76 protein-coding genes, 1 tRNA gene, 1 other RNA gene and 1 pseudogene are annotated in these 92,754 nt (G+C 47.7%); 41 read left to right on the top strand and 38 right to left on the bottom strand.

Going from position 1 to position 92,754, the window contains the following annotated elements; translation table 11 throughout:
- The 3 genes from H5985_RS05655 to miaA form a co-directional block, all read left to right on the top strand.
- On the top strand, positions 1-380 hold a 380-nt coding region (locus H5985_RS05655; protein ID WP_205050342.1), incomplete at its 5' end, for an autotransporter domain-containing protein.
- Positions 381-543: 163 nt separating this feature from the next.
- Complete coding sequence (mutL, locus tag H5985_RS05650; protein ID WP_205050341.1) at positions 544-2,421, top strand: DNA mismatch repair endonuclease MutL; 1,878 nt, start codon at positions 544-546, stop codon at positions 2,419-2,421.
- Entirely contained in the window at positions 2,421-3,347 is a 927-nt protein-coding gene (miaA, locus tag H5985_RS05645) for a tRNA (adenosine(37)-N6)-dimethylallyltransferase MiaA (RefSeq protein ID WP_205050340.1), read from the top strand. Before mutL ends, miaA begins: the two co-directional genes overlap by 1 nt.
- 41 nt (positions 3,348-3,388) lie before the next feature.
- Here the strand turns inward: miaA and H5985_RS05640 are convergent, their stop codons facing one another.
- The 4 genes from H5985_RS05640 to H5985_RS05625 all read right to left on the bottom strand — a co-directional run bounded on the left by H5985_RS05640 (position 3,389) and on the right by H5985_RS05625 (position 7,705).
- Entirely contained in the window at positions 3,389-4,087 is a 699-nt protein-coding gene (locus H5985_RS05640) for an SIMPL domain-containing protein (protein ID WP_205050339.1), read from the bottom strand.
- 132 nt (positions 4,088-4,219) lie between these two features.
- The gene (locus H5985_RS05635) at positions 4,220-5,629 is read right to left on the bottom strand and encodes an MATE family efflux transporter (RefSeq protein ID WP_205050338.1); all 1,410 of its coding nucleotides are present in this window, start codon (positions 5,627-5,629) and stop codon (positions 4,220-4,222) included.
- Positions 5,626-7,344, bottom strand: a complete 1,719-nt coding sequence (locus tag H5985_RS05630; RefSeq protein WP_205050337.1) for an ArnT family glycosyltransferase — start codon at positions 7,342-7,344, stop codon at positions 5,626-5,628. The genes H5985_RS05635 and H5985_RS05630 overlap by 4 nt, the downstream gene beginning before the upstream one ends.
- A gap of 100 nt (positions 7,345-7,444) precedes the next feature.
- Positions 7,445-7,705: a type B 50S ribosomal protein L31 gene (locus tag H5985_RS05625; RefSeq protein ID WP_205050336.1), complete on the bottom strand. Its 261-nt coding sequence runs from the start codon at positions 7,703-7,705 to the stop codon at positions 7,445-7,447.
- Positions 7,706-8,013: 308 nt separating this feature from the next.
- Here H5985_RS05625 and H5985_RS05620 point away from each other — a divergent pair, with 308 nt between their 5' ends.
- Together H5985_RS05620 and H5985_RS05615 are read left to right on the top strand one after the other, a co-directional pair.
- Entirely contained in the window at positions 8,014-8,478 is a 465-nt protein-coding gene (locus H5985_RS05620) for a Dps family protein (RefSeq protein WP_205050335.1), read from the top strand.
- Positions 8,479-8,583: 105 nt separating this feature from the next.
- Complete coding sequence (locus H5985_RS05615; RefSeq protein WP_205050334.1) at positions 8,584-9,762, top strand: sugar transporter; 1,179 nt, start codon at positions 8,584-8,586, stop codon at positions 9,760-9,762.
- A gap of 60 nt (positions 9,763-9,822) precedes the next feature.
- On the opposite strand, the gene rho is transcribed toward H5985_RS05615, so the two are convergent.
- The 3 genes from rho to H5985_RS05600 all read right to left on the bottom strand — a co-directional run bounded on the left by rho (position 9,823) and on the right by H5985_RS05600 (position 12,511).
- Positions 9,823-11,085 carry a transcription termination factor Rho gene (rho, locus tag H5985_RS05610; RefSeq protein ID WP_205050333.1) on the bottom strand — a complete coding sequence of 421 codons (1,263 nt, stop codon included), beginning with the start codon at positions 11,083-11,085 and terminating at the stop codon, positions 9,823-9,825.
- A 140-nt stretch (positions 11,086-11,225) separates the two neighbouring features.
- On the bottom strand, positions 11,226-11,543 hold the full coding sequence (gene trxA / locus H5985_RS05605) for a thioredoxin (protein WP_205050332.1): 318 nt from the start codon (positions 11,541-11,543) through the stop codon (positions 11,226-11,228).
- Between the two features lie 164 nt (positions 11,544-11,707).
- Complete coding sequence (locus H5985_RS05600) at positions 11,708-12,511, bottom strand: enoyl-ACP reductase FabI (RefSeq protein WP_205050331.1); 804 nt, start codon at positions 12,509-12,511, stop codon at positions 11,708-11,710.
- Between the two features lie 164 nt (positions 12,512-12,675).
- Between H5985_RS05600 and H5985_RS05595 the strand changes: the two genes are divergently transcribed.
- Positions 12,676-13,935 carry a nitronate monooxygenase gene (locus H5985_RS05595; protein WP_205050330.1) on the top strand — a complete coding sequence of 420 codons (1,260 nt, stop codon included), beginning with the start codon at positions 12,676-12,678 and terminating at the stop codon, positions 13,933-13,935.
- 105 nt (positions 13,936-14,040) lie between these two features.
- Here the strand turns inward: H5985_RS05595 and H5985_RS05590 are convergent, their stop codons facing one another.
- Positions 14,041-14,313, bottom strand: a complete 273-nt coding sequence (locus tag H5985_RS05590) for a type II toxin-antitoxin system HicB family antitoxin (protein ID WP_205050329.1) — start codon at positions 14,311-14,313, stop codon at positions 14,041-14,043.
- Between the two features lie 154 nt (positions 14,314-14,467).
- On the opposite strand from H5985_RS05590, the gene ffs reads away from it, so the two are divergent.
- An RNA gene (gene ffs / locus H5985_RS05585) (signal recognition particle sRNA small type) lies at positions 14,468-14,566 on the top strand.
- Positions 14,567-14,735: 169 nt separating this feature from the next.
- Here ffs and H5985_RS05580 read toward each other — a convergent pair.
- Positions 14,736-15,317, bottom strand: a complete 582-nt coding sequence (locus H5985_RS05580) for a BTB/POZ domain-containing protein (RefSeq protein WP_205050328.1) — start codon at positions 15,315-15,317, stop codon at positions 14,736-14,738.
- 229 nt (positions 15,318-15,546) lie between these two features.
- On the opposite strand from H5985_RS05580, the gene H5985_RS05575 reads away from it, so the two are divergent.
- From H5985_RS05575 to H5985_RS05560, 4 genes are all read left to right on the top strand, one after another.
- The gene (locus H5985_RS05575; protein WP_205050327.1) at positions 15,547-16,920 is read left to right on the top strand and encodes an ISAs1 family transposase; all 1,374 of its coding nucleotides are present in this window, start codon (positions 15,547-15,549) and stop codon (positions 16,918-16,920) included.
- Positions 16,921-17,040: 120 nt separating this feature from the next.
- Entirely contained in the window at positions 17,041-19,149 is a 2,109-nt protein-coding gene (locus H5985_RS05570) for a TonB-dependent receptor domain-containing protein (protein ID WP_205050326.1), read from the top strand.
- Positions 19,150-19,218: 69 nt separating this feature from the next.
- Entirely contained in the window at positions 19,219-20,919 is a 1,701-nt protein-coding gene (locus H5985_RS05565; protein ID WP_205050325.1) for an ABC transporter ATP-binding protein/permease, read from the top strand.
- A complete protein-coding gene (locus H5985_RS05560) occupies positions 20,876-21,742 on the top strand; it encodes a substrate-binding domain-containing protein (RefSeq protein ID WP_205050324.1) in 867 nt (288 codons plus the stop codon). Before H5985_RS05565 ends, H5985_RS05560 begins: the two co-directional genes overlap by 44 nt.
- A 1,124-nt stretch (positions 21,743-22,866) precedes the next feature.
- Here the strand turns inward: H5985_RS05560 and istB are convergent.
- The 4 genes from istB to H5985_RS09595 form a co-directional block, all read right to left on the bottom strand.
- Positions 22,867-23,631, bottom strand: coding sequence for an IS21-like element helper ATPase IstB (istB, locus tag H5985_RS05555; protein WP_205050323.1), 765 nt, complete (start codon positions 23,629-23,631; stop codon positions 22,867-22,869).
- 13 nt (positions 23,632-23,644) lie between these two features.
- Entirely contained in the window at positions 23,645-25,228 is a 1,584-nt protein-coding gene (gene istA, locus H5985_RS05550; RefSeq protein ID WP_205050322.1) for an IS21 family transposase, read from the bottom strand.
- A 351-nt stretch (positions 25,229-25,579) separates the two neighbouring features.
- Positions 25,580-26,881 (bottom strand): sensor histidine kinase, encoded by a 1,302-nt coding sequence (locus tag H5985_RS05545; protein WP_205050321.1) that lies wholly within the window; start codon positions 26,879-26,881, stop codon positions 25,580-25,582.
- A gap of 8 nt (positions 26,882-26,889) precedes the next feature.
- Positions 26,890-27,558 carry a response regulator gene (locus tag H5985_RS09595; RefSeq protein WP_205050320.1) on the bottom strand — a complete coding sequence of 223 codons (669 nt, stop codon included), beginning with the start codon at positions 27,556-27,558 and terminating at the stop codon, positions 26,890-26,892.
- Positions 27,559-27,760: 202 nt separating this feature from the next.
- On the opposite strand from H5985_RS09595, the gene H5985_RS05535 reads away from it, so the two are divergent.
- The 10 genes from H5985_RS05535 (at position 27,761) to greA (ending at position 37,396) form a co-directional block, all read left to right on the top strand.
- The gene (locus tag H5985_RS05535; protein ID WP_205050319.1) at positions 27,761-30,082 is read left to right on the top strand and encodes a sulfatase-like hydrolase/transferase; all 2,322 of its coding nucleotides are present in this window, start codon (positions 27,761-27,763) and stop codon (positions 30,080-30,082) included.
- 266 nt (positions 30,083-30,348) lie between these two features.
- Positions 30,349-30,990: a LysE family translocator gene (locus tag H5985_RS05530; RefSeq protein WP_205050318.1), complete on the top strand. Its 642-nt coding sequence runs from the start codon at positions 30,349-30,351 to the stop codon at positions 30,988-30,990.
- Positions 30,991-31,064: 74 nt separating this feature from the next.
- On the top strand, positions 31,065-31,544 hold the full coding sequence (locus tag H5985_RS05525; protein WP_205050317.1) for a GNAT family N-acetyltransferase: 480 nt from the start codon (positions 31,065-31,067) through the stop codon (positions 31,542-31,544).
- Between the two features lie 3 nt (positions 31,545-31,547).
- The gene (gene dnaX / locus H5985_RS05520; protein ID WP_205050316.1) at positions 31,548-33,575 is read left to right on the top strand and encodes a DNA polymerase III subunit gamma/tau; all 2,028 of its coding nucleotides are present in this window, start codon (positions 31,548-31,550) and stop codon (positions 33,573-33,575) included.
- A 29-nt stretch (positions 33,576-33,604) separates the two neighbouring features.
- The gene (locus H5985_RS05515; protein WP_205050315.1) at positions 33,605-33,922 is read left to right on the top strand and encodes a YbaB/EbfC family nucleoid-associated protein; all 318 of its coding nucleotides are present in this window, start codon (positions 33,605-33,607) and stop codon (positions 33,920-33,922) included.
- 12 nt (positions 33,923-33,934) lie between these two features.
- On the top strand, positions 33,935-34,537 hold the full coding sequence (gene recR / locus H5985_RS05510) for a recombination mediator RecR (protein WP_205050314.1): 603 nt from the start codon (positions 33,935-33,937) through the stop codon (positions 34,535-34,537).
- Positions 34,538-34,558: 21 nt separating this feature from the next.
- Positions 34,559-35,149, top strand: coding sequence for a D-sedoheptulose 7-phosphate isomerase (gmhA, locus tag H5985_RS05505; RefSeq protein ID WP_205050313.1), 591 nt, complete (start codon positions 34,559-34,561; stop codon positions 35,147-35,149).
- Between the two features lie 98 nt (positions 35,150-35,247).
- The gene (locus H5985_RS05500) at positions 35,248-35,523 is read left to right on the top strand and encodes a helix-turn-helix domain-containing protein (RefSeq protein WP_205050312.1); all 276 of its coding nucleotides are present in this window, start codon (positions 35,248-35,250) and stop codon (positions 35,521-35,523) included.
- On the top strand, positions 35,510-36,817 hold the full coding sequence (locus H5985_RS05495) for a HipA domain-containing protein (protein WP_205050311.1): 1,308 nt from the start codon (positions 35,510-35,512) through the stop codon (positions 36,815-36,817). The genes H5985_RS05500 and H5985_RS05495 overlap by 14 nt, the downstream gene beginning before the upstream one ends.
- Positions 36,818-36,922: 105 nt before the next feature.
- Positions 36,923-37,396, top strand: coding sequence for a transcription elongation factor GreA (gene greA / locus H5985_RS05490; protein WP_205050310.1), 474 nt, complete (start codon positions 36,923-36,925; stop codon positions 37,394-37,396).
- 83 nt (positions 37,397-37,479) lie between these two features.
- Here greA and yhbY read toward each other — a convergent pair.
- A pseudogene (gene yhbY / locus H5985_RS05485) lies at positions 37,480-37,881 on the bottom strand (ribosome assembly RNA-binding protein YhbY); the annotation flags it as partial.
- 57 nt (positions 37,882-37,938) lie between these two features.
- Between yhbY and H5985_RS05480 the strand changes: the two are divergent.
- The 4 genes from H5985_RS05480 (at position 37,939) to sbcB (ending at position 43,171) form a co-directional block, all read left to right on the top strand.
- Positions 37,939-38,589: an RlmE family RNA methyltransferase gene (locus tag H5985_RS05480; RefSeq protein ID WP_205050309.1), complete on the top strand. Its 651-nt coding sequence runs from the start codon at positions 37,939-37,941 to the stop codon at positions 38,587-38,589.
- Between the two features lie 111 nt (positions 38,590-38,700).
- Complete coding sequence (ftsH, locus tag H5985_RS05475) at positions 38,701-40,638, top strand: ATP-dependent zinc metalloprotease FtsH (protein WP_205050308.1); 1,938 nt, start codon at positions 38,701-38,703, stop codon at positions 40,636-40,638.
- 72 nt (positions 40,639-40,710) lie between these two features.
- Positions 40,711-41,652, top strand: a complete 942-nt coding sequence (locus H5985_RS05470; RefSeq protein ID WP_205050307.1) for a DMT family transporter — start codon at positions 40,711-40,713, stop codon at positions 41,650-41,652.
- Positions 41,653-41,701: 49 nt separating this feature from the next.
- Positions 41,702-43,171: an exodeoxyribonuclease I gene (sbcB, locus tag H5985_RS05465; RefSeq protein WP_205050306.1), complete on the top strand. Its 1,470-nt coding sequence runs from the start codon at positions 41,702-41,704 to the stop codon at positions 43,169-43,171.
- Between the two features lie 52 nt (positions 43,172-43,223).
- On the opposite strand, the gene H5985_RS05460 is transcribed toward sbcB, so the two are convergent.
- Complete coding sequence (locus tag H5985_RS05460; RefSeq protein ID WP_205050305.1) at positions 43,224-44,432, bottom strand: ATP-binding protein; 1,209 nt, start codon at positions 44,430-44,432, stop codon at positions 43,224-43,226.
- Between the two features lie 326 nt (positions 44,433-44,758).
- On the opposite strand from H5985_RS05460, the gene H5985_RS05455 reads away from it, so the two are divergent.
- A complete protein-coding gene (locus tag H5985_RS05455; RefSeq protein WP_205050304.1) occupies positions 44,759-46,102 on the top strand; it encodes an ATP-binding protein in 1,344 nt (447 codons plus the stop codon).
- Positions 46,103-46,145: 43 nt separating this feature from the next.
- Here H5985_RS05455 and H5985_RS05450 read toward each other — a convergent pair whose 3' ends face one another.
- From H5985_RS05450 to feoB, 6 genes are all read right to left on the bottom strand, one after another.
- Positions 46,146-47,006 (bottom strand): MetQ/NlpA family ABC transporter substrate-binding protein, encoded by an 861-nt coding sequence (locus tag H5985_RS05450; RefSeq protein WP_205050303.1) that lies wholly within the window; start codon positions 47,004-47,006, stop codon positions 46,146-46,148.
- Positions 47,007-47,025: 19 nt separating this feature from the next.
- Positions 47,026-47,706, bottom strand: a complete 681-nt coding sequence (locus H5985_RS05445; protein ID WP_205050302.1) for a methionine ABC transporter permease — start codon at positions 47,704-47,706, stop codon at positions 47,026-47,028.
- Complete coding sequence (locus H5985_RS05440; protein ID WP_205050301.1) at positions 47,703-48,731, bottom strand: methionine ABC transporter ATP-binding protein; 1,029 nt, start codon at positions 48,729-48,731, stop codon at positions 47,703-47,705. Before H5985_RS05440 ends, H5985_RS05445 begins: the two co-directional genes overlap by 4 nt.
- A 504-nt stretch (positions 48,732-49,235) precedes the next feature.
- Positions 49,236-51,314: a glutamine--tRNA ligase gene (locus H5985_RS05435; RefSeq protein ID WP_205050300.1), complete on the bottom strand. Its 2,079-nt coding sequence runs from the start codon at positions 51,312-51,314 to the stop codon at positions 49,236-49,238.
- A gap of 217 nt (positions 51,315-51,531) precedes the next feature.
- The gene (locus H5985_RS05430; RefSeq protein ID WP_205050299.1) at positions 51,532-51,729 is read right to left on the bottom strand and encodes a FeoB-associated Cys-rich membrane protein; all 198 of its coding nucleotides are present in this window, start codon (positions 51,727-51,729) and stop codon (positions 51,532-51,534) included.
- Positions 51,730-51,758: 29 nt separating this feature from the next.
- Positions 51,759-54,113 (bottom strand): ferrous iron transport protein B, encoded by a 2,355-nt coding sequence (gene feoB / locus H5985_RS05425; RefSeq protein ID WP_205050298.1) that lies wholly within the window; start codon positions 54,111-54,113, stop codon positions 51,759-51,761.
- 271 nt (positions 54,114-54,384) lie between these two features.
- Between feoB and H5985_RS05420 the strand changes: the two genes are divergently transcribed.
- Entirely contained in the window at positions 54,385-55,485 is a 1,101-nt protein-coding gene (locus H5985_RS05420) for a pyridoxal phosphate-dependent aminotransferase (RefSeq protein WP_205050297.1), read from the top strand.
- A 10-nt stretch (positions 55,486-55,495) separates the two neighbouring features.
- On the opposite strand, the gene H5985_RS05415 is transcribed toward H5985_RS05420, so the two are convergent.
- The 3 genes from H5985_RS05415 to cuyB form a co-directional block, all read right to left on the bottom strand.
- Complete coding sequence (locus tag H5985_RS05415) at positions 55,496-56,914, bottom strand: ATP-binding protein (protein WP_205050296.1); 1,419 nt, start codon at positions 56,912-56,914, stop codon at positions 55,496-55,498.
- A gap of 103 nt (positions 56,915-57,017) precedes the next feature.
- The gene (locus tag H5985_RS05410) at positions 57,018-57,911 is read right to left on the bottom strand and encodes an NAD(P)-dependent oxidoreductase (RefSeq protein ID WP_205050295.1); all 894 of its coding nucleotides are present in this window, start codon (positions 57,909-57,911) and stop codon (positions 57,018-57,020) included.
- Between the two features lie 69 nt (positions 57,912-57,980).
- Positions 57,981-59,402, bottom strand: a complete 1,422-nt coding sequence (cuyB, locus tag H5985_RS05405; protein ID WP_205050294.1) for a cysteate racemase — start codon at positions 59,400-59,402, stop codon at positions 57,981-57,983.
- A 151-nt stretch (positions 59,403-59,553) separates the two neighbouring features.
- Between cuyB and rfbB the strand changes: the two genes are divergently transcribed.
- The 4 genes from rfbB to H5985_RS05385 all read left to right on the top strand — a co-directional run bounded on the left by rfbB (position 59,554) and on the right by H5985_RS05385 (position 63,770).
- The gene (rfbB, locus tag H5985_RS05400) at positions 59,554-60,618 is read left to right on the top strand and encodes a dTDP-glucose 4,6-dehydratase (RefSeq protein ID WP_205050293.1); all 1,065 of its coding nucleotides are present in this window, start codon (positions 59,554-59,556) and stop codon (positions 60,616-60,618) included.
- A gap of 2 nt (positions 60,619-60,620) precedes the next feature.
- On the top strand, positions 60,621-61,169 hold the full coding sequence (rfbC, locus tag H5985_RS05395) for a dTDP-4-dehydrorhamnose 3,5-epimerase (protein WP_205050292.1): 549 nt from the start codon (positions 60,621-60,623) through the stop codon (positions 61,167-61,169).
- A 60-nt stretch (positions 61,170-61,229) separates the two neighbouring features.
- On the top strand, positions 61,230-63,599 hold the full coding sequence (locus tag H5985_RS05390) for a UvrD-helicase domain-containing protein (protein WP_205050291.1): 2,370 nt from the start codon (positions 61,230-61,232) through the stop codon (positions 63,597-63,599).
- A gap of 94 nt (positions 63,600-63,693) precedes the next feature.
- A tRNA-Val gene (locus H5985_RS05385) sits at positions 63,694-63,770 on the top strand.
- A 74-nt stretch (positions 63,771-63,844) separates the two neighbouring features.
- Here H5985_RS05385 and H5985_RS05380 read toward each other — a convergent pair.
- From H5985_RS05380 to H5985_RS05365, 4 genes are all read right to left on the bottom strand, one after another.
- Complete coding sequence (locus H5985_RS05380; RefSeq protein ID WP_205050290.1) at positions 63,845-65,305, bottom strand: Fic family protein; 1,461 nt, start codon at positions 65,303-65,305, stop codon at positions 63,845-63,847.
- A 353-nt stretch (positions 65,306-65,658) separates the two neighbouring features.
- A complete protein-coding gene (locus H5985_RS05375; RefSeq protein ID WP_205050289.1) occupies positions 65,659-67,170 on the bottom strand; it encodes a tripartite tricarboxylate transporter permease in 1,512 nt (503 codons plus the stop codon).
- 2 nt (positions 67,171-67,172) lie between these two features.
- Complete coding sequence (locus H5985_RS05370) at positions 67,173-67,634, bottom strand: tripartite tricarboxylate transporter TctB family protein (RefSeq protein WP_205050288.1); 462 nt, start codon at positions 67,632-67,634, stop codon at positions 67,173-67,175.
- A gap of 3 nt (positions 67,635-67,637) precedes the next feature.
- Positions 67,638-68,555, bottom strand: a complete 918-nt coding sequence (locus H5985_RS05365) for a Bug family tripartite tricarboxylate transporter substrate binding protein (RefSeq protein ID WP_205050287.1) — start codon at positions 68,553-68,555, stop codon at positions 67,638-67,640.
- A 134-nt stretch (positions 68,556-68,689) separates the two neighbouring features.
- On the opposite strand from H5985_RS05365, the gene H5985_RS05360 reads away from it, so the two are divergent.
- The 8 genes from H5985_RS05360 (at position 68,690) to H5985_RS05320 (ending at position 77,293) form a co-directional block, all read left to right on the top strand.
- Positions 68,690-69,430: a class I SAM-dependent methyltransferase gene (locus H5985_RS05360; protein WP_205050286.1), complete on the top strand. Its 741-nt coding sequence runs from the start codon at positions 68,690-68,692 to the stop codon at positions 69,428-69,430.
- 73 nt (positions 69,431-69,503) lie between these two features.
- Positions 69,504-69,941 (top strand): ribonuclease HI, encoded by a 438-nt coding sequence (rnhA, locus tag H5985_RS05355; RefSeq protein ID WP_205050285.1) that lies wholly within the window; start codon positions 69,504-69,506, stop codon positions 69,939-69,941.
- A gap of 17 nt (positions 69,942-69,958) precedes the next feature.
- Positions 69,959-70,681, top strand: coding sequence for a DNA polymerase III subunit epsilon (dnaQ, locus tag H5985_RS05350; protein WP_205050284.1), 723 nt, complete (start codon positions 69,959-69,961; stop codon positions 70,679-70,681).
- A 198-nt stretch (positions 70,682-70,879) separates the two neighbouring features.
- Positions 70,880-71,962 carry an efflux RND transporter periplasmic adaptor subunit gene (locus tag H5985_RS05345; RefSeq protein WP_205050283.1) on the top strand — a complete coding sequence of 361 codons (1,083 nt, stop codon included), beginning with the start codon at positions 70,880-70,882 and terminating at the stop codon, positions 71,960-71,962.
- Positions 71,963-71,974: 12 nt separating this feature from the next.
- Entirely contained in the window at positions 71,975-75,151 is a 3,177-nt protein-coding gene (locus H5985_RS05340) for an efflux RND transporter permease subunit (protein WP_205050282.1), read from the top strand.
- A 125-nt stretch (positions 75,152-75,276) separates the two neighbouring features.
- A complete protein-coding gene (locus tag H5985_RS05330) occupies positions 75,277-75,543 on the top strand; it encodes a hypothetical protein (protein WP_239481628.1) in 267 nt (88 codons plus the stop codon).
- A 50-nt stretch (positions 75,544-75,593) separates the two neighbouring features.
- Positions 75,594-75,776 (top strand): hypothetical protein, encoded by a 183-nt coding sequence (locus tag H5985_RS05325; protein ID WP_205050279.1) that lies wholly within the window; start codon positions 75,594-75,596, stop codon positions 75,774-75,776.
- A gap of 107 nt (positions 75,777-75,883) precedes the next feature.
- Positions 75,884-77,293: an ATP-binding protein gene (locus tag H5985_RS05320; protein ID WP_205050278.1), complete on the top strand. Its 1,410-nt coding sequence runs from the start codon at positions 75,884-75,886 to the stop codon at positions 77,291-77,293.
- Between the two features lie 81 nt (positions 77,294-77,374).
- On the opposite strand, the gene H5985_RS05315 is transcribed toward H5985_RS05320, so the two are convergent.
- From H5985_RS05315 to H5985_RS05270, 10 genes are all read right to left on the bottom strand, one after another.
- Entirely contained in the window at positions 77,375-80,251 is a 2,877-nt protein-coding gene (locus H5985_RS05315) for a membrane protein insertase YidC (RefSeq protein WP_205050277.1), read from the bottom strand.
- A gap of 2 nt (positions 80,252-80,253) precedes the next feature.
- Positions 80,254-81,543: a CDP-glycerol glycerophosphotransferase family protein gene (locus tag H5985_RS05310; RefSeq protein WP_205050276.1), complete on the bottom strand. Its 1,290-nt coding sequence runs from the start codon at positions 81,541-81,543 to the stop codon at positions 80,254-80,256.
- A gap of 12 nt (positions 81,544-81,555) precedes the next feature.
- Positions 81,556-83,124 carry an ABC transporter permease subunit gene (locus H5985_RS05305; RefSeq protein WP_205050275.1) on the bottom strand — a complete coding sequence of 523 codons (1,569 nt, stop codon included), beginning with the start codon at positions 83,122-83,124 and terminating at the stop codon, positions 81,556-81,558.
- Positions 83,121-84,128, bottom strand: a complete 1,008-nt coding sequence (locus tag H5985_RS05300; RefSeq protein ID WP_205050274.1) for an ABC transporter ATP-binding protein — start codon at positions 84,126-84,128, stop codon at positions 83,121-83,123. Before H5985_RS05300 ends, H5985_RS05305 begins: the two co-directional genes overlap by 4 nt.
- Before the next feature lie 13 nt (positions 84,129-84,141).
- Positions 84,142-85,131, bottom strand: coding sequence for an extracellular solute-binding protein (locus H5985_RS05295; RefSeq protein WP_205050273.1), 990 nt, complete (start codon positions 85,129-85,131; stop codon positions 84,142-84,144).
- Positions 85,128-85,613, bottom strand: coding sequence for an adenylyltransferase/cytidyltransferase family protein (locus H5985_RS05290; protein ID WP_205050272.1), 486 nt, complete (start codon positions 85,611-85,613; stop codon positions 85,128-85,130). The genes H5985_RS05295 and H5985_RS05290 overlap by 4 nt, the downstream gene beginning before the upstream one ends.
- A 107-nt stretch (positions 85,614-85,720) precedes the next feature.
- Positions 85,721-86,527, bottom strand: a complete 807-nt coding sequence (nadX, locus tag H5985_RS05285; protein ID WP_205050271.1) for an aspartate dehydrogenase — start codon at positions 86,525-86,527, stop codon at positions 85,721-85,723.
- Positions 86,528-86,539: 12 nt separating this feature from the next.
- Complete coding sequence (locus tag H5985_RS05280) at positions 86,540-87,379, bottom strand: lipopolysaccharide kinase InaA family protein (protein WP_205050270.1); 840 nt, start codon at positions 87,377-87,379, stop codon at positions 86,540-86,542.
- 51 nt (positions 87,380-87,430) lie between these two features.
- On the bottom strand, positions 87,431-88,216 hold the full coding sequence (gene xth, locus H5985_RS05275; RefSeq protein ID WP_205050269.1) for an exodeoxyribonuclease III: 786 nt from the start codon (positions 88,214-88,216) through the stop codon (positions 87,431-87,433).
- 8 nt (positions 88,217-88,224) lie between these two features.
- Positions 88,225-90,264, bottom strand: a complete 2,040-nt coding sequence (locus H5985_RS05270; RefSeq protein ID WP_205050268.1) for a M3 family metallopeptidase — start codon at positions 90,262-90,264, stop codon at positions 88,225-88,227.
- 105 nt (positions 90,265-90,369) lie between these two features.
- Here H5985_RS05270 and H5985_RS05265 point away from each other — a divergent pair, with 105 nt between their 5' ends.
- A complete protein-coding gene (locus tag H5985_RS05265; RefSeq protein ID WP_205050267.1) occupies positions 90,370-92,364 on the top strand; it encodes an acyltransferase family protein in 1,995 nt (664 codons plus the stop codon).
- Positions 92,365-92,439: 75 nt separating this feature from the next.
- Complete coding sequence (locus H5985_RS05260; protein ID WP_205050266.1) at positions 92,440-92,676, top strand: hypothetical protein; 237 nt, start codon at positions 92,440-92,442, stop codon at positions 92,674-92,676.
- Positions 92,677-92,754: the final 78 nt, after the last annotated feature.

Raw genomic sequence — 92,754 nt, 5'->3', positions numbered from 1 at the left:
TCTATCACGTGCGTAGCGACGGATACTCTGCCGGTCACGGTATCAAGGTTGAAGACTCGGATGCGACAGCGGTTGAATTCCCGATCGGTGCCAAGTTAGCCAAGAGCTTCGAAACGGCGGGCGGTATGACTGTTGCGCCGACCTTCAGCCTGGCTGTTGTGCCGACGGTGGCCGATCGCGATATCGACAGTAAAGTGAAGTTTGCCGGAGCAACCGGTCAATACAACTTCACGTTTGCCGATGACGTTCAAGTTCGTTCGCAATTGGGTGTGCAAGCTGCTAAGGATAACTTCCGCTTCGGTTTGAATGCCGGTTACGATTGGGGTAACGAAGAACGTTCCGATTTGTCCGTGCAAGCTCGTTTGAAGTATCTCTTCTAGACTGATACTTTCATCTGACTGAGCAAAAGGCCGTGGTTTGAACTGCGGCCTTTTGCGCTTTTGTTGCGTATTTACCTGATATGTGTGACGGGTCGACACAGTTTCGGTATTAAGAGTGGTTTAAGTTCAGCAGAAGGTTTTTGAATGCTACAATCTGGGCATTATGCAAGTATTGAATAACACAGAACATTCTCCGAAAAGAGCGATTAAAGAGCTCTCCGATCAATTAATCAGTCAGATTGCCGCAGGCGAAGTGATTGAGCGCCCGGCTTCTGTCTTAAAAGAACTTGTTGAAAATGCGATCGACGCTGACGCCACACGCATAGAAGTGCGGCTGGAATCGGGCGGCATCAAGCGACTATCAGTGACGGATAACGGTCGCGGTATTCCGAAAGAAGAGTTGCCCTTGGCTTTAAAACGCCATGCCACAAGCAAAATCCGCGATTTAAACGAATTGGAACACGTTTTAAGTCTTGGCTTTCGAGGGGAAGCTCTGGCTTCCATTGCCTCGGTAAGTGCCATGACCGTGACATCGCGTACCGCCGAGCAGTCCTGCGCCTACAGCATTCACGAGGGAGATGTGGGAGTAGCCGCGGGCGGCCTGGGGACCAAGGTCGATGTGGAAGATCTGTTTTTTAAAACGCCTGCGAGAAGGAAGTTTTTAAAGTCAGAGGCAACGGAAGCGGCTCATTGCAAAGTGGCGCTTGAGCGCATAGCCATTGCACATCCTACGATTGAATTTCGGCTGGTCAATAACGGAAAACCGGTTTTGGTTTTACCGGTTGAAGAAAGCCGCGCGCGTATTAACCGCATCTTGCCCGATGAGTTTGCCCGTGCCCAGCGTGAAGTGTATGCGGAGACCGCTACGGCGCGCGTTTACGGCTGGGTGGGCTTACCCACTGCGGGTCGCGCCCGCACCGATGCCCAGTACTGTTACGTCAACGGTCGATTTGTTCGCGATAAACTTTTGGCTCATGCGGTTAAAAGTGCGTACGCTGATGTGCTACACAATCAATTGCAACCTATGTATTGCCTTTTTGTGGACATTGATCCCATTAAGGTGGATGTAAATGTCCATCCTACAAAAAGCGAGTTGCGATTCCGTGACTCCCAATGGGTTCACCAATTCGTGATGCATGCCGTGCAAAATGCCCTGGCTCCCGCCTTGGCAGGATTAAGCAGTGAAGCCGAGGAGCCTTTACCTGCAGCAGTAACTCCAAGCACACAACCAAGCCCGAGTTCGAACACCTCCGGATTGAATTCGAATTTTCAATTGCGCTCTCAACCTCAGGCCGCCTACGAGCCCTCGCAGTTGAGCCGGTATTTGGATTTTTACCAGACACGAACTGAAGCGCAGCCTGCGCGACACGGCAATGTGGTGCCTGATACTGTCCAGGCTATTCGTTCGGGAAGTGATATCGGCAGTGTGGCTGAACACGAAAAAATGGCCTATCCCTTAGGGCGCGCCTTAGGACAGGTGGGGGGCGTCTTCATCATTGCCGAAAACGATCACGGGATGGTGGTCGTGGATATGCATGCGGCCCACGAGCGAATTGTCTATGAAAAACTCAAGGAGCAGATGGATGCGCAAAAATTGGCTGTCCAGCAGCTCTTGATCCCTCTGGTCTTTAGGGCGGATGCCGAAGAGATGGCAACGTTTGAAGACAATCAGTCGCTTTTGTTGTCTTTAGGGCTGGAATTGGAAGCCGCTTCTCCTACGCATCTGCGCTTGCGTTCGGTTCCCGCAGTGTTAGCGGGCGACATTGAAAAGACGGGCGAAGCGCTTATCTGTGAGTTGCTCGCTGACATTAAAAAATTCGGCGGCACAAATCTCATTGAAGAAAAGCGCAACGAGATCCTCGCTACTATGGCCTGTCACGGGGCCGTGCGTGCGCACCGCTATTTAAGTCTTGAAGAGATGAATGCGCTTTTGCGTCAGATGGAAAAAACCGAGCGCATTGATCAATGCAATCACGGGCGACCCACGTGGGTGCAAGTGAGCATGAGTGAATTGGACAAACTTTTCATGCGAGGGAAGTGATGGCCAAGGCAGTACTCTTGCTCGGACCCACGGCAAGCGGAAAAACCGCTTTGGGGGTGAAATTGGCCCATGCTCTGGATACGGAAATCATCTCTATTGATTCGGCTTTGGTCTACCGCTCAATGGATATCGGTACGGCTAAACCCACGGAGCAGGAAAAAGAAGGGATCGTGCACCACCTGATCGATATTCGCGATCCGTTTGAGAGTTACAGCGCAGCAGACTTTTTTAAAGACTGTGAACGCTTGATTGAAGAGATCAGTCAAAGAGGAAAACTGCCTTTAATTGTGGGCGGTACCATGCTTTACGCCAAAGCCCTCAAAGAGGGGCTCAATCAGATGCCTTCGAGTGACCTGACGGTGCGAGCTGAAATTGAACAAGAAGCACAAGCCCTCGGGTGGCCTGCCATGCACGAAAAACTTCGTGAGGTTGACCCCATAACCGCACAAAGACTTCATCCGACAGACTCTCAGCGTATCAGTCGCGCCCTGGAAGTCTATCGCCAGACGGGCAAACCCATTTCTTTTTATCAAAGTCAGCAAAATCAGGGTTCTGCACACACCTTTTTAACATTGGGCTTGATGCCGGCCAATCGTAAGCTTTTGCACGAGAGAATTGAAAAACGTTTTTTAATGATGATCGAGGCGGGCTTTCTCGATGAGGTGAAGGGCTTGATGGCAAGGCCTGATTTTGACCGCAATGCCCCCTCGATGAGAGCGGTAGGGTATCGGCAGGCAATTGATTATCTCTTGGGTGAGACCGACTATGAGCGCTTTGTGCAGGCAGGAGTAGCAGCCACGCGGCAACTGGCCAAGCGCCAAATGACCTGGATGCGCTCCATGCCGGATATTGAAACCTTTGATCCTTTTGACACAGATCCTTTCCCTGCCGCATTGGAAGCCATCGGGCGCTTTCAGGCAGGCTAAGAAAATCGCCACCTCGGTCGGTGGCGATCGAGTCTCATGCGTCAGTCTTTCAGGTAGTATTCAACAGTCGTAACCACTCGAACGCGCTTCATATACGGCGTGTTGCTGTCTCGGTCATAGATCGTAAATTGACCTTGCGAGGCCCGTCTGATCTTACCCAACGTGCTTTCACTGTCTTCGGCGAATTTTTGGGCCGTAGAGCGAGCGTTTTTGGTGGCCTCTTCTACCATCGCAGGCTTAATGGCGTTTAACCCGTTAAAGGAAAATTGGGTGCGATAGTTTTGAGTAAAGAGTACGCCCTTTTGAATCAACTCACTTTGATTGACCATAGCTTTGCGCACAGTACCTACATCCGTTGTGGCAACCGATACGGCCATTTCCATGCGATAGCGTTCAGGCGGTAAATTCGTGCCGTAAAAGTCCGCATGCAAATCCTGTACGCTGGGCGTGCCTTGAGAAATATCTTCCGCTTTGATGCCTTGGTTAATCAGGAATTGTCGGATTTCTTCGCTTTGCGTCTGGGCTTTTTGGTAAAGAGCGGCCAAGTCATTGCCGCTTACCCGGAAAGTCACAGGCCAAATGACGTAGTCGGCTTCAACATTTCGTTCAGCCAAGCCCTTGACCGTGACCACACGGTCGCGATCGACAAAATGATCAATACCGGCTTTTAAAGAAAAACCCACAGAGGCGATGCCGATTGCTACGCAGACGCCGGCGATTAAATTTTGTTGTACGCTCATAATCCGTTTCCCTCATGATTGAGTACTCTCAGTTCAATCATAGAGTATTACGGGCCACCCACAAAACACTTTTGCAATTTGTTCGTTTTGTTTGCTTTTCTAACAAAAACGCAGCCGAAGCTGCGTTGGAAATCAGTCCATTTGAGCGGCCTTTTGGGCAACGGCCTCTTCTTCTTTGGAGCGCGTTCGCGCAACCCAGAGCGCCAAGGCCGCAAGCGACATACCGGCAAAAAAGAGTCCCAGAGCCGTCATGCCCCAGAAGCCGTACGCAGCACGAGGAGCCATGAAGGGTTCACCGATAAATGCCATATAGTAGCCGCCGAAAAGTCCGACGCCCCAAAGCATGACACCATAGACAATCATCGGCCAGAAGGTGACTCGATAGCCTCTTAAGGCAAAAGAGCTCACACACTGCATAGCATCAAAGACGTGATAGAGAATGCCGAAAAGAATCAGCGAGTAGCCGATCCGAATAACTGTTTCATCGCTTGTGTAGAGTTGAAGTAAAAAGCCTCTTCCGAAATACAAAGACAATGCCACAACGCTTGCGACGCACACAGCGACCGTAAGGCATTTTTTAGTGGCTTTTTCAGCTACGCTCGGCCAACCGGCTCCGAGACACTGTGAAACCAGTACCGTGCAGGAAATACCGATTGCCAAGGCAAGCATGTAGCACATGCTCGTGATGTTGGCCACAATCTGGTGGGCAGAAACCGTCACGGCGCCGAAGCGGGAAATGAAAATTGCCATAAGCGTAAAGGAGCTTACTTCAAAGAAGGTTGAGAGCCCGATCGGAATACCGATTTTCAACTGTGCCCACATGGCCTTGGGATCCGGCCAATAAAAACGTTCGCATCGCATTTGACTGTAGAACGAGTCTTTTTTCCAGACCGCGATGTAAACAAAAAATGAGAGCCACGTCAGAATCGTGGAAGAAGCCGCGGCCCCTGCGCCTCCCATAGCGTCAAAGCCAAGCCAACCGTACATGAAAATGGCGTTTAAGGGCGCTTTGAGGATTAGCATCGCCACCGATACGTACATGGTGACTTTGGGTCGCGAGACGGCTGCATTTAAGGCAATAAACGCGCGTCCGCCCAGAGCTGCCGGAAGCCCGAACATGCTGATTAAAAGGTATTGGGAGGCCATGGTCTTCACCGGTCCCTGGGCTTGGGCGAGGTTGGTCCAAATCTCCGTTGCCCCCAAGAGTGGCATACCGATAAAGCAAAGAATGAGCGCAAGCCACAGACACTGAGACAGCTCAAAGCCGATTCGTTCATACTTGCGGGCACCGAAATGGTGGCCTGCAAGCGGACTCATTCCCTGCAGAATGCCTACAAGCCCCATGAAAATCATGATCATGGAGGCAAGACCCAAGGCAATGGCTGCCAAATGGTCGGCACCGAGGTGACCGGCCATAATGGTGTCAATTGTGCCGCCGCCCACAATAGCGATATTGGCAACAAAAATGGGACCGGCCAGTTTTGCGATGGCCCGTCCCGAAATATCAGGTGGGGTCAGTCGTTGAGGAAGCGGATGATTCATTCTTTCCCTGTTTCAAACAAAACGAACCGTTCGCGATCACGAGGGCGGCTATAGCGACCCAGAACGCTCGATTCATCGTAGAGATTGTCTGCAAAGGCTTCGTCGGTCGTGAAGACAAAGCGGCAGGCGTTATTTTTTGTAAGCGGCAAGCCGTAATAGACGAGCATGCTTTCTTTAACCGGATCAATGTTTTCGGCTGTGAGACAGTCTCCGGCAGAAGCGCTTGCATGATAGTCCGTGAGCGTTTCGTGCACGATCGGCTCAAAACTTCTTGCACGATCAATCACCGGTTCAAAAAGATAAACGGTGGTGACACTTAAGGCAGTGATGCCGGCAGCGGCAAGCCACGGTCCTTTCCAAGCGACAATCTGCGAGTGATTCATGCGCCAAAGAACCAGAGCCAACCAGACCAAGAACGTCACAAAGCACAGTACGAAAAGCAGCCCATGAAATGAAGAGCTGATGCCGGGAGCAAGGTTCATGATCGACTTGTACATCTTCGGCGGCATGCCCGTTTGCCAAGCAAAGAAGTAAAGCCACAAGGCAATAAGGGCGAGAGTGAAAACAGTAGCCGAGAACCAGTCGAGGATATTTTCGCGGGAACGACGGGCAGATAAAAGGCCGAATGCGCCCAAAACCGAAAGCGGAACGGTAAGCATCATCATGAAGCGATCGCCCGATACTTCGCCTGCCAACGACAACACGAATAAGCCCACAAACATCCAAAGGGGCAATTTGATATGAGTGCGATCGAGCTGTTTTCTGAAGGCATATAAGCCTAAGAGGGCAAAGGGCCAAAGAGGCCAGAGAAACCAAATGCAGTTTTCGACGATCCAATAAAGATCGGAGGACGAAATGCCGCTGATGAAAGCAAGTTGTGCCTGCCACCAAAGGGCAAACCACGCATCCACCGTTTCAATGGCAACGGCCACAGCCAGAATCGGCCAGATAAAAAAGGTTGCCGATGCGGCCACAATGATGAGTGTGGCACGGTTAATGAAAGGGGTTTCGTAGGCGTGCACTCGTGCATGGATAAACAAAGCAATGACGAGCAGAACAATGCCTGCAAACAAATTGGCTGTTAAGACTGAGGCACCGATGGTAATGCCGGTCAAGAGCGGTGCGAGAATGTCTCGGCGTAATGTCCAGGCCAATGAGAAATAAAACGCAGCAACAATGGCCAAAAGGGCGGTTTCAACGTAAAGCTGGCGGATCGGAACAAAAAGACCGAAGGTCGCCACGAACATTAAAAGAGCCGCGTCGGCTACCACGCGCCCGTAATCAATCGGGGAGGCTTGACCGCCGAAAGCAAGCACCACGGGTTGGGCTTCGGCACGGCGAGCCAAATACCAGGTGCCGTACCAGATACTCGAAGAAGCAATGGAAAACCAGACTAGAACACTCAGGCGGCTTGCACTGCCTTCTGAGAAAAGAAAACCGAACAGTTTGGCAAAAAGCGCACTGATCCAAATCGTCAGAGGACCGTCAGTCACGTATTCCGTGCCGCCGAGTGTGGGTAAAAGCCACCCTGCCGCATCGCTTTGCAGCATGGATTGAACAAGTGCAAACTCGGTTAATTCGTACGAACTCCAAAAATCGCGAGACAAAAGCCCGGGAATGATGAAAATAATTAAAAGGGCTAAAAGCGCCATGCGGGGTAATTTCCGAGCGCTCGCTGCCGAGGCAACAATCGGAGAAGGACGTTCTTCAAACATGAGTACAGGCTAATGAATTTGACTTAGCTATTGTAACGAAAAAGAGGCAGTCCATAGATCACAGACTGCCCCTTTCTGCGAGAAACTTTCTGATTGAAAATTACTTCGCAGCCTTCTTGGCGAGGTTGGCGTACTTGGCGCGGAATTTTTCCACGCGGCCGGCTTCAACGATACGCGTTTGAGCGCCCGTGTAGAACGGGTGGCTTTCAGAAGACGTATCAAGCTTAACGAGCGGATAGGTCACGCCGTCGATTTCAACCGTTTCCTTGGTTTGAGCGGTGGACTTGATGATGAACGTCTTGTTGATGGACAAATCGCAGAAGGCTACTTCGCGATATTCGGGATGAATACCTTGTTTCATTTGTAAAGTTTTCCTAAAAATATCATCGGCCGCCCTGAGTGCCTTGCGCACGCGCCTCACCGTATTGAGGTCTTACCGCGGGCATGCAACTCCACGTTCCGACAGGGAAGCCGAATTATCCAATAAATTCCGATAAATAGCAAATTTCCTCGCAACATTCGTCCGGACTCTCCTTAAACTATCTCAAAAGCTATGAGATCGATAGAAACCGATGCAAATCAAACATTTAGAAACAAAACGAGATTGATTCTCATCTAGATAATCTCTAATATAAAGGTACCAAGATTATTAACGAAGAGGAGAAAATCATGACATGCTCCAAGAAATTGAATGTGTATTTGGCCAATCTCGCTGTATGGAACGTTAAACTGCACAACCTGCACTGGAATGTGACCGGGCACCACTTCAAGCCCTTGCACGAATACACCGAATCGCTCTATGACGATGTGTTTGAGGCTTTTGATTCAGTTGCCGAAATTCTAAAGATGAAAGAGCAAACGCCTCTGTCTACACTGAAGGACTATCTTGAAGTGGCTACGATCGAGGAAGTGGCCCCGAGAGGCTTTTCCGGTCATGAGGTGATGGACATGGTGGAAAGTGACATGAAGCTCATGAACGCTTTGGCTTTGGAAATCCGTAACGATGCGGCTCAAAGCGATGACTTTGAGGTCCAGTCGATGTTCGAAGGCTTTGTGGCGGATTACTCGAAGAAACTTTGGTTTATCCGCGCTATGCGTAACCGTTCAGCATGCGGTTGCCGCAAAGAGCAATAAGCTGTTCTTTTGAACTGATTTCAGAAGGTCTTCTATGTGAAGGCCTTTTTTGCGTTCGGCGGTCTATAATCGGCGCCGTTTTCAACCAAAAGAAAGGAAAGCGCCATGGCTCAGGATACAGAGGCAGGTGCTCTCAAGCAGTGGGCGCCGGTTGTGGGGCTCACATTATCGGCTTTCATTTTTAATACGTCGGAATTCATCCCGATCGGTCTGTTAACGGATATCGCCCGTGATTTTCAGATTACCGAATCGCAAGCCGGCACAATCATTACGGTTTACGCCTGGATTGTGACGGTCTTGTCTCTACCTTTGATGCTTTTGGCCTCAAAGATCGAATTTAAAAAATTGTTGTTGGGCATTCTCGCTCTTTTTGTGATCAGTCACTTTTTATCAGCCATCGCGCCGAGTTTCATTACCTTGATGCTTTCTCGAGCAGGGGTGGCTTTTTCTCATTCTATTTTTTGGTCCATCGCTTCTCCTTTGGCGGTGCGTATTGCACCTCGCGGTAAGGCGGCGACTGCCTTAAGTCTTGTCGTTACCGGGACGGCCGTCGCAATGATTGCCGGTCTTCCTCTTGGTCGTATGGTGGGGTTGTATATGGGGTGGCGAGCCACCTTTTTCTCGATCGGTGTGGTGGCGCTCTGTGTAGCCGTCTTTTTGCTTTTTGTTTTCCCCAGAGTTCCGGCCAGTAGTCAAGGCTCTGCCGTGGCCAAGTTGCCGGCCATCCTTAAAAATCGAGCCTTAATCGGTGTCTATGTTCTCACAGCTTTGATTTTTACGGCTAATTTTACGGCTTACAGCTACATCGAACCTTTCATGGCGCAAATGGCTCATATGCCCGAAGGAGAAATTACCTTTTCGCTGACACTGTTCGGTGTGGCAGGAATCATCGCGAGTGTATTTTTCTCCCGAGGTTTTGAAAATCATCCGAAATTTTTCTTTGCAACCGGTACATTCGGCTTGGCGATTTTCTTAACACTCATGCAAGGAGCTGCTGCTCATATTTGGACCTCGATGCTTTTGTGTGTTTTCTGGGGCATCACGTTTACTATCTTCGGTCTTGTTTTTCAATCGGTTGTCATTCGGCTTGAGCCCCAGGCCACACCGATTGCCATGTCGATTTATTCGGGTATTGCCAATGTAGGAATCGGTAGCGGTGCTTTGGTGGGCGGCTGGGTTTTTGCTTGGCCGGCCTTGCCTTACATCGGATATGTCGGAGCCGCCTTTGCGTTGACGGGCGGCATCATTTGCTTTGCGATGATCCAAGACTTTTTGAAACACTGAGAAATAAAAACGGCTCTTTCCGTTCGGAAAGAGCCGCACTGATGGAAGAACTCAGAGAAATTAACCGCCTCGACGCATCAGATCGAAGAAGTCGGCGTTGCTCTTGGTTGCTTTGAGGCGTTCGAGCAAGAATTCCATGGCTTCGACTTCGTCCATGTCGCTCAAGAGCTTTCTCAAAATCCAAACTTTCTGCAACACATCGGGCTTTAACAGAAGTTCTTCACGTCGGGTGCCGGAACGAAGAACGTTGATAGCCGGATAGATACGTTTTTCAGCCAGACGGCGTTCCAAGTGCACTTCCATGTTGCCCGTGCCCTTGAATTCTTCATAAATCACATCGTCCATGCGGCTGCCGGTATCAACCAAAGCCGTAGCGATGATGGTGAGAGACCCGCCTTCTTCAAGGTTTCGGGCAGCGCCGAAGACGCGCTTGGGACGATGAAGGGCATTGGCGTCCACACCGCCCGAGAGCACACGGCCGGACGTGGGCATGACGTTATTGTAGGCGCGGGCCAAACGGGTGATGGAGTCAAGCAAAATCACCACGTCTTTCTTGCTTTCGGCCAAACGTTTGGCTTTTTCGATCACCATTTCGGTGACCTGCACGTGACGGGAGGCCGGTTCATCAAAGGTACTGGCCACCACTTCGCCCTTAACAGTGCGCTGCATTTCAGTCACTTCTTCAGGACGTTCGTCAATGAGCAACACAAAAAGGACACAGTCGGGGTGATTGGCGGTAATGGCGTGAGCAATATGCTGCATCAAAACCGTTTTACCACTCTTAGGAGAAGCAACGATCAGTGCACGTTGACCTTTACCGATCGGGGCAATCATATCGATGACACGGCCCGTTAAATTCTCATCGCCTCGGATGTCTCTCTCAAGCACCAGATGTTCGTTCGGAAAGAGCGGCGTGAGGTTTTCGAAAAGCATACGGTGCTTTAAGTTTTCGGGAGATTGACCGTTAACTTTTTCAACCTTGACCAAAGCAAAATAGCGTTCACCTTCTTTCGGAGTGCGAACCTCGCCTTCGATGGAGTCACCCGTGTGCAGGTTAAAGCGTCTGATTTGCGAAGGAGAGATATAGATATCGTCGGTGCTGGCGAGGTAAGAGGTTTCTGGACTGCGTAGGAAGCCAAAGCCGTCGGGGAGGATTTCAAGAGTACCGTCACCGAAAATCTGTTCGCCGTCTTTGGCGCGTTTTTTCAAAATGGCGAACATGAGTTCCTGTTTGCGCATGCGGTTGGCATTTTCAATGCCGAGATCAATAGCCCAGTCCAAGAGTTTGGAGACATGCAAAGATTTGAGTTCGGAAAGATGCATTTGAATCTTTTGAAAGTGTGAATTGAAAAGGCAGGGGAAAGCAGATTAGCCTTCACCGCTGTTCTGATCGTTAAATAAAAAGGATTTTTCTTCTAGATTCCGTTTCGGGCAAGGCGCCCGAAACGGATTCGGAGGGCATTCTAAACGAATTGATTCAAAAAATCTTCCAATTGAGACTGACCCATGGAGCCAACGTGTTGTTGGATGGGTTGACCGTTTTCATAAACGATCAAAGTCGGAATGGAACGGATGCCGAGTTTGGCAGCGTATTCGTTGGCTTCATCCACGTTGTACTTGCAGATGCGAAGTTTGCCGTCGAACTTTTGAGCAGCCGTTTCCAAGTGTGGAGCCAAAGCGCGGCACGGACCGCACCACGGAGCCCAGAAGTCAACGACCACGACGCCTTGAGCCGTTTCGGCTTCATAGTTGGAATCATTTAAGTGAACGATTTCGCTCATAGTGTCACCTTTTAGTTTAAATGCTGAAAATTCCCTGCAGGCTCTTTAGCCTTTCTACCCGTCGAGCATAACGGAATTTTCATCAATTTGGAATTTGAAATTGTCTATTTTCGTCATAGATTTCTTCCTGACTCCGAGACAAAAAGGACAGATTTTGAGCCGGATTATTCTTTTTGCTCATCGGTTTGAACTTGACCTGCCATCGCATGAAAACCTGCATCAACATAGATTGTTTCGGCTGTGATGCCACGAGCATAGTCAGATAGCAAGAACGCTGTGGAGCGACCGATATCGTCAATCGTGATCGTTTGACGAAGAGGCGAGACGTCACGGGCGTGAGCAAGCATTTTTTGAAAGTCCTTAATACCGCTTGCAGCAAGCGTTCGAATCGGACCGCTAGAGAGTGCGTTAACACGAATGCCCTTTGCCCCGAGGTCTGCCGCCATATAACGCGTGACTGCTTCAAGTGCGGCCTTGGCTACGCCCATCGTGTTGTAGTTGGGCACAACTTTTTCTGCACCCAAAAACGACATGCACACAAGGGAAGCATTGTGACCTTCGAGCTGAGGCAAAAAGGCTTTTCCTAAAGCTGCAAAGGAATAAGCGGAAATGTTGATGGCCGACAAAAATCCTTCTCGAGAAAGACCTTCGAGAAAAGAGCCTTCGATTGCTTCACGCGGAGCCCAAGCAATTGAATGCACGAAACCATCGAAACCTTCAGACCAAATGGCTTTAACCTGATCGGCACAAGCCTGAATGCTTTCGTCGCTTGCCACATTTAACTGAATGACGCCGACTGCGCCGAAATCGTTGGCAAAACGTTCCAAGCGTTCGCGGAAACGTTCGTTATTGTAGGTGAGAATGAGTTCAGCGCCTTCTTCATGACAGGCTTTAGCAATGCCGTAGGCGATTGAGCGAGTTGAAGAAATGCCGGTAATAAGCAATTTTTTGCCGGTCAGTAAAGCCATTTTGAAAAACCTTCAAAGTTTGAAAATTTTTACTCTACCTATCGTTTTTTGTTTGTCAATACCCTGATTTATAGGGAGAAATCCTAATTTTTCAGTTACGTTTTTTACAAATGGCACTGACATACTTTTTTCGGAAAATTTTTTGATCCTGAAAGGATGCTGCAATGAATTCTTCTGAAAAGGTCTGCCTGAAAGATTTACGTGTTCGCCTCAAAGATAAGGAATATGTGCCTTTGATGGTCGGAGGTATGGGGGTGAACATTTCTACGGCCGAAATGGTTTTGGCGGTGGAAAAATTGGGCGGTATTGCTCATTTGTCGGACGCCATGGTGATGGATCTGTGTGATCGCCTTTATGGGACGAGCTATAGCGCTGATAAGGCTAAACGCTATTACGGTTGTCAGAAAAATCCCGATAAAAGTAACAACCATTTTGATTTGAATGCACTGCGTGAGGCGACTCTGCGTTATGTAGGCGACGTCATGAGTCGGGCAACGGGCAGGGGCTTGGTGTTTATCAACTGCATGGAAAAGTTGACTTTCAATGCTCCGCACGAATCAATGGCCGTCAGACTGAATGCGGCACTGGACGCAGGAATCGATGGCATTACGCTTTCGGCCGGGTTGCATTTGATGAGTTTTAAACTCATGAGTGAAAACAAACGTTTTCGTGAAGCTTGCTTAGGCATTGTGGTTTCCTCTGTCCGGGCACTCAATCTTTTCCTTCGAAAAAATAAATCATTGAATCGCTTGCCCGATTACATCGTTGTTGAAGGTCCTCTGGCAGGCGGCCACTTGGGATTCGGTGAGGATTGGCGGGAATATTCGCTTGAGACAATTGTTAAAGAAGTCAAGGCCTATTTGGCTGAAAATCACCTTGATATCCCCGTGTTTGCTGCAGGCGGAATTTTCACCGGAGGTGATGCGGTCCGCATGATTAAAGAGGTGGGAGCCGATGGGGTTCAGGTGGCCACTCGTTTTACGATTTCAAAAGAGTCCGGTTTACCCGATGCGGTAAAGACCGCTTATCTTAATGCCCGGGAAGAAGATATTGAAGTCAACCATCTCTCAGCAACCGGTTATCTGATGCGGATGCTGAAATCCTCTCCTGCGATTAAGCAGCGAATTCCGCCCAATTGTGAACCTTATGGTTATATGCTCAACGAAGGTAAATGCCCGTATCTCAATCAGTGGTGGGATGCGATGACGAAAAAGGCGATGCCCAAGCCCGAGGAGTGGAAGTGTTGCCTGTGTACGCACATGAAGCTCTATAACGTCTGGACGTGCGGAGCCAATACTTTTCGGTTGAAAGACACCACGGTAAAGCTTGCCAACGGTCAGTGGTATTTTCCGAGCGCTGAAGAAATTTATAACGATTACGTTACAAGCACCGGTGAAGAAATTAAGCTTCCCGTTCCTCATTAATCGATAGTTGTTTTTTTGGCTATAGCGGCTCTTTTGCAAAAATGCATCAGAGCCGTTTTTGCAGACCGGTTAATTCTGGATGATGTTCGATGTGATTGGGAACGTTTAGTTTGATTTGATATTAAACGGAATATCTATAAGGCCGAAAGTCCATCCTTTAAATTCTTCTCGTCTTGCCAGATTCTCAATTTTTGACGGCAAAGGAACTTGATGGCCTTTGTCAAGTTCCATTTCAATCCAGCCGGTGATTGCTTCTTTTGCATTTTGATGAGCGGATTCGAGCGTGTCTCCAGCAGAAAAGCAGCCGGGCAAATCAGGTACGACAATACCATAAGCGTGGGCTTGGTCGCCCGGTTCTATAGCAATCGGATATTTCATCGGTTATTCTCTTTCAAAAGCAATAGCAAAATATTACGCTTGGGAAAAAGATTTTTAACGCTCCAAATAAAAATCAGACGGTCTGTTCAAATTATCGGCTCGCTAAGTAGCTGGCTTGAGTTTTTTTAGCAGAAATTTGTTAAACTGCGCCCTCGGCGGGTCCCCTCGCATGCATTCGTCGTGAACCTGGTCAGGCCGGGAACGGAGCAGCCACAGCGAAGTGAATGTAGTGCCGAGGATAAGGCTCGCCACTTCTTTTTTTGAGTGTCTATCTCGTTGATTTTAAAAGAAATTCAAAATCAAACTACTAAAGAGACTACTAACGTATTAAATCAAACTTTAGCTTTTTTTTGTGGTTTTTGCGCAACGTATATTTAAGTTGAAAGGTGAAACACGTTTGTGAATCACCTTTAGTTTTGATGTTAATGTTTAGTATCGGATGACCATTTTTGATAGTCACGCATCAATTCTTCGTAAGCTCTCAAGAGACGTCTGCAAGATTCTTGACGGTAATGGCACCAGATCTCATGTTGCTTAACAATTTCAGCAATTGAGGGCGATTTTGCCAAATATGTAATGAATGGCTCCAACGTCCCTTCCTCAAACAGGTCGACACACCAACCAATCCCATCAACTTTTGCAGCACCAATTTGATTGGCTACTTTGTTTGGGATTGAGTGTAAGGACAAGTATTGACACGAAAACAGTGAGTTGAATACTTCCGTTTGTTCAGCCACCAATGCTTGATACGCCGGGAAAGAATCTCCGACATATTCCATGAGTAATGAATAAACGCCAGTTGATACACAACCAACGCTTCCATCGTTCAATTTACGTTGGAGGTCAAATTCAACTCTAGGAAAGATATCACTCATGCGAATGATATTTTTCAAATTGAAGATGCTTTGGAGCTCTCCAATTCTTGAGCAAATAGATTCATATCCATCAGCGCTAAGACATTCACTGTCGTCAAACGGCACGAATAAGCCAATTCGATCAGACAAAAAGTCTTTGCAGACTTCTTCGCCTATCAATGTATTGAAAATAAAGAGGATTTTTTTGAAAAGAGAGAGGACTTGACGTGAATCAAGTCCTCATGGAACTAGTGAAATGGGAAGTCAGGTAAAGACATTGGATCTTTTTGATTATTTTGAAAAAATTCGATGTTTTTTCTTCTTTATATCGTGATCCATCTCGTAATTATTTCAAAGGTTCACGATTCGAAGTTCTATTATGTCCCGTCCACGTTCTGAAAATCCTAAAGAACACGTCAGCTTGGTTTGTTCCAAGCAGAAAAATGGTTGGTACTACGTCTTGGAAGTCACCAGCGTTTACGATCCCAAAATTAAAAACAGCCGCAAGATCCGCTCCCGTTTGGTCGGCAAACTCCCTCCTGGTGAAACCGATCTCAACAAGATGATTCCTACCGAATCGGGGCAGGGGCGTAAAAAGAAAAGCATCCCTGAAGCTCTGGCTGAGCTCAAGGATTCCCGCAGCCCTCTCTATGTCGTCTATCCCTTGGATTTAACCCTGCTGGTTGTTGTGTTAGTCGCCATGGCCGGCTACACCTCTTGCTATCAAATCGCTCAATACTGGGCCAGCAACCGAGCGGTTTTGAAAAAATATTTTGATGATTTTCCCGATCGGGACATCTCTCATGACACGGTCAGACGGTTGATTAAGTTAATTGGTAAACAACAATCCGAGCAATTGATTAAACGATTTACCGAGCAGTTGCTCAACCCCATTAAACATCGTGTTGTCTCGCTTGACGGGCAATCGGTTAAAGCGTCTAAAACGCTGCTTCAACCCCGCGGTCAATACGTTTTAAACGTTTATGACTCCGATGATCAACTTTGTCTGGAACAAAGAGTGATCGGAGAAAAGGAAAATGAGATCACCCATGCGGCCGACTTGATCGATTCTTTGGATATTAAAGGCACCGTAGTGACTTGTGACGCCCTGAATACACAAACGAAGTTGGTGCAAAAAATCGTGCAAAAGGGGGCTGATTATTGTGTGGCGGTCAAAGATAATCAACAGACATTGTTCGATCTTGTCAAGGCATGGTTTAGAACAGAACCGTCACAGCTCATCAAAGACAATCAAACCCTCGATAGCGATCACTGTCGCATTGAAACCCGTCGCATCCAGGTTCTACCCGGGTCATTAATGGATGGGCCGATATATCAGGACGTTTTGAAGAAGTGGCCGGGCCTTGATGATGGTTGCATGATCAAGTTAGCGACAGAAACGGTAATTAAAAACACAGGCGAGATCCGCTACGATGAGCGCTATTTCATTTCGTCGTTGCATTTTGATGAGCAATACATTGCTCAATTGCTACTAAAGACCATAAGAAGTCATTGGGCCATCGAAAACAATCTGCACTGGGTGTTGGATGTCACCTTTGATCAAGATCGAATGCATTGTCGCAATGCGGATTACTTGGCCGGACGAGCGGTGCTGTCGAAATTGGCCTACAACATCATTAGCAAGGCTCAAGCCAACGAAGAGATGCAAACCGGGAAAAAGTCTGCGACGAAACCGCAGTGGTTAGTCCGATTCAATAACGCGGATTTCGCTGTTGAGTGCTTATCAAAATAACGAACAAGAGATAATTCGCGGGCTGGCGTATGCATCACCCCTGTAACTTTTTCTTTACAAAAGATAGAATTAAGTTACAATTCGCAATAACGATTCTCATTCTCATTATAGGGAAAGCAAATGTCAACGCAAAAATCTTCGTCTCCCAAACGGTTTCCTAAGCGGAAAACTTTAGTGCTGGCACTGTCAGCAGTCATTCCATTGGTGGGTTTTAGCGCTCAGATTCAAGCGCAAGAATCTTCGGAAGTTGAAAAGCAATCTGATAAGTATCGTGCAGAGCCTGTCGTGGTAGTGGCCACTCGCACAGCGAAAACGCTAAACGAAGCGCCTTCTTCCGTGGAAGTGGTCACCTCTGAGACGATGGATAGAGAGGGCATCAGTACGATAGCGGAGTCTTTGCTTGACATCCCTAATGTTGATGTGGTTTCCCCGGAAAGTCCGGTGTACTCCAGTATTTCAATCCGCGGATCGGATAGAGACCAGATTACTTACTTGATTGATGGAGTTCGACAAGATAACTACACGATGAGCGGTAATCGTCCCGCCTTTATTTTCGTAGATCCAGAAATGGTTAAACAGGTTGAAGTGAGAAGAGGGGGCGGCAGTTCCTTGTACGGCAACGGCGGTATTGGCGGGACCTTGTCGGTCACAACAAAAACAGCACAAGACTTGTTAAAACCGGGTCAATCCTATGGCGCCAAGCTCAAAACCGGCTATAACAGCGCATCGCGGGAATGGAATCGATCCGCTTTTGTTTACGGTCAGCATGGTATCTACGATGCCGTTATTGGTTACTCAAGACGTGACGGTTCTAAGATTTCATTATCAAATACTGGTAGACGCTCAGCTACCGAAAGAGATTCACAATATGACGCTGTCATGGCTAAATTAACTGTTTCACCTAGTCAAGATAACCGTTTTACCTTTGGGTACTCGTACGATAAACCTCAACAATGGTCCGGTCCGGCCAATGACCGGATGTTTTATGAGCTTAAACAGCATCGGGTAACGGGCTCTTGGGATTATCGAAACGGGGATTGGATTGACCTTAAAGTAAATCTGCAATACTCCAAGATGGACAACTCTTACGATAACCGCACATACAATCCGGAAGCCTACTTTAGCGATGAATTTGAGTCCTATAGCGGTAATGTGCAGAACACATCCATTTTTGAGTTGGGCGGAACACACGTCTTAACCTATGGTTTTGATGTTTCCCAAACAAAACAGCATTCAAAAAATGCCTCTGGTCTCTCGGATGAAAGCCGTCCGGATTCTGAAGGACTGGATGCCGGGGTATTTATTCAGGATGAATATTCACTCAATGATTATTTAACGATCACGCCTGTTGTACGATTCTCTTATTATGATCGTACCCCCAAGAGCGGTCAAAAAGACAAGTACGGATTAGAAGGACAGACAGACTCCAAGGTTACGCCGGGGGTCACATTTACGGTCACGCCGACAGATGAATTATCCGTTTATTTCTCCGCACAGACAGGTTATCGTCCGCCGTTCCTTGATGAATTGTATACAGCCATGGATTATGCCGATTACGGCATGTACTCTGTGGTATTGCCTAATTCGAACGTCAAACCAGAAGAGTCATTGAATCTTGAATTGGGTGTGAATGGCGATTTTAAAAATGTATTTGCTCAAGAAGATAAGTTGAGCTTCAGAGCAAGTGTTTTTCGCGATAAGATCAAAAATCTCATTGTGGCAGGCTTGACCGGTGATATGGAAGTGACGCCGGGTGGAGATATGATTCTCTACTACTCCATTGACAATGTGGGTTCCGCTCTCAAAAAAGGTTTTGAACTATCGGCCGATTATTTGATCGGAAACTTTGACTTCCATGCCTCTTATGGTTATTTGCATGCAGAGGATGAGGATACAGGAGAAAAAATCGCAGGCATCACTCCTCAACAAGCCGCTTTCAGAGCGGGATATACGTATCATCCTTGGGATTTAAATGCATGGTACCGTTTGCGTGCTTACAAGGGTGGTAAGAGCAGTGAAGAAACTGTCTATGGCTCCGGAGAATATAAGGACTATGCCGGTTTTGCAACGCACTCCATTGGTGCTTCCTGGACTCCTGAAATTCCCGGTTTCGCGGATATTGCCATTAACTTCGCTGTGGATAATATCGGCAATAAGAAATACAGATATTTGAACGGCGGTTATGGTTATTCTCGTACTTATCGTACTTGGATTTCCGCTACATTCTAATTTCAAAATTGGGGGAAACTTTCTTTTCAGATAGTTTTCCCTCATCTTTCTGTTTAACGATCGGGTTGTTTGCAATTGTCTTTCGGTCTTAAATCGCTCCTGATTCATTGCTTTTTTAATCGGAAACAATGGCGATTATGGGCATTATTGTGTTTCGTAATCGGTGCATATGTTTTCAACATTAACTTAGCTATTGAACTCAATAACTGGAACGGTCGTTTTTACAATGCTCTGCAGGTAGTTGACAAAGAGGCGATTTATCGGGCACTTTTCGATTTTATTTGGCTGTGTGCGACGATTATTGTTGTTCTGGTAACCGCCAACTATGCTCAAAATCGTCTGGCATTGGCTGCTAGACGTGATCTTACGGCTATTTTTCTTAAGAACTGGCTTTCAAAAGAAGGAACGATCTACCACCTTCAACAATCAAGGACTGAACCGGATAATCCTGATCAACGTATTGCAGAAGATATTAAAGAACTAATCAATTTGTCATTGTCATTAGCAATCAGTTTATTTAATGCTCTGCTGACAATCGGCAGTTTTTCGGTCATCTTATGGAATCTTTCCGGATCTATTTCTGTGTTCGGCTACAAAATTCCCGGCTATATGTTTTGGGTGTGTCTGGTTTATACAGCATTGGAAACGCTTTTTACGCACTTAATTGGCCGAAAACTTAAAAATCTAAATTATGAAGGTCAAAGACGAGAGGCAGACTTCAGAGCGGCTTTGCTTGAAAAACGACGTTTTGCCCAAGCTGTAGCCGGAGCCCGGGCGGCAGAGGCTGACTGCGCACAGTTACAGCATCGTTTTACCGTCTTATTGAATGTCTTGATATCGTTGGTTAAAAAACGCAGAGACTTAGACTTCTTCTCCGTAGGCGTAGGTCAGGTAACACATCTGACTCCGATTTTTTTCTCTTTACCCAGTTTATTCACCGGCGTCATCCAGTTAGGCGGATTGATGCAAATTCGAAGTGCCTTTGTCGATGTTGCCCGTTCCCTGTCCTGGATTGCCATGTCTTATCCGGAATTAGCGCGTTTGGTTGCTGTTTACGAACGTCTAAATCAATTGCAAAATCGCATGCACGATGTTGAGCAAAGGGTAGAAGAAATAAACTCCAAATTCGATTGGAAAAACAACGAAGGTTTGTCTGTCGATATTAAATTGCCCATTATTGGAAAATGTTTGGCCTATGTTCATATGAGCATCCCATCAGGTACCCTAGCTATTCTTAGCGGTCCATCGGGTAGTGGAAAAAGCACTTTGATCAAAACCATAGCGGGCTTTAATAAGTCCTTTACCGGTCAAATCCGGTCTTCGGAAAATTATCTTTGGATTTCTCAATTGGGGTATATGTTTCATGGCTCCTTACGGGCCAATTTATCTTATCCGTTATTGCCTGAAACTTTAAATAACGATTTAGCCAAGAAAATTCTCAATCGGGTTGGATTAGCTAATTTGTTTAACCAGATTGACGAGACCGATGATTGGACATCCAGACTCAGTAACGGAGAGCAGCAACGGATAATGCTCGCCAGAGCATTGATCGCGAAGCCTAAGGTTCTCTTGTTGGACGAAACCACGTCTGCTTTAGATGATCTCTCTGCCCAACAAATGCTCGATTGCATAAAAACCGATTTGCCTCAGACTTCGGTCATATTGGTCACTCATCAACAGCAATTAAAAAACAAAGCCGATTTAATTTTTGAAATGGAACAATTTTATGTCTCAGATTCCAAACTTCTACATCCCGTTCCCTCGTTATGAAAATGCTGTGTTCATTGGGGATACGGCTATTGAGACTTTGTCATCGATGAAAATTTATGCCAAAGGCTTAATTGGATCCGATATTCCTAATATGCACACCTATCATCCATATGAGAAACACTTGGAATGTACGGCTTGTGTACTCAATGACAGAAGAATTTTGACAAAAGCTTTGGAAAAGCAATCAATGGACTATGTTCTGCTCGAAGACAACGGGCGCCCAGAATTAAATCCGGTTGTTTTAAAGACTGGACTTCAAGAAATTGGCATTAAAACCTTGGTCTTAGATGTTACCGGCAGTCCCCAAGAGATTTTACAGAGAGCAGGGGAATTGTTTGGCGAACAAGCCCGTGCCCGGAGAGCTATTAAACTCTTTGATGAAAAATATCGATTGATTAATGACCGGCTATGCACACCAATCAGAAAAGCACTGATTCTCTTATCAGTCCGACACCCATTTACCGATGAACTTTACCATTTTGCACTTTCTGCTCAATCAGAACTTAGTCAGTTTATCGTTCCGCTAAACGTAAAAAATGTGCTTACCGATGACAGGCCATCAAGTCCAATGCAAGGGGTAATTGATTTTGATGAGATATCTTCGCAAACATTAACGAACTTAAATCCGGATTTTATTGCTTTGTGCGGTGACGCCTCTGGTGGCATGTTGGCGTTAAATCAAAGAATTCATCGAGAGGGTTTCTATTGCCAAGCTATCCGAAATATGAACATATTCTCTCTACCCTATTATTGCGATGCGATGAAGTGCCAACAACCGTGGATTATGCAAAAATGGATTGAGTGCCTTGATCCTAAGAATTAAAGGAAACAGACTGTTGAAATTATTATTTTGAACAATCTCACTGTTACAGCTGACGGGATTGGAGCCAAGGCTCCGAGTGCACCAACGGCCACCTCTCCCAACCAATCCGCTACCTCACAATCACCCAGTGCTGGGTTATCTAAAGTTCGGTCGTCAGCTAGAGTCAGTGTATCAAAAGTTATCAGAAGTAGATATTTGGAGCAAAAGAAAACCCGCCGTGTTACTAACCAGCGACTTTGAGACTGGTTTGTTTCAGCGATTTTGAGACAAATTTCCGTACTATTTCGACTCCTTTCGTTTCTCCAAAGAAGGGATGTACTTCGTGTTTCGCAATAAAAAGGAGTCAAGTCTCATAATACCTGTTCTTGAGCAACTCAATAATGGTTCACTACATTTGGCTCAGGCATAAATGTTGTTATCAATCAGCATAGCCACTTTGTATCGTTAACTACGGTCTTTTCGACTCAAAAATTTCAATTTTTTTAACCCATAAAAATAAAGACAGAGCACATCGCGACAAATTCCCTGCTGAGTTTAAGAGTAGGGGTATTAAGGACATTAAAAAGCGCAACAGAGATTTTCAACTAGCAATATCTACAACGTGATGGGTTATGTCTAAATCGCCCACGCTCCAGTTTCACTCTCTACAACGGTGAAGACACCGCTTGGAATAGTTTATTTGGATTGATGACAGCTCTCATCGTTGGTTTGGGGACGATGGTCCAAAAGTTCGTTTGTTTAGATTTATAGACAATGTCATTGGAGAGATCACATTAGTTCGATAGTTCAGTCGGTGACCAGATCTGGAGATGGGTAGGGTATTGCAGTACTGCTCAACAATTTTTTTAGTTAATGTAACAGCTTTTTTAGGCATAATTTTTCCCGATGAATAGTCTACTTAGTCCTGTTTGGAATTTAGCAGTGTTTGAGACAGGTGCTATTAACGGTTGGGACAAGGTGAAAATTACGCATTGGGACAATTCAATTACGGCGCTGTGATGTGTTTGTTTTTCCCGAGCCTTGCGCGAGCTCGTGAGCAGAGTTATCCACAATTCACCGCAGCGCTCATCCTCAATAATGGGCCGTACCAAGGTGAATTTGTGGGTAACTCGTCACAGACTTAATTATTTGTTTTTATCAATGGCTCCGTATTTTTCCAAAGACCTCATTGAAATGCCTGTCATTTCAATTCTGTGAGCATTTCGTACAAGGCGATCGAGAATAGAATCAGAGTAAGTTGGATCTTGGATATATTCAGCCCAGGCTTTGACCGGCATCACACTGGTAATCATCGTGCTGCCATTTCCGCACCGACTCTCTATTATTTCAAGTAAGTCGGAGCGATTAATGGCATCCAATTGCCCAAAGCCCCAATCGTCAAGGACCAACAAGTCTATACGTCCGAGTTCTCGCATTTTTCGGCGTGTTTCACTTTCCAAATCACGATTTTTACTGAGTTCTTTCAGCAAAAGAGGCAATCGGTAAAATCGCGCTGTTAGTCCTGCTCGACAAGCAGCATTTGTTAACGCTCCGGCTATCCAGGTTTTACCGCAACCTGTTTTGCCGGTGATGATGCAGTTTTGATGTTTACGTATCCAATCGCAAGAACCAAGTTGCGAGAGTTTCGCTTTATTGAGACCTCGATCGATTGAATAATCAATCCCGCTCATGCAAGCATCACGGTATCGGCAATTAGCTTGTTTGATCCGCCTATTTAGAGCACTTTCATCTCGTCTAGCTATTTCTGCTTCAAACAGGTGTTTCAACAAATCCATGTGTGACATCGATGAGGTTTCTACATCGTCAAGCATCTCTTGAGCATGTTCGTACATGGCGGCTAATTTCAGTCGCAGAAACATGGGTTTTAATTCTTCAATAGTTGTGGTCATAGGTGGGTTCCCTTTATTCATAGTCGTTTCTGACGTTTTCGTGGGCCGCAGTCAGGTATTGTGGGTCGGGTTCTGAGTAGTTCATTTCCCGATTGTGACGTTCAGCAAATGCAAATTTTTCACACCAAGCTTTAACGTTGTGATATCGGATTTCTCCAATCTCCAGCGATCGATCTAGAGCCTGAGTAAGTTCATGAGCCGTATAGGTCTTAAGTAATTTAAAAATGGCACCACTGATGCGTGCCCCGGAAAACTCACTGTGTGACCAAAGTGATTCAATGAATCGAAGAGCTAAAGTCCGTGGTATTCCACGATTGGCGAAAGCATTTATCCAGTCCTGTTTAGAGCGTCGATAATGTTTTTCCTCATCAGTCAAGTGTTCAGGTAGTAAATGAGTTTTGGAGCCATTCATGTTGTAGCAACGAACATGCACTCCAACGACTTCTGTTGTGTCATTGTCGTAAATTTCGAGTTTATCTCTGCAAAGCCGAACACAAACTTTTTTATGAGTGTACTGAGCCGGAACGCTGTAACGATGACCTCCATCACAATGAAGACGGATGCAATGAGCTTTATCAACCGTCAATATTCTCCAATCGGATCTTTCATATTTTTGCTGAGGCAGCGGTTGAAGAAGATGCTTTTCATCGGTTAAAAAACGACTCATGCGAGAGCCATTCAAACCGTAACGTCGGAATGGTTGACGGTTGATTTCATCGACTTTTTGACGAATCAGTTCATTAAGATCATCCAAATCTCGAGCAAGAGGATAACCATCCAAACTCAGGGCAGCAATAATCCAACGCTCAGAATCGTTGACTGCTGCTTCAACACGGTTCTTTTCCTGAGGTTTGGCTGGTTTACAGGACCAAGGCTGCATTCGGTAATAGTGGCATAGTGAGTCGATTGCTATCTGAGGAATACCTTCTCTCCAGTCTGTTTTTTTGATTAATGCCTTGGCATTGTCCATGACTAGAACGAAGGGGCTGCCTCCAAAGTATTCCAAGGCATCAGTGATACCGTCAATCCAGCTGTTTTGTCTTTCATTATCAAATGCCTCTGCAAAAAGCATACAACTGTAAGGTAAAGAAGCGACAAAAAGTTTTGAAGAATGAATTTCTCCATAGGGATCAACCCATTGCAATTTGTCCCCGGCGAAATCGATTTCAAGTTTTTCAGCCGGTCTATTGTCAACGTTTCCTCCTATCGAAGTGATACCGTTGCGTTGCTTCCATTCGTTATACCGACGGCAAAATGAAGAGTAGGTATAAATTTCTCCTAACCCCTCAGAACACTGAGCGTAATCCTGATACAGAAGAATGAGTGTGACCGATTTTTGTTGAAGTTTTTTGTGGATACGAGACCAATCCGGTTCAATTTGTGATGAAGATTGAGGAACATAAAAGAACGCTTTTAACTCTTCGTCACTCATCTTCAGTGCATCTTGAGTAGAAAGCCCATTTTGACTTAAACGCTCGGAGATACGGGCGATGGTACTTTTTGAGGAACCGTAAAGGTTTTGGATTTTTCGATAACTCAGGCCCTGTTGCAGACCGTTCAGGATATCGGTAATGATATGAATTGGTACAGGTTTCATTTAAGGCTCTCCTTTAAAAATTAGCCTTAAATGATTATCAACTTGCTATGAATTTATTGTCCCAATGTGTAGGAATTTCTTTTTTCGACTACTGTCCCAATCTCTAATAATTCAGGTGTCCCGATGTGTGCGAGCGCCTGTCCCACGACTTAATATATTCCACTGTTTTATCATCGTTATAAACTGCTATCCAGACTACTAACGCTACTTGTTTTTTGCTGATTCAACTTAGATGAAGTTTTTGCTTAATTTTTATAACTAGTTGAAAAACAAATGAAAAATATTTTTACCTTTTTCAAGTTAGTAGCACTTAAAAGTTTCGCCATTTCTTTTTTCTGCAAACAACTTTTCTTAGAAGGCCTTTCCGCGTTGATCCGCGTACAAAATCGGTTCTTCAATAACGAGGCATACTCTGAAGTGAGTTCCTGTTTCAGAATCCAACAGTTGTAATTTCCAACCGCATCGGTCGCAAATGCGTTTGGCAATAGACAGTCCCATGCCGCTGCCGGGTGCTTTATTGGTAGCACGGACTTTAGGCATAAAGACTTTATCGTGCATTTCTTTCGGGATACCGATACCGGTGTCAATCACTTCAAAGCCGTCAGCGAGTTCCCGGACAATTACTTCACCCGATTCTGTATAAAGAATCGCGTTTTTAACGAGATTATTAACCACTGTGCTCAAAAGAACAGGGGAGTAGTGGCCTGGGCAGGTGGCTGCACTTTGAACACTGAGGCGCAATTTTTTAGCCTCTGCTGTCTTTTTCAAATTGTCGGCAATCTCACCGATGACATCATAAACGCGGTCGGTGTTGGAACTTTTTTGAAAATCGTCCCCACGGGCCAGTTGCAAAAAGACAGCTAAAAGCTCTTCGATGGATTTGGCGGCTTTGAGAATTTTTCCGACCTGTTCATTTTGTTTATCCGTCAAAGGGTAGAGCTGCATCAGTTCGGCAGTGGTTTCGATAACGGTAAGCGGGGTTCTCAGCTCATGGCTGATATCAGAAGTGAAAAGTTTTTCACGGCTCAGTGCTTCGTGGAAACGCTTGAGTGCCCGGTCACAGATTTTTGCGAGCTCACCGATTTCGTCGTCGGTAATTTCACTTGCTAACGACCGATATTGCTGAGATTCTGCCATTTGACGCACTTCGTTTGAGAGGCTTTCAATCGGCGCCATGATCTTTTTACGAATCCACCAATAGCCGAATCCCAAGCAGAATAGGAAAATAAGCGTTGCGCAACCGGCGATCAAAATCTTGAATATTTGTTCGCTGCGCTCGAAATCGTATTGATCTCGAATCAAAACATAGGAGTGACCGTTTACAGTGATTTTGTAAAGAAAGGCGAAATCTCGACTGTTGACTATTTCCTGATAACCGTCAGGGACTAGGGTGTACTGCTCAGGGATTGGCTTTAATTGAGGGGCATTGCCGTAAAACTGCATAGAATTCGGTAAAGCAACATCCTCACCCGCCTCAATTTCACTGACAAGAATACTGAGCTCATCTTTGAGGATATCACTCACAAGGTTATCTTCCATAAGCTCTGTGGACTCGTGCATGGCAACGGAGAACAAACCGATAATCAAAATGGTTTGTGCCATCCAACCCAGAAGAATGCGCTGAGCTAATCCGAAACGTTTGAGAATTTTCATTTTTTGCCTTAACTGAGTGACCAACCAAGCCCCGGGTGAGTTTTTATCAAAGCGGTGTCAAACGGTTTATCTACCGCACGGCGCAAGAGATAGAGATTGGCTCGAAGACTGTCAGAGTCGGGTGGTGACCCGTTCCAAACGACTGTTTCCAAGCGTGAACGACTGACAACGGCAGGGCTTTTTGTCATCAGTTCCCTGAGAATGGACAAACACGTGGGGTTGAGCTTAATGGGTGTTTCGCCCCGTGAAACCTGAAGGGTTTTGAGGTTAAAAACGAGGTCGGCAACCTGAAGGACATCTTTTTGATCGCCGTAACTACGTCGCAACAATGCTTCAACGCGTGCAGCAAGTTCTTTTAACGCAAAAGGTTTGATCAGATAGTCGTCAGCGCCTACTTCCAATCCTCTCACCCGATCATCAATACTGTCACGTGCCGTAAGCATCAAAATCGGAATCTTATTGCCATCCCGGCGCAGCAGCTGACAGATAGACAAACCGTCGATTAAAGGCAAACCGATATCGAGTACACACAGACTGTAAGAGCCCGATTTCAACCGGTCAAGTGCATCGGCCCCGTTAAGAGCCGTTTCAACGGTAAAACCCTTGATGACCAGATAATCACGAACGTTGTAGAGAATATCGACATTGTCATCAACAACTAATATGGGTAAAGACACTGCGACCTCACATTTGAAATGACTTTTCTGTCATTGAGTCTGCACTTCAGAAAGAATGCTTGCAACCAACTTAAAAGCAAATATCCCGTTGATTGATGGCCATCAACCGATTTGACGGGATTTTGACACCATTTTAACGCTGATTTGTCTAGTGATGCCCGATAGTTTTAACTGTGTATTTTTCATTAAATTCAGTAGAAACATGAATTCAGAAGTTCGCTCTTACAATCCGTGGATCTGGTTGATTCTGCCGCTTTGGTGTTTGGCGTTTTTAGTTCTTTTTCCGCCGCATCAGTTTGACGTAGCTGTCAGCCGCTTATTATGGATTGACGGGAATTGGTCTTGGCACGGTAACACTTTTTTTTCCCAAGTGTTGCACAAAGGAGCCAAGGCCGTTCCCATTGCGATTGCGCTTTACGTCATCTATCGCATGATCCGTTTGTGGGTGCAGAAGGCGGAAAACAATTGGCAGGAGAAATTCGTTCGCTATAGCTATATCTTTTTCGCTATGCTCGTGAGCGTTATCTTGTGTTGGTGGTTCAAAAAAACAACGGGGGTGAGTTGTCCTTGGAATGTAGTGGAATTCGACGGCACAAGAGCCATCGCGGATCCGGACTGGTCTATTGTTACTAGACAGGGCAACTGTTGGCCGGGTGGACATGTAGGAACCGGTTTTTGCCTCTTTGCTCTGTATTTTGCTTTGCGAGATCGCTTTAAAGCCGCTTCGCATTGGGTGCTGGCAGCTGTGCTGGTATTCGGATTGATTTGTTCGGCTGCTCGAACGATGCAAGGAGCGCATTTTGTCTCGCACAATGTGGTCACCATGCTGATTGACTGGATCGTTTGTGCGACGATCTATGTTTTGGTTTATGACAGAAAAAATATTTTCCTGCGTTTTAAAAATATCAAACCTGCCGCAACTTATGCCCACACACTTATCGGTACGGCTTTATTTTGGACGCTTTACCTCGATGTGCCGTTTTGGCGAGCTCTTTTTGTGTCCGCCGGTAGTGACCCTCAAGTCATTTCTCAGACACTCTTTTTAGCCGCTGTGCTCGCTTTAAGTTTTTTCTTCGTGGCTTTGGCTGTGATTGAATTGTTAGGGCTTTTGCCGAGAAGACTTTTTCAACTCATGCTGATTATTTTGGGCTTATCCGGTGTGACGGCATTGATTGCCTCACTTTTATACGGCACGACGATGACGCCCGATATGCTTCGCAATTTCTTGCAGACCGATGCTCGCGAAGCCTCGATGTATTTTTCAGTTTCAACCGTTCTTTTATTTGTTTTCCTTTTTGCACCGGTGTTGCTTTTAATTACGACGGCAGATCGTGGCAAGGTACTTTTAGCCGAGCGCTTTAAGCGATTAGGCCTGTCGGCGTTGTTTTTGTTGATCGGTGTATTGATTTTGGTGAGCCAATTGCAGCCCTTTTCGGCTCTCATGCGAAATGATAAGAGCCTGCGTTACATGATTGCGCCCTTTAACACGGTTTATTCGACAGCTTCGACTCTGCTCAGAGATCAGAATACCGATGCCAAACGCGTTCGCGTGGTAGTGGATCCTAATCCTCATGCGAGTGTGAGCCCTGCTCGTGCAACGCTTTTTGTGTTGGTGATCGGTGAGACTGCGCGCTCGGCCAATTGGCAATTAGCCGGTTACGACAAGCCTACCAATCCCATGCTCTCCACGATGGATATTCTCAATATTCCGAAAGTTGAAGCTTGCGGCACGAGTACGGACGTGTCGTTACCTTGCATGTTAAGTCGTGTGGGTCGAAGAGATTATGACCGTGATCGCATTTTGTCCGAAGAAGCCCTGCCGTCGCTCTTGCAACGCTCTGGGCTGAATGTGACCTGGATTGACAACCAATCCGGCAGCAAAGGAACTAGCGATGGGGTGAAAACCATCCGTTTATCGGATGACAAAGCGCTTTGCGGGGGCAATGAATGCAAGGACATGGCCTTTGTTGAAGATCTGAAGAAGCGGCTCAAAACGATCCGTCCGGGTGACCGTCAGGTTTTGATTTTGCACCAGATGGGCTCGCACGGCCCCGCCTATGATCTTCGCTCTGACGACAGCGATAAGGTGTTCGGCAAGGTCTGCACGGATCCGAGTTTCAGAAGCTGCAGCGCAGAAGAAATTGTCAGTGCCTATGACGCCAGTATTCGTTATACCGATCGGGTACTTGCCGGTTTAATTAATGAAATGAAAGCTCACTCAGAGGTCAATACAGCATTTATATACATATCCGATCACGGTGAAAGTTTGGGTGAAAACGGACTCTTTTTGCATGGAGCGCCGTACCAGATTTCGCCTGACGTACAGAAAGTGGTACCGATGGTAATGTGGTTGTCCTCGGGCTTTAAGATTGACTACGGTGTCTCTGAAGAAGCTCTGCAAAAGAATGTGACCTCACAAACCGTCACACATGACCATCTTTATCACACTGTGCTCGGTCTACTGAAGGTGAAGTCTTCGACCTATGAAGCACAGTGGGATTTATCCGCACAGGAGAGAAGATAGGCATCCGTATTTTCTCCTTGTTTTGGGCTCGGTTCGAAAGGATCGGGCTTTTTTTTCAGGCTCAGAAAAGACAATGCTTGAAAACAGACAAGCTTTTTGACGCGGATTAAACAGGACTTTGACTCGGTTTTGACAGTTTCCGACCAATAATGAAATCGTGGTTAAAGGATTGAAAAAGGGAGGCGTGATGTTCTCTTTCTTAACGCTTCTTTCCACAAGAGTTGTCAAAATATTATTATGAGCACTTATTACGATAAGTCGCACACATGATTAATACGTCTCTTTTCACACTTTTTCTAGTCACTTCTGCTTTTGCAGTGGCCACTCCGGGCCCCGGAGTGCTTATGACGCTCACCAGTTCCATCCGCTATGGGCTTCGCACAGCCGTTTGGGTGATTTTGGGGACATCCACCGGAACCGTCGTCATGTCGATGATTTCCTCAACGGGATTGGGCATTTTGATTGCAACGTCTCCCGCAGCTTACGAGACGATTAAGGCTTTGGGGGCTCTCTATATGGTGTATTTGGGCGTGCGACTTTTTAAAGCGAAACCTTTCAGTTTTGATCTTGCCTCAAAAGAAAAAGCAATGAGCGTAACCGTTAAGCAAAAAGGGACTCTTTGGCTTCAGGGTATTACGCTTCAGATGACCAACCCCATGCTCATCATGTTCTTTGTCTCGCTTTTTCCGCAATTCATTGATCATGAGCTTGCCTTTGTGCCGCAGGTTGTTGTAATGACCGTGACCTACTTTTGTACGGTTTTCTGTATCCATTTTTGCTACGGATGGATTGCTTCCAATTTCAGGCGTCTTTTGTCAACGCCTAAAGCCGCTAAGGTCATCAACTGTGTGGGAGGCGCCTTTTTCCTATTTTTGGCTGCGCGAGTGTTTGTCGATATGCTTCAATAGTATGCGCTCAGAAAGTGCGGGCATTTTTTCGCTAAACTACACCTGTTTGAAATTTCCATTGATGAGTAAAGAAGATGTTTGAAATTCGATGTGCAGAAGAAAAGGATTGTGAGTTGATTTTGCAGTTTATCCGCCGCCTGGCAGACTACGAAAAGCTCCTGCATGAAGTGACCGCCACGGTTGACGATGTGCGCCGTGAGCTTTTTAGCGCAACCCCTTCGGCTCATGCTCTCATTGCTTACGAAGACGACAAACCTGTGGGCTTTGCACTCTACTTTTATAATTTCTCGACCTTTTTAACTCGTCGCGGTTTATATCTGGAAGATATCTTCATTGAGCCTGACTATCGGGGAAAAGGATACGGCAAGGCGCTTTTACGCTACTTGGCTCAGAAGGCGGTGAAGGAAAAGTGCGGTCGCTTTGAATGGGTAGTGCTCGAGTGGAATAAGCCCGCCATCGGATTTTATGAGAAAATGGGCGCCAAACTGATGACAGACTGGCGACTGTGTCGTTTAACGGGTGAGGCGCTTGAGCGTTTCGCTAAAGGTTCTTAAGTTATGGCTTCTCAGGTATTGGCCCGCAAATGGCGGCCTCATGATTTTGAAAGTGTAGTGGGACAAGAGCCCGTGGTTCAGGCGCTTACGCACGCTTTGCGTGAAAACAGGCTTCACCACGCTTATCTTTTTACCGGTACGCGCGGTGTCGGGAAAACGACTCTGTCACGCATCCTCGCTAAAAGCCTTAACTGTGTGGGACCGGACGGCAAGGGCGGTGTGACGGACCATCCGTGCGGCGTCTGCGAGGCTTGTCGAGCGATCGATGAAGGGCGTTTTGTCGATTACATCGAAATGGACGCGGCGAGCAATCGTTCTGTCGAGGAAATGACAGCGCTTCTTGAGCAGGCGATGTATGCACCCACCAATGCCCGCTACAAGGTCTACATGATTGACGAAGTGCATCAGCTCACGTCGCACGCCTTTAACGCGATGTTAAAAACGCTCGAAGAGCCGCCTGAGTACGTGAAATTCATTCTGGCGACAACCGATCCGCAGAAAGTGCCCGTTACGGTTTTGTCGCGCTGCCTGCAATTTAATCTTAAGAATGTCTCGCCTCAGACCGTAGCCGATCACATGGCTCACATTCTGCAAGAAGAAAAAATCCAGGCCGAACCCGCCGCACTGAAACTCTTGGGAGTGGGAGCCAGAGGCTCCATGCGAGACGGCTTGAGCCTCTTGGATCAGGCGATTGCATTTGCCGGTGACAAGCCCATCACGCTTGAGAGCGTGCGCGAAATGCTCGGCATGATGGATAGCGACGTGCTCTTAAAGCTTTTGGTGTATTTGGCCGAAGGAAAGGCGCACGAGATGATGCAAGTGGCTCAGGATATGTCCTTGCGCAGCCTCTCCTTTAGCCAGGCCATTCGTGATTTGGCAGCACTTTTACACAAAATTGCCCTCGCGCAGTTTGATGCGGCAAGTCTTGCCTCCGACGATATGGATCGTGAAGCGGTGATGACGCTTGCGAAAACTTTCACGCCGCAAGAGGTGCAGCTTTACTATCAGATTGCGTTAAATGCACGCGCCGACATGAATTTGGCCCCTGATGAGTATGCCGGTTTTACGATGGCGCTTTTGCGAATGCTCGCTTTTAAACCTGCAGGCAGCGTGTCGGTGAAGTTACCCGAACGCTTTAAGCCTGAGGTGACCAAGGCGCCTCAAGAGCCTCAATCGGCGACTGAACCCGTTGTTTCAGCTTCTCCGGTCAAAGAAAAACCTGTTGAGCAAACCGCCTCAACACCGACTCAGCCTCAAGTCGAGCATGATCCTGCGCCATGGGAGGATGCTCCCGTGGGGGAGCCTGATTCGGGCAGTACGGTCAAAGCGACTGCCCGGGAAGAAAAGCCTTCGGTTAAACCGGTTGAGACAAAACCGGTCGCAGTCCAAGACGATGATGATGTGCCGTATGTGGATTCCTATGACGAGTATGCCTCGCAGATGGAGCCCACAATCGATGACTACGGTTTTGCCGAGCCCGTGCAGGAGTTGCCCGAAGAAGATTCTCAGGCCGGGCATGAGGACTTTGAAAGTCGCTACGACTTTGCAGAGGACTACGATCAGATTCCGGAATTTACCGAGATCGGTCGGAAGTGGTTTGAAAAGTTGCGTTACACCTATCCGGCGACCTATGCTCGCGATATTTTGGAGCGTAGCGAATGTGTCTCTATTGAAGACGACCTGATTACGCTTCGTATTGATCCCTTGTACGAGAATCGACTCAAAAACCAAAAAGCCATGCTTTTGGTGCAAAGAATCGTCGATCCGTTGTTCGGCCGCCGGATGCGCTTTAAGTTTGAATTGGAAACGCCTCGTTCGAGAACGATCAGCCAGGAGCGTGCGCGCTTGAAAAAAGAACAAAAAGAGGCTGAGGAAGCCGAAAAAAGAAAGAATAAATATGTGACAATTACCGATGATGCCGAAAGGAAAGCGGCGATTGAGTCACTTAAAAAGACCCCTTTGGCCCGAACGGTGATGCGGCGCTTTAATGCGCGAATTGATCCGATGTCGGTCAAAAAGAAGATTTCTTAACTGTTACCCGAAAGAAAGGATAAACAACTATGCGTGGAAACATGGGAGCGTTGCTCAAACAAGCTGCTCGAGTACAGGAAAACATCAAGCGTTTGCAGCATGAATTGGATCACTTGGAAGTGACGGGCAGCGCAAGCGGCAATCTCGTGCAGGTGACGATGACCTGCAAGCACTCGCTCAAATCCGTGAAGGTTGATCCGAGTCTGTTGCAGGAAGACGTGGATATGGTCGAAGATCTCATCTTCATGGCCACGAAAGACTGCCTCGATAAGATCGAACAGATCACCAAGGAAAAGATGGCAGCAGCGACTGCCGGTATGCCCTTGCCTCCGGGAATGTCCTTTTAAGGATCCGTTCGGATGACGTCGCTCAGTCCCAGCTTGGATGAATTGGTCGATGCATTAAGAAGGTTGCCGGGGTTAGGACCTCGGTCGGCCTCTCGCATCGCCGAGCATCTTTTGAGCCAAGATCGCGAGCGAGCGCTGAAGCTTGTCAGTGCGCTTGACCGGGCTGTGAAAAACGTCAAACACTGTGAACTCTGCAATACGCTCACAGACGATGCCGTGTGTCCTATTTGTGCGGATACGAGTCGCGATCACAGCAAAATCTGTGTGGTGGAAAGCCCTGCCGATCAACGTGTCATTGAAGAGACGATGACCTATCGGGGACTTTACTTTGTGCTCATGGGACTGATTTCTCCGGTCAAGGGAGTCGGTGCAGAGGATTTGCGCTTGGCTAAGCTCTGGGAAAGACTCAAAAGTGATCCGGCGGTGCGGGAAGTCTTGATTGCGACGCCCTATACGCCCGAAGGGGATGCAACGGCGCATTTTATTGCTAAGGCTGTGGCCTCGGTTGCACCTCAAGTGCGGGTAACCAGGCTTGCTCGGGGAATTCCGGCAGGCGTAGAGTTGGAATACACGGACGCCAATACAATAGCGGGAGCGATTTTTGCTCGACGCTAAACTCATGACGAGGAAGAAACTATGGCTAAAGAACACGTGAAGGCTGCGCTTGTCGAGGCGCGTCAGGCGCTTGATGCACTGATCGCTGCCGATCAAACGCAAGAGGCGATTGTTCAGGCTTCAGAATTGATGGCCGAGACCATCCGTCGGGGAGGAAAAATTCTTTCCTGCGGCAACGGTGGTTCCCTTTGTGATTCCATGCATTTTGCCGAGGAAATGACCGGACGATTCAGAAGTGACCGTCCCGGTTATGCCGCCATTGCGATTGCGGACGCTTCACACATGAGCTGCGTCGGTAATGACTACGGTTACCGAGCCGTTTTCTCCCGCTATGTGGAAGCGGTGGGTAGGCCCGGTGATGTGCTTTTAGCCATTACCACTTCAGGCACCAGTGCCAATGTGATTGATGCGGTTGAAGCCGCTCATAAAAACGGTATGAAAGTGGTGGGTCTTACCGGAAAATTTGACAGTCCCCTGGCACAAAAAGCCGATGTCGCGATTGTGACGCCCGCCGGACGTTGGGCCGATCGGGTTCAGGAGTTGCACATTAAGTGCATTCACATTTTGATTGAATTGGTGGAACGACAACTCGCTCCTGAGAACTACAAATAGAGAAGTTTTCTACACTTTTTTAGACAAATCTCTAAAAGTTGAAGTAAACTACACAATATTGGGGAATTCCCCGTTTTGTGTAGTTTACTTCTTTTTTTATGAAAAATTTTATCATTGCTAATACTCTGACTCTTAACGAAATCGGAGAGGTTATCCGCAAGCGTCGGAAAGCCCTTGGATACACTTTAGAAGAAATTGAAAAGGCGACAAAAATCAGTCGTAAGACGTTAATTAAATTGGAAAAAGGCGGCGATGTCCGATATTCAACTTTGATCACAGTTTTAAGTATTTTGGGCTTAACGTTGGATTGGTCGAATCAAACAAAATTCTTACTACAAGATCGTTCAGAGGTTGAGGGAAATGACTGGTTCTAAGTGTTTTCTTTTGCTCGGAAAGAATGTTGTGGGTGAGATTAATCCTGACTCGTCAGAAGGCAATGATTTTTTCCGATACTCTGAAAATTGGAAAAAAGAAGGATTCGCTCTGTCTCCGACTTTGCCGTTGAATGGGAAAATCAAAAAAACGGATTTTCTTCTCTTTTTGGAAAACTTTTTGCCCGAAGGGCGTGCACTGGAGCATCTGAGCCGATTAAACAATATTTCCAAAAATAATGTCTTGGCGCTTTGTTTAGCTATCGGAAATGATTTGGCGGGAGCGCTGAGATTGAGTTTGACAGACAATGTCCCTGATGTTGCCGAACAGATTCGCCCGATAACCTTTGAAGAAATCGTTCAAAAATTGGATTTTCCCGACACACACCCGATTGACATTTGGGATGGGAAGCCTAGGTTATCGGTAGCAGGAATGCAGGCAAAGATTAACGTTCTGAAAGTGGAGAATAACTACGCGCTCGTCAATGGAGAGCGACTTTGCTCAACGCATATTCTGAAATTTGAGTCCGCTCAAAAGCATTTGTTACTTAACGAATTTTTGACCACGAAGCTCGCGAAATCATTGGGTTTTGCGGTTGCAGAGCTGAACCTAAAACGTATCGGCTCACATCGAGTATTAGAGGTAACTCGTTTTGACAGAGCGTACAGAAATGAGCAGGTGCTGCGTCGTCCCATGATTGATGCCTGTCAGGCTTTGGGCTTATCTTCTAGCTTGAAGTATGAGCAAAATTTCGGAACGGGTCGAGATGTTGCACATATTCGGGATGGTGCGAGTTTTAAAAAGCTCTTTTCTTTGACGCGTTTTGCCACCGATCCCTTGCGCATGATGGATAATTTTTTGCATTGGATGCTCTTTAATGTTGTGATCGGCAATTGTGATGCACATGGGAAAAATTTCAGTTTCTTTGTCGGAAAGGATGGATTAACTCCAACGCCTTGGTACGATCTGGTCAGCGTTTGTCAGATTCCTCAGGTTCAACAGTCACTAGCGATGTCAATCGGTGACGAATTTGAGTTGGAACATTTGCACGCTTTGCAGATTTTGTACGAAGCGCAATCCTGTGGCTTGGATTTTGAGGATGTTTGCCGAGCACTGACTCATGTGTTGGATTCAATAGACGAAGAATTGGATCGTATGGAGTTGTCTGACGACTTTGATGAAGAAGAAAAAAAGTATATTGTCGAATACCGAAGCAATATTTCAGCAAGGTTAAGAAATTGGCGCAAAGAACTTGAACTGATGCCAAAAATAGCATCAAATAAAAGTCTGTTTTAAGGTGCATTTTGCGGTAGAATTGTCCCCGTCTGAAACGAATGCCTGAGCTTGATGGAAAGGCTCGGGCTTCTTTGTTCTCTATTGAAAAGTAAACGAGAAAATACTATGGCGATTCCCATTACAGTACGTGGTGCCGAATTGTTAAAGGCCGAATTAAAGCGATTAAAGAGCGTGGAGCGTCCGGCAGTCGTCCAGGCTATTAAGGAAGCCCGTGAAAAGGGCGATTTGTCTGAAAACGCAGAATACGATGCCGCCAAGGAACTTCAAGGCCACATTGAAGGACGTATTGCCGAATTGGAAGGAAAGCTTTCTTCTTTGCAGGTGATCGATCCTAAAGAACTCGATGCCGGAGGCCGCATTGTTTTCGGTGCGACGGTTGAGTTGGAAAATCAAGATACCGGTGAAGTGGTGACCTATCAGATCGTGGGCGACGATGAAGGCGACATCAAGCGCAATTTGGTTTCGATTTCAAGTCCCATTGCGCGTGCCCTGATCGGTAAATATGAAGGCGATGAAACGATTGTGCACGCCCCGGGCGGCGATCGTGCCTATGACATTTTGGCGGTCAAGTACATCTGATCGTCCTTTTTAGTTGGAAAACAAAAGGCTCGGTCCTATTTAAGGTGCCGAGCCTTCGTTGATTAAAGATTGGCGTAAGCCTTTTTAGTTGTACGGCCCTTGGCTTGAGCGCGGGTCTTACGATGAGCGGTGGGTCCTCCTCTCATACCGCGACGGGCTTCGGCCATTTTACGACGCTTGGCGCGTTCGGCTTCTTCTTTTTGTTTTTCCGGGTTCGGACGCCACAAAACAAGAAGCTTGCCGATCATTTGAATGCGTGCTGCGTTTAAGCGATCAGCGATTTCGTTGTAAATCGCTTCGCGTTCTTCACGCTCGTCGCCGGGCACACGGATTTTGATGAGTTCATGCGCCAAGAGCGCACGATCGATTTCTTTTAACACCGCGTCCGTTAAGCCATTGGCGCCCAAAAGGACCACGGGATCGAGCCCATGGGCTTGTCCACGAAGGGCCAGACGAGTGTCGCGGTCAAGTAGAAGTTCAGCCATAATACGGTATTGAAGTAAGCAAATAATTTAAAAAACGGTGAATTCTATAAGAAAATCATGCCAGTAGCAACAAAGAAACTGAGATCGAACCGCGCTTGGATTGAGCGCCACATCAATGACCCCTTTGTAAAACGCTCTCGCCAGGAGGGTTATCGGGCCCGTTCGGTCTATAAGCTCATCGAGCTCAATGATAAAGAAAAATTGATTCGCCCGGGAATGTGTGTGGTCGATCTGGGAGCGGCGCCGGGCAGTTGGACTCAGGTGGTTCGTGAAAAATTGGCCGGCAAAGACGGAGAGGTTCGCGGCACCATTATCGCCATGGATATTTTGCCCATGGATCCGATCGACGGGGTGACGTTTCTGCAGGGCGATTTTCGTGAGCAGGAAGTGGCCGATAAGCTCACGGAAATCATCGGTGACAAACAGGTTGATCTGGTGCTCTCTGACATGGCCCCCAACCTTTCGGGGATTGCGGCAGCCGATGCCGCACGGAGCTTGCTGTTAAATGAACTTGCACTCGAATTTTGTCTAGAACACCTCAAAGACAACGGCGTGTTTGTCACGAAGGTTTTCCAAGGCAGCGGTTTTTCTCAGTATGTTGAAACGCTTAAAAAGCACTTTAAAACGGTGCTCACGAGAAAACCGGAAGCAAGCCGTGACACCTCGGCTGAGGTTTACATGGTTGCCAAACACATTAAGAAGCGTTAGATCAGCTTTTTGTTGTAAAAAGGCGAAAAAAACATTTCCATGTCAACCAATTATCGGTATTCTTAACAATCCGGAATTTGGTTGTGTACACAAGGCGAAGGAGCCTGTAAATTGAATAAGAATTTCTTTAATCGTATTGGTGTTTGGATTATTTTGGCGCTGGTGTTTTTCACAGTGTTTCGGCAGTTTGAGCCCGAAACAGCACCGACGGCCACTTCGACAAGTTATACGCAATTCATGGAAGATGCCAAGGCCGGCAAAATTGCCCGAGTGGACATCAAGGGCCGTGAAATCACGGTCACGCCTGTTGAAGGACAAAAGTATGTGATCACGAGTCCGGGTGACTTGTGGATGGTCGATGACTTGAGAAAAGACGGTGTGCAGGTTTACGGCACGCCCGAAGAAGAGCCGTCTTTCTGGATGACGGTATTGATTTCGTGGTTCCCGATGCTGCTTTTGATCGGTGTGTGGATTTTCTTCATGCGCCAGATGCAGGGTGGCGGCAAGGGCGGCGCGTTCAGTTTCGGTAAAAGCAAAGCGCGCAAGCTCGACACAACCAACAATAAGGTGACCTTTGCCGATGTGGCTGGCTGCGATGAAGCCAAAGAAGAAGTGCAGGAAGTGGTGGACTTCCTTAGAGATCCCTCTAAGTTCCAACGCTTGGGCGGACGTATTCCTCGCGGCATTTTGCTTGTGGGTAGCCCCGGTACCGGTAAGACGTTGCTTGCCAAGGCAATTGCAGGCGAAGCTAAGGTGCCCTTTTTCTCCATTTCCGGTTCTGACTTCGTGGAAATGTTTGTGGGTGTCGGTGCGGCTCGTGTGCGTGACATGTTTGAGAACGCAAAGAAAAACGCCCCCTGCATTATCTTTATCGATGAAATTGATGCCGTAGGTCGTCAGCGTGGTGCTGGTTTAGGCGGCGGCAACGATGAACGCGAACAGACGCTCAACCAAATGCTCGTGGAAATGGACGGTTTTGAAACCGGCACGAACGTTATTGTGATTGCCGCAACGAACCGCCCCGATGTGCTCGATCCCGCCCTGTTGCGTCCGGGTCGTTTTGACCGTCAGGTCGTGGTGCCGTTGCCTGATGTGCGCGGTCGTGAGCAAATTCTCAATGTGCACATCAAGAAGGTTCCTGTGGGCCGCGATGTGGATCCGGAAGTCATCGCTCGCGGTACGCCCGGCATGAGCGGGGCGGACTTGGCTAACCTTGTGAACGAGGCTGCACTTTTTGCCGCCCGACGTGACGCCAAGGTTGTTGAGATGGTGGACTTTGAGCAAGCCAAAGACAAGATCCTCATGGGTGCTGAGCGCCGCAGTATGGTGATGAGCGAAGACGAAAAGCGTACGACCGCTTATCACGAGTCTGGTCACGCTGTGGTCGCCTGGATGTTGCCTAAGAGCGATCCGCTTCACAAGGTAACGATTGTGCCGCGTGGCCGTGCGTTGGGCGTGACGATGCAGTTGCCTGAAAAAGACCGCTTCAATTACGATGATGTGTATCTCACGTCTCGCTTAGCGATCATGTTCGGCGGACGTGCAGCCGAAGAAGTGTTCCTCAATCAAAAGACGACGGGTGCTTCCAATGACTTTGAACGCGCCACGCAGATGGCTCGTGACATGGTGACGCGCTACGGCATGAGTGATGCGTTGGGTGTGATGGTTTACGCGGAAAATGAGGGCGAAGTGTTCCTCGGTCGCTCGGTGACCCGCACGACGCACGTCTCTGAAGCCACGATGCAAAAAATCGACGCTGAAGTTCGTCGGATTTTGGAAGAACAATACGCTCGCGCCCGCGATATCCTCAAGGCCAACCGTGACCGTGTGGAAGTGATGGTGCAGTGCCTCATGAAGTGGGAAACGCTCGATGAGGATCAGATTGCCGATATCATGCAAGGTCGCGAAGTGCGTCCTCCGAGACCGGGTGCTTCGGCTAAAGCCGATCAAGAGCGTCGTGAGCAAGGGGAGGTTAAACCTGTAGAAAACTCTCCTCAGGAATCTCAAGTTCAGCCTCAGGATCAGGATGAGCAAAAGCGAGAGGAATAATTAAAAAAGTATTGCAAAGCCGGGAAAATTTTTCTCGGCTTTGTTATTGAAGGCGCGGAAAGGTTCAAAACGATGTTATTGGGGTTATTTTTTGCTGTTTTGGCTTGTGCCATTTGGGGCCTCATTTACATTTTTCCGCTTATTTTGCCCGACTACAATCCGGTACTCATTGCCTCGGCGCGTTTTGCCGTATACGGTTTGGCTTGCTTGGTTTTTGTCCCTATCCAATGGCAGCAACTTAAAAAACTCACCCCGGGCGATTGGTTTTTAGCCATGAGGCTCGCCTTTTTCGGGAGTTTCGTTTATTACTGGTCGCTCGTGATGGGAGTGACGCTCGCAGGCGCTCCTGTGACCGGCATGCTCATGTGTTTGATTCCGGTCTTTGTTGCACTTGTTTCCAACCTGAGAAATAAGAAAAAAGCAGCAAGTGTCGCCTGGTCACGCCTGAGCATACCTTTGGCGTTGATTCTCGTCGGTATGGTCGTGGCCAATTGGACAGAGTTTTACTACGCCGTTCATGAACAGTCTGCCTCACCTCTGCAATTTTGGACGGGTGTGGGCTTCGGGGTTCTTTCCCTTTTATTGTGGACCTGGTACCCGATTCGCAATGCCGAATGGTTGCTTGCCAATCACTCCAAGGGGCCGAAAGTATGGGCTACAGCTCAAGGGCTGGCGATTTTGCCTTTTACACTGATCGGTTTTTTAGTGGTGAGTTATTGTCTTCAGCCGGCTGAGGTCGGCCTTTTGGGGCCTGAACCTTTGAAGTTTGCACTTGTCATGCTGGTAGCCGGTGTGGTTTGCTCCTGGGTAGGCGCAGCTTGTTGGAATGCAATGAGTGAGCGTTTACCCACTGCATTGGGCGGGCAACTCATTGTCTTTGAGACGATTTTTTCAGTGATTTACGCCCTGATGTGGCGAGGGACTTGGCCCACGCTTTCTATGGTCATCGGTATGGTGATTATGCTTTTAGGGGTGCTGGCTGCATTGCGCGTATTCAGAAACGTGCGAGCCTGACGTGCTTTTGACATAATTTCAGCTCATTTGAAGATTTGGGGATTTCGTAATGACGACTTTTCTTTGGCATGACTACGAAACATTCGGTTTAAGTCCGAGTTTGGATCGCCCGGCGCAGTTTGCCGCTATTCGCACGGATGACAACCTCAATAGGCTAGAAGAGCCGATTTGTCTTTACTGCAAACCGCCGATGGACACGATGCCCAGTCCGCAAAGCATTGCCATTACCGGTATCCTCCCTCAGTATTGTGCCGAGCACGGACTCCCCGAGGCTGAATTTGCCCGTGAGATCCATCATGCCATGATTCGTGAGAACACGATCAGTGTGGGCTACAACTCCATGCGTTTTGACGATGAGGTGACGCGTTTTACCTTCTGGCGCAATTTCATCAGTCCCTATGATCGTGAGTTTGATCACGGTTGCTCCCGATTTGACCTTTTCCCGTTGGTGGTGGCCACGTGGGCCCTAAGACCCCAAGGAATCAATTGGCCGATGACTGATGACGGGACTCGTCCTTCTTTCAGACTGGAAAAACTCTCTCAAGCCAACGGTCTCACTCATGAACACGCTCACGATGCATTAAGTGACGTTGAGGCCACCATCGAGATGGCAAAGCTTATTCGTGCAAAACAGCCGAAGCTTTGGGATTTTGCTCTTCGCAATCGATTTAAAAATTCAATCCTTCAGATGATTCGAAGCGGAAAGCCGTTACTTTGGGTCAGTCCTATTCATGGTGCTGAGCGCGGTTATATTCGCCTGGTGCGTGTGCTCGGGGCACTGCCCGGTCGAGCCAACCATGTGCTGATGTGGGACTTGTCCGTGGATCCGTCAGAACTTCTGATATTGAGTGCCGAGGATATTCGGGAACGGGTATTTGTTAAAGAAGAGGATCTTCCTGCGGGTAAAAGCCGACTGCCCATTTTCATCTGCAAAATCAATCAGGCTCCCTTCATTGTCAATCATTGGGGCGTATTGAGTGATGAGCGGGCAAAAGAATTTGGCATTGATAAGCTCGCTGCCCTTCAAAATGATGAACGTCTCGTACCCCACATCGATCAATTGCAAGGGTTGTGGGCAGAGGCTTTTGAAGAAGAACAGTCAGAGTCGGTTGAGCCCGTTGATGTCGATGCCGGTCTTTATAGCGGAGGCTTTGCATCCTTTAACGATAAAAAACTCATCTCAATGGTTAATCGTCTCGAACCTGATGCGCTTGCTCAATGGGTGCATGACGGACGTTTAGCATTTGAAGATCATCGCTATGATGAGATGCTTTTGCGGTTTCGGGCAAGAAACTGGCCGCAGACTTTAAGTGATGAAGAGGCTCGGAAGTGGAAACACTTGCGTGAAGACCGTTTGATGAACGGAGCGGGCGGAGCGCGAACGCTTGAAGTTTTTGCCGAAGAGCTTGAAGCCTATGCCGACAGCTTCGGAGAGGAAATCGATGAACGAACCGAAGAGATTTGCGGAGCGCTCTACGATTGGATGGAAGTGGTGAGCAACTCTCTTGATTCAGATTAGATTTTTAGGCGCCGCATATTGTATTTAGAAAAATGTTAAGCGGCGCCTGTTTTCAAATGTCCCAAATGCTCTGAACGGTGATTCTCGGAGCAATGTTGTATGCAGCTTCGGGTAAGGCAATGATTGCAGCTGGCCCGAGAGAGATATTGAATTTTTCCAACGCCCGAATCCACTTGGTATCGTGGGTGTCGGGCGTTTTCTTCATTTTAATTTCCACCGGATAATAAAGACCATCGGAATGAATCAGCAGATCAATTTCCATACCGGAGCTGTCCCGATAAAAGTAGAAGTCTGGTTTTTTCCCGTTGTGGCAATAACTTTTTAAAATTTCCGTGATGACAAAGGTTTCGAAAAGTGCACCGTTGTAGATATGGTTTTGCATTTCCTGAGGAGAAGAAATGCCCAGAAGTGCGGCCGCTAATCCGGTATCGGCTAAGTACACTTTAGGACTTTTGACAATTTGCTTGTTGATATTGCCGCTGAACGCCGGAAGCAGGTAAATGAGTCCCGAAGCTTCAGCAATCGAGAGCCAACGTTTAATGGTGGGCATCCCGACATCGCACATTTGAGCGAGTATTTGAATGCGTAATTCTTGGCCCGTTCGAGCGGCCAATGCCTTTAAAAACTTTCGGAATTCGAGAGTTTTTTCAACGCCTGTAAGTGCCGCAACATCCCTTGAGAGATATAAGTCAATTAAAGAATCGAAAAACCATTGTCTTTCCGTGTGATCCAGGTTAAGTACTTCAGGCCAGGCTCCCTGAAAAATCATTTCCCAGGTTTCTGAAGTGTCAAATTTGGGAAGTGTCCCCACGTGTCCCGGGACAAAAGGCTTTTGCTCAAGTCCCAGACCTAAACGCTCGTACACTGACAACGGATACAGATCAAACGCAATCAACCGACCGGGAAGGGCATCGGAGACTTGGTGCATCAAATGCAGGCGCTGAGAGCCACTTAACCAATATTGTCCTTTATCGTTTTGGGCATCCACTTTTTCTTTAAGAGGACGAAAAAGTGAGGGAGCCAGTTGAATTTCGTCGACAATGGCCGGGGCTTGATTGCGCTCGAAAAATGAGGAAGGATCTTCGTTAGCCATTAAACGTTGAGCGGTATTATCGAGCGTTATATAGCGGCGATTCTCACCGGCAATCATTTTGAGGAGAGTGCTTTTCCCAACTTGGCGAAGCCCGGATAGCATCACGACTTTGAAGTGTTCGGATGCTTTTTCAATAATCGGTTCAAGAGTACGGCGAAGATAAGTCATGTTTAAACACAATAAAGAAGAACTACTATTTTTATAGAGTATTTTATTTTTTGTGTCAATAAAATTAACTATGTATGGATAATAATATTTGCTATGCATGGTAGATTTTATTGAATATTTTGATTCTTAGAATTATTGAGAAGTTTTGTCTTTTCCTGAAAAAAGTTGATACCTAGGGCTACGGGTAAAACCTGTCAACCAATTTCAGACAGGTCAGATGGGCAATTCTTTAGACATATAATCATTTAAGGTAAATTTTATTAACGTTAAACGTGTTAACGTAAATCAGATTTATGTTAAAATCCCACAAAAAGCAGGAGTTATCTATGCGTTTTTATGGAAGAAATGAAGAAATTTTGGCACTTCAATCATTTTTGGAAACCGTGAGAAGACAAAACGTTTCGCAGATGGTGAGTGTCATTGGCAGGCGTCGTGTCGGAAAGACCACACTGATTCTGAAAGCTTTTGAGAATGAGGCCGTTCCATTTTTGTACTTATTTGTTTCCCGACGAGTATCTGAGGCTGATTTGGTTCAGGCATGGCTCACTGAAATCTGTCGAGTCTTTAAGCTTGAATTTGCTCCGAATTTAAGCTCTGCCTCAGAGGTTATACGTTTTGTCATGTCATTGGCAAAAGATACACCGTGTGTTTGCGTCATAGATGAGTGCCAGGAACTAAAGACAGTTCAGCCTTCCTTTTTCTCGCAATTGCAGCACGTTTGGGATCTGAATAAAGACAAATCGAAGCTGTTGCTGATTATGAGCGGCTCGATCATTTCGGCTATGGAGGAGCTTTTTAACGCTTCAAGCCAGCCGTTGTACGGACGCTCCAGCGGTCAGCTTTTGGTTCAGCCTTTTTTACCTTCAGTGATCAAAGAAATTGTTCTCACCGAAAACCCTAAAGCCAAGCCGATGGATTTGTTGGCAGTGTATGCAATGACGGGAGGTGTGGCGAGATATCTGGAAATTCTCGCTGATGAGCAGTGCCTGACTTTAGATAAAGCCATTCAATTTATTTTCTCGCCTCAAGGTGGTTGGTTAAGATCGGAAGGAACGATTTTTCTGGCCAATGAGTACCGAGCGGATGCTTTAACTTACTCTCAGATTCTGAGAGCTATTGCTAACGGTGCTACAAAGTGGAACGAAATTCAAAGTCTATCTGAGCTTCAAATATCGGCCTATATGAGGCGATTAGAGAATTTTCGACTCATTTCAAAGCGATATCCGATTTTTGAAAAACCGACATCTCGAAAAGCGCGCTATAGCATCGCCGATTCGTACATGCGGTTTTGGTTGGAATTTGTTGATCCGGTGCCTCTTCGTGCTTTGGCTGAAGCCTCCCGCTGGTCGATGTTAATTAATTACTGCCAAAGCAAGTTTTCGGATTTCTTAGGACTTTCTCTGGAGAGTTGGTTCAGATCCAGCTATTTGGAAAAAGGTCCTTGGTTTGAAGTCGGCAGTTGGTGGGATCGAACAGGCGAATATGAAATTGATTTAGTTGCAGTGGATCCTTCAGAAAAAAGGATTGAATTCGGAGAGGCGAAACTTAATTCTGAAAAATTTAATTCAATTAAATTAAGCGGTAAAGTCAGTAGTTTCCTTGAAGCACATCCACAATACAGCGATTGGACGATTTCGATGAAGGGCCTTTTTCCGGATGACATCCTTTAGAGAAGCGAAGTGCTTTAAGTTTTAGCACTTCGCTGCCACTCAATTAATACGTATATTTTTCAGCGCCTTCCCAAGCCGGTGTATAGGCACCTTTATAAGCCTTCATTAGTGTTGCGGCCGTCTCTTGCGTTTGGTGAGCCTTGACCACCTTCTGATAGACGGGGTCATCTTTGTCGGCTTCCCGAGCCACGATCACATTGACAAGCTGAGCAACCTGAGGGTTGGTTTGCGGGTTTAAATCTTCGGAAAAGATGGCATCAGTCGTTGCATCAAGCCCGGCTATGAAAGCATTGCCGCCGTTAATAACCGCTGCTGCGACATCGGGTAGGAGTCTTGCGAGGATACCCGATTCTGCTTCTCGGATTTTAATTTTGACTTTGTATTCGGTGATATCGAGTTTGGTGGGCACATAGCCTTTGGCAGGATCCACTTTAATTAAGCCCGCCGCCTCTAAAAGTTTCAGTGCACGACCGCCATTAGTCAGATCGGAGGGAATAGCAATAATGTCCCCGTCTTTAATGTCTTTTAGCGATTGAATTTTTTCTTTGTTGTTGTAGATTCTGAGCGGCGTAACGATAGTGTCGCCGATCGCGGTAATTTTGTAGCCGTTTCGTTCAATATCGTTGGCTAAAAACGCTTTGTGCTGAAAGGCATTGAGATCAATTTCGCCGTCAGCCAAGGCACGGTTAGGCGTAGCGTAGTCGCTGTACTTAATGAGCTTGACGTGAATGTTTTCGGGCGCAAGAAGTTCGTTGACCGTTTCCCAATGCGCTACATAGTCTCCCACGACGCCGACCTTAACTTCGCGAATCTCCTGGGCGCTGGTATTGGATACCAGACCTAAAGAGAACGCAGCCGTGCAGCCGAGGGCTGTTAAAGACTTCAAAAAGGTACGTTTATTCATGATGAGTGTCTCCTGACAGTTAGTGAGAAGTTTTTCGAATAATCCATTGGCCGAAACATTGAACGACAGTGATAACAGCCAAAATAATGATGACGGTGAGCCAAATCATGTCTCGGTAGCCCATTTGGTAGCCGTAACGGATGGCAAAATCGCCCAGGCCGCCTGCGCCGATGGCGCCCGCAATTGCCGTGATGCCGATAAAGCTCACAAACGTGATGAGGGTGACGCGTGTGATGCCGGGAATGGACTCACGCAAGTAGACACCGAATACGATTTGGGGAACGGAAAAGCCCATGGCAAGACTCGCTTCAATCAGTCCTTCATCCAAATCACTTAAAACCTGTTCGATCTGGCGGGCGAAAAAGGGGACGGTGCCGAAAACCAACGCCACAAAGGAACCCGTGACACCGGAACCCGTACCGACTAAAAAGCGGCTCAATGGGATCAGTAATACGATCAGAATAATGAAGGGAATGGAGCGGATAATGTCGATACTTTTATCAAGCAAGTAAAAGATCCATGGTTTTTCCCAAAGGCCGCCTCGGCGGGTAATGACTAATAAAACACCGATGGCTACGCCCAGCACCCAGGCAATGGTGCCTGAAACGGCGACCATCGTGGCGGTTTGCCAGAAGCACTCAAGTAACTCCGGCCCGAGTCGATCAAGATGAGGCAGAAAATAGTGGATCCAATCGTTCATCTTAAAACCTCCACAATGACTTTTTGCTCAATTAAAAATTGCTTGGCATCCTCAATGCGTTCACTTTCGCCGTCGATCGCTACGCCGAGCTTTCCTACGATGCAATCTTTGAAGTAGTCGATATTGCCGTAGATGATGTTGGCTTTAACTTCAAAGCGCCGATAGAGCTCACTCATTAGCGGTTCGCCCGCAACGGCTCCGCGGTAAGTCAGAAACCAAACCGGTTGAGTGGGCTTAATGCCGGTGATGGCGCTGTTGAGTTTGACAAGATCACTGAAGGCTTCAAACTTATCGGCAGCTTGAATGAAACTTTTCGTAATGGGCGCTTGAGGAGAGCTGAACACATCGACAATATCGCCTTCTTCAACCACGCTACCCTTTTGCATCACCGCGACCCGATCGCAAATTTCTTTGATGACTTCCATTTGATGCGTGATGACAACGATAGTGAGCTTCAATCTGGCATTGACTTCTTTGAGTAATTGCAAAATGGAATGTGTGGTTTGAGGATCAAGAGCGCTTGTGGCTTCGTCGCAGAGCAGGACTTTAGGGTCGTTGGCCAACGCTCGGGCGATAGCTACGCGTTGCTTTTGTCCGCCGGACAATTGTGAGGGATAGCTTTGCGCTTTATCGGTAAGGCCCACCAGGTCAAGCAGGGAATTGATTTTGGCTCTCCGTTCTTTCTCGGTGAGTCGAGTAAGTTTGAGCGGCAATTCAATATTTTCAAAGACCGTTCGCGAAGGCATGAGATTGAAGTGTTGAAAAATCATGCCGATCTTTTGGCGCATTTCGCGCAATCGGCGACCCTCAAAGTGTGTGATGTCTTCGCCTTCAATAACAACGCGACCTTTTTCGGGTTTTTCCAATAAGTTAATGCAGCGAACAAGAGTGGATTTGCCGGCGCCGGAAAAGCCGATGATGCCGAAAATCTCACCTTCGCGAATTTGCAGAGAAACATCTTTGACTGCTTCTACGGTCTTGCCGTTGAGTTCAAAGGTTTTTGAAATATGTTCAAGTTCAATCATCCGTAATCCTTCGGTCACACCGGATGCAGACGCATCAAACTTGTTTTTGTCGTCATTCAACCGCTTAAAGGTCGGAGTCTCAATACCAAAAATTTTGGTGTGACGTTTAATTAATTTTCAAATGAGTTGGGGCTGAAACATCGTTCGTATTGAGACCTTCCGAACGATATTTTTTGCGGAGCGCGGTGCTCCGAAGGTCCTTAGAGCACCATCGTCATCATGCACATTCGCATTTCGAATTCACTGCCGACAACAGACACGGCCGTCGAAGCGGTCGGGCTGCTAGGCTTGTGTTCAAAAGCGATGTCCATGTTTGATTCCTATGCTCTAAAAATTGAAATCTCGAAAGAGATGGAGATAGCTTAGAAGAAAACAGATGTCCTTTCAATAAGGGATTTGACGATTGATGAGCGCTTTTGCTTAGTTCTTCGAAATTTTCTTTCAGAAAGAAAAAAGCTCTGCCGGAAATTTCCATGCAGAGCTTTGATGTCGATCTAACGTCAATTATTTTTTCATTTTATTTTCTTTTAAACCCACCGAGAGGTTAAAGACCGGATGCTCGGGCTTGTGATCGATTCGATCAGCCACAAAGTAGCCCGTGCGTTCCAATTGGAACTTTTCATCGGGTTGGGCTGTTGCCAGTGCCGGTTCAATATAACCTTCAACCACTTTGAGGCTATCAGGATTTAAAAGCGTACGGTAGTCAGCATCGACTGCATCGGGCTGCGCCACGGCAAAGAGTCGGTCATAGAGACGGAACTCGGCCTTAACGGCAGTCTTTGCATCGACAAAGTGAATCGCAGCCTTGGTCTTAACGGCTTCAGAGCCCGCGCTGCCGCTTTTCGTTTCAGGCAGATAGCGGCAGTGAACGGCGATGACCTTGCCGTTTTCATCCTTATCAACCGAGGTCGGTACCACAACGTAGGCATAGCGCAGACGAACCGGTTTGGCTTCAGAGCCGTCAGCAGGAATCGTCAGACGGCGATAGCCCTTGGGCGGCACTTCGGCAAAATCGCTTTCATCAATCCAGAGTTCACGAGAGAAAGTGAGTTCGCGCGTGCCCAATTCCGGCTTTTGCGGATGGTTCGGAGCCGTGAGCGTTTCGGTTTGATTTTCAGGATAGTTGTCGATAATGAGCTTTAAGGGATGCACCACACCGATACGGCGCATAGCGCGGCCTTCGAGATCTTCACGCAGACAGGCTTCGAGAACCGAGTAGTCGATTAAGCCGCCTGCCACACGGGAGACGCCGCAACGTTCGGCAAAAAGCTGAATGGCTTCGGGGGTGTAGCCTCTGCGGCGCAAGCCGAAAATTGTCGGCATACGCGGATCATCCCAACCGCTCACGAGGTTTTCTTTGACGAGTTGGATGAGTTTGCGCTTACTCACCACCACGTGCGAGAGGTTCAGACGATTAAATTCATATTGGTGCGATAGCAAGAAGAAGTTCGGGCGCACCACATCAAGCGCGGCTTGCAAAAGCGGCGTGTAGTGTTCGGGCTGAGTCAAGAGCAAAGCCCAGAAAGATTCTGCGCGGATGCCCATGAGCTTTTCCGGTCCCAGATTGTCACTCCAGGCATCGAGAATTTCAGCCAACGCTTTTTCCGGAGCACTCAAGCCGAGTTTATTGCGATGCTGGTAGCAAGCACGCATGAATGCGAGGGCTCGGGGATCTTCGCCCTTACTCATTTGCAAAAGAATAGCCTTGGCTTCTTCAAATTGCGGTCCGCGCAAAACGGGGATGGAGCGTTCAAGCGCCCAATCGTAGAACGCGCGTTGGTCTTCGAATTCAAGCGTGCAAATGGAGTGGGTGATGTTTTCAAGCGTATCTTCGATTGGGTGAGCAAAGGTGTACATCGGGTAGATGCACCACTTGTTGCCCGTGCGATGGTGTTCGGCAAAGCGGATACGATAGATTGCCGGGTCACGCAGGTTGATGTTGGGGCTTGCCATATCAATCTTGGCACGAACCACCATGGAACCTTCGGCGTGCTTACCGTCGCGCATTTCGCGGAAAAGACGAAGGTTTTCTTCAATCGGGCGGTCACGATAGGGGGAGTTCTTTCCCGGTTCGGTCAAAGTGCCGCGATTGGCATGCATTTCTTCAGGGGTTTGTTCGTCGACGTAGGCAAAGCCGGTCTTCACGAGGTGCTCTGCGCAGTCGTACATCCACTGGAAGTAGTCGCTTGCGAAGTAGAGATTATTTTCTTCGCCGTGCTTCCAATCAAAGCCCAACCATTGCACCGACTCTTTAATGGAGTCGACGTACTCCTGGTCTTCCTTGACCGGATTGGTATCGTCAAAGCGCATGTGGCAGTAGCCGCCGTAGTCACGAGCCAAACCGAAATTCAGGCAGATACTCTTGGCGTGACCAATATGCAGATAGCCATTGGGTTCGGGCGGAAAACGCGTACGGATTCGGGCCGGATCTTCCTGACCGTTTTGGGCCTGCTCTGCATAAGGAGCAGGATGGCCGCACCACAAACGGGGGCGGTTGGCGTTACGAGCCAAGTCTTCATCAATGATATTTCGAATAAAGTTGGTGACCTGTGCACCGTTTTCTTTGTTTTCCGTCGTGGACATATGATTGTCTCAAAAAATATAGCGAAATGAAGTCTTTAATTTTAAAGCCTTTCACAGTATTTGGCGAATTCCGACAAGCACTCTTTGACAAAGAACACAGGGAGGAAGAATGTTTGCAACGAATCTGAATATCGGTCAACTTGATCAGTTCAAACCAAGAAAAAAACAAAAAAGGCACAGACAGCGCCTGCACCTTTTTGCGTTCAATGTTAAGCGATCAACGTCCCATTTTTTGAATATGAATAATTTGCTCGCTTTTAGTGCTGCAACAATCGGAGGTTTTCTTGCGGCCCGTATGGCACGATGAGCACCCGCAGCCGCAGTCGCCGCTTGAGCGATTCTTCATTTTGAAAACAATCACCCAAATGACTGCCAGGACAATCAATATCAAAAGCAACCAACTGATACCGTTCATGATTCAACCTTATTGAAAACCATTCTCAGTTAATATCCTAGCACCAATCCGATGAGCCGAACAATAAAAGCGACAATCCAGGCGATCACGCATTGAAAAAGTGCTACGCCGACAGCCCACTGGCCGCCCAATTCTCGTTTAATCGTCGCAATTGAAGCCACACACGGGGTATAGAGCAGGCAAAACACCAACAGTGCTAAGGCTGTCAGAGTGCTTAAAGCAGCGGTGAGTGCTTCGGTGGAACCGAACAGAACGGAGAGGCTACTCACGACACTTTCCTTAGCCATAAAGCCACCGATCAATGCAGTCGTAATGCGCCAATCGTCAAAGCCCAGGGGCGCGAAAATGGGGGAAATCCAGCCCGCCACAACCGCCAGGATACTGCTTTGAGAGTTCTCAACCGGATTGAGTTGAAAGTCAAAAGTCTGTAAGAACCAAATGACAATCGTTGCCACAAAAATCACGGTAAAGGCACGCTGTAAAAAGTCCTTGGCTTTGTCCCAGAGCAAGAGCATCACGTTTTTAGCGCCGGGTAGCCGATAGTTGGGCAACTCCATCACAAAGGGCACTGCTTCGCCCTTAAAGACCGTGTTTTTCATAAGGTAGCCCAAAATGACAGCTACGATAATCCCCAACACGTAAAGACTAATCATGATAAGTGCACCTTCGCCCGGGAAAAAGGCCGCGACGAAAAATGCGTAGATGGGCAATTTTGCCGAGCAGCTCATAAAGGGGGTGAGCAAAATCGTCATCTTTCGGTCTCGCTCTGAAGGGAGCGTGCGGCTAGCCATGACGCCCGGAACCGTACAGCCGAAACCGATTAACATCGGCACAATGCTTCGGCCGGACAGGCCGATTCGTCTTAAAAGCGTGTCCATCACAAACGCTACGCGCGCCATGTAACCGCTGTCTTCGAGAAAGGACAGGAAGAAAAAGAGGACGACGATGGTAGGCAGAAAACTCAAGACACTACCCACGCCATTGAAGATGGCATCAATGATGAGCGAATGGATGGAGGCATTGACGTTTAAAGCAGTGAGTGCTGCATCGGTCTGTTCCGTAGCCAAGCCGATTGCCCAATCCAGTGCGTCGCTTAACCATACGCCGATCACGTTAAATGTGAGCCAGAAGACCAGTGCCATGATGGCAATAAAGGCCGGAATGGCCGTCAAGCGACCGGTCAAAATCTCGTCAATGGCAAGACTTCTGATGTGCTCACGACTGATTCTGGGTTTGACCACGGTTTGTGCGCAGACCTTGTCGATAAAAGAAAAGCGCATATCGGCAATGGCTGCAGCCCGGTCCAGACCGCGTTCGGCTTCAAGCTGCTTGATAATGTGAGCGATGGTGCGCTTTTCATTGATGTCCAGATCGAGCTGATCCATGATGAGCGCGTCGCCTTCTGCGATTTTGCTTGCCGCAAAACGAAGCGGAATATTGGCCTTTTGTGCATGGTCTTCGATGATATGCATGATGCTGTGAAGACACCGGTGCACGGCGCCGCCATGGTCACTTGAGTCACAAAAGTCCTGAACTGTCGGGGGTTCCTGGTACTTCGCTACGTGAATCGCGTGGTCAATTAATTCTTCAATGCCTTCGCCGCGGCTTGCTGAAATCGGCACGACCGGCATCCCAAGGAGTGCCTCCATTTCGTTCACACGCACCGAGCCTCCGTTAGCCCACACCTCATCCATCATGTTCAGAGCCAAAACCATGGGGCGGCCCAACTCCATTAACTGCATCGTCAGATACAGGTTTCTTTCAATGTTGGTCGCATCCACAATGTTGATGATGGCATCGGGATTTTCTTTGAGAATAAATTCACGCGAGACGATTTCTTCGTTCGTGTAAGGCGAAAGAGAATAAATGCCCGGCAAGTCCGTGACCAGGGTTTCAGAGTGCCCGATGATACTGCCATCTTTACGATCGACCGTTACGCCGGGGAAATTGCCGACGTGTTGATTGGAACCGGTAAGCTTATTAAAAAGGGTGGTTTTGCCGCAGTTTTGATTACCCGCAAGCGCAAAGGTGAGAACTTTTCCTTCAGGTAACGGCTTTTCGGTTTTCTTTTCGTGAAATTTACCGCCTTCACCGTAACCAGGGTGCGAAATTTCCTCAACCGCTTGGGTTTGAGACTTAATCGGTTCCGGCTCACGAATATTGGTAATAGTGATCGCCTGAGCCTCCGCTACTCGAAGGGTCAGTTCATAACTTCTGATACGGACTTCAATCGGATCGCCCATGGGGGCGCGTTTAACCATCGTAACGGTGGCCTGGGGGATTAATCCCATATCCAGAAAGTGTTGACGCAGGGCGCCTGAGGCACCGACGGATTCAACGGTCGCACTGCGACCGATCGGCAAATCATTCAAAGTAACGGGCATCTTGGAATTCTTTCTTATTTTTCGCGCGGTTAGCGTTTTTGAGCAAACGCATTTTAGTGCAAATACTGCTGTGGTGTACTGCTTTGACCATCAGGAGAACCTTCCGGCGACAAAAACATTCAAAAGATAAGTTAATAACTGTTTGAAATTATTATGTTATTTGGATAATTTGTCGGCCAAGCATCAGTTTGAAATTTTTCGAGCAGAACTATTAAACTTTTCAAAGCCATCATGCAAGGCAAAACGCAATACTTGAAAGGAATCAATTGCAATGGGCAGTGTTTTAAGAGCAAAGGCTTTAGCGGCAGACGAGGAATTTATTCCGTCCGAGAAGGCGCCTTTGCTTTTGAACTTTAACGAAAATTCGCTTGGCATGTCAGATTTGGCCAAAGAGGCAGTGATTCGGTGTCTCGATGGTGCATTTCGCTATCCTGATGCGTTGCGCTCGGAGCTTGCTGAGGCGATTGCGGCTAAATTTGATTTGAATGAAAGGCAGGTTGTTTTAGGAAATGGATCATCCGAAATCATTCAAGCGACGATTGAAGCCTTCAGCTTTGCGGCACAAAAACGTGTCGAGCCCGTGCAGCTCATCGTACCCGATCCGACATTTGATTTTGCAGAGCTTTACGCCTCATCCTTAGGAATCAGTGTCGTCAAAGTTCCTTTAACTCAAGGATCTTTGGCTATTGATCTGGAAGCCATGAAGGCTCAAGCCGATGGCTTTGATGGTTTTTCTATTGTCTACCTCTGCAATCCGAATAATCCGACCGCAACGATTACGCAGGCTTCGGTTTTGAATCCTTGGTTGCATCAGGAAAACAGCCGTACGGCTTTTATCGTTGATGAGGCGTATGCAGAATTTGTGACGGATCCGGCTTTTAGAAGTGCCGTAGAAAACGTCAAAACAGGTTCACCAAATGTAGTGGTAACAAGGACTTTCTCAAAGATTTATGCGATGGCTGGTCTGCGCGTGGGCTATGGTTTAGCCGATGCAAAAACGGCGGCCATGATCAGAAACTTTGTCTCGATTGACAATCTCAACGTTGCGGGTGCCGTGGCAGCCCTGGCAAGCTTAAAGGACGAAGCATTTTTCGAAAGAAGTCTTCAAAGCACGAATCTCGCCAGAAAAATCGTGACGGATACACTGGACGAATTGGGCATCCGTTACCTTCCTTCTGAAGCGAATTTCATTTTCCACAAAATCAAAGGTGAACATCAGCTCTACAAAGAACGGATGGCTCAGGCACACGTTTTTGTCGGTCGAGAGTTTGCGCCGGCAGTTGGCTACAGTCGGGTCACGTTGGGAACACCGCAAGAAATGAGAGCTTTTGTTCGTGTACTGAAAAGCTTTCGACAGAAAGACTGGATTTGAGCTTTGGCCGCTATTGATTCGGTTTGTTGTTTAACAATTCTTCAGCATCAACCAGGCGGAGTCCTTCTTCCGAATTTTGTGCCAGTTGTTTCAATTCGGGAGAAAAACCCGAGAGTGAAAAGAGCACGAAGTATTTTTCATCGAAATGAAGCTCTTCAGCTTTTTGTTTCAAAGCAAAGTAATCTCGCAAAGTCATTGGAGAATTTTTGAATTTACACTCACCGAACAGTCCGCTGTTTCCATCAAAAGATGTTGCTAAAAGATCGATTTCAGAGGACTTATTCCACCAACGACCGATATTTCTAGCCAGAAACGGCAAGTCATTTTTTGCGTTTTGAGCCCACAAATATTGCCGACAGATATCTTCGAAAGGAAATGAGGCAACCTCATTGAGCTCAGGCTCAATCAAGTGTTCCCATAGTTGCTCCGCCCCTCCCATCGTTAATAGATCAAGATTGGACCAAACGTAGCGATACCAAAAACTGATGAACGGATCCCCAAGTCGATATAACCCTCTTTGCCTGATCGTCTTCTGTTTAACAGGTATGTCAATGGAAAATTCTCGTCTGATAAACCCCATTTCTTCAAGGCTACTCAAAAATCTAGGGAGATTGGCAGAAAGGATTTCCGTTTTGGAAACTATTTCAGAAAATTTTGTCGCCCCACAAGCTACCGCGGTCAGTATGTCGTTGTACCGGGAAGGATCTCGGCATTCTTGGTGAATGAGAGTAGCAGGATAATCCCACAGCCGGCCGCTAGGGCTCAGAATTGTTTCAATGATATTTTTTTTGAGTGAGTTGCTGTCATCAAAACAGCTTAAACAATAGGGAGAGCCGCCTAAAACAGCGTATGAAAGAATTTTGTCGCGGGTACTGAAGTTAGGAAAAAATTCCATGGCTTCCGAATAACCCATGTTACTTAATTTAATGGTACGAGTGGCTCGTCCATACAGAGGACTCTTTTCTCCCAAAACCTCTTTTTCCATGAACGACATGGAACTGCCGCAAAGAACGATCATCAGATTTTTCTGACTTAATTTGTGATCCCATAAGTGCTGAAGCAATGATGCAAGAGATGGATTGCCTTGCACCATATAAGGAAACTCATCCAAAATCAGGAGGAATTTTTCCTTGCCGGCCAGTTCAGAACATTGCTCAAAGGCTGTCTCCCAAGTTTCAAAACTTGAAACATACCGCCCTAATGGCGCTCCCGCAGCAATGACACGTCGACTGAAATCTTGTAATTGAATCGGATCGCTGACTTGTTTGGCAGAGTAATACAACGAAGGCTTGTCTTGACAGAATTTCGACAGCAAAGAAGTCTTTCCGATGCGGCGGCGCCCATAAAGTACAACAAGCTCAGCCTGATCGGATTGGTAGGCAGTTTCTAATGTGTTGAGTTCCTGAACACGTCCGAAGAATTTGAACATAATCTACTATCACATAAAAATACTATTTTTGAATAATAGTATTATATGGTAATAGTAAATAACAAACTACTTTAAAAAACTGCCTACTGAACTGACGACTATCTTAATGCGGCAGGCGTTTGATCAAAACAGAGGTGTCGCTTCGACCGTCACCCTTGGCTTGAAGTTCACCGTAGAACTGATCAATTAAGGCAACCGTGGGCAGGCTTGAACCGTTTTTCTTGGCTTCAGCCAGGCATAGCCCCAGGTCTTTTCGCATCCAATCGATGGCAAAACCGAAATTAAATTGCCCGTCAATCATCGTGCCGCCACGGTTATCCATCTGCCAGCTCTGCGCAGCGCCTTTGCCGATCACATCAAGCACGAGTTTCATATCCAGTCCGGCATTAAGTCCGAAAGCGATGGATTCGGATAGTGACTGAACAATACCGGCGATGCAAATTTGATTGCACATCTTTGCGAGTTGCCCGCAGCCTACTTCGCCAATGCGGGTCACGGCTTGCGCAAACGCCATAACGGTGGGGCGAGCCGCATCAAAGGTTTTTTCATCGGCTCCGCACATCACGGTAAGGACGCCGTTGATGGCTCCGGCCTGACCGCCTGAGACCGGTGCGTCCATGAAGTCAAGCCCCAACTCGCGGGCTTTGTTTGCCATTTCACGGGCCACTTGAGCGCTGTCGGTCGTGCAGTCAACTAAAACAGCACCCTTTTTCATGCCGGCAAAGGCGCCCGTTTCACCCAAAAGCACACTTCTGAGGTCATCGTCGTTTCCTACACAGGTAAACACATAATCAGCCCCTTGAGCCGCCTCTTTCGGGGTTGCTGCAGCTTTTCCCGTGTACTCAGTTACCCATTTTTGAGCTTTGGCACCCGTGCGGTTATAAACCGTCACGCGGTGGCCGGCCTGCGCAAGGTGTCCTGCCATCGGATAGCCCATGGTGCCCAAACCGATAAACGCAACCGTTTTGGCTTCGCACTTTTCGTAAATCTTTCCCATTTTCGGCTCCTTGATAGAGAAAGCGCTCGAGCTTTTTTGTGCTCAAGCGCTTGAAACTATGCCCGGTGATTAACGAACGCCACGTTCTTTAATGGTGGCTTCGGCAATCTGCACGCACTTACGGGCAAGCGTGGCTGTCGGGTCAACGATGGCGACCTTTTTACCCGCCACTTCAAAATCGTCCTGTTCATGGAAGATCAAGGGCAATTCCGTGCAGCCCAAAATGAGCACGTTGCAGTCGTAAGTCTTCACAAGGTACTCGGCTCCGCGATACAGATCATCGTAGCATTCGCCCGTTGTGTAGCCGGCCTTAGCACCTTTGGGACCGTAGATGGCTTTCATGACGCTGGCCTGATGGTCTTCGTCAGGCGTAAACATCTTCATGCCCATCTTGTCGGCTTTCTGACCATAGATACCTGTAGCAATGGTGCCGCTTGTGGCCATGAGGCCCACTCGGGCGTCTTTACCGAACTTGGCCTGAATTTCATCGAGCATGGTCTGCTGCATGTCGATAAAGGGAACGTCTAAGTGGCGAAGCAGACGAGGCAAGAAGGCGTGCGCCGTGTTGCAAGGAATGATGATGTAGTCGCAGCCGTCCTTTTGCAGGCGCTTGGCACAGTTATACATGGCGATTGTAGGATCAGGGCCGCCGTTTAAGAGGCAGGCCGTACGGTCATCAATCTGCGGATTTTGTTCGATTACGACCTTGAAGTGTTCCTGGTCGGTCTTTGCGGGCGTAGCCTTCACGATCTTGTCATAGAGGTCAACCGTGGCGGCCGGTCCCAAACCGCCGATCAAACCCAGCTTAAAGGGTTTGGGAAGTTTTTCCGTGCTGTGGGCAAGCGCCGCCTTGGCAAAGGCTTCAAAAACGTCCATGACGGGTAAACCCATCTCCTGGAGGGCGGGCGTATTGATGGCAAACTGCGTGCAGTTGGGGATGATGACTTCAGCGCCGCTTTCAATTAAGCGACGGCAGATGGCTGCGAGTTCTTGGGCAGCTTCATCGCTTGCCCCTTCGGCACGAATCTTTTCACGCAAAACATCGAGCGCTTTGTTCTCCTCCTCGGTGGGCAAGACCATCTTTAAGTGAGAGGACAGTTCACAGGCACCGGTGGCGCAGTCACCGGCATTGCCCGCATCCAACACACCCATGACAGGGGCCTTTTCGCCCATTTGGCTCATCAAAGCAGCTTTCATATCCAGAATCGGCGTTTGAATTTCGCGCTGGATTTCATGGATGTAGGAGCCACACTTGAAATCGGGCACGAGAATCAGATCGGCACCCATTTCCGCGAGCAATTCGGCTTCATTGAAAATAAAGATCTTTCTGTCGCTGACAGCAAAGACCGGATTGGGATCGATTTTGAAATTGTCTTCGGTCATGATGACGCTTACGTCATCGTCGCCCAAAGCCAATAGGCGGGTCTTCACTTCCATGGCGGCGCGGCGGTTTAAACCCGCCACGATACCGAGAGTTTTCTTTTGATTCATCAATCGTACCTCTTCATCAAAAACAGTTAAAAACTTGCGAGCACACACAAACCCAACGGTTCGAAATTTCTCGCTCCGCTACCCTGAGTGTAATACAATCCGAAAGAGTCTACGGATTAATTTTTTCGACACAAAAGACGGCTTTTCAGAGATGGCTAAACAAAAAGAAAAAATATTGGTAACGGGCGGAGCAGGGTTTATCGGTTCGCACTTTGTGGATGCGGCTCTAGCCTCCGGGTACTCGGTTCTTACAGTCGATAAACTTGACTATTGCGGCAATCTCTTAAATCTGCAAAAAGCTCTAGACAATAAAAGCCATCGATTTATTCAAGCCGATGTGGGAGATGCCCAAGCGATGGCGCAGGCTCTTAAAAGCTTCAAACCTCATGTGGTGGTGCATCTGGCAGCCCAAACGCATGTAGACCGCTCTATTGACGATCCCCAGTGTTTTGTCGATAACAACGTAACGGCCACTCAACGTCTTTTGGAAGTGTGTCGTCAATACTGGAAGGCGCTTCGCGGGGAGAAAAAAGAGCGTTTTCGCTTTATTTATGTCTCCACCGATGAAGTGTACGGGTCGCTTAACGCCGGTGATGCACCTTTTTCACTACAAAGCCCCTATCGCCCCAGCAGTCCCTATGCGGCAAGTAAAGCGGCTGGCGAAATGATTGCTCTGAGTTACTGGCGCACATTCGGCTTTCCTACGGTGGTTGAGCATGCCTGCAATAACTACGGTCCTCGTCAATACCCGGAAAAACTTTTACCCTTGATGATCGATCGGGCCCGAAGCGGATTGACGCTTCCCGTTTACGGCGACGGGCAGAATATCCGCGAATGGATGTACGTGACCGATCATGCCCGGGCACTTTTAAAGATCGTGGAAAAAGGCGAGGCCGGTCGCACCTACAATATCGGCACGGGAGAAGAAGTGCCCAACATTAAACTCGTCCGAGCCTTGTGTACGTTGATGGATTCGGCCTGCCCGGGACTGCTCCCCTTTGAAGAGGCGATTACTTTTGTGAACGACCGCCCGGGGCACGATTTCCGCTATGCGATGGATAGCCGTGAGAGCGCGGCTGCACTTGACTTTAAACCGAGTGTGAGATTAATTGACGGGCTGCACAAAACGCTTTACTGGTATTTGGAAAACGATGAGTGGCTCAATAGTGTGAAGTCCGGTTGCTATCCCGAATGGACCAAACGATACGGAAAATAACCATGCGAATTGAAAAAACGGACTTTGAGGGATTGTTGCGTATTTTCCCCGAGGTGCATCGTGATGATCGGGGGCTTTTTGCCGAGTTGTGGCAGGCTGCGCGCTACGAGGATCTGTGGCCGGAATTATCTTTTGTGCAGGACAATTTTTCTGTTTCCAAAAAAGGAACGCTCAGAGGATTGCATTTTCAAAAAAAGCACCCGCAAGGCAAACTCATCACGGTGCTCGAAGGCGAAATTTTCGATGTGGCCTTGGATTTACGGCCGAGCTCGAAAACATTCGGACGTGTGTATACGGTCAGCCTCTCAGCCGATGATCTCAGCCAAGTCTATATCCCTGAAGGTATGGCGCACGGTTTTTTGACGTTGTCGCCTGTAGCGCGTGTTTTCTACCGCTGCACGGATTTTTACTACCCGGACGATGAAGCGGGAATTTTGTTTAGCGATGCCAATTTGGGTATCCGCTGGCCTGAAGTCGGTGAATTAACCGTGTCAGAAAAAGACCGGCGGGCGCAGACTTTTTTTGAGTGGCGGCAAAGCGTAGGTCTTTGAGATTTTTTCTGCTCTTTTTTGGCACAATAGTGCCTTTTCTTTGATAGTGGCGAATTTGAAATGGTGAGCTATATTGACAAACTCAATCCCGAACAAAAATCAGCTGTAACGCTGCCGGCTCAAAGTGCTTTGATTCTGGCCGGTGCCGGTTCCGGCAAGACGCGAGTATTGACCACTCGCATTGCTTGGCTCATTGAAGAGCGTATGGCAAGCCCCATGGAAATTCTTGCGGTCACTTTTACCAATAAGGCCGCTAAAGAAATGCTCACCCGTATTCAGGCCTCAATTCCTGTGAATACACGCGGCATGTGGGTGGGGACTTTCCACGGCTTGTGTAACCGCCTTTTGCGCAAGCACTACAAGGAAGCAGGTTTGCCGCAAACGTTTCAGATTCTCGATCAGACCGATCAGCTCTCGGCCATTAAGCGCCTGATGAAAGCGCACGGGATCAGCGCCGATGAGTATCCGCCTCGTGATGTGCAAAACTATATCGGCAGCGCTAAAGAAGAGGGGCTGCGCGCTAAAGACATGACTGCCGAATTCGGCAAAAAGGAAAATTTCGCCAAAATCTACAAACTCTATGAAGAGCAGTGCGAGCGCGAGGGCGTGGCCGATTTCGGTGAGTTGCTTTTAAGAAGTTATGAGTTGTTGGCACGAAATGAACTCATCCGCCGTCACTATCAGGATCGTTTCCGTTTTATTTTGGTTGACGAGTTTCAGGACACGAACCGTCTGCAATATAAGTGGTTAAAGCTTCTCGGAGGCTTTTCGCCTGCCGGTGTTCGTGAGTTTGACGGCAACTGCGTGTTTGCTGTGGGCGATGATGACCAGTCGATTTACGCCTTCCGAGGTGCGCACGTTGGCAATATGACTGATTTTCAGAGAGACTTTCAGATTCGCCACCTCATTAAACTTGAGCAGAATTACCGCTCTTTCGGTCATATTCTCAATGCCGCCAATGAGTTGATCGCTCACAACGATGACCGTTTAGGCAAAGACTTGTGGACCGATTCCGGCGACGGGGAGCGCATACGCGTTTTCCGCGCAAGCGACGATCGCGACGAGGCACAGTACTGCGTGCAGGAAATTCGAGAAGCGATTGCCCGCGGCGTGAAAAAGCATGAAATCGCTATTTTGTATCGCTCCAATGCACAAAGTCGGATCATTGAACAAACCTTAGTGGCTTCCGGTATTCCCTATCGCGTGTATGGCGGCCTTCGCTTTTTTGACCGCGCTGAAATCAAACACGCCTTGGCCTATTTGCGTTTGATTGAAAATCCCAAGGATGACACGGCCTTTTTACGCGTAGTGAATTTCCCGATGCGCGGGATTGGCGCCAAGAGCGTGGAGACCCTGCAGCAAAAAGCTATTGAGGCCAATGTGAGTCTTTATGAAGCTGCGCAGACTCTAGAGGGTGCTGCCGGCACCAAGCTTCGCGCCTTTACCGAACTCATTGATGCCATGCGCTTTGAGTACTCGTGTTTGCCATTACCGGAAATGATTGCGGCGGTGGTGGATCGTTCAGGCCTTACCGATCAATACAAAAAAGAGAGAGAGGGTCAGGAGCGGCTTGAGAACTTGGAAGAATTGCAAAGTGCGGCTCAGGCCTATCTCAAAGAAGAAGGAATCAGCGTCGATGCCCGAAGCGATGAGGTAGAGGCCGATGGGGCAGACGATGAGATGACCTCTCTTGCGGGCTTTTTGTCTCATGCGGCGCTTGAGGCGGGAGACAATCAAGCTCAGAAAGGCGAAGAAGCCGTTCAATTGATGACCGTGCATGCGGCTAAGGGCTTGGAATTTGACGTGGTCTTTATCACCGGACTGGAAGAAGGCCTTTTCCCGCATGCCAACAGTGCTAATGATCCTAAAGGCATGGCTGAAGAGCGGCGCCTTATGTACGTGGCCATTACGCGAGCAAGAAAAAATCTTCACCTGACCTTTGCCTTGTCGCGAATGCTTCGCGGTCAATACATGGACTCTGGTCCGAGTCAATTTTTAAATGAAATTGATGAGGAGCATCTGCTCTTCCTTTACGATCGCAGACGTTCGATGGCCATTGAAGATGAGGACCAGTCCTTAAGTTGGGACGACGGCTATTCATCTTCTCGCTCATCAAGACGATCAAGCGGTTATCGCTCGGGCGGATACGGCTCTTCGCGCTACGGATCCTCTTCAGGTTTTAGCCGAGGCACGTACAGCGCCGGCACGGGTTTTGCCCGCGCGAAGATGGATCCGGCCGTGAAGAAAATGGCAGCCAAAGCCGAATTCAAGGGCTTTTCAATCGGCAACCGTGTGCGCCACGCGCGATTTGGTGAGGGATCGGTTGTGGGGTTGACCGGACTGGGTAACGATGCTCGGATTCGGGTTCAGTTTGATGAGGTAGGAACAAAAGAATTGTTGTTGTCCTTGGCAAAACTCACAAAGATATAGGTTGACATAGCGGACCAACTTCGAAAAAAAGAAAAAGTTTTATTGTAGGGCTTGCAAAGTTAAAAATCCTCTGATAATATACGCAACTCGCAACAGGCACGTAGCTCAGTTGGTTAGAGCATCACCTTGACATGGTGGGGGTCGTTGGTTCGAGTCCAATCGTGCCTACCAAAATTTTTGAAAAAGGAATCTGGTTTCAGGTTCCTTTTTTGTTTTCGTGCGCCTGGCGGCGCACTGTCTTTCGCTCATTCGGCGTGCCGCACAAGTGCTTCTTTCGTGACTTTTTCAACAAAATCAAAAATACCGCTTTCTACTCGATCTGCGTAGCGTTTCCGAAAATTTTTGGAGACGATGCCGTTCAGATCCAAACATCCGTTAATCAGGTGGTGCAGGATCGTTTCTCGAATGTCGTACCTTTGACTCACCGCCCGATGAATTTCGTCGAAACACATTAAGTAGTTAACCTCTTGGCGCAGGTGTTTGTCCAACGCTTCTTGTGCCATTTCCAGCCCGAATTCTGCGCAGGAAGTTGCGTCCCAGTAGCGGTAGATCGCCGGACTTCCTTTGAATCGAAAGTCGAAGTCATGATCGGTAATCCACATGACTGACCACAAAGCTCGACTGGGTTTTGAGAATTCTTCCAATGTGTTCAGGTATTTTTCTTCCGACGATTTCATTGCAACTGAGACGGGCAACAACTGCCCTTTTTGCAATTGCCCGGACGAACACAGTTGCCGATGAAAGAGAAAGCGCGAAAGTCTGCCGTTTCCATCCATAAACGGATGCAAAAACACGAATCCAAAAGACGTAACAGAAGCCGCAATAACAGGGTCGACTTGTTTCGGAAGTTGATTGGCCATATCTAAGAACGCGGCCATTAAGTCTTCCAGGCATTCCGGACTCGGGGGAACGTAGGAGACGCCCAGGGCGCCACGTCCGCCGTTTGAGAGCCAATTTTGTTCCGTGCGATAGGAAAAGGCCATATCGAAAGGATTGGAAATGACCTGATTCTGGAGGTCACACAGATAGTCTTCTGTTAATGGAGTATTGTCATGGGCGTGCTCTAACAGTCTGACAAAGCGTTCAGATTTGCTCATGTCAGGCTTTTCGCCTTCGATTGCATAACTGCTTTCCGTTTCACTTAAATAGGCCCACTGCAGAGCGCGATCAGCATTGACTCTGCCGATTTGAGTCAAATAATCCCGCACACGATCCAACACGTTATTTTCTAGGGCAGCTTGAATTTTTTCAGTTTTTTCCACCGTCGGACAATAATGTAAATTGCCCAATCCGTTGAAAATAACACGCCACTTCGTATTTTTAATTCCGCAGCCGGTGACATATCGATTCTCATTAAATAGTTTGATATAGCGAGTATTGGCGGGAATCGTGACGGGCAGTTCTTTGCCATTGAAAAATTCCCATAAATAGCCCAATTTCCGCTGATAACTCCCGGACAGTTTTGAACTGATGGAATTTAATAGTGATTCTTCTGAGATGTGACGCAACGCCTCAGACAATATCTGCAAATTAATGCCTTCGTGTTTGAGGGCAAAAAGGACATGTCCGACCAAATCGTCCGGTTGCAGTCGATATCGACTCGGGACTAGCAATATGGCATCTTTGCGGATCAAACTGGTGACGGATGCACTCAGTTCAGCGGCAACCTTCGGCTCAAAAACAGCTAATTGCAGTTTAGACTTCAAAAAGCTGTATCCAATTTTTTTGTCATTTGACTGAAAATCGGTTGAAAAAATCATAGACAACTCAAAAAAAGTTAATTTTTAAAATATTTATAAATATTTTATTCAATTTGCAGAAATATCTTGAATTTTTATTCAAATTAAGAAAATCCATAAAATTTTGCTCAAAATTTGAAATTGAGAGTCTTTTATGACAATGGTGATAAAAATCTCCGTTACAGTATGCTAATTTTCGATATTTTTAGCCGTTTATAACGGAGATTTTTATAGTTTTAAGGTGTGAGGAATTAATATTTTGAAGTGTTCTTCAAAAAACAAAAAGTAAGAAATGTCCCAAGATTTTTTAATTTCAGGCGTCAGTCTTCGTTAAAAACAGTCTGTCTGGTCTTTTGCCACTGAGGTAAAACCGTGACCAATAAAAGAATGCACGCGATAGCGAGCAATACTGCTGAAATAGGACTTGTTAAGAATACAGAGGGATCCCCTCTGGACAGGAGCATGGCGCGCCTGAGGTTTTCTTCCATCATCGGGCCGAGAACAAATCCGAGGATAAGGGGAGCAGGTTCACAACGAAGTTGGTAAAAGACGTACCCCAAAATCGCAAAGGCACTCATTAACACAATATCGTAGACGTTGTAATTGATGGAATAAACCCCGATTGCACAGACAGCGATAATGGCAGGATACAAAAGGCGGTAGGGGATTTTAAGCATCTGTACCCAAAGGCCTGCAAGCGGCAGATTTAAAACCACCAAAAAGAGGTTTCCGATCCACATGGAAACGATCAGTCCCCAGAAAAGCTCCGGATTGGTGTGCATGACTTGCGGGCCCGGGGTAATGTTTTGAATGATTAAAGCACCCATTAAAAGAGCCATCACCGCATTAGAAGGAATTCCTAAAGTAAGCATAGGAATGAAACTCGTTTGTGCGCCCGCGTTATTGGCGGCCTCAGGCCCCGCTACTGCACGGATGTTGCCTTCGCCTACCTTCGGTTCGTTATCTTTTTTGATTCGTTTTTCAACCGTGTAGGCCGCAAAAGAAGAAAGCATGGCGCCGCCCCCCGGTAAAAGTCCCAGGAGACTACCTAAAACCGTGCCGCGAGCCATGGCGCCCGCGCTTTCGGTAAGGTCTTTTTTATCGGGCCAAGGTGACGAAATGGGTATGGTGTGATAAGAAGGGCTTGCGACCATGACCTGCAGGTTTTTAACGATTTCAGCCACGCCGTAAAACCCCATGGAAATCACGGCAAAGTCAATTCCGTCCTGAAGAGTAAGTGTATCGAGCGTGAAGCGCAGCTCCCCGGTATTGATGTCGGTGCCCACCAATCCTAATAAAAGTCCGGTGATGACCATGGCAATGGCCTTTAAGATGTCGCCGTTGGAAAGCGCAACGGCGCCGACTAAACCCAGTACCATAAGGCTGAAGTATTCAGCGGCACCGAAATAAAGTGCGACCTCGGAAAGTACGGGGCTTGCCATGGCAATCAAAAGCGTGGCTACGCAGCCGGCGGCAAAACTTGCAAGCGCCGCCACGCCCAGTGCACTGCCCGCACGACCTTTGCGTGCTAATTGATGACCGTCAATGCAGGTAACAAGAGAGGCCGCTTCTCCGGGAATGTTCATAAGAATAGCGGTGGTGGAGCCTCCGTATTGGCTGCCGTAATAGATGCCTGCAAGCATGATCACGGCAGCAGTCGGGTCAAGGGCGTAAGTAAGCGGCAACAAAAGCGCAAGAGTCGCCACGGGTCCCAGTCCCGGGAGGACTCCCACCAATGTGCCGATCAGTACCCCTAAAAAGCAGTAGCCGACATTGGCAAGCGTCAGAGCGCTTTGAAAACCGATGAGAAGGTGGTTGATGAGGTCGGTCACGCTTACCACCCTTGAGGCCAGAGGTTAATTTCCAAACCGATGCCTCCCACAAAGATAGCGATCATCAAAAGATCGATCACCAGCGTTAATGCGAGTGCTTCTTTAATGGTGCGCTCCTGCCAAGCAAATGATGAAATAAAAACCAACAGGGAAAGTGAAGCCAGAAGGCCGGCGGGTTCAAGCAGGAAGGCAAAAAGTAAAAGCGCTGTCGTCAAAATCAGGACTTCTTTGAGGGCAAAGCGGTAGATCACTTCATGAGGACGCTTTTTTGAAAAAGTTCCTTTGAGACTGATGAGTAAACCTAAAAAGATCAGGGCATAGCCCAAAAGCCTCGGGAAGTAGCCCGAAGCCATGCGAGAAGCTTCTCCCATGGGTAAGTCGCTGCCGGCCAGAACAAAGCTCAAGCCAATCGCAGCAAAAAATAATCCCCCGATTGTGTCGCGGGACAGACGAGCATTAAACATCGGTTAAATACGAAGCGTTTTGAGAAACGAGAGGTATTTTACCTGCTCCGACTCAATCCATTTTGCATAGGCTCGGTGGTCTAAAAGTCTGACGGGACCGGCCGAGCGTTCAAACCGCTCGCGGGTTTTCGCGTCGCTTAAGATTTTTTGAATTTCAAGGAAAATGTCTTCTCTGACTTTTTCAGGTGTTGACTTGGGAGCGACTAAGCCGAACCAAGTGGAGACATCACAGTCAATGCCAAGTGACTTTAAGGTTGGAGCTTTTATTTCAGGCAACGCTTCGCCTTGTGTTTGAGCGAGCACTCGAAGTCTGCCGTCTGCGATGGCCGCTCGGGCGCTGCCGAAATTATCAAACATCAGATCCGTCTCACCCGAGAGAACGGAAAGTTGAGCTGCCATCGCTCCCGCATAGGGTACGTGCGTGGTATTCAGAGACTGCGAGGCAAGAATGGCATTGACAATGTGGCCGGCTGAGCCCGTGCCGCCCGAGGCGCAATTAAGTTTCCCAGGGTTGGCCTTAATGTAGTCAAAGAGGTCAGCTGCATTGTTGATACCGATTTTTGCCATGGTTTTTTCGGTCATGACAAGTACATTGGGGGCGTCACTTAAAAGACAAACGGGCGCAAAGTCTTGCGGCCGGTAGGGTAAATCGTTAAATAAAAGGGGATTGACCACTAAAGTGGCGAGCGCCCCGATTGCCAGTGTTTTGCCGTCAGCATCGGCCGCTTTGACTTCCAACATGCCTCGGGCACCGGCCGCGCCCGGGCGATTATCCACAATCACGCGTCCGTGAGTTTTCTTTAATGCTTCGGCCAGAATACGCGCGGCTGCATCAAGGGGGCCGCCTGCCGGATAGGGCACGACTATTTTCGTGCTCCTGGGGCGGGCCAGTGCGGGCGTACTCAGAGCGGCTAAAGCCAATGAAAAAATTCTGCGTGTGAGCATAGTCGAAAGAAATGAAAACACTTCTCTAATTGTAGAGTCGAAAAAACAAAATGTTTGACTCAGACTCTCAGTTGAAGTAACTTTCGGAGTAAGAGTTTTGGATTTTAACCATGCCGTTGCTTTCGAATTTTTTTAGTACGGCCGCAGGCCTCTTGGTGCGTCGCTGGGAGGCGGCACAGATGGATGCACTGCTTGCTGAGTGCTCGGGCGACAACGCCCTGCAGCTAGGGGCGCCTTACGGGTCGCTCTTGAGAAATGCGCCGCATGAGAGCCGGATTTTGGCAGTGCAACGCTCATTTCCCGACAATGTCGGCGAGTGTGCAAAACTTCGCCTCAATTACGAGAACCTTCCTTTCAGAGAAGCAAGCTTTGATTTGGTCGTCTGCGCTCACGCAAGCGAATGGGTGACCGATTCCGGACAATTTTTCAATGAGATTTTCCGAGTTTTGGCTCCCGAGGGCCGTCTCATTGTCTTAAGTTTTAACCCTTGGGGACCGTGGTGCGTTCGCAAAAAAGACAAACTTATTAACCTCAGCGCAGACATTCATTTCAAGCCCTTGAGTGTGGCAGAGGTCAAAAGTCAGTGTCAGCCCCATGCCATTGTGGATCGGGGGCGCTTCGGTGTGTACTGCCCTTCATTGAGTGACAATCCTCAGAAGCTTGCCCGATGGGGGTGGTGCGAGAAAGCAGGGGATCGCTGGTGGCCTGCTCTGTCTAATGTCTATATGCTGAGCGCCATCAAAAAAGAAGAAAAACCGAGCCTCATCGGTAAACTCATGCCGCAGGGCGCTATGCTCAAAAAAGGTTGGGGCGGACAGACGGTCGCTACAAGAAATCAGGTTCAACAGTGATGCCCTACCATGCATAGACGCAAACCTGATTTTCTAATGGCTACAATACGTCTTTTCAACAAAAGACATACCCATGGATAAAGAACGTAAATTACACCTGTGGACAGACGGCGCGTGCAAAGGCAATCCCGGCCCGGGCGGTTGGGGCGCTTACCTTGTGTGGGGTGAGAAAACGCTTGAACTCTGCGGCGGCGAGAGAGAAACCACCAACAATCAGATGGAATTAACGGCCGTGATCGAAGCGTTGTCGGCCGTCAAACGCCCTGTTCCGATGGTTTTACACTTAGACAGTCAATACGTTAAAAACGGTATTCTTGAATGGATGCCCAATTGGAAACGTCGGGGTTGGAAGACTGCAGCCGGCAAACCCGTGAAAAATGTCGAATTGTGGCAAAAGCTCGATGAATTGGTGAGCTCTCACGATATTGAGTGGCGCTGGGTAAAGGGACACGCAGGTGAACCCGGCAATGAAAAAGCTGATGAATTGGCCAATCGCGGTGTTCCTCGTTAAAAAAGGATTTTTTGAAAATGGCTCAAACATATCACCGTCAGGTGGCACTTGATACCGAAACGACCGGTATGGATATTGAAGCAGGAAACCGCTTGATTTCCATCGGTTGTGTGGAAATTGTCGGCCGCTCCATTACGAAAAGAACGTTCTACAAACTCATTGACCCGGAGCGAGAGGTTGAAGAGGGCGCTGCCAAAGTTCACGGCTACACGTGGGATAAGTTAAAGGGTAAGCCTTACTTTATTGATATTGTGGACGATTTTCTGGCCTTCATTAAAGGCAGTCAGCTCATCATTCATAACGCTGCGTTTGACGTGGCCTACCTCAACATGGAATTGGCGCGCCTGGGCAAGGGCCCGATAACCGACTACTGCGAAGGTGTGTTGGATACGCTTCCCTTAGCCAAATCACTTCGTCCGGGGCAGCGCGTGAGTTTGGACGCATTGTGCTCAGCCTATGGGATTAACAATACCGACCGTACGCTTCACGGTGCCTTAATTGACGCCAAGCTTCTCGCTCAGGTTTATTTGGCCATGACCCGAGGCCAGGAGTCGCTCGATATCTCCTCGGTTGACATGAAGAGTCTGCCGCCGATGCCTGATGTCAGCAAGCTTCGTGTGGTCAAAGCGAGCGCTGAGGAAGAGGCACTGCATTTGAAAACACTTCAAGCGATTGATAAAGAAAGTAAAGGTAATCTGGTTTGGAAAACCGAGGCTGATACTGAGCAATCTGCAAGTTAAACATTTGTCAAAAAAACGCTATTGAAGACAAAAATGTGTCAAAAATAGGTTAAAGAGCACTATTTGTTACAAAATCAAGCTGTTGAGACTGTATTTATCCTAATGTGAGAACGAAATCCTTAAGGTAACATTAACCAGTTCAATTAATGAAACCGGTTCTCAAGAATGCATTTGAAGTCTGTTGTAGTGATATCCGTTATGGCCGCACTTACTTTAGCAGGGTGCGGCGAAAAGAAAACCACCGCCGAAAGGCCCCCGGTAGAAGTTGCAACGATGACAGCGGTGCCCACCACGGCCATACGTTGGATAGATACGTTCGGGCAAACCGAGGGGGCTGAAGAAGTAGAGGTTCGTGCTCAGGTCTCGGGTGTTCTTCGTAAGCTTAATTTCAAAGAAGGGGAAGTGGTGAAAGCCGGCCAAACCTTGTTTGAAATTGAAAAAGATCCCTATGAAGCGCAACTCAGACAAGCCAAAGCCCAGACTCAACAGGCTAAGACAGAACTCATCAAAGCCCGGCGTGATGCCAAACGTGCTTCGGAGTTAATTAAAGTCAACGCCGTGAGCCGCCAGGAGTACGACGATGCCCAAAGTGCCTTGGGCATTGCCAAAAGTGCGCTGGCTCTTGCGCAAGCCCAAGAGGAAAACGCCCGGATTGATCTCTCGCACGCCATGGTGCCCGCACCGGTAGACGGTATTGCCGGGAAAAGTGAAGTCAATATCGGTTCTCTGATTACGGCCGGAACCACACTTTTAACTTCCATTACTCAACCTCAGTCGCTTCGCGTCTCTTTTGCAATCGGTGATAAAGCTCTTCAGGGAGCCGTACTTAAAAAAGATAATCTCGTGCGGGTGTTTTTACCCGATTCCACTGAGTTTCTACCGGCAAAACTTGACTTTATCAGTCAACAGGTCGATGCCGATCGGGGAACTTTACGGCTTCGTGCGGTGTTGCCGGCGACCGATAAATTGTTGCCCGGCCAGTACGTGCAGGTCCGACTGATGTTGGGCGAATATCAAAACGCCTACCTTGTGCCCCAAGGGGTTGTCAGACAAAAGTCCGACGGAACGTACGCCGTTTATGTGATCCAGGATGGAACGGCTCAGGAGCGCGGAGTGGAACTCGGCAATTGGGAAGGTAAGGATTGGATTGTCACGAAGGGTCTCAATCCCGGTGACAAAGTGATTACCAATCAGATTTTGCGCCTCAGAGACGGTATTCGCGTCACCGAAAAAACGCCCTCTGATCAGCCGCAACTGCAATCAGAGTCTGCCAAACCGTAGTCGGGGATCAAGATGCTGTCTCAATTGTGTATCCGTCGTCCGATTCTTGCCTCCGTGATGTCGATTCTGATCGTGCTCGCGGGGCTTGTGGCCGTGCGTATTCTGCCGCTTTCTCAATACCCGGATATTTCGCCTCCGAGTGTCTCGATTTCGACAAGCTACGAAGGAGCCGATGCTCAGACTCTGGCTCGTACGATTGCTGCACCGATCGAAGATCAGCTCTCGGGCATTGAAGGGTTGCAGTACTACACGACTTCCCTTCGCTCCAATGGCGATGTGCGCATTTCCTGTACCTTTGAAGTGGGCATCGATCCAAACGATGCCATGCTTGAAATCAATAACCGTGTGAGAACGGCTGAAAGACGACTGCCGGAGTCCGTGCGGCAAAACGGCGTCACGGTGAGAAAGCGCTCGGAAGAAACGCTTTTGATGATGGCGTTGACGTCACCCGACCGCTCGATGAACCCTACGCAGATGGCTGACTACGCCACGCTTAATATCGTCGATGACTTAAAGCGTATCCCGGGCGTGGGCGACGTGAGCATCTTCGGTAACGTGCAAGGCGCTATGCGCATTTGGCTCAATCCCGACAAGATGGCGCTTTTGGGCGTCACAGTGGGTGATGTGGAAAATGCCGTTGATATTCAGAACTATCAGTATGCAGCCGGTCGCGTGGGCGCCGCACCCACAACGCCCGAGCAACAGCTTTTTTACACGGTGACCACCGAAGGTCAACTCCTGACGGCTGAAGAGTTCGGCAACATCACGATTCGCTCAGATGGCCCCGAGGGCATTATTCGCTTAAAGGATATCGCCCGGGTGGAGGTGGGTAAGCGAAGCTACGACTCATACAATCTTTTAAACAATGAACCCGCTATTACGGTAGCCGTTTATCTGCAGACGGGCGCTAACGCCATGAGTACGGCTGAGCTTGTCAAAGAGCGTATTGCAGAATTAGCGCAACATTATCCCAAAGGCCGTATCACCCACACGGTAACCGACGATACGACGATTTTCGTCTCGGCTTCGTTAAGCGAAGTGGGTAAGACCTTGATTGAAGCCGGTCTATTGGTGCTGCTCGTAGTGTATGTGTTTTTGCAAAGTTGGCGCGCCACATTAATTCCCATGATTGCCGTACCGGTATCACTGATCGGTACGATGGTGGGGCTGTGGGCTTTTGACTTTTCACTTAATACGCTCACGCTTTTTGCCATGACGCTTGCCATCGGTATCGTGGTGGACGACGCCATTGTGGTGCTGGAAAACGTTGAACGTATTATGGTCTCAGAGGGGGTATCGGCCAGAACGGCAGCCAAGCGCGCCATGAAAGAAGTGGCAGGCGCCTTGGTGGCTATTGTTTTGGTACTCTCGGCTGTGTTTGTGCCGGTGGCCTTTTTGGGTGGCATGGCAGGCGAACTCTACCGTCAGTTTGCCGTCACGATTACGATTTCGGTGGCAATTTCCGGTTTTGTGGCGTTGACTCTTACGCCCGCACTTTGTGCGATTTTGCTCAAACCCCGAAAGAAAGACCCGTCGGGCTTTTTCAAGCGTTTCAATCATGGCTTGGGTCGTGTGACCAAACTCTTTCAGCGCGTGGTGGGTTTGGCGCTTCATCACAGAGTGGCAAGCGGTGTGGTACTCATTGCGGTGATTGCCGCCTGCTGGCAGATGGTGCAGATTACGCCGACCTCATTTGTGCCGCGCGAAGACCAAGGCGTGGTGCGCTTGAGTTTGTCCTTGCCCGAAGGGGCATCACAGTCCAGAACCGAGCGCGTCTCCGATGAACTGCAAAGGAAAATGGGTCAGATTGAAGGCGTGGAATCCGTTTTGACGCTGACCGGTTTTGATACGGTCGCAAACGACACGCGTCAAAATGCCGCGACCTTTGTGCTGAAGTTAAAACTTTGGGATGAACGGCAAAATACCGCCAATGATGTGGTGAGAATTCTCACGAAGATGGCAGAAGACATTACCGAAGGGCGGGCAACGGCTTCAACCCCCGCACCGATTCGCGGCCTGGGGTCTTCGGGCGGCTTCTCGGGCTTTTTGCAGTCTAGAGAAAGCGACGATCCGGTGCAGTTGCAGCAAGTAGCCGATAACTTTATCGACGAGTTGCAACGCTCGCCCGTCTTAACCGGTCTGCGCCATACCGCCATGGCCGAATCGCCCATGCTTTTAGTCAAAGTCGATGAAGCCAAAGCGCTTGCGATGGGGGTATCGATTTCGGATATTTACGATACGCTTGCAGCCTTCATGGGCAGCACCTACATCAATGACTTTACCCGCAACGGTAAGATCAACCGCGTGATCATGCAGGCCGATGCCCCTTATCGTATGAAACCCGATGACTTGGGGCGCTCGTGGGTGCGAAATAATGAAGGCGAAATGATCCCGATGTCAACGCTCATTTCTTGGGAAAGAACGTCGGGCGCAGAAACCATGTCGAGAATGAACGGGTATCTCGCTGCGCGCTTTATGGGTGAAGCAGTGGCAGGAGTCAGCTCCGGTGAAGCTATTGCCGAGGTTGAACGCATTGCCAATGAAGTACTCCCAGAAGGCTATGCTATCGGTTGGACGGGGCAAGCCTTCCAAGAAAAACGCCTGGGCGCTTCGGCTTCGACCGCTTTCATTTTCGGCATCATTGTGGTGTTTTTGATTTTGGCCGCGCAGTATGAACGGTGGTCCTTGCCGATTGCGGTTGTGCTTGCCGTGCCGTTTGCCGTCTTGGGAGCGTTGATTGCCACGTATTGTCGGGGCTTATCAAACGATATTTATTTCCAGATCGGTTTGTTGGTTCTGGTGGGGCTGTCGGCTAAAAATGCCATTTTGATTGTGGAATTTGCGGCTCAGAAGTTGGAGCAGGGTAAGAGTGTCTTTGATGCAGCTCTTGAAGCAGCTTCCCTTCGTTTGCGTCCGATTTTGATGACGTCCTTTGCCTTTATTCTAGGTGTGGTACCGCTTGCGTTGGCCACAGGCCCAGGTGCCGCAGCTCGCCAGTCGATGGGCACTGGTGTGTTGGGCGGCATGTTGGTTGCGACGTTTATCGCCATTATCTTTGTGCCGGTGTATTTCACGTGGTTTGTTTCCAAGAAACCCGTGCGGCGTGAAGAAGATGACGATGAAGCGGCTTCGCCCTTTTTGAGTCATCCGGAAAAGTCCGATGAACCTGAACAAAAAAATAAGAATTAGGAATTTTCAGAATCGGATTGACTGAAGTCTCTTATAGCCGAAAGTCAGAAGAGGTGCGCATCTTTCGCACCTCTTTTGCCTTAGAAACTATTTTAGTCGGAAAATGATTACGTCTGAAGATCCGATTGACGTTGTTTATCTTCGGTGCGATGGTAGCGATCCTGCTTTTGCAGCCAAGAAAAAAACAATTATTGGCTAAGATGGGATTGCCCTGGGATGAGTCGAACTTTGGCGAGTTACGATACATTGACAATAACGAGTTGAAATATTCTCTAAGGTCGGTTGATCGGTACATTCCTTGGATCAACCACATTTATGTGGTCACCGATAATCAGCGTCCTTCTTGGCTTTGCGAAAATGACAAACTGACGGTCGTCGATCAAACTTTTTGAGTATCATGGAGCTATGTTGTCAGGATTAATTGACCTGGAGTACAGAGCATATGACGAAAACAGACATCATTCGTGATGGGCTACGACTGAATTTTGAGCGGCATTTTTGTCAATCTGAAAAAATTATTCTTAGTAAACGAGCCTTTCAACAATTGCTCGATGAAATTGAGCAACAACCTACATCGGAAACTCAAAAAAGAAGAAAAGAAATCAAAAAATACATTATGTGGTAATAGTGCGTTTTAGAACCTTATTCGTTGTTCATCGAATCTGAAGATTATATTCTGGCAGATTTAAATCTGGCAGATTATAATCTGCTAATAAAAACAGAGGATTAGCAATGAGAGAAATGCATTTTTTCGGTCGTGCAGGTGAACTTGAATCGCTTGAAGATGCTTTTTACAGTCAAAGAGCTGAAATGGCGATTATTTATGGTAGCCGACGTGTCGGTAAAACTGCACTCATTCAAAAATTTTGTCAGGGTAAAAACGTTTTTTTCTACACGGCCAGAGCATGGAAAGATCCGTATCAGTTAGAGCAATTTTCTCAGGCGGTCGGAAAGTTTTGTTGTAATCCCAATCAACGATTTCTTGATTGGGCGGGAGCCTTTAAAGCTTTAGCCTCAGGGGATTCAGCAAACCGTAAAGTGATCGTGATTGATGAATTTCAGTACATTGCCAAGGAACGACCTTCGATTCTTTCTGAATTGCAAGTGCTCTGGGATGAAGAGCTGTCGCAGCAAAATATCTTGTTAATTCTGTGCGGCAGTGCAGTGTCGTTTATCGCCAAAGAGGTTCTTGGAGAAAAAAATCCGCTTTACGGCCGTGCAGGAACCATCATGAAAGTGCGCCCACTGCCTTTTCAAACCGTTGCGGAATTTGTACCCTCCTACAGTGCCGATGACATTTTCCGTGGGTATGCCTCTTTAGGCGGTATTCCGTACTTTTGGCAAGGACTCGACCCCAGGCGATCCATGACAGAAAACCTCGCGGCTAACCTTTTGCGGGCCAATGGTTTTCTCAATGATGAAGCCCAGTCTGTTTTAAGGCAAGAGTTCCGAGATCCGGCAACCTACAACGCCATTCTCCAAAGCATTGCTTTCGGAGCGACTTCTCGAAGTGAAATCGCTCAAAAAAGTTTGGTGGATTCCCGTACCTTGAGCAAATATCTGGCTGTGTTGGAGGATATGGATTTCGTTAAGAAGGAATTTTCGGTTTTCAGTGGTCCGGGAGACTTGGGTAATGCCTCCAGAGGTCTTTATCGTATCGCAGATCCCTACATCAAATTTTGGTTTCGCTTTTTAACCAACAATCCGACACTGATCATGACTCGAAAAGAGGCTCTGTCAGAATGGGAAGCCGGCGTTGAACCGTCTTTCGCAGAATTTGCTTCCGAAGCGTTTGAGGAGGTCTGTAAACAATATCTGATGCGTTTGGGCTTGGCAGGAAAACTACCCTTGCGCTTAGCTTATTTTGGCCGTTGGTGGAAGGACAGCACTGAAATAGATCTGGTCGGAGCCGATCACAATCGTCAACATTGTCTGCTTGGTGAGTGTAAATACAGAAATCAAAAAATCGGGGTAAAAGTGTTGAGATCACTTCAAGCGAAGTGCAGTCAATTGCCTGTTGCCGACGGTGCCACTTTTGATTTTTGGATTTTTTCCAGCAGCGGTTTTGAAGATGCTTTGCTTAAAATGGCTTCAAAAGACCCTTGCGTGCATCTGGTCGGAATGGACGAGTTGTTGCATTAAAGAATTCTTCAGAGCGAAACCGAAAAAGTTAACCCATCCTTTTGCGTTCGGTGTTAACTTTTTCGGAGCGGTTTTTCTCTGTTAAGGCGTAATGTTTTTCCAGGAATCCTTGTCAAACATCGAGCCTTTTACCTCCCAGAATTGTTCGGTACGGTATTCATTGGCGGTCTGTCCGTCGGGGACAAAGGTGTAGCGAACATCTCTGTTCACACGCACGGGCCCCGTATTCTCAACGTCTGCAAAGATAAATTTCATCGTATCCAAAATACCCAGATGATCGTCAGAAATCTTCATCGGATCGTTCGGGTTGCCGTTTTTGGGTTTGATGAGCAGCAATGAGCTTGGGCGACCGATAACGCCGTGCGCTTTGATGACCGGATTTAATTCCGGGACGCTTCCCGAGCTGTGGTCCGAGACCACCACGATCGTGGTGTTATCGAAAATGCCTTCGGCGCGCATCCAATCAAACCAGCGCCCGAGGGTTGTGAGCGAACAGACTTCAGCGGCCATTTGACCTTCGGGGATGCCGTCGGCGCGGGTACCCGGGGTTTCATGATCGAGCACTTTGCAGGAGCCGGGTTCGGTAAACCAAGGATAGTGACTTAACTCCGAGTCAATGAACTTAAAAGTGTTCTTTTGCGCACGAGTATTGGATACCTCAGGTAGGAGCTCAAAAAGCGCCAGGTCACGGTAGAGGTTATAGACAAGCGCGGCGGTACTCTCACCCATCAGTCGTTCAATCCAGCGGCCGTCTTTATAGATGAAGTTTTTCAAGCTCCACGGTACGGCATTGAAAACACTCACAGCGATTAAGAACGTGTCGCTGTTGCCGCGGTCAATCGTGAGATTATTTTGTGCGGTAAAGCGTCTGATGTAGCTCTCACCGATGTTGCGGATTAAAAGCGGTTGATGCGCCGTGTATTTAGCCAGCCGATTTCGTTCGGTCCAGTTGCGTTCGTACAAAACCGCATCGTACGTGTCTCCGAATCGGTTTAAGGTATCGGCAAAACCGCGGTTGATTTTCTCAGCCAGAGACAGATCGGTTTCTTTATTAAGTTGCCACGGCGTACAGGCTTCTCCGCACACGATCGAAGGCAGACTCGAAAGCGTGGAGGGGCCCGAAGAGATCGCTTCACGATACCAGGTAAAGCCACGGTATTGGTCGTTGAGCGCCGGGTTTTCAGCGAGAATTCGATCGAGGTGGCGGCCCGCAAAGGCATCGAGCATCACCACAACGACGTTGTGTCCCGTTTTGGTAAACCCAAAGAGTCTGTCGTTGTATTCGGGCAATTCCACACTTTGCTCATTTTCAGCGTCGCGCGTCCAGGCTTCTTGAGACGATTTGAGCATCACCACAGTGTTTAAAAGACCGCCTACGGTACAGAGCACAAGAAGCGTTTTCACCCAAGCGACTTTTCCTTTTCGAATGAGGAAAACGAAAAGCGCAGTAAAGACTGTGATAACGGCCAAATCCACCACGACGTTAAACGTTCGGAATAAGGGATCGGTGTTGGCAATAATGAATGCTTGGATCGTGCCTACGTTTAACGGTAAGAGGAAAGCGTAGACCGTCATCAAAAGCGCAATGAAAGCCAAGGTGTAACCCGCGCAGTCCGCGTAACCCGTTAGGTGCGAAAGTTTGGTAATACACCAGAGGAACACGCCCGAAATACACATGCAGGCTAAAAGGAGCGCCAACACCTCTTCGATTCTGGAAAAGCCTTCAGGAGCAGTTGTATAAGCCTGAACCGGGAGGTAAAAGCTTAAAAGAATCACAAGCCAAATGGCGGCCGGCGTTAGAAGGGCTGCGGGTTTAACCGATGTGGGATAAAGAAGTTTTCCAAGTCCCACTTTGAGATTCGTAAGAATCAGGCTGACAGCAAGGAACGTGATCCCGGCGCTTAACGAGAAGTAACGGCGGTGTGAGCCCAGGAAATTCCACTTGCTCCACGTGTACATCTCGTAGTAGATGAAAAAGAGTACGAGAACGAGGGCAATCGGATGCTTCCAGATTTTAAGGCGCACGCCTTCAACGAGGCTCAAAAGGGCAAGGAGCACAAAAGCGTAGTCCGAGACGCTGCTCAACGTCATCTTCGCGCCGTCTCCGAGTTGAGTGATTTGATTGCTGCTTAAGACGGCTAAAAGCGTTGCGAAAGCCCAGAGATAAACGAGATACCCATCCATCCAGCCGTGAGCCTGACGTGAGTCTGTCTCACGGGTAAAAGCAAAGGCACGGCGAGTGAGAGCGCAAACACTCTTCCAGAGACCCGCAAGCTTCCTGCTGAAATGGTGCACAAGGTCATAGACAATGTTTTTACCGAGCGAGAAGATGTTGTTAAACGTCCAGTAGAGCACCAGGCCGCTTGCGGCGTTATAAAGCAGAACTAAGAAGAGCGCTGCCATGCCGTAGAGCTGATACTTATCGCGCTTGGAAAGATTTTTTGTATAAATAAGGGCGCTTGCGATATTGATGACGGTCATCAATATCGGCATAAAGTTAATCGCAAAGCCTCCGATGGAGAAGATCTCATCGGGCTTGGACAGATCGGTGAGCCCCATGAAGCTCACCCCTTGCAGGGGTTCAAAGTGGCTCAAAAAATGATAAGCCGCAAAGAAAAATGGGATCTGCAGGAAAAAGCCGATACTCGAGCGCAAAGTAAGCAACGGCGAGTAGCCTGCCTGACGATGCATCGTCGTGATCATCGCAAAGCGCTCCTGACCCTTGTAGGCGCGCTTAATCATCGCTTCTTTTTCTTCAAAGCTCTTTCTTAATGCCCGCTCATCTTCCTGCCAACTTTCTGCCTTCATGTAGATCGGCAAAATGACAATGTTGACGATGAGACTCATCACGATGATGGCCCAGCCCCACTGCTGAGTAATATCAAATCCCCAAAGGAGCGCTTTGTGCATCCAGAATTCAAGCGGGGCAATAAAAAGGGTATACAAAAAGTCGAGCATTTTTACTTTCTATCCGCATGAACTTGGTGAGCCAAATCAATTAAAGCGTCGGCAATGGGTTCGCCTGCATGACCAAAGTTGACAACATTTTCGTTGCGAATAGCCTCAATAGCTTCGGCCATGTCTTCGTGTCTGGCCAATAAAGACTGAACCGTTGCAGGGATGTCTTTTTCGTCTCCCGGCATGATGCGTTTGCCGAGCTTATCGAGTGCCTGCATTTCCCAGGCTTCGTGCGGGATTTCCCAAGCTTCAAAGCCGTCTTTCATGGGACCGGCTCCGACGGAAATAACCGGACGCAGGAAAATAAAGGCAAAGTCGAAAATGACGCCCGAGACATCGGAAATCATGAGCTGAGCGCGACTTAAGCTCTTAAACCCATCGGGATTGCGATCCCACTCGATGTTGTCAAAACTTTTGAGCTCGTCGGCCAGTTTTTCCATCAACGCTTTATCCGAAATAAAGCTTTGCGGGTGTGGGCGCAAAATGACGTGATAACCCGCTTGGGCCAAGAGTTTCGGGATCATCGAACCCGTGCGAGTAAGTAGCCCGTTTTTGCCCCAGGTCGGAGCGATCAAAATGGTATTGTCTTCAGGCTTTAAGTCAGCCGTTTTTCGGGCAAGCATCCCGTCAAAATACGGGCAGCCTAAAAGGGGAAGGTCTTTGGCGGGCGTTTTACGAAGGTTTTCCAATGCTCTCAAGCTTTTTGCCTGAGCGGGTCCTGAACAGTAAAACGCATCGTAGTAATCGAAGCTATAGAACTTGTAGGTGTGAATGTCGCCTGCGGCATGCACGATATGAACATACTTTTTCACACCCGCGGAACGGCGGATTTGCAATACATCAACGCCGGGCGTCGTGAGCACAAACACATCGGCTTCTAAAAAGCCCAAAGCTGTGTAGGCGGTCTGACCCTTGCCGATGAATTTTGCGTGTACCCATTTGTCAAGGCCGCTTTTGAAAACCGGATCCTTTTCGTCACTCGTTAAATAGGTGACCCGGGTTTCTTTTTTAGCCAGGGCTTCAAGTACCGGTTTAAAGGTTGACCAGTAGGCGGCTGATTCTGCATAAAAGACGATCGAATTATTTTTAAGATCGTCTTTTTTACCGTTGAGCTTAAAAAAGGCTGCACGGATCATCCCGGGGAGCTTACGGATTAAAAAGTAGGCGCTTGATGTGAGGCCGATTAAAACCGAGAGCAGCATACTGCCTGTGCCCGGGTCAAGGTAGGCCCAGGCATTGACCGGCGCGTACACAAGCGCAGCTATTGAGAGAATTTTGAAAAATTTATCCATAGTTTCAATCTGTTAATGAATCCATTTCGTCATAACGAGCCTTACGCCCAGCGCCGAGAAAAATATAAGCGTCGACATGGCTGCGCCTTCTGATATAAATCCGCTGTCAATCATCTGAATAGCAGCAACCGCTGCAGGCATAGTCTGCGGAGTATAGAGGAAAACGACAGCCGAGATGGTAGTCAGTGTCGAGGCAAAAAAATAGCAAAAAACTTCCCGAAAGCCGGTTTTGGCCAACGGTAACGTCACACGCCTTAAAACCGAGAGTACGCCTACGCCTAGGCTTTGCCCCACCGTTTCATACCGCGAGTCGATTGTCTCCAAAGTATGCGTGGCGGTGAGGTGGCTCACCGTGAAAAGGTGAATGATGCAGTTAAAGACTAAGAGCACCATGGCGCCGACGGTTCCTGAAAAGAAAGAAACCCCGGCATACGTAATCGCAAAGGCAAGGCCCAAAACGGTACCCGGAATACAAAGAGAAAAGGTTGCCAAGGTGGTGTAAAGGGTTGATAGGCTCTGCGCAATACAGTTAAGCCTTGTTTTGATGACGGCACCCGTAAAAGCTAAAAGAGTACCGATAACGGCCACCAAGCTCGCAAGCACCACGCTGTTAAACCACGGTCTGATTCCGTAGGTTGAATTATGAAAAGCGTAGTTATCTAACGTGAGGGCCGGCACGTAGGGCCAGAACGTCACAAAAGAGCCGTAAATGACAATCGCAATGGTAGCCACTTCATAAAGAATCGCGCACCAGGCAAGAATCCGAAAAACGCTGAAAATCCCTTCTCGCTTAGCACGAAGGGGTTTGATGGTTTGTGAGGTTAAAGTCGCATCGGTATTGCGCGAAGTGAAGTAAAAAGCGAGAGCCGCCGGAGCAAAAAGCCAAAGGCTTAAAAAGGCCGCAGCGGGCATATTTTGTGTGCCGATCGCGAGATTGTAGATTTCGGTTGCGAGCATAGGGAAGTTACCGCCTAAAAGTTTCGGTACACCGAAATCGGTGATCGTGAGCACAAAAGCGATTAAAAAAGCGTTGATAAAGGCCTTTTTGCAATGAGGGAGCAAAATTTTTCTCATGCAGGTGAGCGTATCGGCTCCCAGGCTTTTTGCTGCATCGATTAGCCTTGTATCAAAGCGCTCAAGGGCGAGCATAAGCTGCATTGTGGTGTGCGGTAGCACAAAAACGAGAGCACCCAAAAAAATCCCCACGGCCCCATAAAGCGAAGTTTGAACGATCAGACCGTTATACCCGAATAAGTAAATTAACCCGATAGCAGGCATAACGGAAGGCGCAAAAAGTGCGCAGGGAAAAAGCGTTTTCATCCAAAAGGCGGCCCGAGAGTTTTCACTGACAATACAAAAGGCGATGAAAAAGCCAGCCAGGCAAGCGATGAGAGCCACGCCTGTTCCCATGAGTATGGTATTGATGAGGCACTTAAAGAAATAGCCCGAGAAAAAGCTCGAGAAAGACTCAGCCTCAAAAAGGGTCGCAGTGAGGTTAAGGGCAGGCAGCAGTACGCCTGATGCCAAAAAAGCGATCAGAAGAACAAAAATGATAAGAGCCGTCTTTTTGAGCCTCATCATTTACTCCAAACACACCACCGCTCACGTGGCAGAGAGACAGCGTAAAGGGCGCCGGTTTTCATTTCATCGGCAACCGGGTTGGTTCTCGCTACAAGCGCCGTGATGTGCGTCTTAAAGTCATTCAAGAGAAAGTGCGCGCTGACAAAGTCGCCTGCAAATTCCTGAGCGACTAACTCGCCCGTAAACGTAAAGGGGCGAGAAAGAGCCGATTCGGTAGCTTGGGCGACACCGACATCGGCAAAACGGATACCGGTGAGTTGCCCCTCGTTGATCCCCGCCATTTCAATAAGATTCATGCCGCCCGCAAAGGTCGCGACAAAAGCGCTTTTCGGTCGGTCATAGATTTCGGCGGGAGCACCTGCCTGTTCAATACGGCCGTTATTTAAGATGATGAGATAGTCCGATAGCGCTAAAGCTTCCGTGCGGTCGTGCGTGACCATCACGCAGGTGACGCCGGCTTTTTTCTGAATCTCACGAAGTTCTCGTCCGATGCGTGAGCGGTTGGCGGGATCAAGCGCTGAGAGCGGTTCATCCAAAAGTAAAAAACGGGGATTGATCGCAAGCGCTCGGGCAATCGCCACGCGCTGCTGCTGACCGCCTGAGAGTTCAGCCGGGTAGCGATTTTCAAGACCGGCAAGATGCGTTAAGTCGAGTAACCGGGCGAGCTTTTCGTCTTTTTCTTTTGCCGTAAGGTTATTTTTGACTCCAAAAAGAATGTTTTCTCTAACGGTCAGATTGGGAAAAAGGGCGTAGTGCTGAAACACAATGCCCACGCGGCGCTTCTCTAATGGCAAATCGGTGAGATTTTCACCGTGATAGAAAATTTCGCCATCACTTGCCTCTTCCAATCCCGCCAATATCATCAAAAGAGTGGTTTTGCCGCTGCCCGAAGGCCCCAGAATGCAGGTAAATGATCCTTCGTTGATGCTCACATCAATATCTTTTAACACTTCGGTCTGACCGAAAGTTTTGTAAAGATGTCGGATCTCTAGAGAATCATTCATGGCGCATCCTTTTTTACTTGTGAGCAATACGTTGCCAACGGGTCAGTAAATTGCTTTTTTCTGAGTCGGCGCGATTAAAGTCAAGCGGCAAAAAGCGATTGGCAATGCTTCGTCCCTTTTCGGTTGAGAATTGATCAATGGCGGCTATGCCGCTAAAGGACGCAGCGATTTGTGCCACTGCTTCGGAAGCACAAAAATCGAGAAACTTTTTGGCCGCTTCGGGATGTTTGGAACCTTTTGGCAGCGCACTGCCTTCGGCATCCCATGCTATGCCTTCCGTGGGTTCAATGGTTTGAACGGGAATGGAAAAGCGCATGAAGGGTCGAATAAAAGCTTCGGACGTGAGAGCAATGGGCACTTCCCCTTGAGCGATCATGGCCGCAGGACGGGCGCCCGAGGCCGTATAAAAGAGAATGTTTTCGTGCAGCCTTTGCACATAATCCCAACCTTTATCGCCCATGCCTTGAATCCAGCCTGCTAAAAACATATAGCCCGTGCTCGAGGCAACGGGGCTTGGCATGACTATTTTGCCTCTGTAGCGGGGATCGGTGAGATCAAGCCAACTTGTAGGAATCGGTAAATTTTCTTTTTTTAAGAGTTCGGTATTCACACAGATCGATCCGCCCCAGGCGTTGATGCCGAACCAGGAGAAGTCTGCTGCACGCATCTTGGGGTTGATCTTTTCACCATTAATGGGTTTATAAGTAGAGAGAATGCCGGCAGCACGAAGTTTTTCCAGGGAAATGGCAGACAGTCCCAAAATCACGTCGGCTTTAGGGTTATTTTTTTCAGCCAGAAGTCTCGCGGTAATGGGGCCAGCCGAGTCCCTCACGTAGGTCACTTCGATTGCGGGGTGTAATTTTTCAAAGGCATCTTTGTAGACAGCGAGAAATTCCGGTTCCACCGCTGTATACACCAAGAGTTCTTCGCGAGCGAAGACCGGGCTCGTAACCCAAAGGATGGCCACGAAGAATCCGAAAAGGCCCTTGAGCAAAGTGCTCATTCGAGACGAAATTCCTTTTTGATCGATTCAATTAAGAATCGAGCTACCTTGTCGCTTGCCTTTGAGGGTTTGGCATCCGTGTTCATCTCAATTAAGGAATCCAACACGCGTTCGCGAAGAATCGACGAGCTGATGCCTTCGGTGCGCGGGAAGATCACGAGTTTTTCCTGAGGGATGTGGTTGGAATTGTCGTGTCCGTGAACCAGAAGGTCGCAGTTTTGCTCTTTCATGTATTTGTAAGAAATGAGCCAGGGGCTCGGTACTACTTCTTTGACGTAGCGGATTGATTCGAGAATTTCTTTTCGTTCTTCAAAATTGAGTTCCGGCGTATAGCCCTTCGTGCGCTTGATTTCATCGTCGGTTGTGAGCGCTACGACAACGTCACCGATTTCGGCTGCTTTTTTCAAAAGACGGATGTGTCCGTGATGAATCAACGTGGCGGACATGTCCACCATCACGCGCGGGCGTTTTTGTTCTGACATAAGAATAACCACCAGAATTTTAAATTTTTAGTCTTTAAATGATAGGACTAATCCTTGTTTTTGGCGTAAAAAAGTCGTCAAAAACACGTAGAAAGCGAGAACCCAGGCTAGTAAAACGAAACAGGGGAGGCTAAATTTTTCAACAATGCCACCACACTCCAAGCTGTTGAGGTACTTGATCTCGGATTGGCGGGATCGGGTTTGCCGGCAATGGTGACTTCAGCACGCATGAGCTTATTTTTAAGAACAATGCGGTGAATGTTTTCGCTGCTTAAAGGATCACTCGTAATCCGTACGGTTGCCTCTCTAAGAGTGTCTGAAGCTAAAGCGGCTGCTACGGCCACGTTGACATTTTTGGGGAAACCGTTGATGGCATCTTCGACAGAGCCTTCAAAAATAACCGTCTTTTTGTCTGTCGGTAGGGATTGTCCCTGAAGGTACGGAGCACCTTCTAAACTTCGCGGGGCTTTGGTATTGCCGATCGTGACCTCTGCATCACCCATTAAGGCGAAGGTTTGCATGAGATCAAGCGCTCCGATTGCGCCGTTGGGAAGATAAACCTTGCGGTTCATGCCTCGGGCAGTATCGGTGAGACGGTGACGGAAATCATCGTCAGCTAAAGCGCCGATTGAGGCGATGACCAAATCCGAGCCGTTTTTTAAAACGTCAATAGCGTAGTCTTTGATAGCTTCTCGTCCGGCAAATTCCACCACGATGTCGGGTTTTTCCGCTAAGAGTTCAGTTAAGTCAGTACAAGCTTTGGCGTTTAAATCTTTGGTCAAACGCTCTGCGTGTTCAAAGTGTCTCGCCATCACGGCAACGATTCGATAATCATCCGAGAGCAGTTTTTGGGTTTGGGTGCAAAAAATTCGAGACAGGGCCCCTGCGCCGATAACAGCAATCTTTTTGACCATGTTGAAATGTCCTTAACCGAAATCGTGTTGAAGCTTTGATTTTTTAAGCCAATAACTATAGTAAGACGGTAAAAACTTATTGACATCAATGCCGTAAGACTGAGCCAACACCTGAGCAATCTTAGGCGCATTCATAAATTCAGGCTTCGTCTCGGGCATGGCATCAATTGTGATGATAAAGGAGGACAGAAGCCTGCCTAGATCGCGAATAATCCATTTGGCAGGAGTATGAGAATCAAAAACGAGCGCGGAATCTAAGTCCCAAAATCCCATTGAGTCTCCCTGCACGTAAAAGTTGGCAAGCTTAATGTCACCGTGGGTGATGCCCGCATCATGAAGACTGCGAAGAAGTTTCCCTGCCCTTTGAAGTAAATCGAAGCTGTTGGGTTGTCGACGCACGACTTCCGTTGCCGTATGGGCATCTTTGAGCGCTTCAGTGATGATGTAGGAGTCGGAAATGAGTTGCAGCGTCCGCCTTTCTCCCACGGCATAGACTTTCGGGGTGCCGATACCGGCTTCGTCAATTTTTTTAGCAACAACCGCTGTCCAATAGCTTCTCGAAGGCTGAATAAAATAACGGAAACGCAGTCCGAACGCTTTTTGATGAAAGCGTACGTGCTTGGCAAAAAACGTTTCGCCATTGACACTGAAAAGGCTTGCCGTGGATTTTTTAGAGTATTTCTGGCGATTGCCGGTTTCGATGATGTCATCAAGATTCGGGGCAATGGATAAAAGCGCTGCCTGATGCTCACAGGGTAAAACGTGATACTCAAGGTCTTTGATTCTGACCGATTGTGTGCCGGACTTGGCATCCAACAGAGAGGTTAATTCCGGACTCCAGCGTGTATACATGAGTTCTTTCTCAAATTTATTGCTAAAAAGATTATCTTACTCGCACGTGGCTTAAAACTCGATCCAGTAAGGCGTGTGATCACTGGGTTTGGTCCACTTGCGGGGCGCTTTATCAATGTCGACGCTTTTGATTTTGTTTTTTAAAGCGTCGGAGACCAGAATATGGTCAATTCTTAAACCGTGGTTTTTCTGGAAACCCAGCATTCGATAATCCCACCACGTGTAACGCTTTTCAGGCTGATCAAAGAGTCGGAAAGAGTCCGAAAGTCCCAGTGCTAATAAATTTTGAAAGGCCTTACGCTCTTGGGGAGAAACTAAAATATTGCCTTCCCATCCTTTGGGGTCCCAGACGTCACGATCATCAGGCGCAATATTGAAGTCTCCCAAGAGTGCCAATTGCGAGTATCGGGTCAGTTCATTTTTTAGCCACTCGGTGAGCGAATCAAGCCAGGCAAGTTTATAGGCAAACTTTTCAGAGCCGACTTCTGCACCATTGGGAAAGTACCCGCAGACAATGCGTAATGTGTCAGCACCGTCTTTAAACGTTGCGGCAATGAGTCGCTTTTGCTCATCGGGAAAATCCGGGATATTTTTTTGTACGTCTATAGGAGCGGAAAACTTATCCCGACGGTAGACAATTGCCACACCGTTATAGGTCTTCTGCCCTGACCAGACCGCTTCGAACCCTTCTTGTTTTAAGGCTTCGATCGGGAAAAGGTCATCGGTCATTTTGAGCTCTTGCAGGCACAAAATATCCGTCCCGGACTGCTTTAACCAGTCCAAAACATGAGGCAGTCTCATTTTGAGCGAGTTGACGTTCCAGGTGGCAATTCTCATGACAGTCCTTATTTAGCGAAAGGCTTAATACCGCTGTGGCGCAGTAAAGCATCGATTCTCGGAGCCCTACCTCTGAAGGCAATGAAGGATTCCATAGCCGGGCGGGAGCTGCCCACGGCAAGCACTTCATCGAGCCACTTTTTGCCGGTTTGGGGATTAAGAATTCCGGTTTCTTCAAATAAGGAGAAGGCGTCACTGCTTAAAACCTCAGCCCACTTGTAGCTGTAGTAGCCTGCAGCGTAGCCGCCCGCAAAAATATGACTGAAAGAGTTGGCAAAGCGGTTGTAGGCAGGCTGTTGAGTCACGGCGACTTCTTTGCGCACGTTATTTAACAGATCCAGGATACTGTCTTTTTGAGCATTAAATTGTGTGTGAAGCAGCATGTCAAAAAGACCGAATTCCAGTTGACGAACCATCGCCATGGCGCTTTGGAAGTTCTTTGCTGCCAGCATCTTCTCAAAGAGTTGACGGGGAAGCTTTTCTCCCGTTTGAACGTGGCTCGTTAAGCTTTCCAACACGGTCCAATCCCAGGCGAAATTTTCCATAAATTGGCTCGGGCATTCGACCGCATCCCATTCCACTCCGTTGATGCCGCTTGCAGCAGGCTCTTCAATGCGACTTAACATGTGGTGCAAACCGTGGCCGAATTCATGAAAAAGCGTGAGCACATCGTCGTGCGTAAGAAGCGCGGGTTTATCACCCACGGGTTTGGCAAAATTGCACACGAGATACGCCACAGGCGTTTGCAACTCTCCGTAGAGACGATTTCTCGTACGGTCATTGTCCATCCAGGCGCCGCCCCGTTTGTTGGGACGGGCATAGAGATCCATGTAAAACTGAGCGATCTTTTCGCCTTGCTCATTTTCAATACGGAAAAATTGTACGTCTGGGTGCCAGACAGGGGCCGTGTCTTTAACAATCTGAATGTTAAAGAGCGTTTGCACAAGGCCGAAAAGACCCTTAAAGACGGCGGGCAGTGTGAAGTATTGCTTCACCTCTTGGTCAGAGAATGAGTACTGGGCTTCACGCAGTTTTTCGCTTGCGTAAGGCAGATCCCAACTCTGGGGATCTTCAATACCCAATTTTTCCTTGGCAAAAGTCTTCACTTCTGCCATGTCGGTCTTAGCCTGCGGCAGGCTCTTTTGGGCCAAGTCGCGAAGGAAAGAGATGACCTGCTCGGGGGAGTCGGCCATTTTGGTGGCTAGCGAAACCTCACCATAGTTTTTATAACCCAAGAGTTTGGCTTCTTCTTCACGCAGTTGCACGATACGACGCATAACGTCGTTATTGTTAAATTTGCCTTCGAAGTCAAATTCTGAGGCACGCGTGACATAAGCGTGATAAAGCGTTTCGCGAAGTTTTCTGTTTTGGGCGTATTGCAAAACTGCGAGGTAATGGGGCACTTGTAATGTGATGCGATAGCCTTTTTGGCCTGCCGCTTCTGCGGTTTCCTTAAAGGAAGCGATGTCATCAGCGGGAATGCCTGCAAGCTCTTTTTCGTCTTCAACCAAAAGCCCGTAGGCGTTTGTGGCGTCCAGTAAGTTTTCAGAGAACTTCTGACTTTCTTGAGCAAGTGTTTCTTTAACCTTTTTGAGTTCTGCCTTTTTGTCTTCGGGCAGGAAAGCACCGGCAAGCTTAAAGTCAATTAATTCTTCATTAATAATGCGCTGACGTACGGAAGAAAGCTTTTTAAATTCACTGCTTTCTTTAATGGCTTTGTACTTTTGCGAGAGGTTACTTTGAGACAACCCGATCCAAAATTGCGTGACAATGGGAAGCGCTTCGTTATAAGCCTTACGCAATTCAGGTTCATCGCAAACGCTCATCAAGTGACTCACGGCACCCCAGGCACGAGAAAGAGCTAGCGTTTTTTTCTCCAAAGGAGAAATCACATCGTCCCATGTAGCAGGCGTTGAATCTTGAGTGACGACAGCGAGTGTTTTTTGTGCGTCATCAATCAGCGCTTTCATGCCGGGGACGACATGTTCGGGTTTGATAGCGGGAAAGTCAATTAAATCAGTGATAGATAAAAGGGGATTGGTACTCATCTTTGTAGCCTATTTGAAAAACAGAACAATATTACAGCGTTTTAGTTCTCTTCTTATAATGAGGCCATAAGTTTTACAGAATTTCCTGAAATTGCTTACCTTTAAATGAATCAACCTAACCCACAGTCGTTTTCTCGTCCTAAATATCGCCCGGACGTTGATGGTATGCGTGCATTAGCTATTTTGTCAGTGCTGATTTTTCATGCTTATCCTTCAAGTTTGCCCGGAGGGTTTGTTGGGGTTGATATTTTCTTTGTGATTTCTGGTTACTTGATTTCGAGCATTATCTTTAGAGGTCTAACGCTCGGAACATTCAGTTTCTTTGATTTTTATGCCAGACGTGTCAGAAGAATTTTTCCGGCGGTAACAGTAGTTATTCTCGGTAGTTTCCTATTAGGTTTCTTTTTCTTAACACCATACGAACTTGAAGACTTAGTCAGAGAATCGCCCTATGCAGCCTTCTTTTTGGAAAATTGGCGATTATATGTGACGACAGGTGGGTACTGGGAAACGGCCACAGAACTGAAACCCTTCATGCATTTTTGGTCTCTGGGTGTTGAAGAGCAGTACTACATTTTTTATCCGTTGATTTGCTTTTTACTCTGGAAAGTCAGTGCCAAACGGTTTTTAGCCAGTCTGGTGTTCATGCTTTTGGTTTCCTTAGGCCTCTGTTTATACGATACGGCTAATGAACCTGTCAGAGCTTTTTATTCGTTACATACCCGTTTTTGGGAATTGCTGATTGGTGGTGTACTGGCTTATGTGGAATTGAAGTGGCCTGATTACAAGGAAAAAATAAAGTGTCAGGGGGTGGGCATTGATAATGTTTTTTCTGTCACAGGTCTTTTATTAATTATTTTTGCTATAGCGTTTTTTGAAGAAGGAAAGGATTTTCCGGGTTGGCGGGCTTTGTTCCCGACAGTGGGTTCGGTTTTACTCATTGCGGCTGGTACTAATGCTTATCTGAACAAGTACGTGTTTTCCAATAAAGTGGCGGTCTTTATTGGTTTAATCAGTTATCCGCTTTACCTGTGGCATTGGCCCTTTATTTGTATTTTCAGAAATAACCTTGCGGGTGAGTTGCCGACGGGTTGGTTGATGGTAACGTTGATAAGTTTAAGTTTTTTAATGGCCTATCTGACTTATACGTTGATTGAGCGACCGATGCGTAGTAAGAAAGCCTCGTGGAAGTTAGTTCTTGTTCTCATAATGATATTGCTTGTTGCTAGTATGGGTTCTAAGGAACTTGTGCGGAAAGTTGACGCAGTTGACAAATTGTTATTTGCGGGAGTACCAGAGAATATTCAAAAGGCAAGGGAAGATATCCCCAAAAATGATTTTCATACTGATTCGTGTTTGCAAAAGTTTGGTCATGAACAATATTTTTGTAAACAGGTTGGAGATAATCCTAGTGTACTCATTGTTGGAGACTCACACGCAAGATTGTTGTGGAAACATTTAAAGCATTTAGATGAACCGTATGATTATTACTTTGTTGCAAATGATGGAAGTTTAATTTTTCAGGATTGTTACCCAGAAAATAGAAGTGCATATACGGTAGATGCCGTAAACAAGATCTGGGAAACATTGGAAAAGTCTCCAGAAATAAAGGTTGTGGTTATTCGAGGATATTGGGAAGCTTATTTTGCTTTGCCAATACATTTCTCACCGAAAAGTTTTGAAACTCGAGAGCAAAACCTTAAGTTTTATTGGAATCAAACATTTCGACGACTAGCAGAAATGCATAAGAAAGTTGTTTTAGTACTGGATAACCCTACGGTTCCGGAAACAGTAATGCAAAGGTGCATGCCACTGCAGAGAGTATCTCTACTCCCTGCAATGCCAGAGTGCAAATACTCCCGGTATGATCTTAGCCAAGATTACTTGAATGCAAAAAAGATTCTTTTAGATGAGGCAAAAAATTGGTCGAACGTTTCTTTATTGGATATTGAGGATATTTTCTGCTCATCAGAAAGTTGTAAAGTTATTGAGCAAGGTCGTATTTTGTACAAAGACGACGATCATTTATCGGCAGAAGGAAACGCTCTTACTTGGCCATTGATTAGAGACAAAATACTTTCCAAGACAAAAGGTCTATAAGGAGGAGTATGTAAAAAAATCTGTGTCTAAGGATTTTCATTAAACTGAGCGGGCATGCCCGCAAAAGGAAACCTTATGACACAAAAGAAAAAAGCCCCATCGGATTTCGACTCATTCATTGAATCGTATGTTCTCGACAAAATGCAACAACGCGGTGGGGCAGCCCTGACCAGCGAAGATCTATCTGATTTCATTAAAAAGTGCGGCCAGAAATTCCTTGAGAGTACGCTCAAAGGCGAGCTTGACTATCATCTTAAAAACAACGTATTGGACGTTAATAACCTAAATTTTCATGAGGTATATCCTAATTAGAGCATTGAAGGCCAAGCTTTAGTGTTCATCGGGATATCAAACAAGGTGAAAATTTCTCTTTGCGTTTTCGTCGGCCGT

Origin of the sequence: Parasutterella secunda (assembly GCF_016901835.1) — a bacterium.
Lineage (GTDB): Bacteria > Pseudomonadota > Gammaproteobacteria > Burkholderiales > Burkholderiaceae_F > Aphodousia > Aphodousia faecavium.
Note: the sequence above shows the minus strand (reverse complement) of the source record. Positions and strands in the feature narration are given on the sequence as shown.

What these genes read in the sequence shown, in the direction of transcription:
- mutL (WP_205050341.1), top strand. Translation starts at nt 544, where the DNA reads ATGCAAGTATTGAATAACACAGAACATTCTCCGAAAAGAGCGATTAAA.
- miaA (WP_205050340.1), top strand. Translation starts at nt 2,421, where the DNA reads ATGGCCAAGGCAGTACTCTTGCTCGGACCCACGGCAAGCGGAAAAACC.
- H5985_RS05640 (WP_205050339.1), bottom strand. Translation starts at nt 4,087, where the DNA reads ATGAGCGTACAACAAAATTTAATCGCCGGCGTCTGCGTAGCAATCGGC.
- H5985_RS05635 (WP_205050338.1), bottom strand. Translation starts at nt 5,629, where the DNA reads ATGAATCATCCGCTTCCTCAACGACTGACCCCACCTGATATTTCGGGA.
- H5985_RS05630 (WP_205050337.1), bottom strand. Translation starts at nt 7,344, where the DNA reads ATGTTTGAAGAACGTCCTTCTCCGATTGTTGCCTCGGCAGCGAGCGCT.
- H5985_RS05625 (WP_205050336.1), bottom strand. Translation starts at nt 7,705, where the DNA reads ATGAAACAAGGTATTCATCCCGAATATCGCGAAGTAGCCTTCTGCGAT.
- H5985_RS05620 (WP_205050335.1), top strand. Translation starts at nt 8,014, where the DNA reads ATGACATGCTCCAAGAAATTGAATGTGTATTTGGCCAATCTCGCTGTA.
- H5985_RS05615 (WP_205050334.1), top strand. Translation starts at nt 8,584, where the DNA reads ATGGCTCAGGATACAGAGGCAGGTGCTCTCAAGCAGTGGGCGCCGGTT.
- rho (WP_205050333.1), bottom strand. Translation starts at nt 11,085, where the DNA reads ATGCATCTTTCCGAACTCAAATCTTTGCATGTCTCCAAACTCTTGGAC.
- trxA (WP_205050332.1), bottom strand. Translation starts at nt 11,543, where the DNA reads ATGAGCGAAATCGTTCACTTAAATGATTCCAACTATGAAGCCGAAACG.
- H5985_RS05600 (WP_205050331.1), bottom strand. Translation starts at nt 12,511, where the DNA reads ATGGCTTTACTGACCGGCAAAAAATTGCTTATTACCGGCATTTCTTCA.
- H5985_RS05595 (WP_205050330.1), top strand. Translation starts at nt 12,676, where the DNA reads ATGAATTCTTCTGAAAAGGTCTGCCTGAAAGATTTACGTGTTCGCCTC.
- H5985_RS05590 (WP_205050329.1), bottom strand. Translation starts at nt 14,313, where the DNA reads ATGAAATATCCGATTGCTATAGAACCGGGCGACCAAGCCCACGCTTAT.
- H5985_RS05575 (WP_205050327.1), top strand. Translation starts at nt 15,547, where the DNA reads ATGTCCCGTCCACGTTCTGAAAATCCTAAAGAACACGTCAGCTTGGTT.
- H5985_RS05570 (WP_205050326.1), top strand. Translation starts at nt 17,041, where the DNA reads ATGTCAACGCAAAAATCTTCGTCTCCCAAACGGTTTCCTAAGCGGAAA.
- H5985_RS05560 (WP_205050324.1), top strand. Translation starts at nt 20,876, where the DNA reads ATGTCTCAGATTCCAAACTTCTACATCCCGTTCCCTCGTTATGAAAAT.
- istB (WP_205050323.1), bottom strand. Translation starts at nt 23,631, where the DNA reads ATGACCACAACTATTGAAGAATTAAAACCCATGTTTCTGCGACTGAAA.
- istA (WP_205050322.1), bottom strand. Translation starts at nt 25,228, where the DNA reads ATGAAACCTGTACCAATTCATATCATTACCGATATCCTGAACGGTCTG.
- H5985_RS05545 (WP_205050321.1), bottom strand. Translation starts at nt 26,881, where the DNA reads ATGAAAATTCTCAAACGTTTCGGATTAGCTCAGCGCATTCTTCTGGGT.
- H5985_RS05535 (WP_205050319.1), top strand. Translation starts at nt 27,761, where the DNA reads ATGAATTCAGAAGTTCGCTCTTACAATCCGTGGATCTGGTTGATTCTG.
- H5985_RS05530 (WP_205050318.1), top strand. Translation starts at nt 30,349, where the DNA reads ATGATTAATACGTCTCTTTTCACACTTTTTCTAGTCACTTCTGCTTTT.
- H5985_RS05525 (WP_205050317.1), top strand. Translation starts at nt 31,065, where the DNA reads ATGTTTGAAATTCGATGTGCAGAAGAAAAGGATTGTGAGTTGATTTTG.
- dnaX (WP_205050316.1), top strand. Translation starts at nt 31,548, where the DNA reads ATGGCTTCTCAGGTATTGGCCCGCAAATGGCGGCCTCATGATTTTGAA.
- H5985_RS05515 (WP_205050315.1), top strand. Translation starts at nt 33,605, where the DNA reads ATGCGTGGAAACATGGGAGCGTTGCTCAAACAAGCTGCTCGAGTACAG.
- recR (WP_205050314.1), top strand. Translation starts at nt 33,935, where the DNA reads ATGACGTCGCTCAGTCCCAGCTTGGATGAATTGGTCGATGCATTAAGA.
- gmhA (WP_205050313.1), top strand. Translation starts at nt 34,559, where the DNA reads ATGGCTAAAGAACACGTGAAGGCTGCGCTTGTCGAGGCGCGTCAGGCG.
- H5985_RS05500 (WP_205050312.1), top strand. Translation starts at nt 35,248, where the DNA reads ATGAAAAATTTTATCATTGCTAATACTCTGACTCTTAACGAAATCGGA.
- H5985_RS05495 (WP_205050311.1), top strand. Translation starts at nt 35,510, where the DNA reads ATGACTGGTTCTAAGTGTTTTCTTTTGCTCGGAAAGAATGTTGTGGGT.
- greA (WP_205050310.1), top strand. Translation starts at nt 36,923, where the DNA reads ATGGCGATTCCCATTACAGTACGTGGTGCCGAATTGTTAAAGGCCGAA.
- H5985_RS05480 (WP_205050309.1), top strand. Translation starts at nt 37,939, where the DNA reads ATGCCAGTAGCAACAAAGAAACTGAGATCGAACCGCGCTTGGATTGAG.
- H5985_RS05470 (WP_205050307.1), top strand. Translation starts at nt 40,711, where the DNA reads ATGTTATTGGGGTTATTTTTTGCTGTTTTGGCTTGTGCCATTTGGGGC.
- sbcB (WP_205050306.1), top strand. Translation starts at nt 41,702, where the DNA reads ATGACGACTTTTCTTTGGCATGACTACGAAACATTCGGTTTAAGTCCG.
- H5985_RS05460 (WP_205050305.1), bottom strand. Translation starts at nt 44,432, where the DNA reads ATGACTTATCTTCGCCGTACTCTTGAACCGATTATTGAAAAAGCATCC.
- H5985_RS05455 (WP_205050304.1), top strand. Translation starts at nt 44,759, where the DNA reads ATGCGTTTTTATGGAAGAAATGAAGAAATTTTGGCACTTCAATCATTT.
- H5985_RS05450 (WP_205050303.1), bottom strand. Translation starts at nt 47,006, where the DNA reads ATGAATAAACGTACCTTTTTGAAGTCTTTAACAGCCCTCGGCTGCACG.
- H5985_RS05445 (WP_205050302.1), bottom strand. Translation starts at nt 47,706, where the DNA reads ATGAACGATTGGATCCACTATTTTCTGCCTCATCTTGATCGACTCGGG.
- H5985_RS05440 (WP_205050301.1), bottom strand. Translation starts at nt 48,731, where the DNA reads ATGATTGAACTTGAACATATTTCAAAAACCTTTGAACTCAACGGCAAG.
- H5985_RS05435 (WP_205050300.1), bottom strand. Translation starts at nt 51,314, where the DNA reads ATGTCCACGACGGAAAACAAAGAAAACGGTGCACAGGTCACCAACTTT.
- H5985_RS05430 (WP_205050299.1), bottom strand. Translation starts at nt 51,729, where the DNA reads ATGAACGGTATCAGTTGGTTGCTTTTGATATTGATTGTCCTGGCAGTC.
- feoB (WP_205050298.1), bottom strand. Translation starts at nt 54,113, where the DNA reads ATGCCCGTTACTTTGAATGATTTGCCGATCGGTCGCAGTGCGACCGTT.
- H5985_RS05420 (WP_205050297.1), top strand. Translation starts at nt 54,385, where the DNA reads ATGGGCAGTGTTTTAAGAGCAAAGGCTTTAGCGGCAGACGAGGAATTT.
- H5985_RS05415 (WP_205050296.1), bottom strand. Translation starts at nt 56,914, where the DNA reads ATGTTCAAATTCTTCGGACGTGTTCAGGAACTCAACACATTAGAAACT.
- H5985_RS05410 (WP_205050295.1), bottom strand. Translation starts at nt 57,911, where the DNA reads ATGGGAAAGATTTACGAAAAGTGCGAAGCCAAAACGGTTGCGTTTATC.
- cuyB (WP_205050294.1), bottom strand. Translation starts at nt 59,402, where the DNA reads ATGAATCAAAAGAAAACTCTCGGTATCGTGGCGGGTTTAAACCGCCGC.
- rfbB (WP_205050293.1), top strand. Translation starts at nt 59,554, where the DNA reads ATGGCTAAACAAAAAGAAAAAATATTGGTAACGGGCGGAGCAGGGTTT.
- rfbC (WP_205050292.1), top strand. Translation starts at nt 60,621, where the DNA reads ATGCGAATTGAAAAAACGGACTTTGAGGGATTGTTGCGTATTTTCCCC.
- H5985_RS05390 (WP_205050291.1), top strand. Translation starts at nt 61,230, where the DNA reads ATGGTGAGCTATATTGACAAACTCAATCCCGAACAAAAATCAGCTGTA.
- H5985_RS05370 (WP_205050288.1), bottom strand. Translation starts at nt 67,634, where the DNA reads ATGTTTAATGCTCGTCTGTCCCGCGACACAATCGGGGGATTATTTTTT.
- H5985_RS05360 (WP_205050286.1), top strand. Translation starts at nt 68,690, where the DNA reads ATGCCGTTGCTTTCGAATTTTTTTAGTACGGCCGCAGGCCTCTTGGTG.
- rnhA (WP_205050285.1), top strand. Translation starts at nt 69,504, where the DNA reads ATGGATAAAGAACGTAAATTACACCTGTGGACAGACGGCGCGTGCAAA.
- dnaQ (WP_205050284.1), top strand. Translation starts at nt 69,959, where the DNA reads ATGGCTCAAACATATCACCGTCAGGTGGCACTTGATACCGAAACGACC.
- H5985_RS05345 (WP_205050283.1), top strand. Translation starts at nt 70,880, where the DNA reads ATGGCCGCACTTACTTTAGCAGGGTGCGGCGAAAAGAAAACCACCGCC.
- H5985_RS05340 (WP_205050282.1), top strand. Translation starts at nt 71,975, where the DNA reads ATGCTGTCTCAATTGTGTATCCGTCGTCCGATTCTTGCCTCCGTGATG.
- H5985_RS05325 (WP_205050279.1), top strand. Translation starts at nt 75,594, where the DNA reads ATGACGAAAACAGACATCATTCGTGATGGGCTACGACTGAATTTTGAG.
- H5985_RS05320 (WP_205050278.1), top strand. Translation starts at nt 75,884, where the DNA reads ATGAGAGAAATGCATTTTTTCGGTCGTGCAGGTGAACTTGAATCGCTT.
- H5985_RS05315 (WP_205050277.1), bottom strand. Translation starts at nt 80,251, where the DNA reads ATGCTCGACTTTTTGTATACCCTTTTTATTGCCCCGCTTGAATTCTGG.
- H5985_RS05310 (WP_205050276.1), bottom strand. Translation starts at nt 81,543, where the DNA reads ATGGATAAATTTTTCAAAATTCTCTCAATAGCTGCGCTTGTGTACGCG.
- H5985_RS05305 (WP_205050275.1), bottom strand. Translation starts at nt 83,124, where the DNA reads ATGATGAGGCTCAAAAAGACGGCTCTTATCATTTTTGTTCTTCTGATC.
- H5985_RS05300 (WP_205050274.1), bottom strand. Translation starts at nt 84,128, where the DNA reads ATGAATGATTCTCTAGAGATCCGACATCTTTACAAAACTTTCGGTCAG.
- H5985_RS05295 (WP_205050273.1), bottom strand. Translation starts at nt 85,131, where the DNA reads ATGAGCACTTTGCTCAAGGGCCTTTTCGGATTCTTCGTGGCCATCCTT.
- H5985_RS05290 (WP_205050272.1), bottom strand. Translation starts at nt 85,613, where the DNA reads ATGTCAGAACAAAAACGCCCGCGCGTGATGGTGGACATGTCCGCCACG.
- nadX (WP_205050271.1), bottom strand. Translation starts at nt 86,527, where the DNA reads ATGGTCAAAAAGATTGCTGTTATCGGCGCAGGGGCCCTGTCTCGAATT.
- H5985_RS05280 (WP_205050270.1), bottom strand. Translation starts at nt 87,379, where the DNA reads ATGTATACACGCTGGAGTCCGGAATTAACCTCTCTGTTGGATGCCAAG.
- xth (WP_205050269.1), bottom strand. Translation starts at nt 88,216, where the DNA reads ATGAGAATTGCCACCTGGAACGTCAACTCGCTCAAAATGAGACTGCCT.
- H5985_RS05270 (WP_205050268.1), bottom strand. Translation starts at nt 90,264, where the DNA reads ATGAGTACCAATCCCCTTTTATCTATCACTGATTTAATTGACTTTCCC.
- H5985_RS05265 (WP_205050267.1), top strand. Translation starts at nt 90,370, where the DNA reads ATGAATCAACCTAACCCACAGTCGTTTTCTCGTCCTAAATATCGCCCG.
- H5985_RS05260 (WP_205050266.1), top strand. Translation starts at nt 92,440, where the DNA reads ATGACACAAAAGAAAAAAGCCCCATCGGATTTCGACTCATTCATTGAA.